This is a genomic window from Sphingomonas sp. (genome assembly GCF_024508665.1).
Lineage (GTDB): Bacteria > Pseudomonadota > Alphaproteobacteria > Sphingomonadales > Sphingomonadaceae > Sphingomonas.
Window position 1 is genome coordinate 335,867 of record NZ_JANINP010000007.1, and the last position, 110,428, is coordinate 446,294.

The 110,428-nt window shown below is 64.6% G+C and carries 122 protein-coding genes (2 of these 122 cut by a window edge); 64 read left to right on the top strand and 58 right to left on the bottom strand.

Going from position 1 to position 110,428, the window contains the following annotated elements; genetic code table 11:
- On the bottom strand, positions 1-1,140 hold the 5' portion of the coding sequence (metC, locus tag Q0L25_RS16775; protein ID WP_296616262.1) for a cystathionine beta-lyase. Its footprint begins 48 nt before the window's first position; 1,140 of the gene's 1,188 nt are visible here — the first part of the coding sequence; it begins with the start codon at positions 1,138-1,140; its stop codon lies beyond the left edge, outside the window.
- Between the two features lie 78 nt (positions 1,141-1,218).
- On the bottom strand, positions 1,219-2,067 hold the full coding sequence (gene sseA / locus Q0L25_RS16780) for a 3-mercaptopyruvate sulfurtransferase (RefSeq protein ID WP_296616263.1): 849 nt from the start codon (positions 2,065-2,067) through the stop codon (positions 1,219-1,221).
- A gap of 278 nt (positions 2,068-2,345) precedes the next feature.
- Here sseA and queF point away from each other — a divergent pair, with 278 nt between their 5' ends.
- The 3 genes from queF (at position 2,346) to Q0L25_RS16795 (ending at position 6,531) form a co-directional block, all read left to right on the top strand.
- A complete protein-coding gene (queF, locus tag Q0L25_RS16785) occupies positions 2,346-2,792 on the top strand; it encodes a preQ(1) synthase (RefSeq protein WP_296616265.1) in 447 nt (148 codons plus the stop codon).
- A 136-nt stretch (positions 2,793-2,928) separates the two neighbouring features.
- A complete protein-coding gene (locus Q0L25_RS16790) occupies positions 2,929-5,196 on the top strand; it encodes a glycosyltransferase family 4 protein (protein WP_296616266.1) in 2,268 nt (755 codons plus the stop codon).
- Positions 5,197-5,244: 48 nt separating this feature from the next.
- Positions 5,245-6,531, top strand: a complete 1,287-nt coding sequence (locus tag Q0L25_RS16795) for a glycoside hydrolase family 130 protein (protein WP_296616268.1) — start codon at positions 5,245-5,247, stop codon at positions 6,529-6,531.
- A gap of 50 nt (positions 6,532-6,581) precedes the next feature.
- On the opposite strand, the gene Q0L25_RS16800 is transcribed toward Q0L25_RS16795, so the two are convergent.
- From Q0L25_RS16800 to hflK, 8 genes are all read right to left on the bottom strand, one after another.
- Positions 6,582-8,522: an OPT family oligopeptide transporter gene (locus Q0L25_RS16800; RefSeq protein WP_296616270.1), complete on the bottom strand. Its 1,941-nt coding sequence runs from the start codon at positions 8,520-8,522 to the stop codon at positions 6,582-6,584.
- Between the two features lie 226 nt (positions 8,523-8,748).
- Positions 8,749-9,399: a GNAT family N-acetyltransferase gene (locus Q0L25_RS16805; protein WP_296616271.1), complete on the bottom strand. Its 651-nt coding sequence runs from the start codon at positions 9,397-9,399 to the stop codon at positions 8,749-8,751.
- 3 nt (positions 9,400-9,402) lie between these two features.
- Positions 9,403-9,735 carry a hypothetical protein gene (locus Q0L25_RS16810; protein ID WP_296616273.1) on the bottom strand — a complete coding sequence of 111 codons (333 nt, stop codon included), beginning with the start codon at positions 9,733-9,735 and terminating at the stop codon, positions 9,403-9,405.
- Positions 9,732-10,937 (bottom strand): M20 family metallopeptidase, encoded by a 1,206-nt coding sequence (locus Q0L25_RS16815; protein ID WP_296616274.1) that lies wholly within the window; start codon positions 10,935-10,937, stop codon positions 9,732-9,734. The genes Q0L25_RS16810 and Q0L25_RS16815 overlap by 4 nt, the downstream gene beginning before the upstream one ends.
- Positions 10,938-10,991: 54 nt before the next feature.
- Positions 10,992-11,639 (bottom strand): MOSC domain-containing protein, encoded by a 648-nt coding sequence (locus Q0L25_RS16820; protein ID WP_296616276.1) that lies wholly within the window; start codon positions 11,637-11,639, stop codon positions 10,992-10,994.
- Positions 11,640-11,779: 140 nt separating this feature from the next.
- Positions 11,780-13,318: a Do family serine endopeptidase gene (locus tag Q0L25_RS16825; RefSeq protein ID WP_296616277.1), complete on the bottom strand. Its 1,539-nt coding sequence runs from the start codon at positions 13,316-13,318 to the stop codon at positions 11,780-11,782.
- Between the two features lie 137 nt (positions 13,319-13,455).
- Complete coding sequence (hflC, locus tag Q0L25_RS16830; protein WP_296616279.1) at positions 13,456-14,331, bottom strand: protease modulator HflC; 876 nt, start codon at positions 14,329-14,331, stop codon at positions 13,456-13,458.
- The gene (gene hflK / locus Q0L25_RS16835) at positions 14,331-15,416 is read right to left on the bottom strand and encodes a protease modulator HflK (protein ID WP_296616281.1); all 1,086 of its coding nucleotides are present in this window, start codon (positions 15,414-15,416) and stop codon (positions 14,331-14,333) included. Before hflK ends, hflC begins: the two co-directional genes overlap by 1 nt.
- A gap of 112 nt (positions 15,417-15,528) precedes the next feature.
- Between hflK and Q0L25_RS16840 the strand changes: the two genes are divergently transcribed.
- From Q0L25_RS16840 to Q0L25_RS16860, 5 genes are all read left to right on the top strand, one after another.
- A complete protein-coding gene (locus Q0L25_RS16840; RefSeq protein ID WP_296616283.1) occupies positions 15,529-16,488 on the top strand; it encodes an Mrp/NBP35 family ATP-binding protein in 960 nt (319 codons plus the stop codon).
- Positions 16,489-16,538: 50 nt separating this feature from the next.
- Positions 16,539-16,970, top strand: a complete 432-nt coding sequence (locus tag Q0L25_RS16845) for a CoA-binding protein (protein WP_296616285.1) — start codon at positions 16,539-16,541, stop codon at positions 16,968-16,970.
- Positions 16,971-17,032: 62 nt separating this feature from the next.
- Positions 17,033-17,377 (top strand): hypothetical protein, encoded by a 345-nt coding sequence (locus tag Q0L25_RS16850; RefSeq protein WP_296616287.1) that lies wholly within the window; start codon positions 17,033-17,035, stop codon positions 17,375-17,377.
- A gap of 114 nt (positions 17,378-17,491) precedes the next feature.
- Complete coding sequence (locus tag Q0L25_RS16855; protein WP_296616289.1) at positions 17,492-17,788, top strand: hypothetical protein; 297 nt, start codon at positions 17,492-17,494, stop codon at positions 17,786-17,788.
- A gap of 40 nt (positions 17,789-17,828) precedes the next feature.
- Complete coding sequence (locus tag Q0L25_RS16860; RefSeq protein WP_296616291.1) at positions 17,829-18,281, top strand: hypothetical protein; 453 nt, start codon at positions 17,829-17,831, stop codon at positions 18,279-18,281.
- A 23-nt stretch (positions 18,282-18,304) separates the two neighbouring features.
- On the opposite strand, the gene Q0L25_RS16865 is transcribed toward Q0L25_RS16860, so the two are convergent.
- The 5 genes from Q0L25_RS16865 to Q0L25_RS16885 all read right to left on the bottom strand — a co-directional run bounded on the left by Q0L25_RS16865 (position 18,305) and on the right by Q0L25_RS16885 (position 22,200).
- Complete coding sequence (locus Q0L25_RS16865; RefSeq protein ID WP_296616293.1) at positions 18,305-19,600, bottom strand: homoserine dehydrogenase; 1,296 nt, start codon at positions 19,598-19,600, stop codon at positions 18,305-18,307.
- An 81-nt stretch (positions 19,601-19,681) separates the two neighbouring features.
- Positions 19,682-20,062, bottom strand: a complete 381-nt coding sequence (locus tag Q0L25_RS16870) for a hypothetical protein (protein WP_296616296.1) — start codon at positions 20,060-20,062, stop codon at positions 19,682-19,684.
- Positions 20,063-20,102: 40 nt separating this feature from the next.
- Entirely contained in the window at positions 20,103-21,056 is a 954-nt protein-coding gene (locus Q0L25_RS16875) for a 2-oxoglutarate and iron-dependent oxygenase domain-containing protein (RefSeq protein WP_296616298.1), read from the bottom strand.
- Between the two features lie 206 nt (positions 21,057-21,262).
- Positions 21,263-21,772, bottom strand: coding sequence for a hypothetical protein (locus tag Q0L25_RS16880; protein ID WP_296616300.1), 510 nt, complete (start codon positions 21,770-21,772; stop codon positions 21,263-21,265).
- Positions 21,773-21,837: 65 nt separating this feature from the next.
- Complete coding sequence (locus Q0L25_RS16885; protein WP_296616302.1) at positions 21,838-22,200, bottom strand: DUF3597 domain-containing protein; 363 nt, start codon at positions 22,198-22,200, stop codon at positions 21,838-21,840.
- A gap of 160 nt (positions 22,201-22,360) precedes the next feature.
- Between Q0L25_RS16885 and Q0L25_RS16890 the strand changes: the two genes are divergently transcribed.
- From Q0L25_RS16890 to Q0L25_RS16915, 6 genes are all read left to right on the top strand, one after another.
- Positions 22,361-23,590, top strand: coding sequence for a multidrug effflux MFS transporter (locus Q0L25_RS16890; protein ID WP_296616304.1), 1,230 nt, complete (start codon positions 22,361-22,363; stop codon positions 23,588-23,590).
- Positions 23,591-23,669: 79 nt separating this feature from the next.
- A complete protein-coding gene (locus Q0L25_RS16895) occupies positions 23,670-23,999 on the top strand; it encodes a DNA primase (RefSeq protein ID WP_066590763.1) in 330 nt (109 codons plus the stop codon).
- A gap of 76 nt (positions 24,000-24,075) precedes the next feature.
- Positions 24,076-24,669 (top strand): YdeI family protein, encoded by a 594-nt coding sequence (locus Q0L25_RS16900; protein WP_296616306.1) that lies wholly within the window; start codon positions 24,076-24,078, stop codon positions 24,667-24,669.
- A gap of 274 nt (positions 24,670-24,943) precedes the next feature.
- On the top strand, positions 24,944-25,354 hold the full coding sequence (locus tag Q0L25_RS16905) for a biopolymer transporter ExbD (protein ID WP_296616307.1): 411 nt from the start codon (positions 24,944-24,946) through the stop codon (positions 25,352-25,354).
- 68 nt (positions 25,355-25,422) lie between these two features.
- Entirely contained in the window at positions 25,423-26,370 is a 948-nt protein-coding gene (locus Q0L25_RS16910) for an MliC family protein (protein WP_296616308.1), read from the top strand.
- 18 nt (positions 26,371-26,388) lie between these two features.
- Positions 26,389-26,724 (top strand): DMT family protein, encoded by a 336-nt coding sequence (locus tag Q0L25_RS16915; protein ID WP_066590750.1) that lies wholly within the window; start codon positions 26,389-26,391, stop codon positions 26,722-26,724.
- Positions 26,725-26,894: 170 nt separating this feature from the next.
- Here Q0L25_RS16915 and Q0L25_RS16920 read toward each other — a convergent pair whose 3' ends face one another.
- Positions 26,895-27,095 (bottom strand): hypothetical protein, encoded by a 201-nt coding sequence (locus Q0L25_RS16920; protein ID WP_296616310.1) that lies wholly within the window; start codon positions 27,093-27,095, stop codon positions 26,895-26,897.
- 117 nt (positions 27,096-27,212) lie between these two features.
- Between Q0L25_RS16920 and Q0L25_RS16925 the strand changes: the two genes are divergently transcribed.
- Positions 27,213-27,677: a cytochrome c gene (locus Q0L25_RS16925; RefSeq protein WP_296616311.1), complete on the top strand. Its 465-nt coding sequence runs from the start codon at positions 27,213-27,215 to the stop codon at positions 27,675-27,677.
- A gap of 195 nt (positions 27,678-27,872) precedes the next feature.
- Here Q0L25_RS16925 and Q0L25_RS16930 read toward each other — a convergent pair whose 3' ends face one another.
- The 11 genes from Q0L25_RS16930 to Q0L25_RS16980 form a co-directional block, all read right to left on the bottom strand.
- Complete coding sequence (locus tag Q0L25_RS16930; RefSeq protein ID WP_296616313.1) at positions 27,873-28,388, bottom strand: CHRD domain-containing protein; 516 nt, start codon at positions 28,386-28,388, stop codon at positions 27,873-27,875.
- 81 nt (positions 28,389-28,469) lie between these two features.
- Positions 28,470-28,871 (bottom strand): nuclear transport factor 2 family protein, encoded by a 402-nt coding sequence (locus Q0L25_RS16935; RefSeq protein WP_296616315.1) that lies wholly within the window; start codon positions 28,869-28,871, stop codon positions 28,470-28,472.
- A 274-nt stretch (positions 28,872-29,145) separates the two neighbouring features.
- On the bottom strand, positions 29,146-29,403 hold the full coding sequence (locus tag Q0L25_RS16940) for a YjhX family toxin (protein WP_296616317.1): 258 nt from the start codon (positions 29,401-29,403) through the stop codon (positions 29,146-29,148).
- Positions 29,404-29,600: 197 nt separating this feature from the next.
- On the bottom strand, positions 29,601-30,404 hold the full coding sequence (locus Q0L25_RS16945; protein ID WP_296616319.1) for a hypothetical protein: 804 nt from the start codon (positions 30,402-30,404) through the stop codon (positions 29,601-29,603).
- A 76-nt stretch (positions 30,405-30,480) separates the two neighbouring features.
- Complete coding sequence (locus Q0L25_RS16950; protein ID WP_296616321.1) at positions 30,481-30,993, bottom strand: nuclear transport factor 2 family protein; 513 nt, start codon at positions 30,991-30,993, stop codon at positions 30,481-30,483.
- Between the two features lie 57 nt (positions 30,994-31,050).
- Entirely contained in the window at positions 31,051-31,485 is a 435-nt protein-coding gene (locus Q0L25_RS16955) for a DUF1330 domain-containing protein (RefSeq protein WP_296616323.1), read from the bottom strand.
- A 128-nt stretch (positions 31,486-31,613) separates the two neighbouring features.
- Positions 31,614-32,546: a hypothetical protein gene (locus Q0L25_RS16960; RefSeq protein WP_296616325.1), complete on the bottom strand. Its 933-nt coding sequence runs from the start codon at positions 32,544-32,546 to the stop codon at positions 31,614-31,616.
- A 164-nt stretch (positions 32,547-32,710) separates the two neighbouring features.
- Entirely contained in the window at positions 32,711-33,769 is a 1,059-nt protein-coding gene (locus Q0L25_RS16965) for a ribonucleotide-diphosphate reductase subunit beta (RefSeq protein ID WP_296616327.1), read from the bottom strand.
- 14 nt (positions 33,770-33,783) lie between these two features.
- Entirely contained in the window at positions 33,784-34,041 is a 258-nt protein-coding gene (locus tag Q0L25_RS16970; RefSeq protein ID WP_296616328.1) for a hypothetical protein, read from the bottom strand.
- Positions 34,041-34,547 carry a hypothetical protein gene (locus tag Q0L25_RS16975; protein ID WP_296616330.1) on the bottom strand — a complete coding sequence of 169 codons (507 nt, stop codon included), beginning with the start codon at positions 34,545-34,547 and terminating at the stop codon, positions 34,041-34,043. The genes Q0L25_RS16970 and Q0L25_RS16975 overlap by 1 nt, the downstream gene beginning before the upstream one ends.
- Positions 34,544-34,738 carry a hypothetical protein gene (locus Q0L25_RS16980; RefSeq protein ID WP_157082378.1) on the bottom strand — a complete coding sequence of 65 codons (195 nt, stop codon included), beginning with the start codon at positions 34,736-34,738 and terminating at the stop codon, positions 34,544-34,546. The genes Q0L25_RS16975 and Q0L25_RS16980 overlap by 4 nt, the downstream gene beginning before the upstream one ends.
- A gap of 119 nt (positions 34,739-34,857) precedes the next feature.
- Between Q0L25_RS16980 and Q0L25_RS16985 the strand changes: the two genes are divergently transcribed.
- Together Q0L25_RS16985 and Q0L25_RS16990 are read left to right on the top strand one after the other, a co-directional pair.
- On the top strand, positions 34,858-35,100 hold the full coding sequence (locus Q0L25_RS16985; RefSeq protein ID WP_296616333.1) for a DUF2171 domain-containing protein: 243 nt from the start codon (positions 34,858-34,860) through the stop codon (positions 35,098-35,100).
- 86 nt (positions 35,101-35,186) lie between these two features.
- Positions 35,187-35,453 (top strand): DUF2171 domain-containing protein, encoded by a 267-nt coding sequence (locus Q0L25_RS16990; protein WP_296616334.1) that lies wholly within the window; start codon positions 35,187-35,189, stop codon positions 35,451-35,453.
- A 77-nt stretch (positions 35,454-35,530) separates the two neighbouring features.
- Here the strand turns inward: Q0L25_RS16990 and Q0L25_RS16995 are convergent, their stop codons facing one another.
- Positions 35,531-35,938 carry an endonuclease domain-containing protein gene (locus Q0L25_RS16995; protein ID WP_296616335.1) on the bottom strand — a complete coding sequence of 136 codons (408 nt, stop codon included), beginning with the start codon at positions 35,936-35,938 and terminating at the stop codon, positions 35,531-35,533.
- A gap of 120 nt (positions 35,939-36,058) precedes the next feature.
- Entirely contained in the window at positions 36,059-37,978 is a 1,920-nt protein-coding gene (locus tag Q0L25_RS17000) for a ribonucleoside-diphosphate reductase subunit alpha (RefSeq protein WP_296616337.1), read from the bottom strand.
- Between the two features lie 512 nt (positions 37,979-38,490).
- On the opposite strand from Q0L25_RS17000, the gene Q0L25_RS17005 reads away from it, so the two are divergent.
- The gene (locus tag Q0L25_RS17005) at positions 38,491-39,387 is read left to right on the top strand and encodes a phytanoyl-CoA dioxygenase family protein (RefSeq protein ID WP_296616339.1); all 897 of its coding nucleotides are present in this window, start codon (positions 38,491-38,493) and stop codon (positions 39,385-39,387) included.
- A gap of 50 nt (positions 39,388-39,437) precedes the next feature.
- Here Q0L25_RS17005 and Q0L25_RS17010 read toward each other — a convergent pair whose 3' ends face one another.
- A complete protein-coding gene (locus Q0L25_RS17010) occupies positions 39,438-40,793 on the bottom strand; it encodes a sensor histidine kinase (RefSeq protein WP_296616340.1) in 1,356 nt (451 codons plus the stop codon).
- Positions 40,790-41,467, bottom strand: coding sequence for a response regulator transcription factor (locus Q0L25_RS17015; RefSeq protein WP_296616341.1), 678 nt, complete (start codon positions 41,465-41,467; stop codon positions 40,790-40,792). The genes Q0L25_RS17010 and Q0L25_RS17015 overlap by 4 nt, the downstream gene beginning before the upstream one ends.
- 125 nt (positions 41,468-41,592) lie before the next feature.
- On the opposite strand from Q0L25_RS17015, the gene Q0L25_RS17020 reads away from it, so the two are divergent.
- A complete protein-coding gene (locus Q0L25_RS17020) occupies positions 41,593-42,141 on the top strand; it encodes a hypothetical protein (protein WP_296616343.1) in 549 nt (182 codons plus the stop codon).
- 37 nt (positions 42,142-42,178) lie between these two features.
- Here Q0L25_RS17020 and Q0L25_RS17025 read toward each other — a convergent pair whose 3' ends face one another.
- Positions 42,179-44,794 (bottom strand): EAL domain-containing protein, encoded by a 2,616-nt coding sequence (locus Q0L25_RS17025; protein ID WP_296616344.1) that lies wholly within the window; start codon positions 44,792-44,794, stop codon positions 42,179-42,181.
- A gap of 107 nt (positions 44,795-44,901) precedes the next feature.
- Positions 44,902-45,801 (bottom strand): LysR family transcriptional regulator, encoded by a 900-nt coding sequence (locus tag Q0L25_RS17030; RefSeq protein WP_296616346.1) that lies wholly within the window; start codon positions 45,799-45,801, stop codon positions 44,902-44,904.
- A 93-nt stretch (positions 45,802-45,894) separates the two neighbouring features.
- Between Q0L25_RS17030 and Q0L25_RS17035 the strand changes: the two genes are divergently transcribed.
- Positions 45,895-46,893: an aldo/keto reductase gene (locus Q0L25_RS17035; RefSeq protein WP_296616347.1), complete on the top strand. Its 999-nt coding sequence runs from the start codon at positions 45,895-45,897 to the stop codon at positions 46,891-46,893.
- A 13-nt stretch (positions 46,894-46,906) separates the two neighbouring features.
- On the opposite strand, the gene Q0L25_RS17040 is transcribed toward Q0L25_RS17035, so the two are convergent.
- Positions 46,907-48,091 (bottom strand): serine hydrolase, encoded by a 1,185-nt coding sequence (locus tag Q0L25_RS17040; RefSeq protein WP_296616349.1) that lies wholly within the window; start codon positions 48,089-48,091, stop codon positions 46,907-46,909.
- Positions 48,092-48,108: 17 nt separating this feature from the next.
- Positions 48,109-48,603 (bottom strand): helix-turn-helix domain-containing protein, encoded by a 495-nt coding sequence (locus Q0L25_RS17045; protein ID WP_296616350.1) that lies wholly within the window; start codon positions 48,601-48,603, stop codon positions 48,109-48,111.
- Positions 48,604-48,701: 98 nt separating this feature from the next.
- On the opposite strand from Q0L25_RS17045, the gene Q0L25_RS17050 reads away from it, so the two are divergent.
- From Q0L25_RS17050 to Q0L25_RS17065, 4 genes are read left to right on the top strand one after another with little or no spacing between them, the layout of a single operon-like run.
- Positions 48,702-49,076 carry a YciI family protein gene (locus tag Q0L25_RS17050; protein WP_296616352.1) on the top strand — a complete coding sequence of 125 codons (375 nt, stop codon included), beginning with the start codon at positions 48,702-48,704 and terminating at the stop codon, positions 49,074-49,076.
- A 14-nt stretch (positions 49,077-49,090) separates the two neighbouring features.
- Positions 49,091-49,744 carry a dihydrofolate reductase family protein gene (locus tag Q0L25_RS17055; protein ID WP_296616353.1) on the top strand — a complete coding sequence of 218 codons (654 nt, stop codon included), beginning with the start codon at positions 49,091-49,093 and terminating at the stop codon, positions 49,742-49,744.
- Positions 49,741-50,388 carry a glutathione S-transferase family protein gene (locus Q0L25_RS17060; protein ID WP_296616355.1) on the top strand — a complete coding sequence of 216 codons (648 nt, stop codon included), beginning with the start codon at positions 49,741-49,743 and terminating at the stop codon, positions 50,386-50,388. Before Q0L25_RS17055 ends, Q0L25_RS17060 begins: the two co-directional genes overlap by 4 nt.
- A 3-nt stretch (positions 50,389-50,391) precedes the next feature.
- A complete protein-coding gene (locus Q0L25_RS17065) occupies positions 50,392-50,925 on the top strand; it encodes a DUF1993 family protein (protein WP_296616356.1) in 534 nt (177 codons plus the stop codon).
- A gap of 179 nt (positions 50,926-51,104) precedes the next feature.
- Here Q0L25_RS17065 and Q0L25_RS17070 read toward each other — a convergent pair whose 3' ends face one another.
- Positions 51,105-51,821 carry a haloacid dehalogenase type II gene (locus Q0L25_RS17070; RefSeq protein ID WP_296616358.1) on the bottom strand — a complete coding sequence of 239 codons (717 nt, stop codon included), beginning with the start codon at positions 51,819-51,821 and terminating at the stop codon, positions 51,105-51,107.
- Positions 51,822-51,869: 48 nt separating this feature from the next.
- Here Q0L25_RS17070 and Q0L25_RS17075 point away from each other — a divergent pair, with 48 nt between their 5' ends.
- From Q0L25_RS17075 to Q0L25_RS17105, 7 genes are all read left to right on the top strand, one after another.
- Complete coding sequence (locus Q0L25_RS17075; protein WP_296616359.1) at positions 51,870-53,393, top strand: fumarate hydratase; 1,524 nt, start codon at positions 51,870-51,872, stop codon at positions 53,391-53,393.
- Positions 53,394-53,490: 97 nt separating this feature from the next.
- Positions 53,491-53,889, top strand: coding sequence for a GIY-YIG nuclease family protein (locus tag Q0L25_RS17080; RefSeq protein ID WP_367184167.1), 399 nt, complete (start codon positions 53,491-53,493; stop codon positions 53,887-53,889).
- Positions 53,886-54,368 carry a hypothetical protein gene (locus Q0L25_RS17085; protein ID WP_296616360.1) on the top strand — a complete coding sequence of 161 codons (483 nt, stop codon included), beginning with the start codon at positions 53,886-53,888 and terminating at the stop codon, positions 54,366-54,368. The genes Q0L25_RS17080 and Q0L25_RS17085 overlap by 4 nt, the downstream gene beginning before the upstream one ends.
- Positions 54,365-55,282: an EamA family transporter gene (locus Q0L25_RS17090; RefSeq protein ID WP_296616362.1), complete on the top strand. Its 918-nt coding sequence runs from the start codon at positions 54,365-54,367 to the stop codon at positions 55,280-55,282. Before Q0L25_RS17085 ends, Q0L25_RS17090 begins: the two co-directional genes overlap by 4 nt.
- Before the next feature lie 9 nt (positions 55,283-55,291).
- A complete protein-coding gene (locus Q0L25_RS17095; protein WP_296616363.1) occupies positions 55,292-55,756 on the top strand; it encodes an SAM-dependent methyltransferase in 465 nt (154 codons plus the stop codon).
- Complete coding sequence (locus Q0L25_RS17100) at positions 55,753-57,117, top strand: MFS transporter (RefSeq protein WP_296616365.1); 1,365 nt, start codon at positions 55,753-55,755, stop codon at positions 57,115-57,117. Before Q0L25_RS17095 ends, Q0L25_RS17100 begins: the two co-directional genes overlap by 4 nt.
- A gap of 96 nt (positions 57,118-57,213) precedes the next feature.
- On the top strand, positions 57,214-58,560 hold the full coding sequence (locus Q0L25_RS17105; RefSeq protein ID WP_296617791.1) for a methyl-accepting chemotaxis protein: 1,347 nt from the start codon (positions 57,214-57,216) through the stop codon (positions 58,558-58,560).
- Between the two features lies 1 nt (position 58,561).
- Here the strand turns inward: Q0L25_RS17105 and Q0L25_RS17110 are convergent, their stop codons facing one another.
- The 3 genes from Q0L25_RS17110 to Q0L25_RS17120 are packed head-to-tail and all read right to left on the bottom strand — an operon-like array spanning position 58,562 to position 59,840.
- The gene (locus Q0L25_RS17110; protein ID WP_296616367.1) at positions 58,562-59,092 is read right to left on the bottom strand and encodes a hypothetical protein; all 531 of its coding nucleotides are present in this window, start codon (positions 59,090-59,092) and stop codon (positions 58,562-58,564) included.
- The gene (locus Q0L25_RS17115) at positions 59,092-59,598 is read right to left on the bottom strand and encodes a hypothetical protein (RefSeq protein WP_296616369.1); all 507 of its coding nucleotides are present in this window, start codon (positions 59,596-59,598) and stop codon (positions 59,092-59,094) included. Before Q0L25_RS17115 ends, Q0L25_RS17110 begins: the two co-directional genes overlap by 1 nt.
- Positions 59,595-59,840: a helix-turn-helix transcriptional regulator gene (locus tag Q0L25_RS17120; protein ID WP_296616370.1), complete on the bottom strand. Its 246-nt coding sequence runs from the start codon at positions 59,838-59,840 to the stop codon at positions 59,595-59,597. The genes Q0L25_RS17115 and Q0L25_RS17120 overlap by 4 nt, the downstream gene beginning before the upstream one ends.
- A gap of 97 nt (positions 59,841-59,937) precedes the next feature.
- Here Q0L25_RS17120 and Q0L25_RS17125 point away from each other — a divergent pair, with 97 nt between their 5' ends.
- Together Q0L25_RS17125 and Q0L25_RS17130 are read left to right on the top strand one after the other, a co-directional pair.
- Positions 59,938-61,095, top strand: a complete 1,158-nt coding sequence (locus Q0L25_RS17125; protein ID WP_296616372.1) for an MBL fold metallo-hydrolase — start codon at positions 59,938-59,940, stop codon at positions 61,093-61,095.
- 76 nt (positions 61,096-61,171) lie between these two features.
- Positions 61,172-61,630, top strand: a complete 459-nt coding sequence (locus Q0L25_RS17130) for a hypothetical protein (protein WP_296616374.1) — start codon at positions 61,172-61,174, stop codon at positions 61,628-61,630.
- Between the two features lie 65 nt (positions 61,631-61,695).
- Here Q0L25_RS17130 and Q0L25_RS17135 read toward each other — a convergent pair whose 3' ends face one another.
- Positions 61,696-62,226: a DUF3617 domain-containing protein gene (locus Q0L25_RS17135; RefSeq protein WP_296616376.1), complete on the bottom strand. Its 531-nt coding sequence runs from the start codon at positions 62,224-62,226 to the stop codon at positions 61,696-61,698.
- 83 nt (positions 62,227-62,309) lie between these two features.
- Here Q0L25_RS17135 and uvrB point away from each other — a divergent pair, with 83 nt between their 5' ends.
- Together uvrB and Q0L25_RS17145 are read left to right on the top strand one after the other, a co-directional pair.
- Positions 62,310-64,505, top strand: coding sequence for an excinuclease ABC subunit UvrB (gene uvrB / locus Q0L25_RS17140; RefSeq protein WP_296616378.1), 2,196 nt, complete (start codon positions 62,310-62,312; stop codon positions 64,503-64,505).
- 187 nt (positions 64,506-64,692) lie between these two features.
- Entirely contained in the window at positions 64,693-65,418 is a 726-nt protein-coding gene (locus tag Q0L25_RS17145; RefSeq protein ID WP_296616379.1) for a hypothetical protein, read from the top strand.
- Between the two features lie 59 nt (positions 65,419-65,477).
- Here the strand turns inward: Q0L25_RS17145 and Q0L25_RS17150 are convergent, their stop codons facing one another.
- A complete protein-coding gene (locus Q0L25_RS17150) occupies positions 65,478-65,819 on the bottom strand; it encodes a PRC-barrel domain-containing protein (protein WP_296616381.1) in 342 nt (113 codons plus the stop codon).
- A gap of 142 nt (positions 65,820-65,961) precedes the next feature.
- On the opposite strand from Q0L25_RS17150, the gene Q0L25_RS17155 reads away from it, so the two are divergent.
- The 3 genes from Q0L25_RS17155 to Q0L25_RS17165 are packed head-to-tail and all read left to right on the top strand — an operon-like array spanning position 65,962 to position 66,967.
- The gene (locus Q0L25_RS17155) at positions 65,962-66,498 is read left to right on the top strand and encodes a hypothetical protein (RefSeq protein ID WP_296616382.1); all 537 of its coding nucleotides are present in this window, start codon (positions 65,962-65,964) and stop codon (positions 66,496-66,498) included.
- 40 nt (positions 66,499-66,538) lie between these two features.
- Complete coding sequence (locus Q0L25_RS17160; RefSeq protein WP_157082174.1) at positions 66,539-66,688, top strand: hypothetical protein; 150 nt, start codon at positions 66,539-66,541, stop codon at positions 66,686-66,688.
- Between the two features lie 3 nt (positions 66,689-66,691).
- A complete protein-coding gene (locus Q0L25_RS17165) occupies positions 66,692-66,967 on the top strand; it encodes a DUF3175 domain-containing protein (RefSeq protein WP_296616384.1) in 276 nt (91 codons plus the stop codon).
- Between the two features lie 364 nt (positions 66,968-67,331).
- Here the strand turns inward: Q0L25_RS17165 and Q0L25_RS17170 are convergent, their stop codons facing one another.
- The gene (locus Q0L25_RS17170) at positions 67,332-68,789 is read right to left on the bottom strand and encodes an NAD(P)/FAD-dependent oxidoreductase (RefSeq protein ID WP_296616385.1); all 1,458 of its coding nucleotides are present in this window, start codon (positions 68,787-68,789) and stop codon (positions 67,332-67,334) included.
- An 80-nt stretch (positions 68,790-68,869) separates the two neighbouring features.
- Here Q0L25_RS17170 and Q0L25_RS17175 point away from each other — a divergent pair, with 80 nt between their 5' ends.
- Positions 68,870-70,453, top strand: a complete 1,584-nt coding sequence (locus Q0L25_RS17175; RefSeq protein ID WP_296616387.1) for an amidase — start codon at positions 68,870-68,872, stop codon at positions 70,451-70,453.
- 4 nt (positions 70,454-70,457) lie between these two features.
- Here the strand turns inward: Q0L25_RS17175 and Q0L25_RS17180 are convergent, their stop codons facing one another.
- Positions 70,458-70,916, bottom strand: a complete 459-nt coding sequence (locus Q0L25_RS17180) for a DUF2721 domain-containing protein (protein ID WP_296616389.1) — start codon at positions 70,914-70,916, stop codon at positions 70,458-70,460.
- Between the two features lie 54 nt (positions 70,917-70,970).
- Here Q0L25_RS17180 and Q0L25_RS17185 point away from each other — a divergent pair, with 54 nt between their 5' ends.
- Both Q0L25_RS17185 and Q0L25_RS17190 read left to right on the top strand, forming a co-directional pair.
- Entirely contained in the window at positions 70,971-71,330 is a 360-nt protein-coding gene (locus Q0L25_RS17185) for an STAS/SEC14 domain-containing protein (RefSeq protein ID WP_296616390.1), read from the top strand.
- Positions 71,331-71,380: 50 nt separating this feature from the next.
- Positions 71,381-72,508, top strand: a complete 1,128-nt coding sequence (locus Q0L25_RS17190) for a GNAT family N-acetyltransferase (protein WP_296616392.1) — start codon at positions 71,381-71,383, stop codon at positions 72,506-72,508.
- Here Q0L25_RS17190 and Q0L25_RS17195 read toward each other — a convergent pair.
- The 5 genes from Q0L25_RS17195 to lnt form a co-directional block, all read right to left on the bottom strand.
- Positions 72,505-73,560, bottom strand: coding sequence for a ParB/RepB/Spo0J family partition protein (locus Q0L25_RS17195; RefSeq protein ID WP_296616393.1), 1,056 nt, complete (start codon positions 73,558-73,560; stop codon positions 72,505-72,507). The genes Q0L25_RS17190 and Q0L25_RS17195 overlap by 4 nt on opposite strands.
- Positions 73,561-73,629: 69 nt before the next feature.
- Positions 73,630-74,454, bottom strand: coding sequence for an SDR family NAD(P)-dependent oxidoreductase (locus Q0L25_RS17200; RefSeq protein ID WP_296616395.1), 825 nt, complete (start codon positions 74,452-74,454; stop codon positions 73,630-73,632).
- A 28-nt stretch (positions 74,455-74,482) separates the two neighbouring features.
- On the bottom strand, positions 74,483-75,163 hold the full coding sequence (locus Q0L25_RS17205; protein WP_296616397.1) for a tRNA (guanosine(46)-N(7))-methyltransferase TrmB: 681 nt from the start codon (positions 75,161-75,163) through the stop codon (positions 74,483-74,485).
- A 109-nt stretch (positions 75,164-75,272) separates the two neighbouring features.
- Entirely contained in the window at positions 75,273-76,484 is a 1,212-nt protein-coding gene (gene metK / locus Q0L25_RS17210; protein ID WP_296616399.1) for a methionine adenosyltransferase, read from the bottom strand.
- Positions 76,485-76,565: 81 nt separating this feature from the next.
- On the bottom strand, positions 76,566-78,158 hold the full coding sequence (gene lnt / locus Q0L25_RS17215) for an apolipoprotein N-acyltransferase (RefSeq protein WP_296616401.1): 1,593 nt from the start codon (positions 78,156-78,158) through the stop codon (positions 76,566-76,568).
- A 119-nt stretch (positions 78,159-78,277) separates the two neighbouring features.
- Here lnt and Q0L25_RS17220 point away from each other — a divergent pair, with 119 nt between their 5' ends.
- Together Q0L25_RS17220 and Q0L25_RS17225 are read left to right on the top strand one after the other, a co-directional pair.
- Positions 78,278-78,694, top strand: a complete 417-nt coding sequence (locus Q0L25_RS17220) for a VOC family protein (RefSeq protein ID WP_296616403.1) — start codon at positions 78,278-78,280, stop codon at positions 78,692-78,694.
- A gap of 22 nt (positions 78,695-78,716) precedes the next feature.
- Positions 78,717-79,019 (top strand): polyhydroxyalkanoic acid system family protein, encoded by a 303-nt coding sequence (locus Q0L25_RS17225; RefSeq protein WP_296616405.1) that lies wholly within the window; start codon positions 78,717-78,719, stop codon positions 79,017-79,019.
- 45 nt (positions 79,020-79,064) lie between these two features.
- Here Q0L25_RS17225 and Q0L25_RS17230 read toward each other — a convergent pair whose 3' ends face one another.
- Together Q0L25_RS17230 and Q0L25_RS17235 are read right to left on the bottom strand one after the other, a co-directional pair.
- Positions 79,065-79,556, bottom strand: a complete 492-nt coding sequence (locus Q0L25_RS17230) for a helix-turn-helix domain-containing protein (RefSeq protein WP_296616407.1) — start codon at positions 79,554-79,556, stop codon at positions 79,065-79,067.
- Between the two features lie 194 nt (positions 79,557-79,750).
- On the bottom strand, positions 79,751-81,136 hold the full coding sequence (locus tag Q0L25_RS17235) for a sorbosone dehydrogenase family protein (RefSeq protein ID WP_296616409.1): 1,386 nt from the start codon (positions 81,134-81,136) through the stop codon (positions 79,751-79,753).
- A gap of 244 nt (positions 81,137-81,380) precedes the next feature.
- Here Q0L25_RS17235 and epsC point away from each other — a divergent pair, with 244 nt between their 5' ends.
- On the top strand, positions 81,381-82,343 hold the full coding sequence (gene epsC / locus Q0L25_RS17240) for a serine O-acetyltransferase EpsC (protein WP_296616411.1): 963 nt from the start codon (positions 81,381-81,383) through the stop codon (positions 82,341-82,343).
- A complete protein-coding gene (locus tag Q0L25_RS17245) occupies positions 82,340-83,641 on the top strand; it encodes a dicarboxylate/amino acid:cation symporter (RefSeq protein ID WP_296616413.1) in 1,302 nt (433 codons plus the stop codon). The genes epsC and Q0L25_RS17245 overlap by 4 nt, the downstream gene beginning before the upstream one ends.
- A gap of 98 nt (positions 83,642-83,739) precedes the next feature.
- Here Q0L25_RS17245 and katG read toward each other — a convergent pair whose 3' ends face one another.
- Positions 83,740-85,950 (bottom strand): catalase/peroxidase HPI, encoded by a 2,211-nt coding sequence (gene katG, locus Q0L25_RS17250; RefSeq protein ID WP_296616415.1) that lies wholly within the window; start codon positions 85,948-85,950, stop codon positions 83,740-83,742.
- Between the two features lie 255 nt (positions 85,951-86,205).
- Between katG and Q0L25_RS17255 the strand changes: the two genes are divergently transcribed.
- The 6 genes from Q0L25_RS17255 to tatC all read left to right on the top strand — a co-directional run bounded on the left by Q0L25_RS17255 (position 86,206) and on the right by tatC (position 90,352).
- Entirely contained in the window at positions 86,206-87,213 is a 1,008-nt protein-coding gene (locus Q0L25_RS17255; protein WP_296616418.1) for a glycoside hydrolase family 3 N-terminal domain-containing protein, read from the top strand.
- Between the two features lie 181 nt (positions 87,214-87,394).
- Complete coding sequence (locus Q0L25_RS17260) at positions 87,395-88,141, top strand: ScpA family protein (protein ID WP_296616420.1); 747 nt, start codon at positions 87,395-87,397, stop codon at positions 88,139-88,141.
- Complete coding sequence (gene scpB / locus Q0L25_RS17265; RefSeq protein WP_296616422.1) at positions 88,138-88,755, top strand: SMC-Scp complex subunit ScpB; 618 nt, start codon at positions 88,138-88,140, stop codon at positions 88,753-88,755. Before Q0L25_RS17260 ends, scpB begins: the two co-directional genes overlap by 4 nt.
- Positions 88,756-88,785: 30 nt before the next feature.
- Positions 88,786-89,019: a twin-arginine translocase TatA/TatE family subunit gene (locus Q0L25_RS17270; protein WP_066585909.1), complete on the top strand. Its 234-nt coding sequence runs from the start codon at positions 88,786-88,788 to the stop codon at positions 89,017-89,019.
- 27 nt (positions 89,020-89,046) lie between these two features.
- Positions 89,047-89,571: a twin-arginine translocase subunit TatB gene (locus Q0L25_RS17275; protein ID WP_296617793.1), complete on the top strand. Its 525-nt coding sequence runs from the start codon at positions 89,047-89,049 to the stop codon at positions 89,569-89,571.
- A gap of 4 nt (positions 89,572-89,575) precedes the next feature.
- Complete coding sequence (gene tatC, locus Q0L25_RS17280) at positions 89,576-90,352, top strand: twin-arginine translocase subunit TatC (RefSeq protein WP_296616424.1); 777 nt, start codon at positions 89,576-89,578, stop codon at positions 90,350-90,352.
- A gap of 3 nt (positions 90,353-90,355) precedes the next feature.
- On the opposite strand, the gene Q0L25_RS17285 is transcribed toward tatC, so the two are convergent.
- The 3 genes from Q0L25_RS17285 to Q0L25_RS17295 all read right to left on the bottom strand — a co-directional run bounded on the left by Q0L25_RS17285 (position 90,356) and on the right by Q0L25_RS17295 (position 92,558).
- Entirely contained in the window at positions 90,356-90,490 is a 135-nt protein-coding gene (locus Q0L25_RS17285; RefSeq protein WP_296616426.1) for an entericidin A/B family lipoprotein, read from the bottom strand.
- A gap of 274 nt (positions 90,491-90,764) precedes the next feature.
- Positions 90,765-92,351 carry a sensor histidine kinase gene (locus tag Q0L25_RS17290; protein WP_296616428.1) on the bottom strand — a complete coding sequence of 529 codons (1,587 nt, stop codon included), beginning with the start codon at positions 92,349-92,351 and terminating at the stop codon, positions 90,765-90,767.
- A 3-nt stretch (positions 92,352-92,354) separates the two neighbouring features.
- Positions 92,355-92,558, bottom strand: a complete 204-nt coding sequence (locus Q0L25_RS17295) for a NepR family anti-sigma factor (RefSeq protein WP_296616430.1) — start codon at positions 92,556-92,558, stop codon at positions 92,355-92,357.
- Between the two features lie 184 nt (positions 92,559-92,742).
- Between Q0L25_RS17295 and Q0L25_RS17300 the strand changes: the two genes are divergently transcribed.
- The 12 genes from Q0L25_RS17300 to Q0L25_RS17355 all read left to right on the top strand — a co-directional run bounded on the left by Q0L25_RS17300 (position 92,743) and on the right by Q0L25_RS17355 (position 103,171).
- On the top strand, positions 92,743-93,543 hold the full coding sequence (locus Q0L25_RS17300; protein WP_296616432.1) for a response regulator: 801 nt from the start codon (positions 92,743-92,745) through the stop codon (positions 93,541-93,543).
- Between the two features lie 44 nt (positions 93,544-93,587).
- Positions 93,588-93,863: a hypothetical protein gene (locus Q0L25_RS17305; RefSeq protein ID WP_296617825.1), complete on the top strand. Its 276-nt coding sequence runs from the start codon at positions 93,588-93,590 to the stop codon at positions 93,861-93,863.
- An 89-nt stretch (positions 93,864-93,952) separates the two neighbouring features.
- Entirely contained in the window at positions 93,953-94,636 is a 684-nt protein-coding gene (locus Q0L25_RS17310) for a sigma-70 family RNA polymerase sigma factor (protein WP_296616435.1), read from the top strand.
- 413 nt (positions 94,637-95,049) lie between these two features.
- Entirely contained in the window at positions 95,050-97,731 is a 2,682-nt protein-coding gene (locus tag Q0L25_RS17315) for a bifunctional [glutamine synthetase] adenylyltransferase/[glutamine synthetase]-adenylyl-L-tyrosine phosphorylase (protein WP_296616437.1), read from the top strand.
- Positions 97,718-98,185 carry a peroxiredoxin gene (locus tag Q0L25_RS17320; RefSeq protein WP_296616438.1) on the top strand — a complete coding sequence of 156 codons (468 nt, stop codon included), beginning with the start codon at positions 97,718-97,720 and terminating at the stop codon, positions 98,183-98,185. Before Q0L25_RS17315 ends, Q0L25_RS17320 begins: the two co-directional genes overlap by 14 nt.
- Before the next feature lie 44 nt (positions 98,186-98,229).
- Complete coding sequence (locus Q0L25_RS17325) at positions 98,230-99,036, top strand: ferritin-like domain-containing protein (protein WP_296616440.1); 807 nt, start codon at positions 98,230-98,232, stop codon at positions 99,034-99,036.
- 120 nt (positions 99,037-99,156) lie between these two features.
- Positions 99,157-100,341, top strand: a complete 1,185-nt coding sequence (locus Q0L25_RS17330) for a M23 family metallopeptidase (protein ID WP_296616441.1) — start codon at positions 99,157-99,159, stop codon at positions 100,339-100,341.
- A 110-nt stretch (positions 100,342-100,451) separates the two neighbouring features.
- Positions 100,452-100,790 carry an iron-sulfur cluster insertion protein ErpA gene (gene erpA / locus Q0L25_RS17335; RefSeq protein ID WP_296616443.1) on the top strand — a complete coding sequence of 113 codons (339 nt, stop codon included), beginning with the start codon at positions 100,452-100,454 and terminating at the stop codon, positions 100,788-100,790.
- Between the two features lie 42 nt (positions 100,791-100,832).
- Positions 100,833-101,603, top strand: coding sequence for an exodeoxyribonuclease III (gene xth / locus Q0L25_RS17340; protein WP_296616445.1), 771 nt, complete (start codon positions 100,833-100,835; stop codon positions 101,601-101,603).
- Between the two features lie 3 nt (positions 101,604-101,606).
- Positions 101,607-102,425, top strand: coding sequence for a transporter (locus Q0L25_RS17345; protein WP_296616447.1), 819 nt, complete (start codon positions 101,607-101,609; stop codon positions 102,423-102,425).
- A 191-nt stretch (positions 102,426-102,616) separates the two neighbouring features.
- Positions 102,617-102,865, top strand: a complete 249-nt coding sequence (locus Q0L25_RS17350) for a hypothetical protein (protein WP_296616448.1) — start codon at positions 102,617-102,619, stop codon at positions 102,863-102,865.
- 51 nt (positions 102,866-102,916) lie between these two features.
- A complete protein-coding gene (locus Q0L25_RS17355) occupies positions 102,917-103,171 on the top strand; it encodes a hypothetical protein (protein WP_296616450.1) in 255 nt (84 codons plus the stop codon).
- Between the two features lie 108 nt (positions 103,172-103,279).
- Here Q0L25_RS17355 and Q0L25_RS17360 read toward each other — a convergent pair whose 3' ends face one another.
- A complete protein-coding gene (locus Q0L25_RS17360; protein WP_296616452.1) occupies positions 103,280-104,434 on the bottom strand; it encodes a GNAT family N-acetyltransferase in 1,155 nt (384 codons plus the stop codon).
- A gap of 173 nt (positions 104,435-104,607) precedes the next feature.
- Between Q0L25_RS17360 and Q0L25_RS17365 the strand changes: the two genes are divergently transcribed.
- A complete protein-coding gene (locus Q0L25_RS17365; protein ID WP_296617794.1) occupies positions 104,608-105,699 on the top strand; it encodes a fatty acid desaturase in 1,092 nt (363 codons plus the stop codon).
- 107 nt (positions 105,700-105,806) lie between these two features.
- Here the strand turns inward: Q0L25_RS17365 and lptG are convergent, their stop codons facing one another.
- From lptG to Q0L25_RS17380, 3 genes are all read right to left on the bottom strand, one after another.
- Positions 105,807-106,907, bottom strand: a complete 1,101-nt coding sequence (gene lptG / locus Q0L25_RS17370) for an LPS export ABC transporter permease LptG (RefSeq protein ID WP_296616454.1) — start codon at positions 106,905-106,907, stop codon at positions 105,807-105,809.
- A complete protein-coding gene (gene lptF / locus Q0L25_RS17375; RefSeq protein WP_296616455.1) occupies positions 106,904-108,133 on the bottom strand; it encodes an LPS export ABC transporter permease LptF in 1,230 nt (409 codons plus the stop codon). Before lptF ends, lptG begins: the two co-directional genes overlap by 4 nt.
- A gap of 198 nt (positions 108,134-108,331) precedes the next feature.
- Positions 108,332-110,428, bottom strand: partial view of a peptidase domain-containing ABC transporter gene (locus tag Q0L25_RS17380; protein ID WP_296616457.1) — the 3' portion only. The gene runs 48 nt beyond the window's last position; 2,097 of the gene's 2,145 nt are visible here — the last part of the coding sequence; its start codon lies off the right edge, out of view — the gene reads right to left on this strand; its stop codon occupies positions 108,332-108,334.

The window sequence follows — 110,428 nt, forward strand, 5'->3', positions numbered from 1 at the left end:
GATCAGGTCGGCCGGATCTTCCAGCCCGATATGGAGGCGGACCAGCGCGCCGCCATGATCGGGCACACCCAAAGCGCGCCTGGGATCGGCGGTGACCGCCAGGCTTTCGAAACCGCCCCAGCTGAAGCCGATGCCGAACAATCGCAGCGCGTCGATGAAGGCGGCGCGGCTGGCTTCATCGCCGTCCTTCAGCGCGAAGGCGAACAGCCCCGACGATCCCTTGAAATCGCGGACGAAGAATTCGTGCCCGGGGCAACTCGGCAAGGCGGGATGGAGCACGGTGACCACTTCCGGCCGTTGCTCGAGCCAGCGCGCGATTTCGAGCGCGCCCGCCTCGTGCTGCTTCAACCGCACCGCCATCGTGCGCAGCCCGCGCGATCCCAGCCAGCAATCGTCGGGACTGGCAACCTGACCTAATTGGTAGCTGAGATTGCGCAGCCGGGCGAAGTGGCCGGGAGCCGCGGTCACCGATCCCAGCATCACGTCGGAATGGCCGACGACATATTTGGTGCAGGCAAGCACCGTCAGGTCGATGCCTTTTTCGATCGCGGGAAAGAGCAAGGGGGTCGCCCAGGTATTATCGAGGATCGTGGCGACGCCCCGTGCCTTGGCCGCGGCAACGATCGCCGGGATATCCTGAACCTCGAAGGTCAGGCTGCCCGGGCTTTCGAGCAGGATCGCCTTGGTCCTGTCGGTGAACAGTTCGGCGATGCCGGCACCGATCAGCGGATCGTAATGCCGCGTCGTGATGCCCATCCTCTTGAGGAAGCCGGCGGCGAAACTGGTGGTCGGATCGTAAGCCGAGTCGACCAGCAGCAATTCGTCGCCCGGCTCGAGCACCGACAGCAACGCGGCCGTGACCGCGGCGACTCCCGAGCAATAGAGGAATGTATCCTCGGCACCGGGCTCCAGCTCGGTCAGCGCGTCAGCCAGCGCCCATTGCGTCGGTGTGCCGCGGCGCCCGTAATAGAGCCGGTGACGTGTATCGCCCCGTCCGGTCTCGCGCAGATGCTCGACCGAATCATAGAGGATCGTCGATGCACGCCACACCGGCGGATTGACGATCCCCTGCGTCCATTCCTTGCGCCTGCCCGCCGTCACCACGCGGGTAAGGGGCTTGTCGTTCTCGTTGCCGGCCATTGGGAAGTGCTAGGGGGCTGGGCCCGGTTCGACAAGCGGGCGGATGTTCCCCTCCCGCTCGCGGGAGGGGAGAATTGCCTATGCCGCGCCCATCGCCTTGGGGGTCGACATATCCGCGCCCCATTCGGACCAGCTGCCGTCATAGAGCGCGCCGTCATTTCCGAGCAGATGGGCGCCGAACAGCAACACCGCGGCGGTGATCCCCGAGCCGCAGGTCGTGACCAGCGGTTTCGACAGGTCGATCCCGGCGCTCTCGAATTCGGCGTTGAGCGCGTCACCGGTCTTCCACGTGCCGTCCTCGTTGAACAAGCGCGTGTACGGCAGGTTCTTGGAGCCCGGAATGTGGCCGGCATGCGTCGCCGGGCGCGGATCGGGTTCTTCGCCGGTGAAGCGCGGCCCCGACCGGGCATCGAGCACCTGCTCTGCGCCGCTGTCGACGTTAGCCTTCATCTGATCGAGCGTGCGGACCTGGCTGTCGTCGGCCCAAACGGTGAAATGGCGGTGCCGATGCTGGGGCTTGCCGCTTTCCACCGGGCGGCCCTCCGCCTGCCATTTGGCGAAGCCGCCATTGAGGATCGCGACATCGTGCGCGCCGAACACGCGCAGCATCCACCAGGCACGCGCCGAGGTGTGATAATGCGAATTGTCGTACAGCACGATGCGACTGCCGTCGCCAAGGCCGAGCGACTGCATGCGGCTGGCGAACTTCTCGGGCGGCGGCAGCATCGTCGGCAGCGGGCTGTTGAGATCGGCGATCTCGGCAATGTCGAAGAACACCGCGCCCGGGATGTGCGCCTTTTCGAAATTGGCCGCGGGATCGCCGTCCGGGCTGCCCGGCACCGAGCCGAAATAGGTCGCGTCGACCACGCGAAGGTCGTTCGCTCCCAATTCGTTGGCCAGCCATTCGGTGGTCACCAGCGCGTCCATGATTCGTCACTCCTCTACTCGTGGTCGATGCCAAAACGCCCGGGGAAGAAGGAACGGCGTTCCGATCCTAACGCGCACGGAAGGGGCCGTCGAGGAGGTTGAGGGTCGAGGGTGAATATTCTCCGTCGCAAGGAGGTTTGGCGCGAACAGACGCTTAGGCATCGCCCTGCCGGCCTTATGCGGGGTTCACGGCCTCTCACTGCCCTGGGGCGCGAGGAGCGGGCCGGCGGCACACGGCCGGGGTGACGGTTGAGGGCGGCGCACCTATATCCCCGGTCATGAACCCCAAACACCTTGGTCAGAACAGCTCGCTGCCGGCATCGCCCGAAGAGGCGGTGCTCGATTATGTCCCCAATCCGCGTCTGGGCCGGCCCTATCTGGTCCGCTTCACCGGGCCCGAATTCACCTCACTTTGCCCGGTGACCGGCCAGCCCGATTTCGCGCATCTGGTGATCGACTATGTGCCGGCGGAGACGATCGTCGAATCGAAGTCGCTCAAGCTGTTCCTGAGTTCGTTCCGCAACCATGCCGCCTTCCACGAGGATTGCACGGTCGGGATCGGCGAACGGCTGACGGCCGAGATGAAGCCGCAATGGCTCCGCATCGGCGGCTATTGGTATCCGCGCGGCGGGATCCCGATCGACGTATTCTGGCAATCGGGCCCGGCGCCCGACGGGCTATGGCTGCCCGATCAAGGCGTGCCGGGCTATCGCGGCCGTGGCTGACATGCCCGACCTTAACACAGGTCAGCGCGATTCCTTTGTTGCGTTGCAACAAATACGCAACCATATTTCTTTCAATCCGTTCAGGGAGGCATGAGTCGGGCGATAATGCCCGGAAATCACTTGTGAAAGGGCAGAAATGGCGTCCTCGCCTCTACCACCCCGGACCAAACACCTTGCGCTGATTGGCAATTTCCTGCCGCGGCAATGCGGCATTGCGACATATACGACCGATACGTATCTGGCGCTCCAGGACCGTTTTCCCGACATCAAGGTCGACGTCTATGCGATGGACGATCGTGCCGAAGGGTACGATTATCCGCCGGAAGTTACCGGATCGATCGCGCAGGAAGATCGCCTGGCCTATCTGACGACCGCGCGAACCATCGAAGCGAGCGGCGCTCAGGCCGTCTGGGTCCAGCATGAATATGGCATCTTCGGCGGGCCGGCGGGCGAGCATCTGCTCGCCTTGCTCGACCGGCTGACCATTCCCGTCATCGTGACACTGCACACGATCCTCGAAGACCCGAATGACGATCAGCGCCGGGTGATGAACGGCTTGCTCAAGCGTGCCGCCCGGGTTGTCGTCATGGCCGATATCGGCCGCGATATCCTTATACGCGTCTATGGCGCCGATCCGCGGATGATCATGATGATCCCGCACGGCGTGCCCGATCGTCCGCTGGTCGATCCCGACACCCTGAAGCCCCGATTCGGCTGGGAAGGGCGCAAGGTGCTGCTGACCTTCGGCCTGCTGGCGCCGAACAAGGGGATCGAGAGCGTGATCTCGGCAATGCCCGAAGTGGTCGCGGCCAATCCCGACGCGCTATACGTCGTCCTGGGCGCCACGCACCCCAATCTGGTCGCGCAACAGGGCGAGGCCTATCGCGACCGGCTGAAGGCGCTGGCCGCCGAAAAGGGCGTGGCCGACCATGTCCGCTTCATCGACGGCTTCCTCGAGCATGACGAGTTGCTCGATTATCTTCAGGCGACCGATCTCTACGTGACGCCTTACACCAACCCCGCACAGATCACGTCGGGGACGCTGTCTTACGCCATTGGTGTCGGCAAGGCGGTCGTGTCGACGCCGTACATTCACGCGACGGAGATCTTGGCCGACGGCCATGGCGTGATCGTCGATTTCGGTGATGTCGAGGGCTTCGCGCGCGAGATTTCGCGTTTGCTCCGCGACGACGCCGCGCGTGCCGAGCTGATGCGGCGCGCTTATGCCCGCGGCCGCACGATGATCTGGCCGCGCCTCGCCGAAGCTGGTCTGGTTGCGATCGACGCGATCGTCGCGGCGGCACCGCGGCGGATCAGGAGCACCAAGCCTTTGACTCCGCTCAAGCCCAGTATCGCCGCCGTCGAACGGATGAGCGACGCGACGGGCATGTTTCAGCACGCCGTCCTATCGGTGCCGGACTTTCGCCACGGCTATTGTATCGACGACAACGTCCGAGCGCTGATGCTGATGACCGCGATCGACGATCTCGACGAGGACGTGCGCGACAAATGGATGACGACCTACGCGGCGTTCGTCCAATATGCGTGGAATCCCGACAAGAAGCGTTTCCGCAACTTCATGAACTTCGATCGTACCTGGTGCGAAGACGCGGGATCGGAAGATTCGAACGGCCGTACGATCTGGGCGCTGGGCGTCACTGCCAAGCGCGCCACGCTTCCCAAGCATCGCGATTGGGCGGCACGCCTGTTCGACGAGACCGCGGGAATCGCGTTGGAGCTGACCAGCCCGCGAGCGCAAGCGTTCGCCATGCTCGGCGCCGCGGCGATGCTGAGCGCACATCCCGGCCACGAACGGTCGCGAACCATCCTGGAACGCTTTTCAGCCGATCTGGCCGATTTGCTCCAGGAAACGCGCCGGCCCGAATGGGAATGGTTCGAAATCGTGCTCGCCTACGACAATGCTCGCCTGCCCGAGGCCATGATTCGTGCCGGCGTAGCCCTCGAACGTCAGGAATTGATCGCGACGGGCTTGCGCACGCTCGACTGGATCGTGGGTCAGCAAACCAGCCCCGAAGGCCGGTTCCGCGCCGTCGGCACCGACAGTTTCGGGCGGCCCTATGAAGGACCGTTGCCGTTCGATCAGCAGCCGCTCGAAGCACAAGCTACGATCGATGCCTGCGCCGCGGCGTTCAAGGCGACTGGCGATCCGCGCTGGGTCGAGGAAGCAAACCGGGCGTATCGCTGGTATCTGGGTCAGAACGACCTCGATCTGCCGCTGGCGACGGTGCAGGATGGCGGCTGTTTCGACGGCCTGATGCCGGGCGGTTTGAACCGGAATCAGGGCGCAGAGTCGATTTTGGCGCTGCAATTGGCCTCTTGCGCGATTTCGGCACTTGGAAAAGCTGCCGGAACCGTGGCAGGGACGGGCCGCGCCGTCGCGTAGCAACGACACGCGGCGCCGCTTGGATCAGGGTTGCAAGCGGGATGGCCGTTGCTCGAAATATTTCATCACAGCCTTAGGCTGCACGCCGACCCGTCGCGAGTCGTCGTTCGTCCGTTCCATATCGGCTGGTCCCCCGTCGGCGGCGGGACCAGCCGGACCGATCGGCTGGTCCGGGCGGTTCTGGCGATGTCGGCTCAGGAGACGCGCGACGAACTTGAGGTCGTGCTGAAGGACTTCGAGGCGCGTCACTGGCAGACGCGCCGCGTGTTCATGACGCGCTATGACGAGATCGAGGATCTGCTCGGTCTCGACGGCCGCGACATTGGCGATGAGAAACGCCAGTTGATCGGCGCCTATTTCTGCCACGAATATTCCTACGCGGCGGCGGCGCTGATGAACCCCAGTGCGGTGCCGCATTTCGACCAGACCGGTATGCCCAAAGGGTCGATGCGCATCCTGATGTCGCTGCGCTCGGTGGGTGAAGGGCACATTTCCTCGGTAGCCTTTCGCGAAGGCATCATCACTACGGACAACCAGCTCAAGCTGGCCCCTGAACCGCCCTTCGCGACCGCGGCCGACGTCCATGGCAGCGATGAGGAGCATGTTCCCTCGGGCCCGGTCACGGTGCACCGGCATCGCGATTCGACTTTGTCTGGCACGGTCATCTTTCCGATCACGGACGCCCAGTCGAAAGGCCTGGAGGACCTCCGCCTGGTCCAGTTCCATCACGACGATGGCGAGATCGAATGGCTCGGCACCTACACCGCCTATAACGGCTCGCAGATCCAGTCGGAGCTGTTGCGCACGCGCGATTTCCGCGCCTTCGACCTGGTGCCGATGACCGGACCCGCGGCACGCAACAAGGGCATCGCCTTGTTCCCGCGCAAGGTCGGCGGCCGCTATCTCGCGATCGGGCGCCAGGACGGCGAGAATCTCTTCCTGCTCGATTCCGACCGGCTGACGCATTGGGAGGAAGGCGGACGCCTGCTCGAGCCGCATTATCCGTGGGAACTGGTCCAGATCGGCAATTGCGGCCCGCCGATCGAGCTCGACGAAGGCTGGCTGCTGCTGACCCATGGCGTTGGCGCGATGCGCAAATATTCGGTTGGCGCGGTGCTGCTCGACAAGGAGGACCCGTCAAAGGTGATCGGCCGTACGGCCGAGCCGATCCTGGCCGCTAAGGACCAGGACCGTGAGGGGTACGTGCCCAACGTCGTTTATTCGTGCGGCGCGATCCGCCATGGCGACAGCTTGTTCCTGCCATACGGCGTGGCCGATAGTTCGGTCGCGTTCGCCTTCGTGCCGATCAAGGCGCTCGTCGCGACGCTAGTCTGATCTCTCGCCTTACCTCCCCTCCCGCTTGCGGGAGGGGAATGGCCCGCCGATCAGCGCACCATCTGTTTCGTGCGGCTGTACAGCCAGGCGATCGATCCGAAGAACACCAGCAACGCGGCGAGCTCCGCCCATTGCGCATAGCTCGCGCCCATGATTCCCGCCGGAATCTCGCCGCCGCGCACCGCGACGAAGAAGGCGAAGCCGACTCCCCACAGGCTCTCGCCGACGATCAGCCCGGTCGCCGCCAGTGTTCCCATCCGCTCGGCGAATTCCGGATTGGCGGTCCGCCGCGCCCAGCGGTCGTAAAAATGACCGATCAGCGCGCCGACCGGGATCAGCAAGGTCAGCGCCATCGGCAGATAGATGCCCATGCCAACACCGAGCGGAGGCAAGCGCATCTTGCCCATCTTGCCGAGCGTCTCGTCGATGGCGATCACGATCACCCCGATGAGCGCGCCCGTGCCGATCAGCCACCAGTCGATGCCCGAGCCGAGGATGCCTTGAGCCAGGGCCGCGATCAACGAGGCCTGGGGGGCCTGCAGCGCGTTGGGGCCGGCGCCGGGCATGCCGACGAAGCCGAATGTGTTCTTGAGCAGATCGAGCACGACCGGGATGACCAACGACCCGAAGATTACCCCGAACACCAAGGCGACCTGTTGCTTCCACGGAGTCGCGCCGACCAATTGCCCGGTCTTCAGGTCCTGAAGGTTGTCATTGGAGATCGTCGCCACCGAAAAGACGATGCCCGTGGTGAACAGCGCGTAAGCGATCAGCGCGCTGGCGCGGTGCGGATCGGTCTGATGCCCGAAAAAGCCTAGCAGGAGCAACGATGCTCCGACCGCGGCGAGGATGCCGACGCCCGACACCGGGCTGTTCGACGCGCCGATCAGCCCGGCCATATAGCCGCACACCGACGCGATCACGACGGCGACCAAGGCGATGTAGATGACGGTACCGCCGATCACGGGAAGGACATGCTCGGCGACCGGTCCACCGGCCGAGAACGTCCATAACAGGAAGGCGATCAGCGGCAGCATCAGCAGGATCGTGCCGCCGACGATCGAAATCGGCAGGTCGCGCTCGGTCAGTTCGAGCACTTCGCCCTGGCCGCGCGCCTGCGCCGCCGCCATCGCCGACCGGATGCCGCCGATGATCGGGCCCAGGATCTTGAACAGGGTCCAGATCGCGGCGACGCCGATCGTGCCGGCGCCGACGAAGCGGACCTTGTTGCGGAAGATGTCGGTGACGATCGCGTCGGTCGCGCCGGGAACATGCGCACTCAGCCAAGGGACCAGTCCGACCCAGGCGATCAGCATGCCGAAGAACATCGCCGCGCCGACCGACAGGCCGACCAGATGGCCGACCCCGATCAGCGCCATCGAGAAGCTGGTCGAGACGCCGCTGACGCTCGGGCCGATGCGAAAATTCTTGGCGGCCTCCGCGGCAACGACCTTGAGCGTCGCGAGCAACTGGAAGATCGCGGAGACCAGCGAGCTGATCACGATGATGCGCAGGCCCTTGGCGTTTTCCTCGCCGCCATCGGTGCTGGTGCCGACCTTGAGCACTTCGGCCGCGGCGACGCCCTCCGGATAGGGCAGGTCGGATCCCGTCACCAGCGCGCGCCGCAACGGCACCGAGAACATCACCCCCATGATGCCGCCGGTCGCGCATACGGCGACCGTCGTCCAATAGGGAAAGCCTTGCCACCAGCCGACCAGGATCAAACCGGGCAGCACGAAGATGATCGCCGACAACGTCCCAGCGGCCGAGGCGATGGTCTGGACGATATTGTTCTCGACGATATTGGATCCGGGCAGCATCCGCAGGATCGCCATCGAGATCACCGCCGCCGGGATCGACGTCGCGAAGGTTAGTCCGACCTTCAACCCCAGATAGACATTGGCCGCGGTGAACAGGATCGTGATGATGCAGCCCAGGATCACGCCGCGAATGGTCAGTTCGGCGATCGGGCGGGTGGTGGCGGTGGTCATGCGCAAAACCCGGTTTAGTGTTCAAGTGCCGGCGCGGCAGGACCGTTGTGCGGCGGACTGCGTGTCGCCGCGCTGAACGGAGATCGCCCCGGTGTCTGGCCGAACGTGGCACATTATTGCGGGTTTAGGACAGAAGATTCTGCGTTCGCCCGTGCTCTGCCATGAACCTGGCGACTTCGCCGAACCCGGGTCCCGGCCTCGCCGGAACGCGAAAGCGACTTGCTGCTTAAACCGGCGCTGCCAGCGAAGCCGTGGTGTAGTCGCTATGCAGCGACCATCCGAGAGATGTGTAGAGTTCGCGACCAGCCGGCGTCGCGCAAAGCATCGCGTCTTCGATACCCGATTGCCGCGCTTCCGCCGCTAGTGCGCGCATGACCGCGCTTCCCAATCCGCGACGCTGATAGTGTTCCGCGGTGCGGATGCGGTCGAACACGATCAGACCATCAACCGTCACGATGCGGCCACGCGCCGCTTCCTCGCCGTAGACGTATACGATATGCGCGAATGTGATAGACTCGTCATACGTGATGCGTATCTCGAATTCCGTAGGAATGGCTGGAGGCCGGTCGAGCATGACCGACAAGGGCGCTGTCATCATGAAGCCGGGCGTGGCGATCTCCCAGCCTGGCGGCAGCAACGGGGCGACCATTTCGGCCGGCGCGCAGACCTTTAGGTAGAGCAACGGCCGGTCGATGCTCGCGGCAAGCGGGCCGATCGAATCGGCTTCGAGCCGCGCGAACAGGTAACGGCCGACCTGATCGGGTTGATCGACATGAATGTATAGGCCGCCGTCGCGCGAGACCGGCATCGCCGCGCCGCGCGAGATCGCCCAGGCATCCGCCCAGCGGGCGATTAGGTCCGGATTGGCGACAAGCATCGCTCAGTCGGGTTTGGGGATCAGACCATATTCGACGTTGAGGTCGAGCAGACGATGGCCATGGATCGACTTGCCAGCGATATCGACCACCACGACCAGAAAGATGTCGGGCCGGTCGGTCTCGATGATGATCTGATCGTAGCGGCCGCGCGCGTCCTGATAGACGCGGTCGACATCGTCGAACCGTTCGACGCCGAAGGCCTGGGGGGCGAGCGCATCGACATAGGGCCAGATGTCGATGTCGAGATCGGCATCCTCGTCATCGGTGACGTCGAGCATCGGCTCGTCGAAGCAGGCGGCGAACTCGGCCGCACTCAATTCGCGCGGCGCGGTCAATCGAACCCGTTCTCGAGGAAGCGCTCGGCATAGGCGCAGTGCATCGCGATGCCCTTGGCCATGACCGATTCCTCGATCGTCATCTTGGTGTTGTGGAGCGGCGGGTTGTGCGCCGGGTCGGAGCCCTCGGGCGCGACGCCGATGAACGCCATCGCGCCGGGCACTTCGCGAAGAACATAGCTGAAATCCTCGCCGCCCATGATCGGCGCCGGCATCGGCTGCCACTGGCCCGGTTCGAGGTCTTCCGAAATCTGCTTGAGGAGCGAGACCGCGCGCGGATCGCACATCGTCACCGGATAACCGTCGTCGATCCGCACCTCGGCGGTGCAGCCATGGGCGGCGGCGATATTCTCGGCAATGCGCTTCAGCCCTTCACGGGCCTTTTGCCGGGTCTTGGCGCTCAACGTGCGCAGGGTCCCCAGCATCTGCACTTCGTCGGGGATGATGTTGTATGCGCTGCCGCCGTCGATCTTGGTGATCGACAGCACCGCGGGGTCGGTGGCCGGGATCTGCCGCGCGATGAACACCGACAGCGCGGTGACGATCTCGGCGGCGACCGGGATCGGGTCCATCGCATCGTGCGGCATCGCGGCATGGCCGCCCGCGCCACGGATGGTGAAATTGAGCGCGTCGGTCGAGGCGAGCAGCGCGCCAGGCCGCGTCTGGATCGCGCCGGCTCGGGCATTGGGATAGATGTGCAGCGCGAACGCGCTGTCGGGGCGTTGCACGTCGAGCAGCCCATCCTCGATCATGAAGCGCGCGCCATGATGGCCTTCCTCGCCCGGCTGGAACATGAAGACGACGGTGCCTGGCAGGCTATCCTTGCGCGCGGCAAGGGCACGTGCCGCGCCGACCAGCATCGAGCAATGGCTGTCATGGCCACAGGCGTGCATCGCATTGGGCACTTGGCTCGCGAAGTCGAGGCCGGTCTCCTCGGGCATCGGCAGCGCGTCCATGTCGCCACGCAGCAACACCGTGCGGCCGTTATCGCCGCCGCCGCGCAGGATGGCGATGAAGCCGCTGGTCGACGTGGATTCGTGGATTTCGAGCGGCAGGCCGTCGAGCGCGGCGCGCAGCTTCGCCGTGGTGCGCGGGCATTGGTTGCCGATTTCGGGATCGGCATGGATGGCACGTCGCAGCGCCACCACGTCGGCGAGTTCGGCCTCGCCGGCGGCAATCCAGTCGGTGGAGAAGTCATTCATTGCTATCGTCCTCGAGTCTCGATCGCACGCTAGACCAAATCATTGCCGACGGCATCATGCCACATCGAGCGCCGCGCGTGCATGGCGGCCGATATTGCTCGCGAGTCCCGGCATCGCCGCGAGATCGCGCAATTCGGATAGCGTCGCGCCGCCGCGATTGACGATCGTCACCAGCCGGGGAAATGGGAAATCCGGATTGGGACGTTCGGCGAGCACCACTCTATCGCCCGGCGCGATCGAGCCCTCGCGCAGGACGCGATAATACCAGCCCGAATGGCCGGTTCGCACCATGTGCTTGCCAAGCCGTGGCTCGCCGAGCGCCAGGGCGAGCTTGAAACAGGGCTGGCGCGGCTGGCAGACCTGCAGCAGCGCCCCGCCGATCGCATGTACGTCGCCGACACAGAGATCGTCCTCGATCATTCCATCGACGGTTAGATTCTCACCCATCGCCCCGGCAACGAAGCGCGGCGCGAGATGGGGAAAAGCTGCGCCCCAATCGGGATAGCGCGCGGAAGCATACGCATAGACCGCCTTTTCCGGACCGCCATGGACCGACAGATCGGCCTGGCTATCGCCGTCCAGCCCGAGTGCGCCGGTCATGATCGGCTCATCCACCGCGCTCTTGATAAACCCGCTTGGCACCCGTTCCGGACCAAGCGGCGCGATGCGACCGATCCGGATCGACGCAATACGCGCGCTCATCGCCGCTCGAACACCCCGCCGGTTACGCCGCGCAGGATGGCACGAAAGATCGTTATCGCGTGGGCCATACGAGAGCTCCCTCGTCCCGGTTGGGGACGAGGGAGCTCTAGCGGTTGACCTACGGGACTGCCAAGTCGGGATCAGCTGCCCTTGAGCTTGATCGCGACATACTGGCTGCCCTGGCGCGCGCGGGTCATGTACAGGAGCAAGGTCGTCTTGCCCGCTGCCTTCGCCGCGCGAACCTGGGCGTCGAACTCGCCCGGCGTGCGTACCGGCACCCGATTGACCGACGAGATAATATCGCCACGCTGCATGCCCTTGGCGGCCGCGTCGCTCGACATGTCCACCCCGGTGACGACCACGCCGCTCACCTGGCTCGGATTGACGCCGAGCGTATTGGCGATCTGCGGGGTGAGCGCGGTGACCTGTACGCCGAGCAGGTTGACGCCGGCATGGAGTTCGGGCGCACCGTTGCCGGGCGCGCCGTCGCCATCGTCGTCACCATCATTGCCGCCGGTGATCGAATTGGCCAGTTCCTCTTCGCTCGGACGGTTGCCGACGACAGCGTTCACCGTGAGCGGCTTGCCGTCACGGATGATGCCCAGCTTGGCGGTGCCGCCCGGCGGAACGTTCGCGACCAGATAGGGCAGGGTCTGCTCGGGGTTCACTTCCTGGCCGTTGACGGAGACGATGACGTCGCCTTGCTTCAGGCCGGCCTTCGCGCCCGGGCCGCCCGGCTCGACGCGATTGACGATTTCCCCGCGATCCTTGGGCAGGCCGAGCGTGCCGGCGATATCCTCGTCAACCGGCTGGCGGCCGATGCCGAGATAGCCGCGCTGTACCTTACCACCCTTGATCATCGTCTCGATGATCGGCTTGGCCGAGGCGGCCGGGATGGCGAAGCCGATGCCGACGGATCCTTCCGACGGCGAATAGATTTGCGAGTTGATGCCGATCACATTGCCATTGAGGTCGAACATTGGTCCGCCCGAATTGCCCTTGTTGATCGCCGCGTCGGTCTGGATGAAGCGGTCATAAGCGCCGCCCTGGCCGGTCACACGGTTGAGCGCCGAGACGATACCCGCCGTGACGGTGCCGCCGAGGCCGAACGGTTCGCCGATCGCGATCACCCAGTCGCCGACCCGCGCCTTGGTCGAATCGCCGAACTTCACATAGGGCAGGTTGGTCGCATCGACCTTGAGCACGGCGAGGTCGGAAGCCGTGTCGCTGCCGATCACTTTCGCCACATATTCCTTGCGGTTGAACAAGGTGACGGTGATCGATTCGATCTTGCCCTTGGCCGCGGCGGTGATGACGTGCGCGTTGGTGACGATATAGCCGTCGGGCGAAATGATGAACCCCGAACCCAGGCTCTGGCCCTCGCGCGTGATAGGCTGGCCGTCATCCTGCCCCTGCTGGCCGAACAATCCCCCGAACAGATCACCGAACGGATTGCCGCCCGACGAGACCTGCACCTTCTGCTTGGTGGAGATATTGACCACGGCCGGCTGAAGCTTGGCGACCATGTCGGCGAAGCTCATCGGCGCGCCCGGCTTTGGCGCAGAAGCAGAAATAGTGCCCGGCTCGTTCTGCGCGTTCTGCGCATAGGAAGGCGACAGCATCGTCGTCGCGGCGCCCCCGAGCAGCAGGGCGGTAGTAATGGCGTAGGCGTAGCGCACTTGGGTAAATCCTCTTCGTCTCGATATGCCCCAGTTGGACTGTTCTTGCCCTCCGGAGCCTGAACGGCGATTGAATATGAACGAACTGCAAGGAACGTGATTGGTCAAACCCGCCACGCTCTTATCGGTTCAGCGCGTCATTTCCCGTTGCCTTCGAACTCCTTCAGATACGAATTGTCGGGCGTCAGGATCAGGTTGGTCGATCCCGACGGCAGCTTGCCGTTGGAGTCGGGGCCGAACGTGACTCGATAGGACTGCATCGCGCGATAGAAATTGTAGAAGGCAGGGTCCTTGTTGAACGCTTCGGCGTAGATCTTCGCGGCCTGCGCGTCGGCCTGTGCGCGGATGATCGCCGCATCGCGCTGACCTTCGGAGCGGATCGTCTGCGCCTGCTGCTCGCGGGTGTTCTTCATCCGGTCGAGCGCCGATTGCAGGGGCGATCCTTCCGGATAGTCGGCGTGCTTGATGCGCACATCGATGATCTGGATGCCGTAATTGCGTGCGTAGCGTTGCAACGCGACCTGGATATTGTCCATCAACTGGCCGCGTTCCGGACTGAGCAGCGCATCGAAATCGACCTTGCCGAGTTCGGAGCGCAGTGCCGAGGCGAACAACGGCGTCAACTGCGCGCGGACGCGATCCTCCGCACCCGAGGTCAGGCCCATCGATTGGACGAGACGCAAGGGGTCGACGATGCGAAAGCGGGCAAAGGCGTCGACCTCGAGCCGCTGTTGGTCGGTCGACAGCACCGGTTGATTGTCGAGATCGAGATCGAGCACGCGCTTGTCGATCCAGATCAGTCGGTCGACCAGCGGAATCCGCGCGATCAGGCCCGCGCCAGTCTGTCCCAGCGTCTCGCCGGCTTTCCACCGATTGACCGTGCCGATCGGCTGTTCGAGCCGGACGACGACGACCTGCTTGGTTTCGGGAACGATCGCGATCGTGCTGGCGAGCAGGATCACCGCGAGCAGGGCGACGACGCCGAGCGTGATCGGGTTGCGCAGCCAGGTCATCAGCGTGCCTCCCCTTGCGGGGCATCGGGCAGTTTCCGGACTCCCCCCGGCACCGGGAGGAATGGCGCGATATTGCGCGGCTCGATGATCGTCTTGTCGTTCTTGGACAGGATCGCTTCCATCGTCTCGTAATACATGCGGCGGCGCGTGACCTCAGGGGCGAGCTTGTATTGCTCGTAAACGCTGTTGAACGCGGCCGCCTGGCCCTGGGCGATCGCCACGACCTGTTGCGCATAGCCGCGCGCTTGCGTGACGTTCGATTGGCGCTCGTTTTGGGCGGCCGTCACGCTCTTGAACGCGTCGCTGACCTGCTGCGGCGCGGCGGCGTTGTTCAGGGCGACGTTCACGATGCGGATGCCGGACTGATAATCGTCCAGGATCTTCTGCATCGAATCGGCGACCTGGGTCTGGATCGACAATTTGCCGGCGCCGAGCACTTCGTCGAGTGTCGCATTGGCGATCGCCGCACGCACCGCGGTTTCCGCGATGGCTTTGACCGCCTCGTCGGGCTTGTCGAGCTCGAACACGTATTTCTGCGGGTCGATGATGTTCCACTGCACCGAATAGCTGAGGTCGACCAGATTGCCGTCGCGCGTCAGCACGAGATTCTGTCCGCCGCCGCCGTCGGTGTCGGGAAACGAAAAGCCCTGAATGCCGGTGACGTTGATCACCCGGACCGACGCGATCGGCGCCGGCAGTGTCAGGTTCCAGCCCGGCCCGATCGTGCCAGAATAGCGCCCGAAATACGTTACCACACCGCGTTCCTGGGGACCGATTCCGTGAATGCTGGTCATGCCGATCCAGGCGAGCAGGAACAGGCCGACACCGGCGAGCCACAAGGATCGCCCATTGCCGCTGCCCGGGAAGCGGAAATTCCCGTTGCCACCGGAACCGCCACCGCCACCACGCGCACGCTTCAGCAGGTCTTCGATGCCGCCGCCAGGACGTGGGCCACGCGGGCGCGATCCCGGCGCCTGGGCCCAGGGATTCCGCGGGCCGGCGTCATTGCCGCCATTGCCGTCGCCGCTTCCGCCATCGGAATCGCCGCCACCGCCGCCCCAGGGGCTCTTCGGCTTGTCGGACATGGTTTGGGAAAGGCGGCGCCGCCACGGCAAGGCAATCGTCATATCCGTCTTTATAGGTTCCGCTGCGCGGAAAAACAGTGGCAAGCGGCGGTTGCGGCCCTATCTGGCGTCCATGAACGAAAAGACGGGGCTGGCGGCACGCGTCGCAGAGGTGGCGGGCGACCGCGCGACGGTGAGACTCGATAGCGATCGCGCGAGCGTGATCCTTGACGTCACGGGGTTGGATCCGGAGGCGCGTGACGCGCTGGAGGCGGCGGTGCGCGCAGCCGCACTCGCCGGCAGGGAAGCTCGCGAGGTGCGCATCGCGATGACCAGCGAGCGCGTCGGCCGCAAGCTGATCGCGGTGGCCAGCGGCAAGGGCGGGGTGGGGAAGTCGACCGTCGCCGCCAATCTTGCGATCGCCTTGGCCAGGGCCGGACGCAGGATCGGGTTGGTGGATGCCGATATCTACGGGCCCTCGCAGCCGACCCTGATGGGCGTGGAGGGGACCAAGCCCCAGGCGCGCGACAAGACGATGATCCCGGTGCCGACAGCGTTCGGCGTGCCGATCCTGTCGATGGGCCAGTTGGTCGCGCCGGGTCAGGCTATCGCCTGGCGCGGCCCCATGGCCGCGAGTGCGCTGGGGCAGTTGATCGAGGGCGATTGGGGGGCCGCCGATACCCTGGTGGTCGATATGCCGCCGGGCACCGGCGACGTGCAATTGACGATGATCCAGAAGTACAAGCCTGCCGGCGCGGTAATCGTGTCGACCCCACAGGACCTGGCGCTGATCGACGCCCGCCGTGCCGTCGATTTGTTCGCCAAGGCCGGCGTGCCGGTGATCGGCGTGATCGAAAACATGGCCGGCTATCGCTGCCCGCATTGCGGTGAATTGTCCGATCCGTTCGGGCAGGGTGGTGCGGAGGCTGCTGCCGGGGAGATGGGCGTTCCGTTCCTCGGCCGCGTGCCGCTGGCAATGGCGATTCGCGCCGCGTCGGATGCGGGCAATCCGCCGGCCGCCGGGAACGGGGCCGAGGGTGTCGCGTTCGGAGAGATAGCCGGGAAGGTCGGCGCTTGGCTTTCCGGCCGGTGATTAAACAAGCTCTTCGCCCTTAAAGGGCGAGGAAGATGGGATTGAAAACCATGCCACTCACCGCCGACCAGGACATACGGGACCTCTTGGCAAATGCCCGCACCATCGCGATGGTGGGCGCGTCGGATCGTCCTGACCGCCCCAGCTATGGCGTGATGGCAATGTTGCAGCGGCACGGTTATCGGGTGATTCCGGTCAATCCGCAGATCACCGGCGAGCATGTTCACGGCGAATATGTCTTCCACGACCTGGCCCAGATCGGCGTGCCGATCGACATCGTCGACATCTTCCGTCGTCCGCAGGCGGCGGGAGAAGCGGTTGATGAAGCTATCGCTTCGGGCGCGAAAGCGGTGTGGATGCAACTCGGCGTCGTCAACGAAGACGCCGCCGCGCGAGCCGAAGCGGCCGGACTGAAAGTCGTGATGGATCGCTGTCCGGCGATCGAAATTCCGCGCCTTGGCGTGCCGCGCATCACCGCCTGACGCGAAACCGCCGCAATCGGCGGTCATTACGGAGCCGTAAATGGCATCGGCGGAGTCGGATCATGCTGTGGTGGCTGGTGATGATGCAGACGGCCCCGCAGCTCGATACGGCAATGGAGCGCTACCACGCCGCGACCCGCGCGACGATCGACTGCCATGACAATCAGCCCGATGATATCGTCGTTTGCGGCCGGCGCGAGGCCGATCGCTACCGCGCGCCGTTGACGGTGATCGATCCCGACGATCCAAGACATGAAGGCGTGCCGGCCGAGCGCGAGCGGATGCTGGCCAGGACAAATAATTGCCAGGAAAAGTCGACCTTCCTTGTCGGTTGCGGCGCGGCCGGGGTGTCGGTCAGCACACGATCCGGCGTGTCCCTGATGGGCGAGCGACCGATCGCCCCGTAATTGCGTCGAACTGCGACGGGAAACCGGTCGGTCTGCGCGCACCCTCTGGCGTTTCGGAACGTCTTGTGGCCTCATGTGTTGGCGTTTGAGGTGCTCGAGACAGGGGTCGGTCCGATGCTCACGCCGTTGTTGTTCGTCATGTTGGGTGCCGCGGCGCACAACGCGCCGTTGAAGCTCGATTTCACGCTTAAGCCGCAGGCGCCGTCGCGATGCTCGGGCATATGTGCCGAGCGGTATCGCCTGCCGGCGTCGAGCGAGGATACGCAATCGCTCAAGGATCGCGCGCTCGCCTATGACGGCCGCAAATGCGACGTGATCGGCGCGATGCGCTGCCTCAGCAAGCGTCGTACCTTGCTGCGATCCGATCAGGATCCGATGGATACCTTGCGGGCCAGTTTCATGCCGCATTGATGCCGGGTTCGAGCGGTATATCGCTCGCGGGAGGGTCGTCATGCCCGGATTTTTATTGTCTTTGGTATTGCAGGCTGCGGTGACGACCGCGACGTCGCCATCCCAGGCACCCGCCGATACGCCCGAACGATTCTCGATCCTGGTTCCCGTCAGCAACGAACCCTGCGTTCGCCACGTCGACGGCAAGGACATTGTCGTGTGCGGCAATCCGCTGCCCTCGCAAACATTGCCTTATCCTGAGGAAATACCGCCCGACGGGCCGATGCCGTCCAATCCCTATAGGAACGGCGCAGGTGCGCTCGCCGCGGAGAGTACCCCCTGTCCGATCAGCCGAAGCTGCGTCGTCGGGTTCGGCCCGCCGCTCGTACCGATGATCAAGGGCGCGGCCGACCTTGCCAAGAAGGCGTTCGCGAAGAAGCCCGACAAGACCGGCCGCGTTGCGATTCCGCTCGACGATACGCCGCCATCGACCGAGGGCAAGTTGCTGCCCTGAGGGAGACGGCTGCCGGAACGGGATCAGCCGAGGATGTGCATCCAAAGCGGCTCGCCGGCCAGGCTTTGCGACCCGCGCAGCTTTTCGAGCGCCTGGGCCACCGCGCGTTCGGGTCCTTCGTGCGTGACGATCGCGACCAGCACGCTGCCGTCCGCGCTGGCGCCGCGCTGCATCAGGCTTTCGATCGAGACACCGGCATCGCGCATGGCCGCGGCGATCTCCGCAAGCACACCGACGCGATCGGCGACCATGAAGCGCAGATAGGCGCGGCCCCGGCGCTCGCCGCTGTCTGCCGGCGGCAGCACGGTCAGTTGGGCGGCGGGCATCGCGTAAGGCGGTCCGAATTCGTCGCGAGCAATGTCGATCAGGTCGGCGACCACTGCCGACGCGGTGGGGCCATCGCCCGCGCCGGCGCCCTGGAACAGCAGCCGGCCGACGAAATTCCCCTCCGCGACGACGGCGTTGAGCGCGCCTGAAACATGCGCGAGCGGGTGGCTGAGCGGGACGAGGTGCGGATGGACGCGCTGGAACAGCCCTTTCGGACCGGCTTCGGCAATGCCGACCAGACGGATGCGGTAGCCCAGGGTCGCAGCCTCGGCGATGTCGGCGGCCAGGACGTGGCGGATCCCGCCGGTCGCGACATCGTCGAAGGCGGGGCGCGTGCCGAAGGCCAGGCTCGCGAGGATCGACAGCTTGTGGGACGCATCGACGCCGTCGATGTCGAAACTGGGGTCGGCCTCTGCAAAGCCCAATGCCTGCGCTTCGGCCAGGACGTCGGCGAAGTCGCGTCCTTCGGCTTCCATCTTGGTCAGGATGAAATTGCAGGTGCCGTTGAGGATGCCATAGACCCGGCCGATCTCATTGGCCGCGGCGCCTTCGCGCAGCCCCTTGATGACGGGGACGCCGCCGGCGACCGCGGCTTCGAACTTGAGCGCCGCGTTGGCGGCTTCGGCCGCTTCGGCGAGCTCGAGTCCGTGATGCGCCATCATCGCCTTGTTGGCGGTGACCAGCCCCTTGCCGCCGGCCAGCGTGGCACGCGCCAGCGTCAGGGCAGGGCCGTCGGATCCGCCGATCAGCTCGACAACGACATCGGCGTCGGCGCGATGCGCCAGCGCCGCGGTATCGTCGACCCAATCGAACCGGGCGATGTCGACGCCGCGGTCCTTGGCGCGATCGCGGGCGGACACCGCGACGATCTCGATCGGCCGGCCCGCGCGTCGGGCGATGAGCTCGCCATTGACGTCGAGAAGTTTGATCACGCCGGCACCAACGGTGCCAAGGCCGGCGAGCGCTACGCGCAGCGGGGAAGTGGAAGTCATCGCTGCCCCGCGTAGAGGAACTTCATCGTTTGCCGCAAGCGTTCGCGATGTAGCGGAACGCTCGAAAACGTCGCGAACGGTCTAGATGCGCGTTCCGCTGATGCCGAGCGCGTTGGCCAAGGCGGCGCGGCGGAGCACTACGCTGGACGGACCGGGCACGCGCGATCCGGCCAGGCAGCCGGCGAATACAGGGTCCAGCCGTCGCGCGGCAGCAAGCGACAAATCCGAACCGAGCGGCGCGCGGACGAAGGTCAGCGCGGTGTTCCGATCACGCTGCACCACGCAACGTCCCACCGTCGACCACAAGCGCAGCAGGCCGGACGGGTTCGGCGCCGTTCGCTCGACGCGCGTGACGTCGTCACGCTCGCCCGCGAACAAATCCGCCCCGGGGCGCGCCGCGGCGATTGAGGCGAGCAACAGCCCGCTCGTCAGGATGCAGCCCGTGAGAACAGCGCGGCGCATATTTCCCTCCCGTTACACGCTGGCTTCTAGCACGAAACGATCAGGCTTTCACGAGGCCAATTTCGACCAAACGCTCGTGCAGATAATCGTGCGCGGTGATCGGCGTCGGATAACGGTTCGGATTGTCCGCGCTGATGCAGCCCGGCAGCGTCTCTATCAGGAATTCGGGATTGGGATGCAGGAAGAACGGCATCGAATAGCGCGAGAAACCGCGACGTTCGGGCGGCGGATTGACGACGCGGTGCGTGGTCGACGGCAGGACATTGTTGGTCAACCGCTGCAGCATGTCGCCGACATTGACCACCATCGCGCCTTCGGGCGGACGGATCGCCAGCCACTTGCCGTCGCGGTCGAGCAGTTCGAGCCCGGCTTCCTCGGCGCCGAGGAGCAAGGTGATCAGGTTGATGTCCTCATGCGCCCCCGCTCGGACGCCCTCGGCATCGGCAGGGATCGGCGGATAATGAAGCAGCCGCAGGATCGAATTGCCGTGATCGACCACTGTGTCGAAATAATCGGGCGAGAGCTTCAAATGGCGCGCGATCGCCGAGAGCAGGCGCAATCCCGCGCGGTCGAAGGCGTTCCACAGATCGGTCAGCGCTTCCTGGAAATCGGCCGGGCGCGAGGGCCAGACATTGGGCATCATCGTCGCGGCGGCGGGATGGCCCGCGGGCAGGTCGCGGCCGACATGCCAGAATTCCTTCAGGTCGACGTGCTTGGCGTCCTTGGCGATCTCGGTCTTGAACGGCGTATAGCCGCGCTGGCCGCCCCACGCCTTGTCGTAATAGCCGCGCTTTTCCTCCTCGGGCAGCGCGAACAATTCCTCGGTCAGGCGCCAGGCGCGCTGGATCAGCGGCAGTGAAATTCCATGATCGGCGACGATCGCGAAGCCGAAGCGTTCGAACGACCCGCCGAACGCGGCGGCGAAGGCGGCGGGATCGCGCGCTTCATCGGCGAGGCTGAGGGTCGGGACCTGGGCGGAGGGGGTATCTAGCATTTTCTATCGTCCGGAATTCTCGAAAAGGGGATGATAGACCCTCGCCACTCGTCCGTCACCCCAGCGCAAGCTGGGGTCTCGTGCCACGGGCGTCCCTCAAGCCTCTTGAGACCAGCATCGGGTCGGATCGTCCCCCGGACGATCCTTGAGCCTGCGGGGCATGCTCAACCCGATGCTCTTGCGCTGTGGTGACGGGTATTTCGGCGTCACCCACCCATGTCGATCGTGCCGCTCGACTTGTTCGCGCCCTGGTCGCTGAGCTTGAGCGCGAACGGCTTGCCGTCGTCGGTCTTGCCGCTCAGGCCGGTGCCGTCGGCCGACAGCGTGAAGCCGGCCTTGCCCAGCCGCTCCTTGAGCCAGTCGCGCACCGTCGCGGCGGTGGCTGGGCTGGTGAAGGTGACGCGGACCTTGCCGGGATCCTTGCCCCCGTCTTCGCCGTCGCCGCCATTGACGTTGATCGAGCTGATCGTCGAGCCGGGATAGAGGTGGACCCCGTTCATCTCGAAATTATTGGCGTCGACCGCGAATTTTGGCAGCTTCAGATCGGCCTTGAAGCCGTTGGCGTCGATCTTGAGGTTGCCCGAACTGTCGATCCCGCCGGACACGGCGCCATCCGAGCTGTTGCCGCTGAAGCTGATCGAGGTGCTGTTGTCGTCGTGGTCGCCACAGGCGGTGAGTGCCAATGCGGCGGCGGCGAGAGGTATCAAACGAAGCATGGCGGGCTCCCAGAGTGAATTATCTGAATAATACACCGGAGGCCCGCCATGGCAAGTGCTCCTCGTCAGCCGTTCATCAATTTGTCCATCGTCTTCTGATGGAGCCAGATGTTCATCGTCGCGGTGTCGTTCTGGTCGCCCGTATAGCCGAGTTCGGTCGCGAGTTGCTTGCGTGCGTCGAGGCTCGAATCTTGGCCGATCGCCTTCATCAGGTCGACGATCGATTCCTTGTAATTGAGCGGTTCGCCCCGAGCTTGGGCGTGCTTTTCGAGCACCGCGTAGATCTGATCCTCGCTCAACTTCGCCGGCGGGGGAGGAGGGGGAGGCGGCGGGGCCGCTGCCTCCGCGGGAGCGGGAGCGGGGGCCGGCGCGGGCGCGGGTGCGGCCGAGCCGAAAATGGCGTCCTTGATCGTACCGAAGATGCTCATGCTATTCTCCTCACGTATCCACCCCGGATGGCACAGGCTTAGGTCCTGCGCCCACGACCGGCAATGGCCGTGACCGGTCCGGTAGCGTCAGCCTGTTCCGGTTACGTGACATAATTTTTTCGGGGCTGATTTGTTCGCGCGGCTGGGGCATTGGGGCGGGATGCCGCAACCTGGGGATCCTTCTCGCGCCGAATCCTCGTCGCCGATCCACTTCGTGGAGTTCGTCGCGCTGATCGCCGTGCTGATGGCGCTGGGCGCGCTCGGCATCGACACGATGCTGCCCGCGCTGCCCGACATCGGCCAGGACCTGAATGTCGTCGCGCGCGATCTGCCGCTCGTGATCGTGATGTTCTCGGGCGGATTCGGCGCGGCGCAGCTGATCCACGGCCCGCTGGCAGACCGCTATGGTCGGCGGCCGGTGCTGGTCGGGTCGATGGTGCTGTACATCCTGATGAACCTGGTCTGCGCGATGGCCAAGAGCTTCGACCTGTTGCTCATTTCGCGCGTGTGCGCGGGGGTGGCGATCGCCGCGACGCGAGTGGTGACGATCGCGCTGATCCGCGATTGCTATTCGGGCCGCGCGATGGCGCGGGTCAGCAGCCTGGCGGTGATGACGTTCATGATCTTTCCGATCATCGCGCCGAGCATCGGGCAGTTCATCCTGCTGATGGGATCGTGGCGGCTGATCTTCAACATGATCGCGATCGTCAGCGTGGTCGTCGTCCTGTGGTTCGTGGCGCGCATGCCAGAGACATTGCCGCCGGAACGCCGCGTGCCGCTGGAAGCGAAGCTGCTCCTGAGCAATTGGAAACGCACGCTGCAGGATCGTCTGTCGGTCGGCTATGCTGCGGCGGTGATCGGGCTGCAAGGCGCGCTGTTCGGCTATATCACCAGCATCCAGCCGATCGTCGAGAAAGTGTTCCATCAGCCCAAGCGGCTGGGTCTGATCTTCGCCGCCTGCGCGGTGACGATGGCGTGCGGCAATCTGCTCAATTCGCGGATCGTGATGTGGCTCGGCATGCGCCGCATCTCGCATGGTGCGATGGTCGTGCTGATCCTGGCGGCGTCGGCCAGCCTGGTGATCAGCCATCTCGGCCTGGAGAATCTGTGGACGTTCGTCGCGCTCCAGGCGGTGACGATGGCGTGCTTTGGACTTGCCGCGTCGAACTGTTCGGCGATGGCGATGATGAACATGGGCGAGATCGCCGGAACGGCGTCGAGCCTGCAGGGCTTTGTCGTCACCACCGGCGGCGCCGCGATCGGCGGCCTGATCGGCATGGCGTTCGACGGGACCACTACCCCGTTACACCTTGGCTTCCTGGCCGCCGGAGTGGTAGCATTGGTGTTGGCGGCAATCGTCGAGCGCGGTCGCCTGTTCCGCCCGGCTTAGTGCGACGCCCGACGGAACCCGAAGGCCGCGTCGCCGTTCGCTTCCTAAGGGTCTGCACCCTTATGTCATGGAGACGAAAATGGGCGGATATCAGGTACCGGGCCAGGGGTCGGGCGACGACGGATATGACGAAGAGGGCTATGACGAAAGCCAGCGCGCCGAAATCCTGGAAGCGACACGCGACGGACCGACCGACGGCACGATCCTGACCGACCTCGATCCCGATCTCGGCGACGAGCCGGAGGATGACGATGTCGAGATGTCCGCCGATGATGTCGGTGAGGAAGATGACGACGCCGACATGGCCGAGGGCGATATCGACGAGGACGAAGTCCAGGACGAGTTCGATGACGGTGATTCCGACGATGACGAACTGTCCGATGCCGACGACGAGGCGCTCAATCCTTGAGGACATCCGGCCGGCGTTGACGTCGCTCCGCGCGGGACCCTAGACTTCCGCCTCGACCTGATGAGGAGGGGAGGCGATGCCGAGAGACCCGCGCGTCGATGCCTATATCGCGAGTAAGAACGACTTCGCGAAGCCGATCCTCACGCATCTGCGCGATCTGATCCACGGCCATGCTCCAGCGGTCGAGGAAACGATCAAATGGAGTATGCCGTTCTTTACCTATAAGGGCACGCCGCTCGCCAATATGGCGGCGTTCAAGGAACATGCCGCGTTCGGTTTCTGGGATCGGTTGGGCCTCGCCACCGGCAAGGAAGGCGACGCGATGGGGCAATATGGCCGCCTGACCGATGTCGCGAAATTGCCGCCCGACGCGCTGTTGCTCGATCGGCTCGACCAGGCCCTGGCCAGGATCGACGCGGGCGAAAAGCCGAAGCGGCCGGCGCGCGGCAGCAAGCCAGAGGCCGAGGTGCCTCCCGCGCTCGCGGAAGCGCTGGCGGGAGACGAGCAGGCGGCGGCGAATTGGAACGCCTTTCCGCCGAGCTGCCGCCGCGAATATTGCGAATGGGTGGCCGGCGCCAAGCGCAACGAAACGCGAGCCAAGCGGGTCGCGCTGACGATTGAGCAGATCCGTGAGGGCAAGAAGCTCAACTGGAAATACGAGAATTGCTGAGGGGGCCGGCGAGGTCGACGTTCAGATTTCCCCTCCCTGCTTGCAGGGAGGGGATCAAGGGGTGGGTTTAGCGACGGGCGAGGCTCGATGCCTCGTCCGGTGCTGTTTTGGCGATCGGCGGATGCGTGTCTGAAAGCGCGCAGACGCGCGCACCCACCCCCAGCCCCTCCCTGCAAGCAGGGAGGGGAGCTTCCGGAGGTCGTTTCCTTAGCAGTAAGCTTGCCCTTCCCATTTGATGTGATACGTTATCACGTATCAGAATGGGAGAATGCTCATGGCCAGCCGTACCGCCTATTCCCAACCGATCGCCGAGATGAACATCACGCCGCTGATCGATGTTTTGCTCGTCCTGCTGATCATGATGATCCTCACTCTGCCGATCGCCACGCACAAGGTGGCGGTCGACTTGCCGAGCGGACCCGGCCATCCGGTGTCGCCCGACAAGACGCACCGGCTGGAGATCGCGGCGTCGGGCGCGCTCAGTCTGGACGGCGTCACGATCGCGGAAAGCGCGTTGCCCGATCAACTGGTGGCGACGATGGCCGACAAGGACGCGACCTTGACCATCCGCGCCGACGCCGCCGCGCGCTATGAAACGTTCGATCGCGTGCTGGCGACGGTGAAGCGCGCCGGCGTCACGCGGCTGGGGTTCGTCGGCAACGATCAGTTCAAGCAGGTCTTTTGATCGGGGGAACGACACGGGTGGAGGAACGTTCACACGCCCTACAACCGTACTGCCCCGGGGGTTCCATCGTGCGCGCCGTTTTGCTTGTTCCGTTCCTGTGCCTTGCCGCCTGTTCGCAGCCCACCACCACCGGCAATAGCGAAGTCGATATCAACGATGCCGCCGACCGCGCGCAGGGGGACATCAGCACCTATAATCAAGTCGACAATGCGACCCAGGTCGCGACCAACGGCGCGACACCGCCCGCGACCGCCGACGAACGGCCGCTGGCGCCCGCCGAGCCGGGCCAGCCGGGCGGGCTGCCTGATGACAGGACTCCGGTTTCGGAAGGCAAGTTCACCCCCGACAGCGCACAGGGCGCGGCGAACGTCGTCCAGATCTATTTCGCCAGCATAGAGGGCGGCAAATATGCCGCGGCCCGCGCCTTGTGGGGCAATGGCGGCGCCGACAGCAAAATGAGCCCGGCCGCGTTCGCGGGCAGCTTTGCCAAATACAAGGAATATCATGCCAATATCGGCGGTCCCGGCGAGATCGAAGGTGCTGCGGGAAGCCGTTACGTCTCGGTCCCCGTGCAGATCTATGCTCGGTTCAAGGACGGCCGGCCGGACTATCAGACCGGCACGGTCGTCCTGCGCCGCACCGTCGTCGACGGGTCGACGCCCGAGCAGCGCAAATGGCATATCTATTCGATCGACCTGAAGCCGGCCCCCGGCAAAGGCGGCGCGAAGCCGGGTGCGGATAGCGGAACCGACGCCGGCGATACGAACGGCACGCCGCCGGTGGTCAGCGCGCGTTATCGCTGCATGGACGGGACCAAATTCGCGGTGCGGTTCGACAACAGTGCCGACACTGCCGCGATCGCGCGCAATGGCCGCATCGTGGCGACGCTCGATGGGCAGAAGCCCGCCTCGGGTATCTGGTACAAGAAGGGTCGGTACGAACTGCGCGGCAAAGGCGATGCGGCGACCTTGACGACGCCGGGCCAGCCGCCCATCGCATGCACCGTCATTCGCTAACGAAAGAGATCGACCGGCATGTGGACGGTTGCCCTGCTCGCGCTGTCCAATTGTTTCATGACGATCGCGTGGTACTGGCATTTGAAGGGCGGCATGGACAAGCCGCTTTGGATCGTGATCGCGATCAGCTGGGGCATCGCCCTGTTCGAATATTGTCTGGCGGTGCCCGCCAACCGCATCGGCTATGCCGCCGGCTGGTCGGGCGGGCAGCTCAAGGTCACGCAGGAAGCGATCGCGCTTACCGTGTTCGGCGTGTTCATGGTGACCGTGCTGGGCGAGCCGCTCGGCTGGCGCCATCTCGGCGCGTTCCTTTGCCTGGTCGGTGCGGTCGCTTTCCTGTTCGCGGGGAAGTAGCGGAGCGCCACACGGCTGCACCGCTCCCGCCCACCGCCCACCGCCGTCATGCCGGACTTGTTCCGGCATCCAACGTGCAACAACGGCTGGATTCCGTTGGGGAGGATTGGACCCCGGAACAAGTCCGGGGTGACGATGAGAAGACGGCGACGTTGCCGTCGGGCCAGGCCCTAATTTCCCATCGCGTTGGCGAGCACCGCCAAGTCGCCATTGTCGACCGCGGTACCGGTCGCGTCGGTCTCGGCGGCCGCGCTGTTGTTGCTCACCGGGTCGGGCGCATTGGCGCTCGCGACGTCATAGGCCGTCCAGATGATCCCGCCCGCCCAGAACAAGGCCGCCCACCGGCTGCGAAAGATTTTGGTCGAGATCATCGCCCGACGATAGCCCGACGCGGTTAACGCGCGCCCCGCAAAGCCGGTTAACGGCGGGATTGCCCGATCGCTCGCGCGGTCATAGCATCGCGCCGGTTCAACCAAGGGAGAGGCGCGATGACCAGGACGATGTCGGCACTGGTGCTGGTGATGGCGGCAAGCGTGTTGACCGCGGCGGCGGCGACGCGGCGCGACGATGCGGATCAACTGATTGCGGCGCGGCAAGCCGGGTTCAAACTCCAGGGCGCGGCCTTTGGCGGGATGAAAGGAGTGATCGACGCCAAGGGCGACGTGAAGACCCAGGCCTTCGCCGCCGGGGCGATCGCCGCCTGGGCGCGCTCCTTGCCCGGGCTGTTCCCCGCCGGCAGCGACGGCGGCACGACCAAGGCACTGCCGACGGTGTGGAGCGACCGCGCCGGGTTCGAGGCGGCCGCCGCGAACTTGGCGGCCGAGGCCGGCAAGCTCGCCGATATCGCCAAGGCAGGCGATCAGCCGGGCTTCGCGGTGCAATGGGGCGTGGTGCGCGGTGCGTGCTCGGCCTGCCACGACAAATATCGCGTGGCGGACAAGCCCAAGGGGTAAGGCCGACGCCCCGTCGTCGCAACACGTGTCCAAAATTTACAAGCCGTAGCAACGTCGCTGCGGCATGATAGCCGGCAGTTCGCCAGGTCATCCAACGGGTTGATCGGCGCGGCGCGGGACGGCTTGCACCGGGGGGATGCGGCCTCCCGCGCCCTCTGATCGATGAAACTCCGACGGCTCAACGCGCCATAGGCGTCAGTTGGGCAACACCTTGCCGCTGATCTCGCCGTCCGGGAATTTGTCGGTGTGGACGTTGATCACGATCTTGCCGGCGTTCAGCGCGTCGACGAATTCCTCGAATGTATCCTGATCGTTGAGCAGCTTCGCGCCCTCGGCATAGGAATAGTCGCGCATCGACACGTGGAACCCGTCCTTGGTCGCGCGGTAATTGGCGCCATAGGGCACGGGCAGCACCGCCTCGACATCGTCGGCGCTGCGATATTGGTGGAAATGGACCGGGCCGATCGGCTTGGCGACCAGGGCGTCGTTGAGCTGGTCGAGCGTGATCCCCTGCACGTCGAGCTCGACCGAGACGCGTTGCGACTTGGTGTCGACCTTGACCGTCACCTTGCCGTGCGCGGGCGATCCGGTGGTCGTCGGGATCGCGGTGCCGTCCAGCGTCGCGCGGAAACTCTCGGTCTTGGCGGCGGCGGGGGTGGCGATCGCGACGGCGGCGACCGCGGTCAGGACAATCAGGGGAGTGAAACGCATCGAATCCTCTATTGGCGGACGAGCACGGCCCACGCGCTCGCGGCGGGTTACCTCAGGCAAGCTTGCCCCAGGATGAAGCGGTCAGACGGCGCCGGTGACGCGCGCGACCGCCAGCGTGTCGGCATATTGCTGGAACCCAATCGCGCGTCCACCGGCGATGCGCCAGACATGCGCCATCTGGGTATGCTGCGTCTTGCCGGTCGCCTTGTAGGTGCCGACATAGCGGCCGAGCGCGATCACCGTATCGCCGCCATCGACGATCTCGTCGACCTGGACGCCGAACCCGTCCCATTCGGTCGCGCAACGCAGGAACACGCCCTGCGCGACGGCTTCGGGGCCGATATACGGACTGTTGTCGGCATAAGGGAAATTCTCCGCCTCATGCCATTCGATGGCTGGATCCATCCGCCCCAGGATGCCGGGTACGTCGCCTGCGGCGAAGGCATCATAGATGGCGCGGATCAACTCGACATTGGCTGACATGGTTTTCCCTCCCCGGGTTGGGTGAGACGATAGGGCCGCGATGCCTGGGGCGATAGGACGGACTCGACTGGTCGAGAGCGGCGCGAAACTGCAGCGAGCAAGTTGGGGCAACCAAATTCCTCCCCGGTACGGGGAGGGGGACCGCTCGCGTAGCGAGTGGTGGAGGGGGTCCTCTACGTACTAGCCTCTTGGCTTGTTGCTCTTTGGTCGCAGGCCCCCTCCACCAAGCCGCTACGCGTCTTGGCCCCCCTCCCCGTTCCGGGGAGGAATTATGCTACCGATTATCCAACTGGCTCCTCACCGCCGCCAGCCCGAGCCGGCTGATCCGGTACGGCTGCCCACCTGAGCTGAAGATCAGCCCCCGCCGCTTGAGCTTGCGGAATATCGGCAACGTGCCGTCCGCCAGCACATGGCCTTCGCGAGTGAAGCAGATCGCCTCGACGATCCGGCCCTGACTATCGCGGCGGTGATGGATCGCGCCGCCCTGCGCGAGCGCGTGCAGCACGCGCTGTTCGTATTTGGAAATGTTCACGTGGATTGTGCCCGTCAGTCGAGAAACGACCGCGCCGCCCGTCCGGTGCGTCCCGGCGGGCAAAGCGCATGACGACGGCGCCTCCGGCAAGGCCGGGGCCGTCAGGTCAGCGGGCGACAATTTCCTTCATGCTTCCCTCAAGGGTGGCGAACGCGGCGGAATCTGTCGCAGACCGCGCCGCGGGTCAAGATATGGGTTCAGCCGCCCCGGGCGACGGTGCAGGCAGTGCGGCCGGGATCGATGATGAAGCTGCCGTCGGCGCGGCGGTTCTCGGCGCGCTCGAAATAGACCGCCGGTTCGCCCGATCGGTCGGCCTGCAGTCGCCCGACCGCGCCGGCGAACGGCCCACCGGTCAAGCGAACCGCGTCGCCCTCCCGCACGAAGGCCCCGCCGCCGACTTTGGTGGCATAGCGTCCGGCCGGGGACAGGGTCAGCGTGACCATCGCCGAATAATGCAGTTGGTAATCGGGCATGTCGCCGGCAACATTGCCGCCGACGCGGTCCATGAAGGCGCAGGTCAGCTTTCGCGTCGGCAGGACACCCGAACCGGTCGACTTTGCTGCCGCGGCCGCGGCGCCCGCGCGGCCGAAGCGTAGCGTGCCGCTCATCGTGCCATTGACCGTGCCATATTCGGTGCCAGCGACGAAGCCGCCCAACAGGCCGGCAATCGCCGTGGTGGTGCACGGCCCGCCGAGATGCACGTGGCTGCGCCCCTGCTCGATCTCGAAATAGCATTTGCCGTTTTCGAGATAGGATTGTCCCTTGGCGAGCGGTCCGGTGACCGTCTGGCCGGCGATCTCCACCGTGCCGGTGCCGGTGAAATTGCCCTGGCTCAGGACTCCTTCGACGCGCCAGGTGCCTTGATTGCCGTCATGATCGCTCAGCGTTCCCTGGCCGGACACCGCACCGGCATTGGGGCCGACCGGGGCGCCGGATGGCGTGACCTGAGCGAGCGCGGGGGCGGCGGCGAGTAGCGACAGGGCGGCGAGGCGACGGATCATGCGGATACTCCGGAAACGGACGATCCGCCTTGCTACGGCCGCAGCGGGCGCAGCGCATTGGAAGGATATGACAATTTTACGGTTTTGCGGCCTCGGGCGTCGCACCGGCCGCGCGGTGCGAATAGCTGAGGACGCGCGACAGCCGCCAGCCGCTCGACGTCATTTGCCACAGCTGGACGAAATGCGCGCGGCCGACCAGTTTCTCAGGGCCGTCGCCTTTGCGTTCGTAAAAGACATGGTTGCCTTCCTCGATCGCGCCGAATCCGGGCACCGGCTCGACGTTGAGCGAGTCCGCGACGAGTTCGCGCCGGCTGCGCCACGCATCGGGCGCCTTCTTCGCCTCGCATTGCTTCGTATAAAGCGCCACCATCGCCTTGCCGTCGCGCGCCACCACGCCGTCGCGGTCATGGTACATCTCGAAATCGGGCGTCAGCATCGCGTCGAGCTTGGCGGGCTCGCATTCCTCGAAGAAGGTCTTGAACAACGCGGCGTCGGCAGCGGCGACCGCCGTGCGCAGATCGCGTCCGGTCGGGATCGCAACGGCGGGGGCAGAGGCGGCCTGCAAGGTGAGCGCGAGGAGCAGCGGCATCGGGACACCCTTTGTGTATTGTTTATATAATACACCTAGAGGCCGAAGCGGCGAGCGTCAAGCAAACCCGGCGCCGGCCTCGCGCGGCGCGCAGCGGATCAGCCGGCTGGTCGCGACCGCCGCCTGGCGGTGGACGACGGCGAGGCGATAGGCGGGGTCGGTCACCATCTCGAGAAAGGCGTGGGCCGAAGGGTAGAGCGCGACGAAAGTGGTATCCCAAGCCTCGTCCGCCGGCCCGGTCAGCACGAGCTGCGGCGCGCCCGACCAGATGACATTGCCGCCAACGCGGCGGAAGATCGGCCCGCTTTCGGCGCCATAGCGGGCATAGGCCTCGGCACCGGTCAGCCCGAGCGCGGCGCAGTCATGGCCGTCGGGATAGGCGGCACGCTCGCGATAGCGGACAAGGTTGAGCATCGCGATTGGCGCGTTGCGGGGGAGCGCCTTGAAGGCGTCGAACTGCTCGCGAGTAGGGTCGATATGGGCTTCGGTCATCGGGCTCTCCTGGCAGCACTGTGAGGTTCTTTCGGTGATTTGGTACCCTGTCACCGTAACCCGCGGCGTGACAGCGTAGGACTGCGCTACCAGCCCCCGGCTCCGAGGCCTATGTCTTGGGGGTTGGGCTAATCCCGGATGAAATCTAACGACGTATCGCGTGGGCCGACCCCCGGGATTTCGTGAATCAATGTATCCACGGCATTTTTGTCGTCAGCGAACAACAGATGCTTACCTTGGGTGTAGGCATCGACCATCGCCGGCTTTTCCGACCGGTAGAAAAGATGATTCTTCGCGTAAACTTGGACAGCAAAGTTTAGCGCATCTGCTTCTTCCCGATTGATCGTTAGCGTGGCCAATTTCGGGTCAATGCGATATGTCATAGGTTGGGTGTACAGTATCGCCAACCAAGGCGTGATCGGTGCCAAAATCTTGGGATTCAGTAAGTGTGGCGTTGGCGGGAGGATGTTGTGGAAAAATCCATCCCCGAAGATCAACTCCCTTTCCGGAGAGTAGATGATCATCGCTTTACCTCTTCCTCGTAACCGTTTGACGGCATCCCGATATGAATAGCGCATGTTTAGCCCGATCAGCGTGTTGCGCTCTCGTTCGGGCAAGGGTCCACGGAGGTGTTCCGCGAGTGCCACCGCTTGCTCTCGATGCATCGGGCTACGAACAGCTAGTGAGACGACACATTTGACGAGTGTCGCCATCTGATCGTCTGTTGCGGGCTGTGCTACGATGCGGGAATTGCGGGGCGCCTCGAATGGCGGGCCAGCGCGATCAAGGTTATTGAGCCAAGAAATAAGATACGGGAAGGCATCGTCGGCGAGTTGGAATTCGCCCTCATAATTCTGGTCCACTGGGCTCGGCTGGTCGTCATGTCCCAATTTGATGAGATGTCCATTGCCTATTACTCCGAAGCTTTGGGGGCGGGCCTTTCTCACCTCTCCATTCGGCAGCAACCAATGCACACCACCATTTGCATCTGCCCAATGTCCGGAGACACATTCTGGCCACCAGTGGTGACGCTTGGTCTGATTCTTCTTGCTCGGGTCCAATAACGTCGCCTCAGCGCGTCTAGATTAGGTTACAGATTGATAAGAACAAATACGTTCCGGCCGCGGGCAAAGCCCGCGACTTCGTCGGTCGGCGCTTGAGCGCCGCCGGCCGGGCGCGCCTCAAGGCCGGGATTAGCTTGCGCTAATCCCGCGCCCGGCGCGCCTTACTCCGCCGCAATTCCAGCCTTATCGAACATATCCCCTTCGCCGCTCCCGGCATCCTCGTTCGCCGCCGGCCCGGCCTTCGCCTTCTGCCGCTTGTCGAACGAATCCCACACGTCGTTCCACTGACCACGCGTCGCCGCCTTCGAATATTCCGTCGCGCGCGTCTCGAAGAAGTTGGCGTGCTCGACGCCGTTCAACAGCGGGGTCAGCCAGGGCAGGGGATGTTCGTCGATCATGTAGATCGGCTTCATGCCGAGCTGGCCCAGGCGCCAGTCGGCGATGTAGCGGATGTACTTCTTGATCTCCTTGGGCGCCATGCCGTTGACCGGGCCCTGTTCGAACGCGAGATCGATGAACGCATCCTCCAGCCGGATCGTGGTCTGGCACTGGTCGGCAATGTCGTCGCGCACCGATTTGGTCAGGCAGTCGCGTTCCTTCACGAAGGCGTGGAACAGGCGGATGATGCCTTCGCAATGCAGGCTCTCGTCGCGCACCGACCAGGACACGATCTGGCCCATGCCCTTCATCTTGTTGAACCGCGGGAAGTTCATCAGCATCGCGAAGCTGGCGAACAGCTGCACGCCCTCGGTAAAGCCGCCGAACATGGCGAGCGTGCGCGCGATGTCCTGATCGTTGTCGACGCCGAACTTCTGCAGATAATCGTGCTTGTCCTTCATCTCGGCATATTCGAGGAACATGCCGTATTCGCTCTCCGGCATGCCGATCGTGTCGAGCAGGTGGCTGTACGCCGCGATGTGCACCGTCTCCATGTTGCTGAACGCCGTCAGCATCATCTTGATCTCGGTCGGCTTGAACACGCGGCCGTATTTCTCGTGGTAGCAATCCTGCACCTCGACGTCCGCCTGGGTGAAGAAGCGGAAGATCTGGGTCAGCAGGTTGCGCTCGTGGTCCGACAGCTTCTGCGCCCAGTCGCGGCAATCCTCGCCCAGCGGCACTTCCTCGGGCAGCCAGTGGAGTTGCTGCTGGCGCTTCCAATATTCATACGCCCAGGGATACTCGAAGGGCTTGTAGGTCTTGCGGGCGTCGAGAAGAGGCATAGCGGGACTCCGGACTAGAATGTGATTGGGGTGATGTTGCCGACGGGGATGATCCCGAACGACAGAAGAGCGACGATGAGCCACAAGGCGGGTGTGGTGATGAACAGGACGCGTGCGAAGCGGCGCGCGCCTTCGGAATTGATGGCGCCGGTCTGGGGGGCGGCACCGACGATGCTGTCCGCCCGGTTGGCCCGGCGCAGAAAATAGATGGCGATCGTCAGGTCGGTGACGCAGACCAAAGAGATCACGGAGAGGAGAACGGCGCCGTTCATTACGGTACCCACCAGCTGATAACGCCCAGCGGGATGGCGAAAGCGGCCATCAATCCCAAAAGGACCAGCAAGCCGCGCGTGCCTGGTCCATAAGGCGGGATCGATTCGATCAATGCCCCAGCGAGCAAAATGGGGACGAGAAATTCGAACGCTGACACTTTGCCGCTGCCCGTTCCAATTCTATCGGACCAGAGACCCACGCCAAGGAACCCCGTTCCGAGAACGGCCGCCGTCAGACGGGCACGGTCGAGAACGAGGAGTGCGCCGCCGAGGCGAGGATGCCGCGCGGCAAAGGCATCGAGGCGAGCAATTGTGTCCTCAAGCCTGCCCGCTTCGGCACCATGACGGAGCCCCAATTGATCGCCGAGTTGGAGTTCAAGTTGGTCGCGCCGACGCTCCCAAGGAGACCGCAGGGATTTTGTGCCGAAACGACCAAATACGGCCAACAGCAAAGCGAAGCCGCCCGCGGCCAGCAGCGACCAGGCGATATAGTCGCGATCGCTCATTGGCCCGCGCTCCAGCTCGCCATCGCGGTGGCGAACACGGTCAGGATCGCGGTGAGCGCGAACAGCATCGTCGCGCCGATGCGGCGGGCATAGACCGCGCCTTCGCTCGCCGCACGTCGAGTCAGGACGAAGATCCCGCCCGCAGCCGCGGCACCGGCCACCGTATACATGATCAGCGGCGCGCGATTCATGCCGCGCTCCTTGCCGCCGAAGCACGTGCGCCGGGGATGCGGGAAATCCCGGATGCCGCGCAGGCCGCGCTCCACCTAGTCCGGGTTCCAGTCATCATTCGACCAGAGGAGAAACAAGAATGAGCCAGTTGAACAACATCCGCGCCGGCATGGCCGTGATCGGCGCCGACGGCGTCGCGGTGGGCACCGTCGATGGCGTTACCCATCACAGCATCAAGCTGCGCCCGACCGGCGTCCGCGGCGAGGAAGGCGAGCGCCCGCACTTCACCCCGGCCGGCCTGATCGCCGAGATCGAAGGCGACACCGTACGTCTCAGCGCCAATGCCGACGTGGCCGTGACGTTCGAGGACGAAGAGGTCTAGAACTCCGGTGGGGGTCATGCGACCATCTCCGGAGTCGTGCGTTCTGCCCGCGTAACCATTCCGCCAACCATCACAGGAGCATGTTCATGACCGACCTCAGCCAGATCAAGGAACATATGGAAGTCATCGGCGCCGACGGCGTCCATGTCGGTACCGTCGACCATGTCGAGGGCGACCGCATCAAGCTGACCAAGAAGGATTCGGGCGCGGATGTCGCGGAAGGGCAGGGCAGCCATGCCAGGCACCACCATTACATCTCCAAGGGCCTGATCGCCGACATCGAAGGCGACAAGGTGCGGTTGAGCGCCAATGCCGACGTCGCCGTGACCTTCGAGGAAGAAGAGCAGAGTTGAGTCGATAACTCCCTCTCCCTTTGGGAGAGGGAAGGGGCCCGTCGCGTTAGCGACGGGAAGGGTGAGGGTGAGGCGGCTCATGAGAGTTGGTCACCCTCACCCTTCCGGCGCTTCGCGCCTCCCTCCCTCTCCCAGTGGGAAAGGGAAGCGTCAATCGCCTCGATCACGCCGTCGGTATTTTCCAGAACCTCATTGTTCCAGAAGCGCAGCACGCGATAGCCTTCGCTCTCGATGAAGCGCGTACGACGAGCGTCGTATTCCTCGGCCTCCGCATGCTGGCCGCCATCGACTTCGATCACAACTTTTTGCGCGAAGCAGAGAAAGTCCGCCGCATAGGGGCCGATCGGCGCCTGGAAACGCCACTTCATTCCCGGAAACGCTTCCTTCAACGCACGTTCCAGCCGCTTCTCGGCCTCCGTCGCATTGCGACGCAGAGCGCGAAGTCGGTTCACGGTTCCCGATGGCTGATCTGCGTAAAGGCGCATGCTGCTGTCACCCTCACCCTTCCCACTCGCCTTCGGCTCGCGGGCCCCTTCCCTCTCCCATTGGGAGAGGGAGGGAGCGGCGTAGCCGCGGAAGGGTGAGGGTGTTTCTCCTATATCACCTCACTGGCACGCCAGGCATTCATCGTAATCCGTCGTTTCGCCCAGCTCGAACTTGGGCGCCTCGATCGTGTTGTCGGCTTCGACCCCGCCCGCGAAGCCGGCGCGCTGCACCGATTTCGAGCGGAGGTAGTAAAGCGACTTCACGCCCAATTCCCAGGCGCGGAAGTGGAGCATCAACAGGTCCCACTTCTCGACATCGGCCGGGATGAACAGGTTGAGGCTGGTCGACTGGTCGATATAGGGCGTGCGGTCGGCCTGGAGCTCGATCAGCCAGCGCTGGTCGATCTCGAAGCTGGTCTTGTAGCAGTCCTTCTCTTCCTGGGTCAGGAAGTCGAGATGCTGGACCGAGCCGCCGCGCTCGAGGATCGAGTTCCACACCGCGTCGCTGTTCTTCGACTTCTCGATGAAGATCTTCTCGAGATACGGGTTCTTGACCGAGAACGACCCGGACAGCGTCTTGTGCGTGTAGATGTTCGCCGGGATCGGTTCGATGCACGCGCTGGTGCCGCCGCAGATGATCGAGATCGACGCGGTCGGCGCGATCGCCATCTTGCAGCTGAACCGCTCCATCACGCCCATGTCGGCGGCGTCGGGGCAGGGGCCGCGCTCGACCGCCAGCGCCATCGACGCGGCGTCGACCTGCGCGCGGATCTGCTTGAACATCTTCATGTTCCACGACTTCGCCATCGCGCCTTCGAACGGCAGGCCGCGCGCCTGGAGGAACGAATGGAAGCCCATCACGCCCAGGCCGACCGACCGCTCGCGCATCGCCGAATAAGCGGCGCGCTCCATGCCGGGCTCGGCGCGGTCGATATAATCCTGCAGCACATTGTCGAGGAACCGCATGATGTCCTCGATGAACCGCTCTTCCTTGTGCCACTGGTCCCAGGTCTCGAGGTTGAGCGAGCTGAGGCAGCACACCGCGGTGCGATCGTTGCCGAGATGGTCTTTGCCGGTCGGCAGGGTGATTTCCGAGCACAGGTTGGAGGTCGAGACCTTCAAGCCCAGGTCGCGATGATGCTTGGGCATTGACGAGTTCACGTGATCGGCGAAGATGATGTACGGCTCGCCGGTGGCGAGACGGGTCTCGACCAGCTTCTGGAACAACGCGCGCGCATCGACCCGGCCGCGCTCGCTGCCGTCCTTGGGCGAGACCAGTGCCCATTCCTTGCCGTCGCGGACCGCTTCCATGAAGGCGTCGGGAATCAGCACGCCATGGTGCAGGTTGAGTGCCTTGCGGTTGAAGTCGCCCGACGGTTTGCGGATCTCGAGGAATTCCTCGATCTCGGGGTGCGAAATGTCGAGATAGCAGGCGGCCGAGCCGCGGCGCAGCGAGCCCTGGCTGATCGCCAGCGTCAGGCTGTCCATCACGCGGACGAACGGGATGATGCCGCTGGTCTTGCCGTTCAGGCCGACCGGCTCGCCGATGCCGCGGACATTGCCCCAATAGGTGCCGATGCCGCCGCCACGCGAGGCGAGCCAGACATTCTCGTTCCAGGTGTCGACGATGCCGTTGAGGCTGTCGGGCACTGAGTTGAGGAAGCACGAGATCGGAAGACCGCGGCCGGTGCCGCCGTTCGACAATACCGGCGTCGCCGGCATGAACCACAGCTTCGAGATATAGTCGTAGAGGCGCTGGGCGTGCGCGCCGTCATCGGCATAGGCCGACGCCACGCGGACAAAGAGATCCTGATACGATTCGCCCGGCAGCAGATAGCGGTCGTTGAGCGTGTCCTTGCCGAAATCGGTGAGGAGGTCGTCGCGCGAATGGTCGACCTCGACCGGATACGGCTTCGCGATCGACCTCGAATCGCGCTTCTTCGCTTTGGGTGCCGCATTCGCCTGCACCGCCGCCGCAGCCGCCTCGATCGCATCGGTCGCCATGTTCTCGCCCGTTCCTTCGGTGTCTCTGAAATCCATCTCTCGCCCCTGCTTTTCCGCTCGCACATGTCGACTCGGGGGAACGAACCCCCACCTTATCATCCGGGCTCGACAGGCGAGAACAAAAATAGTCCACAGCCTGTTCAAAAGGCACGAGCAGGGTCCTGCCGCGATATAGGATCGCGACTGGATTTCCACCAGTGCTTGGGTCGCCCCCGAACCGAACTACAACAGATTGTGCCCATCCGGCGTCGGACGCAATATGCTAAATGACGATTTCATGACTCAATTCGTCGCTATTTTGACTCGACTCACGGAAGGTCCGATCCGGTCCATTCGCCGCGACGCGCGGGTTTCCGCGGGCTTCCGCGAAGGCAAGGGAACGAACACGGAACACACAAAAATATTGTGGTCGACGGCTGGACCGTATCAACCGGTTGTGGTCGGGTCGAGTCATGGTTGAGTCGGTCGCTCCATTTGATGAGATTCGCGGACTCCGGGGGTTATGGTCGCTCGCGACGCGGCTCGATTCGCCGGGCGACGAGCGCCCCGTGCCTGCTCGCTCGTTGCTCGATACGCTGGGTCTGGGCCTTGAACAGGCGATGTCGATGCTGGGGCGGGAGCGGCCCGATTGGTCTACGTTCCTGGCGTGGATCGAAGCGACCGTGGGCGCTCCCGACCCGGCGCGCTTGGCGCGCTACACCGCCTGGTATGACAGTGCCGAGCCGCCGGCCGAGGAGCTTGAGCGCCAGGCCACGGTGATGGCAATGCCGCCGGTGTTCGATGCCGACGACCTGACGCGATGGGATCGCGACGGCGTGGTCGTACTGCGCGAGGCCATCACCCGCGACGAGGCAGCGGCGATCGCGGATCATCTCTGGGCGATCCTTGATGCCAACCCGGGCGATCCCGCGACCTGGTACGGGCCGCGCACCAACGGCATCATGATCCAGCATTTCCAGCATCCGGCGATGGACGTGCCGCGCCGCTCCGCGCGCATGGCGAAGGGTTTCGCCCAGCTCTACGGCCATGCCGACCTGATCGTGTCGACCGACCGGCTGAGCTTCAATCCGCCAATCGGCTCCGGCTACACCTTTCCCGGCCCGCATCTGCATTGGGACGGCAATCTGACACCGCCGATCGCGTTCGAGACGCAGGCGATCCTCTATCTGACCGATACCGCCGCCGATCAGGGGGCGTTGCAGGTGGTGCCGGGCTTCCACCATCGCCTGGCCGATGGCTGGATCGCGAGCCTGAACGGCGCCGATCCGCGCACCGTCGACCTCTCGGCGGAGGCGGTAACCGTGCCGGCGGGGGCGGGCGACCTCGTGATCTGGCGCCACGAAATCCCTCACGGCGCCAGCGCGAACCGCAGCGACCGCCCTCGGCTGGCGCAATATGTGAACCATTATCCGATGCACTGGCCCGACCAGCGGCCCTGGTTGTAGGGTTTCGGCTTAGGGTCGTTTGCAGCTTCGCTGAGGCACCGCGACGAACGCTAGCGTGCAAGCGGCAAGGTGAGCGTCGCGGTCAGGCCGCCGTCGGGCGCGTCGCCCAGGGTCAGGTCGCCGCCATAGAGAATCGCCAGTTCATGTGCGATCGCCAGCCCGAAACCATGCCCTTCGCCGCGCTCGTCGAGCCGGGCGCCCTTGGCCAGTGCCCGATCCCGCTCGACCGCCGGAATGCCAGGGCCATCGTCCTCGATCGTGACGATCGCCGAGCCGGACGCCGCCCGGGCACCGATCACGACGCGCGACCGCGCCCATCGCATGGCGTTGTCGGCCAGATTGCCGATCATCTCGTCCAGGTCGGTGCGGTCGACCGCAACCGTCAGTTCGGGCGGAACCGCGACGTCGATCACGACGCCGCGCTCGGCATGGATGCGACGCAAGGCCGTGGCGAGACCCTCGGCTACCGCGATGACCGGGGTCACCACGCGCTCGCTCGCGATACTGGCGCGCGCACGCCCGAGGTGATGCCGCACCGTCGCGTCGAGCCGCGCCACCAGCGCCGCGAGGCGTCCGTCGGGGTCGCGCCCGGCTTCGCCGACGACCAAGGCCAAAGTCGCGATCGGCGTCTTCAGGCCGTGTGCGAGATTGGCAGCGCTCCCCCGCGCCGCGGCGAGCGCTGCCTGGTTATCGGCGACCAGCGCGTTGAGCTCGCCGGCGAGCGGGGCGAGTTCGGCGGGCTGGTCCTCCGGCAGCCGCTCGGCGCGGCCATTGCGCACCGCCGCGATATCGTCGCGTAACCGGTCGAGCGGGCGCAGGCCGAGGCGCAACTGGATCAGGGTCGCTATGGCAAGCAGCACGCCCAGCGCCAGCAACGACAGGATCAGCGGCGCCATCGCCCCCAGGATCGGCCGTGTGATCGTCTCGCGCGGCGTCGCGACCGCGACCGTTGCGGGCCCGGCATCGGTCAGCACGGTGCGCCAGCGGCCATGGACCGGCTCGCCGTCGATCAGGTCGCTGTCGAACGGCCGCCAGGGCGATGCATCGCGATCGTGCCTGCGATCGGGGCGAAGGTGGGGGGGCGGTAGCCGATCGAGCATCGCCTTGGTCAACGGGCCTAGCCCGCCGCGCGACAGCGAACCGCTCGGTGTATCGATCCGCCAGACGTCGCCGGGCGCGAATCCGGCCTCGATCTCGGCGGCGCGGGTCCGATCGATCGCGCCGTCGCGCGTCACCAGGCTGGCGAGCACGAAGCCTTCATTATCCAGCCGCTGATCGGCTCCGTGGACGACGAAGCGTTCGAGGATACTGCCGATAGCGACGCCGGCGACGATCAATGCGATCAGGGTGGCGATGGCGGAGAGCGCGAGCAGCCGCCCGCGGATCGATCGTGGCAGCAGCCTCATTGCAGTGCCGTCGGCGCATCGGCGGTCAGACGATAGCCGCGTCCGCGCACCGTCTCGATCAAGTCGCGCCCGATCTTGCGCCGCAACCGTGCGATGATCACCTCGAGCGAGTTCGAATCGGGATCGGCGTCATTCTCATAGACGCGGTCGAGCAGGTCGAGCCGCTCGATGACGCTTTCCTTGCGCAGGATCAGCGCCGACAGGACGCGCCATTCGAGCGCCGTCAGGCGGAGCGGCAGTCCGTCGAGCTCGAACTGGCCGGTCTGCGCGTCATAGCTGAGCGGACCGCATACGACGCGCGGCGCGGCGTGCCCGGCGGCGCGGCGGGCGAGCGCACGCAGCCGCATCACCAGTTCCTCGACGCGGAACGGCTTCGTCAGATAATCGTCGGCGCCGGCGCGGAAGCCCTCGACCTTGTCGGACCAGCCGTCGCGCGCGGTCAGGATCAACACGGGCAGAGCACGGCCCGCGGCGCGCCATTCGTTGAGCACGGCGATCCCCGATTTGACCGGCAGGCCGAGGTCGAGCACCGCTGCGTCATATTGGCCGGTATCGCCGAGATGCGCGCCATCTTCGCCGTTCGTCGCGTGATCGACGGCGAAATTCTCCGCTCTCAGCGCGCGCAGGATCGCGGCGGCCAGATCGGCATCGTCCTCGACCAGCAGGATACGCATCGTCTTCCTTTCGCCGGCGGAGCTACGCCACCCGCTTAAACCGAAACTGAACGCCGGGGTTCAGCGGAGCGTGTCGACGTATCGCTACGACTCGGGACCATCGCAATCCTGAAGGAGATCGAACGATGGTCGATGTGAAGAATTTGATGAGCCGCCCGGCGATGTTGGGGATCGGCGGCGCGGTGTTGCTCGCGGTGGGTGCCGTCGGCGGGGCGGGGGCGGTCGGACTGACGCGGCCCGGGATCGAAATGGCGCCGATCCGACCGGTCGCGATCGCATCGCTGGCACGAGGTGGCGACGGGCTGGTGACGGTGCGCGGCAAGGTCGCGGAAGTCTATGGCGACCGCTTCACGATCACCGACGGTAGCGGCAAGACGATGGTCGATGCCGGCCGAGATGGCGACAATGCGGTCGCGGCGGGTCAGGATCTGCTGGTCCAGGGCCGCTATGACGATGGCCAGTTGCACGCGTCCTTCCTGGTCGATGGCAATGGACGCGTGCGCGCGGTCGGGCCGTTCTTCGCGCATGGGCCGCACCGGGGCGGACCTGGGGAGCGGCATGGTCCCGGCGGTGCGGGGCCGGGCCATGACGGTCCGCCGCCCCCCGGATGCGATGCGCCGCCACCGCCGCCGCAGGCACCGGTATCGCCGGCGCCCATTACCCCGAAGCAATAAACCAATACGCGCGGTCACCCTGGTGGCCGCGCGTCGCTCAACTCGCCTTGCGGATCTTGCTCACCGGTGTCGGAGCGTTGAGCCGCTCCAGGTTGAAATTCTGGGCGAATTCCAGACCCGCCCGGCCGTTCTTGGCCCAGCGCACGGTGGCCGGGAACATCTGGCCTTCGAGCAATTCGATCTGCACGTCGACACCCGATGGGTCGACCGGGAATTCGACGCCGTCGATCAGTGCGCCGGTCGACGAGATGTTGCGGATGCGCACTTCGCCTTTGGCGATCCCCAGATCGAGGATGGCGGAGCGCAGCATCGTCGATCTCGGGCTACGGCTGGCCTTGTAGCCCAGCGGCGTCGCCTGCCCCCCGGCGGCCTGCAACTGGCGGATGACTTCCTCGCTGCGCGCCGGCTTGCCGTAGACATAACCCTGGATGTGGCTGCAGCCGAGTTCACGGATCAGTTCGACTTCGTCCTGATGCTCGACGCCCTCGGCGGTGGTTTCCATGTAGAGGGTGTTGGCCAGCGTCACGATCGCCTTGATGATCGCGGCGTTGCGGTTGCCCGGCACCGCGGCGCCGCGCACGAAGCTCTGGTCGATCTTGATCTTGTCGAATGGTGCCTTCTTGAGATAGCCGAGCGACGAGTAGCCGGTGCCGAAATCGTCGAGCGCCAGGCGCACGCCGATGCCCTTGAGCGACTTGAACATCTGCTCCGAGCTGGCGGTTTCGTTGACGAACACGCCTTCGGTGATCTCGAGCTCGAGCCGGTGCGGCGCCAGGCCCGAATTGGCGAGGGCAGAGGTGACGATCGCGGGCAACGCCGGATTGGCGAACTGGATCGGAGAGACGTTGACCGCGACGCGGACATGGTTGGGCCAGCCCGCGGCCTCACGACATGCGGTCCGCAACACCCATTCGCCGATCGTCTCGATCATCCCGCATTCCTCGGCGATCGGGATGAATTCGGCCGGGCTGATCGCGCCGCGCGTCGGGTGATCCCAGCGGATCAGCGCCTCATAGCCGACGATCTGCTCGCCGTGGGTCGAGACGACGGGTTGGTAGGCGACATAGAATTGGTCGCCGACCAAGGCGTGCCGCAGATCGTCTTCGAGCTGTTTCTTGGATTGAGCGCCGGCGAGCAACTCGCCTCGGAAGAAGCGATGGACACCGCGGCCGTCGCCCTTTGCCTCGTACAGCGCGAGGTCGGCGTTGCGGATCAATGTCTCGGAATCATTGCCATCCTCGGGCGATATCGCGATGCCGATCGAGCAACCAATGGTGATCGACGATCCCTCGATGAAATAGGGCTGCGACAGCGATCCGATCACTGCTCGGGCGAGATCGCTCAGCCGGTCGCGATTGCCTTCGCCGGGCAGCACGACCTGGAATTCGTCGCCTCCCAAACGGCCGACCAGACCGGCCTCGCCGACAGACCGCTGCAGCCGCTGCCCGACTTGTTTCAACAGCGCGTCGCCCATCTGGTGGCCGAGCGTGTCGTTGACTGCCTTGAAGCGATCGAGGTCGAGCAGGAACAGCGAGGTGATGGCATGGCCCGATTGCGGCGCCAGCGTCTTGTCGAGAGAGGCGCGCATGCGCTGGCGGTTGGCAAGGCCGGTCAGCCCGTCGAACAGCGCCAGGCGCGTGATCTCGGCTTCGGACCGACGCTTCTCGGTGAGGTCGCGGCCAGATCCGACAAAGCCCTGGAATCGGCCGAGTTCGTCGATCATCGGTCGGCCGGAAATCGACCACCAGCGCTCGCTGTCCTCGTCGGCGGTGGGGCAGACCGAATAGTCGGAAAAGCTGGTCCGCGAGGACAGATGGAAACCCAAAGTGCGTTCGGTGTCGCCAGCTTCGGTGTCCATGCGGAAGATGTCGTTGAGCCGCCCGCCGATCGGCTCGACTCCTAGCCGCGCGAACTCGCGCCCGACCTTGGCCGACAGATAGGTGATCAGGCCGTAGCGATCCGTCTGCCAGAACCAGCCGTCACCATGATCCTCGACCTCACGCACCAATTGCGCGGCGAGGCGGCCCGAACTGTTCTCGGCTTGGTCGAGCCGGTTGCGTTCGACATCGTTGCGGGCGAGCCGGACGGTCGCGATCGCCAGGCTGGCGAGCGCCAGGAACGCGATCGCCGTTGGCATGCCGAGTCCGGTATGCAGCAGCACCATGCCGGCAAGCGCGGCGGCAAAGACCAGGGTCGCCGCCCGCAACGGATGGATCGCGACCGCGGTAATCGTCACGCCGGCGAATACTGCGATAAATCCGGCGAGATGATATTCTCCCACCGGAAATGCCGCGACCAGTGGCAGCAGCGACAATAGTCCGACGCCGAGCGCGGCCGAACAAAGGGTCAGGGTGCGAATTTGGACATGAGTCGGCCAGAAACGCGCGAAGGCCAGCTTGAGCTGGGCCAAAGCGGCGAGCGAAGCGGCAGCGATCACGCCGCCGCGAAGCGCCGCCATGCCGATCAGGTCGTCGCGCCCGAAATAATGCGCGATCAGGCCGACGACGAAGGGCGCGAGCAACTGGGCGAACAGCACGAAAGGCCAAACGGCGCCCAACTCACCGATGCGCCGCAACCGCGCTTCGATCGTCTCCGGCGTGGCGTCGGCGTCGAGCGCGAGCGCGCCCCAGGTGGAACGCGTCGCATTGACCACGGATCGGCGCGAACGAAAGGACATGACCGTCCCGATAACGCGAAGACGTTAGGAAGTGCTTTCAGCCGGAACCAAAAGAGACGATCGATCCGAAGGTGGTGGCGGGATCAGCCGGCGTCGCGTGTTCGAATAAAATCGATGAAGGCGCGGAGCGGCGCCGGCATCAAGCGGCGGCTGTGATAATATAGCGAGGGACCGGGAAACGGCTCCATCCAGTCGCTCAGAATCTCGACCAGCGTGCCGCGCGCCAATTCTGCCGCGAAGAATTCTTCGAACCCGGCCGCTATGCCGAGTCCAGCGACCGCCGCCGCGATCTCCATCTGCATCGACGTGGCGATGAGTGGCCCGTCGGGAGCGATGCGATAGCGGCGACCGCCGCGTTCGAAATCCCACGCTGCGAGCCTGCCGCTCGCGAAGCGATGGCCTAGCCTTTGGTGTCCGGCCAGGTCGCGTGGGTGCCGAGGCGTTCCGTGGCGATCGAGATAGGCGGGCGCGGCGACACAAGCGAAGCGCTGCTGGCGCGGACCGATCGGTACGGCGATCATGTCGCGATCGATGCGTTCCTCGTATCGGATCCCCGCGTCGAATCCTGCCGCAAGTACGTCGACCAGCTCGTCCTGTGCGATGACCTCCATTCGGATACCGGGGCACGCGGTCAGGAATTGCGCGGTGATCGGCGGCAAGATGTGCCAGGCGACGATACTGGGGACATTGAGGCGCAGCGTGCCGCTGACCCGGTCGCTGTCGGCAACGAGATCGTCGGCGGCATGCGCGAGTTCGGCCAGGACAGGCGTCAATCGATCGAGCAATCGTCGGCCGGCTTCGGTTGGGGTGACGCTCCGAGTGGTGCGGTTCAGCAGGCGGACGCCGAGATCACCTTCCAACCGGCGTACTGCTTCGGACAGCGACGAGGCAGAAAGGTTGCGCGCCTGAGCGGCGGCGCGAAATCCGCCCGCCTCGGCAACCGCCGCGAACTGCGCGAAATCGTCGAGATTGGGAGAAGTCATTGTACGGAATTTCGCACGGGGTGTTTCGGTTGTCACGGCTTATCGCACGATGTTCGCCGCTGCATATACGGTGTGCGAAAAGGAGTTTGAGCCATGGAATACAGAAAGCTTGGCAAAACCGGCCCGATGACTTCGGCGATCGGATTGGGCTGTATGGGTATGTCGGGAGCATATGGGCCTGCCGACCGCGGCGAGGCGATCGCGACGATCCATGCCGCACTCGACGCCGGCGTGACGTTGCTCGATACCGGGGATTTCTACGGTCAGGGCCACAATGAGATGCTGATTGCCGAGGCGGTCGCCGGCCTGCCGCGCGACGCCTATCAGCTCAGCGTCAAATATGGCGGGCTGCGCGACCCGGCGGGCGCGTTTATCGGCTTCGATGCGAGCCCGCGCTCGACCAAGAATTTCCTCCACTACACGCTACAGCGGCTGCGGGTGGACCATATCGACATCTATCGCCCCGCGCGGCTCGACCCCGATGTGCCGATCGAGGAGACGATCGGTGCGATCGCCGAGATGGTGCAGGCTGGGTATGTCCGCCATATCGGCTTGTCGGAAGTCGGGTCGGAGACGATCCGGCGTGCCGCCGCAGTGCATCCGATTGTCGACCTGCAGATCGAATATGCCCTGGTGAGCCGGGGTCCCGAGGACAGCATCTTGCCGACGCTGCGCGAACTCGGAATCGGCGTTACGGCTTATGGCGTCCTGTCGCGCGGGCTGATCAGTGGGCATTGGCAAGCATCAAATGGGGCTCGACCGGATGATTTCCGCGCGCATTCGCCACGCTTTCAGGCGGGCAATGTCGAAACCAATCTGCAGATTGCCGACCGGCTCAAGGCGATTGCCGATGCCAAGGGCATCACCACCGCGCAACTCGCCATCGCCTGGGTCGCGGCGCAAGGGCAGGACATCGTGCCGCTGGTCGGGGCCAAGACGCGCACGCGGCTGCAGGAGGCGCTAGGCGCGCTCGACGTGATGCTCAGCGCCGGCGATCTTGCGGAGATCGAGGCCGCGGTGCCGCGCGGCGCGGTGCAGGGCGACCGTTATCCGGCATGGGGCATGGCCTCGCTCGATAGCGAGCGGGGGTAAGGTCTGCCAGTTCCTAGGGCCGGTAGCCTTCCCATTCGGCCGGAAGGCCGACCGGCCCGAGCAACTGGTTGGTCAACGGCACGAAGATTGCCGCTGCGCGATTGTCGTTGGCCATCAACAGAATGCAGCTCTGCCGCGTGTCGACGCACATCGCGTAATTCTCGGTACCGTCGTCATGCCCTTCCTTGAAATAGGCATGGCCGAACCGGCTTTCGAACGTGCCCCAGCCGACGCCATAGCCCAGCTTCATGCCTTTCCAGCGATCGGTGCGATCGTCGCTTAGCGTCGGAAACTGGGTAGGGCTGTCGATCCAGATCGTGGGGCGGACCATGGCCGTGTGGGCGGCAATACCCAGCCCGTCGCCGCGCGAGACCGCGGCGAGAAACCGCGCCCAGTCCGCCAGGGTCGTGGTCATGGATCCGGCAACGTCCACCTTCCGCCGATGCGCGAAGGGCTGGCGCTGGCCGTCCGCGGTGTAGCCATAGGCGAAGCGGCCTTCATAGCTTTCCCGCCAGGTCATCGAAGTGTCGCCCATGCGGAAGCGGTCGAACACGCGCGCCTGGATTTCCTTGCCGACATCGATCCCCAGACCCTGTTCGAGGACGAATTGAGCCAGATGGACGCCTTCGCCCGAATAGCCGTAGCGCGCGCCGGGATCGCGGTGGAAGCGCAGCTTCTTGTCGTCCTCGAAGAAGCGGAAATTGGCGAACCCGCTGCTATGGTTCATCAGGATCCGCAAGGTGAGCTTGCGCCAGCGCTCGTCGCCCTTGAGATCTGCATAAGCGTCGTAATCGGGCAGCGGCTTGGGCAAATATTGATCGATCGGCTTGTCGAGATCGACTTTGCCTTCGGCGACCAATTGCATCAGCATCCAGGCGAAGGTCGCCTTGGTCAGCGACGCGCCGGGCATGATCGTCGCCGGCGTCATCGGCGCCTTGTTGTCGAGCGAGGCATAGCCATAGCTTTTGATGAAGACGATCTTGCCCTTGCGGATCACCGCGATCCCCAGGCCAGTGACCTGATGGCTAGTCATCATCCGCTGGACCAGCCCGTCGACGGCGTTTTCCGACAGCCGCCGGTTGTCGAGCGTGTCGAACACGCGCTGCGGCCGTTCGGCGGCCCCGATCGCGAATAGCGCCAAGGCGGCGGTCAATAGTCGCAACGATCGGCCGGACGGCATGCGAGTCTCCCAGAACATCGGCGCTCTATCGCCGCTCAGGCGCGATTAGCCAATTCCTCGTATGCGGCGGTCAGGCGCGGCAGCACCGGATCGTGGCCGGCGGGCAGGGGTAGGCCGAGATGTTCGTGCCGCATCTCATCCATGAACGCCTCCCACAAAGGCGGCCCGCCTTCCTCCAACAATTGCGCGCGAATCGCGAGTTCGGGCGTGGTCGGCAGATGCCGCCGCCCCCAGGCACCTATCTGGGCGAGCACAGGTAGCAACTGAATCGCCGGCTCGGTCAGGCTGTAGATCGCCTTTTGCTTGTGGCTGGGATCGTCGCGCTTGGTCAGCAAGCCGCGATCGACCAGTTTCTTAAGCCGATCGGCCAGGATGTTGGACGCGATCCCTTCCTGAGAATGAAAGAGGAGTTCGCGATAATGGCGGCGGTTGCCGAACATGATGTCGCGGATGACGATCAGGCTCCAGCGATCGCCCACTATCTCCATCGTCAGGTTGATCGGACAGCCCGATCGCTTCGCCTCAGCCATGGCGCCAATGTAGGAAACCGCTTGCAATGTGCAACTGCTTAATTTAGCCGATGCAGATACCGCTTGCGAACTGCAAGCAGTCTTGCGAGGAGGATGCCGTGAAATTCCTGTGCCTTTGCCACTATGAATCGGCGCGCTTCGCCGAGCTGACGCCCGCCGATTTCGAGGAGATCGGCGCGATCTGCGCGCCGCACGATGCGGCGCTGAAGGCGAGCGGGAAGGTCGAGATGATCGGCGCGCTCGGTATGCCCGAACAGTCGCGCACGCTGCGCGCTGAGCATGGCGCGGTGACTGACTTGGCAGGTCCCTACCATTCGACGCCGGAGCTGTTCGGCGCCTTCTTCATCGTCGAGGCCGATGATGTCGACGGCGCAGTCGAGATCGCGAAGCTCCATCCGGGAACGCATCTCGGCGACAAATTCGGGCGCGGCGGAATCGAAGTGCGCCCGATCGAATTCATCGAACGGCCGTAAGCAGGAGAGAGCTGATGGGTAAGGTACGCGTTGCCGGGTTTGCGGTGTCGGTCGACGGGTTCGGGGCCGGACCTGAGCAGAGCCTGGACGATCCGCTCGGCAAGAATGGTGAAGAGATGCACGGCTGGTTCTTCCCGACACGGTTCTTCCGGACCATGGTCGGGAAAGAGGGCGGCGAGACCGGCATCGACAACAGTTTTGGCGAGCGGGCGATGGCTGGGTTCGGCGCGTACATTCTCGGGCGCAACATGTACGGGCCGATCCGCGGCGAGTGGAACGGCACCGATTGGAAGGGCTGGTGGGGCGCCAATCCGCCTTATCACGCGCCAACCTATATCCTGACCCATCATCCGCATCCGCCGATCGAGATGGAAGGCGGCACCACTTTCATCTTCGTCACCGACGGCATCGAAAGTGCCCTGGAACAGGCGCGCGCCGCGGCGGGCGATCTCGACGTCAAGATCGGCGGCGGGGTGTCGACCGTGCGGCAATATCTGCAGGCGGGGCTGATCGACGAACTCCATTACGCCGTGTCGCCGATCGTGCTGGGGCAGGGCGAGGCGATGTTCGAGGGCATCGACCTGCGTGCGCTCGGTTTCACCCCGACCGAGCAGGTGATGGGGGAGCGGGCGCTGCACATCGTGCTCTCGAAGGGAGAAGGCAAGTGACGCTGAAGCTCTATGCGCATCCGCTGTCATCCTATTGCCAGAAGGCCAAGACGGCCTTTTACGAAAAGCATGTGGCGTTCGAGGAAGTGATGCTCGACGGCAGCGAGCCGGTCGCGAGCGAGTTCGCAGCGCTTTGGCCGATCGGGCGCTTTCCTGCGCTGACCGACGGCGGCCGGCTGGTTTTCGACGCGACCACGATCATCGAATATCTCGACGTAAAATCACCCGCCAATCGCTTGATTCCGGATGACGCGGACGCCGCGGTCGAGGTCAGGATGTGGGATCGCTTCTTCGACAATTATGTCATGTATCCGCAGCAGCGCCTGGTCTACATCGCGATTGGCCGCGAGCATGACGATGGCGGTGCGAAGTGGCAGGCGCAGCTCGACACGGCTTATGCGTGGCTCGATCGCCATCTCGCCGGGCGGCAGTGGGCGGCGGGCGACGATTTCAGCTTGGCCGACTGCGCGGGCGCGCCGGCCCTGCTCTACGCCGACTGGACCTATGCCATTCCGAAGCATTTCGAGAATCTATGGGCCTATCGCGATCGCCTGCTGGCGCGTCCGAGCTATGCCCGGGCGCTCGATGAAGCACGGCCGTATCGCCATTACTTTCCGCTGGGCGCTCCGGAAGGACGGGACTGAGATATGGCGACGTCGCTCTACGATCTCAGCGTGCCGACCTTTCTGCAGACCGTCAGCGCGGTTGCCGGTTTCCTTGATCGCGCAGTCACGCATTTCGAGCAAACCGGCGGCGATCCCGAAGCATTCGTGAGTGCTCGGCTCTACCCCGACATGGCGCCGTTCCATTTCCAGATCGAGGCATTGTCGCATCATGCCGCCTGGGGCGTGGAAACCCTGAAGACCGGCGTGTTCGATCCGCCCGGGCTGATCGGCGCGATGCCGTTCGCCGATCTTCAGGCAATGGTCGGGCGCGCGGAGGCAATGTTGCGCGCCTTCACCCGCGAGGAGATCGATGCCTGCGCGGGCAGGGAGTTAGATCTCCAGATCGGCCCGCGCCGGCTTGCCTTCACGGCGGAGGAGTTCATCCTCTCCTTCTCGCTGCCGAACTTCCATTTTCACGCCGTCACCGCCTACGACATCCTGCGCTCGCGCGGCGTGCCGATCGGCAAGCGGGATTATGAGGGGCAGTTGCGGACTTTGCCGGCCGGCGAGCTGTAGCGGCGCCCTTTTGATCCTTTCGTCGCCCCGGCGCGGGCAGGGGCGTCGGGTTATCGGGCGAAGACGTTGCGTCAAACACAACGGTCCCGGCCTGCGCCGGGGCGACGAGAGAATGACGGTGCGCGATCGACGACTGGTCATGTCCGATCAGTCGCGGCAGACGTCGCCGCGCGGTTCGACTAGGCGCCGAGCAGGTCCGCCAGTTCCGTCAGGCTATTCACGCTCCATTCCCAATCCTGCGCGAAATGACGGTCGGGCGCTGGTCGCCCGCCATATTCCATCGGGCGATCGACATAAGCGGTCATCAGACCGCAACCGCGCGCCGCGGCGAGATCGCTGTGGTGCGCGGCGACCAGGCAGAGTTTATCGGGCTGGATGCCGAGTTGGCGAGCGGTCGCGAGATAGGCTTCGGGATCAGGCTTGTAGTGCCCGCTGACTTCGGCGCCGAGGATCGCGTCCCACGGCAATCCGGCTCGCCGCGCCATATCGAGCATCAGCGCAATATTGCCGTTCGAGAGGGTGACGATCGGGAAGCGCGCCTTGAGCCGCGTCAGCCCGGCGACCGCGTCGGGCCAGGGATCGAGCCGGTGCCAGGCGTTGGTGAGGTCGGCCAGGCCTTCTTCACCAATGGTTTGCGGGTCGATGTCGAGACTGCGCAACAAGTCCTCGAGCATCTCGCGATGCAGCACATCGAGGATGACGAAGCCGCGCTCGCCCTCGCGCACTCGCGCCATCGCGGGCTGGTATCGCGCTCGCCAGCCATCGGCGAAGTCGTGCGGATCGATAACCTCGCGTCCCAGCCTGGCGAGCACTGGCGCCGCCTCGCGGGCGATGCTGGAGCGCCAATCGACCACGGTACCGAACACATCGAAAGCGAGAGCCTTAGGCAAAGTCATCAGCGCCTTCTTGTTTCATCGCCGCGCTCGGCGCTAGAGGGCCCGCTCATGACCACGACCATTCGCGCAGCCGATCTGATCGAGAGCGTCGCCGACGCGCTCCAGTTCATCTCCTACTACCATCCGATGGATTATATCCGCGCGCTCGGGACGGCCTATGAGGCGGAGCAGTCGCCCGCGGCCAAGGATGCGATCGCGCAGATCCTGACCAACAGCCGGATGTGCGCCGAGGGGCACCGGCCGATCTGTCAGGATACCGGTATCGTCAACGTGTTCGTCAAATGGGGCATGGATTGCCGCCTGGACGACACGTCCCGCTCGATGCAGGAGGTCGTCGATGAGGGCGTGCGGCTCGCATACCTCAATCCGGAGAACAAGTTGCGCGCGTCGGTGCTCGCCGACCCGGCCTTCACCCGCCGGAACACCAAGGACAACACGCCGTGCGTGCTCCATGTCGAAATGGTGCCCGGCAGCCGGGTGTCGGTCGACGTAGCGGCCAAGGGCGGCGGTTCGGAGAACAAATCCAAGTTCAAGATGATGAACCCGTCCGATTCGATCGTCGACTGGGTACTCGAGATGCTGCCGCAAATGGGCGCCGGCTGGTGTCCGCCGGGCATGCTCGGCATCGGCATCGGCGGCACGGCGGAGCATTGCGTGCTGCTCGCCAAGAAGTCGCTGATGGAACAGATCGACATGGCGAGCCTGAAGGCGCGCGGGCCGAAGACCGATATCGAGGCGCTGCGCATCGAGATTTTCGACAAGGTCAACGCGCTTGGCATCGGCGCGCAGGGCCTGGGCGGCCTGTCTACCATCCTCGACGTCAAGATTATGGACGCGCCTTGCCATGCGGCCGGCAAGCCGGTGGCGATGATCCCGAATTGCGCGGCGACACGCCACGCGCATTTCACGCTCGACGGCTCGGGCCCGGCCTATCTCGAAGCGCCCAAGCTCGACGAATGGCCCGACGTCAACTGGACGCCGGACAAGGCGGCGAAGCGGGTCGATCTCGACACGCTGACGCCGGAGGTCGTGCAGAGCTGGAAGCAGGGCGATCGCCTGCTGCTCAACGGCAAGATGCTCACCGGCCGCGATGCGGCGCACAAGCGGATCGCCGACATGCTGGCCAAGGGCGAGGAGCTGCCGGTCGAGTTCAAGGGCCGGGTGATCTATTATGTCGGCCCGGTCGATCCGGTCGGCGAAGAGATTGTCGGGCCGGCGGGCCCAACCACCGCGACGCGCATGGACAAGTTCATGCGCATGATGCTCGACCAAGGCCTGCTTGCCTGTGTCGGCAAGGCCGAACGCGGCCCGGCCGCGACCGAGGCGATCAAGGAGGCGAAGTCGGCCTATCTGATGGCGGTCGGCGGCGCGGCCTATCTGGTGGCGCGGGCGATCAAGGGGTCCAAGGTCGTCGGGTTCGAGGATCTGGGCATGGAAGCGATCTACGAATTCGAGGTGGTCGATTTCCCGGTGACGGTCGCGGTGGATAGCGAGGGCAACAACGTCCACCAGCTGGCGCCGTTGGTGTGGCGCGAGAAGATCAAGAGGGAGAAGTTGCTGGAGGGGGTCTAATTCGTCGCCCCGGCGGAGGCCGGGGCCGCCGCGTTTGACGCGACGCGCTCGCCATATAACTTAGCGGCCCCGGCCTCCGCCGGGGCGACGGGGAATTATGCGCGGCGGCTATACCTACATCATGACGAACAAGCCCTTCGGCGTGTTGTATATCGGCGTGACGTCGAGCCTCGCATGGATCGAGGCGCATCGTGAAAAACGAGGCTCTGCGTTCGCCGCGAAATGGGATTGCACCCGGCTGGTGCTGATCGAAGTGCATGATTCGATCGACGATGCGATCCTTCGCGAGAAGCGCTTGAAGAACTGGAACCGCGTGTGGAAATGCCGGCTGATCTCGGAACAGAATCCCAATTGGGATGATCTGTGGGATCAGTTGAATGGTGGGGCGGTGGCGAATGTTGCGCCGGATAACATAGCGGCCCCGGCCTCCGACGATTGCGGCGCAGGCGCACGGCGAATGAGCTTCCCGACCAGATCTTGTCGTGCGCTTCAATGAGCCGGAAAATCGTCCTCCATTCCCCGCTCGACCCCCTCGCACTGGCAACCAGGCTGCGCGGCGTGCTGGGTGATGAGAAGGCCAAGCCTAAGGCCGGCGTCACCGGGCATGGCAGCGAACAGGACATGATGCTGTTCGTCTATCGCCCCAATATCCGAACCAACATGAACGTGCGGCTGGTCGCGACAATGCAGCCCGACGGCACCGGCACCCGGATCGAGGGAAAGATCGGGCCCGCGAGCTACGTTACTTGCTTCATGGTCTTCTGGTTCGGGTTTCTGTCGATCTTCCTGGTCATTGCCGGTTTTTCGGCAGCGAACGGCGCGCCGTTCGAATTCTGGGGCATATTCGGCGGCATTCCGCTGGCCATGATGGCATTCGGCGCATTGCTGTTCCAGCTCGGCCGCGGCCCCAAAGGCAAGGATGAGAAGGCAATCCTCGATTTCCTCGCGCGCACCGTTCAAGCGCGCGAGGCATGACCTTCCCTCTCTGGCTGCCCGCGACTTTGCTTGCCGGCGCGTTGCAGGCGTGGCGGACCGCCGTGCAGCGGCGAGTGTCGAAAACACTGTCGGTCAACGCGGCCGGCCTGGTCCGCTATCTTTATGGCCTGCCGGTCGCGATCTGCATGATGCTGGCGTACCAGTTCGTCATCGCGCCTTCGGTATTTCCGACGCTCGGCCACGGGTTTCTCCTGTTCTGCGCGGCCGGTGGTCTGGCGCAGATCGTCGCGACCAATTTGCTGCTGATGGCATTCGGCGAACGCAATTTCGTCGTCGGCACGGCTTATTCGAAGACCGAAGCTGTCCAGAGCGCGATCCTGTCGGTCGTGCTCCTCGGCGATCATCTGAGCCTTCTCACCTGGCTTGGGATCGGCTTCGGCGTGGCCGGCGTGATGGTGCTGTCGACCGGGGGAAAGAGGATGCGGCCGGGCGAGCTGTTGCGCTCGCTTGGCCGGCCCGCGGCGCGCTATGGCATCGCCTCCGGCTTCGTCTTCGCACTGACGACGATCGCGATCCGCCGCGCGACGATGGAAGTCGCGACGCCCGATCATATCCGTGCCGCGCTGATCGTGCTGGCGATGACGGTCGCGCTGCAGACGCTGATGCAGGGAAGTTATCTTGCCTGGCGCGAGCGTGACCAGGTGGCCAAGGTATTCGCGGAGTGGCGCACCGCCGGGCAGGTAGGACTGATGTCCTCGGTCGCCTCGGCATGCTGGTTCACCGGCTTCGCCTCGGCGCCGGTCGCGTTGGTGCGGATCGTGGGGCAGGTCGAGGTCGCCTTCACTATGGCGTTCGCGCATTTCTATCTGGGCGAGACGACCGCGAAGAGCGAAGTGGCGGGGTTGCTGCTGGTAGCGATCGGCGTAGTGCTCGCGCTTGCCGGCGCATGGTAGGAGACGGGCATGGCCTTCGATGTCGAACCGATCGCTTATGTCCGCGGCGGCCGTGTGCAGGCGGTCGACGACGACTGGGATCGCGAGACCGCGGTGGTCGAACTCGAACCACGGTTCGGGCCGGATGCGTTGGCTGGACTGGACGCCTTCAGCCATGTCGAGATCGCCTTTGTGTTCGATCGCGTTCCGCCGGAGAAAATCGAGACCGGTGCGCGGCATCCCCGCAATCGCGCCGACTGGCCGCTGGTCGGCATCTTCGCGCAACGCGGCAAGAACCGGCCCAACCGGATCGGCATCACGATCTGCCGGATCGAGAAGGTCGAGGGCACGCGGCTTCACGTCCGCGGGCTCGATGCGATCGACGGCACGCCGGTGATAGACATCAAGCCGGTGCTGCGCGAATTCCTGCCGCGCGGTGAGGTCCGCCAGCCCGATTGGGCGAGTGAATTGATGGCGGGATATTGGCAGGCATGACCGGCGCCGTGCCCCGCAAGGCCGGCATGGGCGCGTTGTGGGCGACGGTATTGGGATCGAGCGTCGCGATGATCGACGGATCGGTGGTCAATGTCGCCTTGCCCGCGATGGCCAAGGCTCTCGACGCGAACGCGGCCGGCATCCAGTGGATCGTCAACGGCTATATGCTGCCGTTGTCGGCGCTGGTGCTGATCGGCGGCGCGCTGGCGGACTCGCTCGGGCGCAAGACAATATTCCTGGCCGGTTTGTCGCTGTTCGCTTTTGCCTCGATCGGCTGCATGGCGGCGCCGACGCTTGGCTGGCTGATCGCTGCGCGCGTCGCGCAAGGGATCGGCGCCGCACTGTTGACGCCGGCGAGCCTTGCCATCCTGGGCGCCGATTTCGAGGGCGAGGCGCGCGCGAAGGCGATCGGAACCTGGGCGGCCGCGGGCGCGATCGGCGCGGCGATCGGGCCGATCATCGGTGGCTGGCTGGTCGACGCGGTCGGCTGGCGCTGGGTGTTCGGCCTGATCGTGCCGATCGCGGTCGCCGCCGCCATTCTCGCGGTGGTCGCGGTCGAGGGCGGGCATGATCCGGAAGCGGCGAAACCCGACTGGCCGGGCGGAGCGTTGGCGACGATCGGGCTCGGTCTGCTGGTCTGGGGGCTGACGATCGCCACGTCGGGCGGGCAGGGGGCAGTATATTCTATTGCTGGCGGCGTGGTCGCGTCGGCGGCGTTCCTGTGGTGGGAAAGCCGATGCGGTACGCGCGCGATGGTGCCGCTCGGCCTGTTCGGCACCCGAAGCTTCAGCGCGATTACGGTACTGACCTTCCTGCTCTATGCGGCGCTCAGCGGTGTGCTGCTGCTCCTGCCTTATCTACTGATCTCGACCGGGTGGCGCGCGACCGCGGCGGGGGCTGCGATCCTTCCGTTGCCGCTGATCATGGGCGCGGGATCGCGCGCGGCGGGCGCCCTGGCCGAGCGGATCGGGGCACGCTGGATGCTGGGAGCGGGGCCGGTGCTGGTCGCGACCGGTTTCGCCGCGATGCGCATCATTCCCGGCACGGCGATCGCGTTTGTCCCGCATATCCTGCCCTCGATGCTGTTGATCGGCATCGGCATGACCGCGGCGGTCGCGCCACTGACCAACGCGGTGATGGCATCAGTCGATCGCCACCATGCAGGCGCCGCCTCTGGCGTGAATAACGCGACTGCCAGGATCGGCGGGATGGTCGCGGTTGCGTTGATCGGGTTGGTGTTAACGGGCGGCGGACGCGGCGTGTCGATAGAGGCTTTTCATGCCGCTTTATGGCTGGCCGCGGCGGTCGCGGTGACCGCGGGCGTGGCGGGCTGGTTTTCGGTACCCGCCAAACAACCCTAAAGCTTCCTTAACCCTCGCCGTTTAGTTGCTGGAAGCGGAGGAATTCGGGGGGCAACGCGGTTGGACATCGCAGCGACGGTACGGAAGGCGGCGAAGATGTCGGGCGAGCTCGGCATCCGTACGCTCGACCTGCAAGCAGACATTACCGAACTGGCCGAGCGCGTAACCGCGCAGGCGGCGACGATCGACACGATCGGCGGCGAAGCGGTGCGCCTGGCCGATGACGGCACCGATGTCGCGCGCGCGGCGGAGGAAGCAAAGCGCAGCACCGCGGCGGCGCGGCTGGTGATCGAGGATTCGACGCGTCAGCTTTCCGACGCCTCGATCAACGTCGTCGACCTGATCGATCAGGTCAGCCGCATTCACGCGAGCCTGGGCGCGTTCAACGAGGCGCTCGCCTCGGTCAGCCACGTTACGCAAGTGATCAGCGGGATTGCCAGCCAGACCAATCTGCTCGCGCTCAATGCCACGATCGAGGCGGCGCGCGCGGGCGATGCCGGACGCGGCTTCGCGGTGGTCGCCGGCGAGGTCAAGAAACTGGCACAGGAAACCGCGGCGGCGACGCAGACGATCGAACGCTCGATCGGCGCTTTGGCGGGCGAGGCGGCGGGGATGCTCGACCGCGTCGCGCACGGCGTCGAAACCGCCAAGACCGCGCACCAGGGCAGCAAGGATATCGAGGAACTGGTCGACCGGCTCGGCGCGCTGATGCGCGATCTGTCGATGTCGAGCGAGCGCGTCAGCGATCGTATCGGCTCGATGGTCGAGTCGGTCGGCAACATTCGAACGGGACTCGGAGCGCTGTCGGCCACGTCGGGCGCCAATGCCGACGGTTTGCAGCGCCTGTCCGGACGGGTGACCACAGTCAGCGACGACACCAACACTCTGCTCCAGCATTTCGCCGAGAGTGGAGTGGAGATGGTCGATTCGCCCTATATCGCGTTCGGCCTCGACGTCGCGAAGCAGGTATCGGACGCGCTCGCCCGCGCGGTGGCCGACGGCAAGATCTCGATGGCCGATCTGTTTCGCGACACCTACGACCATATCCCCGGGACCAATCCGCCGCTGTTCAGCCACCCGGTCCAGCCGTTCATCATCCCGGCGGCGCGGCCGCACCAGGAACGGGCGCGGAGTTACAAGGGCTTTTTCGGGATGAGCTTCAGCGACCGTAACGGCTTCGGCGCGGTGGCGATGCCCGAGCGATCCCACGCGCAGCGACCGGGCGACGATGCCTGGAACACGGAATATGCACGCTGCGGGATGATGTTCGAATTCACCGAGACCCAGCAGCAGTGCAAGATCACCGACCCGTTCTGCCTCAAGGCCTATCGACGCCAGGTCGCCGACGGCAGCGTGTTGCTGCTCAAGCAGGTCATCGCCTCGATCGCCGTCGAGGGCCGCCATTGGGGCATCCTGCAATTCGCCTATGAGGATCAGGGCTGAGTTAGTCTTCCAGGTCGCCCTCGTCCTCGGCCGGCCACTTCAGACTAGCGTATAGCGTCGGCACCGAATTCCACACGATCAGGATGAAAAATGTAGCACTGATGCTCATCCTGATCAGGATGAGCAGTCTGTCGAAGTCGTCGGTGCCCTGAAGCACGACAGAGGTACGCCACGGTAGAAGTACGATAAGCGCGACCGATGCGATCAGTATCACCGGAAGCGTTGCGAGATAGGCGGAACTACGAACCTGGGCGTCGCGCTCGTCGACTGTTTTCGACCAGCCCAATGGTTTGACCGGCCCGAACATCGGCATCCAGCCCGAAGGAAGAAAGCCGAGTATTACGACAATTTCGCCGAGGAAGGCGCCAAACAACGTCATCGCAATGCCGATCGCGCCGAGTGTGATCGACAGGATCGGTAACCAGCGCATCGGGCGCCGGCGCGGGTTCATCTCGTCGAGACCGTTGTAGACGGTTGGAATTCCCGTGCGATTGGCGAGCGCATCGAGGCGCTCGATCAGCAATTTGGTCATTAATCGTCCTCGTCTTCTGTCGATCCGCGTTGCCAACTGGCATGAAGCGTCGGTACCGCGTTCCAAAGGGTGAGCAGATACATCGCGGCGAACCCGCCTAACGCGACCATTTCCGCAGGCGGACGCTGTTGGACCCAAGCGAGTATCGGCAAGCCGACCAGCCCGCACACCGCACAAAAAAGTATGACCGGCAGCGCGGTCAGATAGGCTTTGGCGCGGATTTGTGCGTCGAGTTCGTCGACACGCTCCGTGAACGACATCCAGGGCTTGATCGGGCCCATGAGCGGGAGCCAGCCGGACAGCACGAAGCCCGCCAATAATATTCCATCGCCGACCAACAGGACGCGGCCACCGAACAGGGTGACTGCCATCCCCACCGTCCCGAGCGCGAGGGCGATGAGCGCCAATCCCCTCAACGGTCGCCGCCGCGGTGGCCGTCTGGCCAGGTCCGGGATACCGGTCAGTTTGGCGACGTCGTCGAGGCGCTGCATCAGCGGCTTGGTCATGCGGAATCTCCCGCCCGGCGCAGGACTGCCGCCACGGGCTCGAAGGGTTTGAACGAAAACAGATGCTCGATCGCGACGTCGAACTCGGCGGCGATCTTCATCGCCAGCTCCAGGCTCGGTTTGTAGTCACCGCGTTCGAGATAGCCGATCGTCTGGGGGTTGACGCCGACCGCTTCGGCCAGCGCCTTGCGCGAGACGCCGCGTTCGGCGCGGAACAAGGCAATCCGATTGTAGAGCATCATGAGTGCGTTTTCACGATCATATGTTGTGTTTACACAACGAAGCGTCGAGAGAGTCAATAGGGCTTGTTCGGCGCGCCGCATAGGATAGAGGGCGCGGATGCGGTGGGTGAAACGTGTCGGTGCCGGGCTGCTCTGGCTGGTCGTGCTCTTGTGCCTTGCCATCGCCGCCGTCCCCGACTTCCTCGATGCGCGTTATTATCGCGGACCGATAAGCGGCCATTTCGATGGCGAGCATTTCTTCAACCCTGACGGCAGCGACGATGCCTTGTCGCCGCGGGGCGGGATGGGCACGATGCTGCGCTACGTGACGGCGCGCGATAATCGCCCCGTCTGGCCTGATCGCGTAGCGGTGACCCCAACCCGGCCGCCGGCACGAGTCGACGGGGATCGGATGCTCGCGACCTGGGTCGGGCATGCAACGGTATTGGTGCAAACGCAGGGGCTCAACATCCTGACCGATCCGGTGTGGAGCAAGAGCGCCGGTCCGTTCGGAATCGGGCCGAGCCGCGTTGCCGAGCCGGGTATCCGGTTCGCGGACCTGCCCAAGATCGACCTCGTGCTGGTCAGCCACGATCATTACGATCACATGGACCTGGCGACGCTGAGCAAATTGTGGAATCGCGACCGTCCGCTGATCGTCACCAGCCTGGGCAATGACAGCGTGATCGGCCAGGCAGGCGTGCCGGCGCGCGCGCTCGATTGGGGCGGCGAGGTCGCGGTACGGCCGGGCGTGAGCGTCGTCGTCAATCGCAGCCATCATTGGGACAGCCGCTGGTTCGCCGACCGCAACCGCGCACTCTGGTCGGGGTTCGTCGTGCGGCTGCCCGGCGGCAACCTGTTCTTTGCCGGCGATACCGGCGCGGGCGACCTCCAATGGGCGAACCAGGCGGGGTCCTACGGCCCGATCCGGCTCGCGCTCATTCCGATCGGAGCATTCCGTTTCACGGCAGGGCAAATGGCCGCGGGGAGCCATATCGGTCCGGTCGACGCCGTCGAGGTCTTTCGTCGCCTGGGCGCGGCGCACGCGATAGCGATTCACTGGGGAACGTTTCGCCTATCCTATGAAGGCTGGGACACGCCGCCGCGGCTGTTGGCGGCAGCGGAGGCGTGCACCAACCAACGCGGCTTCTCCGCGGTGCGGATTGGCCGGACAATGGAAATACCAGCCTTTGCGCCGCAGCCGCCACGACCGGCAATGACGCGCGGCGGCCTGTTGCGCTGCCTCGACACGGCGGCGGTTGCGGCGCTGCGCTGATGTCCCGCAACGGATCGCGTGACCGCTTGGGGTCGGTCGCGCTCAATGCTATGAGGCGCTGCGGAGGGGGGTCGCAATGTCCCGGATGATGGCGCAACGACGCCGCTACGAAACGTCGCTCGATCGGATCGGGCTGGCGATCGGCGCGGGTGGACTGATGGGCGGCACGATCGCCGTCCTGCTGATGCTGTTCGGTGGCACCTTCGCGATCGGCACGCTGGCCATCGCGTTGATCATCGGCTCGGTGCTTACGGCGCTCGCCATTACGGCGCTTGCCGCCTTTCCCTGGATGCTGCTCCACGCCGCGGGGCGCCGCGGGCCAGTCAGCGCGGCCCTGCTCGGGGCGGCGATCGGTTTCGTCGTCTTCCTGGGCGGACAGACCTGGATTTACGGGTTGGTCGAAATGCCCGCGATGGACGCGCGGACCTTGCTGTTCCGCTGGGCGAGCGGCATCGCCACGGCTTTGGTCATGGGCATGATGTCGGCGGGGATCGCGGTGGTGATGTGGCGCGTCGCGTATCGGCGGACGGATTAGCGCCTTCCCGGCTGGCAGTCCGTGACGACGCGGATGGCCACGTCGTCACGGATGCCGTAATCAGATCAGCTGCACGCGCCGACGCGATGTGCCTCGCTATGCACCTTCTGGGTCATCGACGCCTTGCCGGTCATACTGACCTCCGCGTCCGAGCTCATCGACGTCGCCGTATAGGTGCCGGTCGTCTTCATCGCCATCGTGCCGGTCGGCAGCTTGCAGTTCATGTCCATCGCGATCTTGCCGCCGGCATAGGTGCTGCTGTTGATCGTGCAGTCGGTATTGGCCTGTTTGAGCAGGTCGCCCGGTCCCCTGGCCGCCTGTTCGGGCGTCATGCAGGTGGTAGTCGTCACCGGCTCCGGCTTGGGGACGGTCATCCCCGCCGGCATGCCGCTCATCTTGAGGTCGGTGACTACGATCTTGGTCTCCCATTTGCCCGGTTGCAGTCCGAGTGCCGCCGCGGACGGAGGCGCGTCGCCGGTGGTGGTGACGGTGCCGGTCGCGGAATTGGTGGTGATCGTCGTCGAGCTCGTTTTCTCGCCGCAGGCAGCCAGCGCGAGCGTTGCGGTAGCGGCGAGGATCAAGGGAGTGGTGCGCATTTTTTCTCTCTCCATCATGGATTTCGGCGCGACCGTTCCCGCTTTGTTGCGGGTTGGCGCGACAGTCACCATATTCACTCTCTATGGCAATCCAGATTCGCACCAGCCTGGCTGAGCCCGAAACCGGCCAGTCGTTCATTCCGCACCGTCCCGAGCGGCCGGAAAAGGTTGAGGGCGGCAAGGCATTCAAGCTGGTCAGCGATTACGAGCCGTCGGGCGACCAGCCGACCGCGATCAAGGAATTGACCGAGGCGGCGTTGGCGGGCGAGCGCGACCAGGTGCTGCTCGGCGTGACGGGATCCGGCAAGACCTTCACCATGGCCAAGGTGATCGAGACGTTGCAGCGGCCGGCACTGATCCTGGCGCCCAACAAGATCCTCGCCGCGCAGCTCTATGGCGAGTTCAAGAGCTTCTTCCCCGATAATGCGGTCGAGTATTTCGTCAGCTATTACGATTATTACCAGCCCGAGGCGTACGTCCCGCGGTCCGACACGTACATCGAGAAGGAAAGCTCGGTGAACGAATCGATCGATCGCATGCGCCATTCGGCGACGCGCTCGTTGCTCGAACGCGACGACGTGATCATCGTCGCCTCGGTCAGCTGCCTCTACGGCATCGGCTCGGTCGAGACCTATTCGGCGATGATCTTCGACCTCAAGAAGGGCCAGACGGTCGACCAGCGCGAGATCGTGCGGAAGCTCGTCGCACTCCAGTACAAGCGGAACGATGCGGCGTTCCAGCGCGGCAATTTCCGCGTGAAGGGCGACACGCTGGAAATCTTCCCGTCGCACTATGAGGATACCGCCTGGCGCGTGTCGTTCTTCGGCGACGACATCGAGGAGATCACCGAATTCGATCCGCTGACCGGCAAGAAGGTCGCCAGTCTGAACTATGTCCGCGTGTTCGCGAATTCACATTACGTGACGCCAGGGCCGACGCTCAAACAGGCGATGGAGGCGATCAAGCACGAGCTCGCCGAGCGCCTCAAGGAACTGCAGATCGAAGGCAAATTGCTCGAGGCGCAGCGGCTCGAACAGCGTACCAACTTCGACCTGGAAATGATTGCGGCGACGGGATCTTGCGCCGGGATCGAGAATTATTCGCGCTTCCTGACCGGGCGCCTGCCGGGCGAGCCGCCGCCCACCTTGTTCGAATATCTGCCCGAGAACGCGTTGCTGTTCGTCGACGAAAGTCACCAGACGATCGGTCAGATCAACGGTATGGCGCGAGGCGACCATCGGCGGAAGATCACGCTGGCGGAATATGGCTTCCGCCTGCCGTCGTGCATCGACAACCGGCCGCTACGCTTCAACGAATGGGACGCGATGCGCCCCCAGACCACCTATGTTTCGGCGACGCCGGGCGAGTGGGAGATGGAGCAGACCGGCGGCGTGTTCGCCGAGCAGGTGATCCGCCCGACCGGGCTGATCGATCCGCCGGTCGAAATCCGCCCGGTCGAGGAGCAGGTCCAGGACGTCATCCAGGAATGCAACAAGACCACGGCGCTGGGCTATCGTACGCTCATTACCACGCTGACCAAGCGGATGGCGGAGGACCTGACCGAATATATGCACGAAGCGGGGGTCAAGGTCCGCTACATGCATTCGGACGTCGAGACGCTGGAGAGAATCGAGCTGATCCGTGATCTTAGGCTTGGTGTCTACGATGTGCTGATAGGCATCAACCTGCTGCGCGAAGGCCTCGATATTCCCGAATGCGGGCTGGTCGCCATCCTCGATGCCGACAAGGAAGGTTTCCTGCGGTCCGAGACCTCGCTGATCCAGACGATCGGCCGCGCCGCGCGCAACGTCGAGGGGCGGGTGATCCTTTATGCCGATCGCATGACCGGCAGCATGGAGCGTGCGCTCAACGAAACCAACCGCCGCCGCGAGAAGCAGCAGGCCTATAATCTCGAGCACGGCATCACGCCGACCACGATCAAGCGCAATATCGGCGACATCATCGCGCACGTCGCCTCGCAGGATCAGGTCACCGTCCCGATCGACGAAGAGCGCCCGCACATGGTCGGGCATAATCTGCGCGCCTATATCGAGGAACTCGAAAAGAAGATGCGCAAGGCCGCGTCCGACCTCGAGTTCGAGGAAGCCGGGCGCCTGCGCGACGAGATTCGTGCGCTGGAGGCAGAGGAGCTGGGATTGCCCGCCGACGACCGCGTACTGCCGCCGGTGATGGGCCGCTCGAACGAGGGCAAGCCCGGCACACGCAAGACGCGGTACGGTAAGGTGCAGAAGAAGTTCGGGAGTGGAAGCCGGCGATAATCCCGATCGCCATTTCCTCGATCCGTTATCCCCGTTTGGGCGAATGACGGCTCAAGGGAAGCTCTGTTCCGGCGTCATATTTGCGTTTGATAGGCTTTTTGGCTCGAACAGCGACCCGGTGTCGTTTCCGTCCTATCGTTTTTCCGTTCGATTCCCTGACATTCCCGGCACATAAGGGGATATAGGCATGGCGACGGTCGCGGGGCGTGTTGGCGGACGGTTGAACACCGAACGACGGTTTTTCGTCGGCATGGCGGCAGCCATGATCGTCGCAACCTTCGTCGGATTTGCACCGTCTTATTATCTGACGAGTGTGTTCGCGGGCCCGCGTCTGTCGATGCTGGTCCATGTTCATGGCGCGGTTTTCACGCTCTGGATGCTGCTCTACGCGGTCCAGACCGGGCTCGTGTCGGCGGGCCGCACCGACGTGCACCGCGCCGTCGGGCCCGTTGCGGTAGCGGTCGCGGTGGCGATGGTGCCGCTCGGGATCGCAACGGCGATCATTACCAAACAGGTCGCTGCTGCCGCGCATTTGCCCCCGCAGGGACCGCCGCTGATCTTTCCGCTGGGGGCGATCCTGACCTTCGCCATCCTGACCGCCTGGGCTGTGGCGATGCGCAAGCGCGCGGCCTGGCACAAGCGCTTGATGCTGCTCGGCACGCTCGCGCTGCTGACTACGCCGTTGGCGCGGGTGACGCGCATGACGCATTTGCCGCTCACGCCGGCATTGGGCGGGATCATCCTTACCGACCTCATATTGCTGGTGCTCGTCGCCTATGACTTGCGCACGATGGGGAGGCTGCACGCTGCGACTAAATGGGGCGGGGCGGTCTTCCTGCTAACTCAGGCCATCCGCATCGTGCTCAACATGACGCCCGCTTGGCAGGCCTTTGCAAAAAGCCTGACCGGTTGACCTGAGCATCGCGCGGAAAAACGGCACCGATCTTCCGAAAAAAGCGATGCGACCACAAACTAGCCGACCGTCAAATCCTGTTTGTCCGCGCCGTAATAGCTCGCCAGACGGTCGGCATAAGCCTGATCGAAATCGGGCGCCGCGCCCGACCAATTGGGACCGCCTTCCAGGGTCCTGGGCTCGACGCTCGCGACATAGGCATCGGCGGCGAGGTCATAAGCGAGCAGTTGGATCGGCACCGCGTAGAAATGCTTGCCGACGCCGAGAAAGCCGCCGAGGCTGAGGACCGCATACATCGCCCGGCCCGACCTCTTGTGCACCATGAATGCGTGAAGCGTGCCGATCGTCTTGCCGCCGTCGCGTCCGCGAACCTTCATCGTCGTGTCCAGGGTCGCCGCCACCAGGGGTTGGATGCTCGTCTCGGCCACTTTTGCCCTTTCGCGATTGAATGCGAAACGATCGTAGCGCGGCGTACGTCGCCGATCCACGCCCGAATGGCGCTTTGGGGTTGAGGCGCGTAGCGCTGGCGGCCATGGTCGGTCGATGCGCTACAAGTTCGCCGCAATTGCAACGTCCGTCGCCTTCCTGCTCGCCGGCTGCGTCCCGCCGCCGGCGCCCCCGCCGGTCGTACGGCCCGCGCCGCCGCCCGTCGTGCAACCGAGCCCGCCGCCGGTTGTCACGCCGCCGCTTGCCGCCGACTGGAACCAATGGCCGTTCACGCCGGGCGACTGGGCCTATCGCAAGGACGGGGTGGGCTCGATCGCCTTGTTCGGACCGGTCGGCGCCGATGCACTGCTCACCCTGCGCTGCGATCGCACGCGCGGGTCGCTGTATCTGTCGGTACAGGGAGCCGGCGACGCCGCGACGATCCGCACGACGACCCTGACGCGCGCGATCCCGCTGCGCGCGACCGGCGGCGATGCCGGCTATGTCGCCAGCCAGTTCGCGCCGAGCGACGCGATGCTCGATGCGATGGCGTTCAGCCGAGGGCGCTTCGTGGTCGACCGCGCCGGCACGGCTCCGTTAGTCGTGCCGCCTTATGCCGAAATAGGTCGGGTGATCGAGGATTGTCGGGGATAAGTTTGTTGCCTCGCGCGTTTTTGGCGTGAGGAGATGTCGGATGATCCGCAAGCTCAAATCGGGCGAATACCGGCTTTATTCGCGCAAGGTCGACCCCAAGACGCACAAGCGCCGCAACCTCGGCACGTTCGACACGCGCGAAGGTGCCGAGAAGCACGAGCGCGAAGTGCAATATTTCAAGCGGCATTGAGCGATGGCGGCCGCACACAAATGGTCGCTGGACGTGACCGAGCATTCTGACGCGCTAGACCTCGAAAAGGATGTCTTCACGCGCGATGACCCAAGAGCGATCGCGCTTTCGCTCAAGCGCTCCGCCGAACATAGCCATCGCCGTAAAGGCACGCCTTTCCAGTCGGCGATGTCGATGCTGACCTTCTATATCAATCGCGCGGGCGAGGACCTGCCGGCGAAACAGAAAAAGGTGCTGGAAAAGGCAAAAGAAGAGCTCCGCGCCGCATTCGGGCGCTGACAAGCAACAGGCGAAAGAGAATCGTCGATTTTACCGAACATTACAAGACTTGAATTACGCACTCGTACGATTCACATTGAGGTCGTGGCCAGTGTTGGTCACGGTGTTTCAACAAGCGAAAGGAGGTGATCCGATGTCTCATGGTTCAGCAATGGGGTCGGTTCAGTTCGTTCGGGGGACGCACCGCTAAGTCCGCCGATCCTTTGCGGGGGGTATCCTCCCTCAATCAACGCTTAGGATCACAGGAATAGCGGTCCGCATGGTCCTCCGGGCTGGAGCTTCCGGCCGCTGACCATGTTAGGAGGTTGCCGGGGATGGGAGTCCCCGGCAGCCTCTTTTCATTTTTGCATCGCGCGCGCCTCGGTCAGGCGATCTCGTACGCTTCCGCGTCGAAGCGTCTCATCATCCGCGCGAATTCGGCGGTATTGCCGGCCCAGTTGTTGGGCATCACTCCGCTGTCGGTCTTGTACCAGCTGCCGCAGCCAGCGGCCCAGGAGGTCGTCGCCAGACGCGCCTGCAACGTCCGGTTATAGGCCTGTTGCGCTTCGGGCCTGATCGCGATCCGGCGGGCTTGGCCGCGCGCCACTTTGAGAATCGCGGGTAGCGCATATTCCATCTGGCGTTCGACCATGAAGATGATCGAATTGTGCCCGAGATTGGTGTTGGGGCCGTACAGCAGGAACAAATTGGGGAAGCCTGCGACGGTGGTGCCGCGATAGGCACTGGCGCCGTTCGCCCATGCTTGGGCCAGGCTCCCGTCCGGCCCATTAATGGCGATCGGCGCGACGAAGCCGTGCGTTTCGAACCCCGTCGCCCAGATTATCGTGTCGAGCTCGACCACCGCGCCGTCGGCAAGCCGCACGCCGCCCGGTTCGATCCGGTCGATCGCGCGTGTCTCGAGCGTGACGTTGTCGCGCACGAGCGCCGGATAATAATCGTCGGACACGAGCGTGCGCTTGCAGCCGATCGGGAAATCGGGAGTCAGCGCCTGGCGCAGCGCGGGGTCGGCAATGGTCGCGGCGAGATAATCGAGCGCCATCTTCTCCATCTCACGCGCCTTGGCGCCGCCCGGCTCGGCGATCGCCGGATGCGTCGCCTCCAGCCGCCGCCAGATCAGCGCGCGGAACGCCTTTCTCAGCAGCGGCACGCTCGCGAACAGCCGCTTCATCGCCGGGGAGATCGGCGCATCCATGCGCGGGATGATCCAATGCGGCGATCGCTGGAACACGGTGAGATGTCCGGCTTCCCGGGCGACTTCGGGCACGGCCTGGATCGCGCTGGCGCCGGTGCCGATCACGCCGACGCGCTTGCCGGCGACAGGTGCGTCGGCGTGCCAGCGCGCGGTGTGGATTTGCGTGCCGGCAAAGCTCTCGCGGCCGGGCAAATCGGGCGTGCGCGGGCGATTGAGCTGGCCGGTCGCCACGATCAGCGCAGGGGCGCGCCAGCGATTGCCGTCGGCCGACGTGACCGTCCAGCGCGCATTTGCCTCGTCCCAATCGGCGCTCGTCACCTCGACGCCGAGGCAGAGATGCGGCCGGAGGCGGAATTGGTTCGCCTGGTCGCGGAAATATTCGAGGATCTCTGGCTGCCGCGCGAACAGCCGCGACCAATGCGGGTTGCCCGCGAAACTATAGCTGTAGAGATGGCTGGGGACGTCGCAACCCGACCCCGGATAGCAATTGTCGAGCCAGGTCCCGCCGACCTCCAGGCTCTTTTCGAGCACGACGAAATCGACCCCGGCCTGCTTCATGCGAATCGCTGCGAGTAGGCCCGACATGCCGGCACCGACGATGATCACCTGAGTTTCGAGCGGAGCCGTCATGAGGATACCATAACGCGCGCATCCCGCTTGTCGAAGGGGAGGAGTTGGACGATGAAGGCGAACCATAAAAGGGGATCGCCATGCGCCGCTTCGCCGCTCTCATCCTGCTCGCGACACCGTTACCCGCGATCGCTCAGGGCACCTCCGCGCAGCATTCCGTTACGGAGGTCTCGATCGACCAGTTGCGATCGCGCATGGACAAGGGGCAGGACAGCAGCGTCGACATCACGCGCGCCTATCTCGATCGCATCGCCGCGATGGACCGCAAGGGACCGACGTTGCGCGCGGTCATCGCGGTCAACCCCGATGCGCTCGCCCAAGCCAAAGCCAGCGACGCGCGGCGCAAGGCGAAGAAGCTGCTCGGGCCGCTCGACGGCATTCCGATCCTGATCAAGGACAATATCGAAACCAAGGACCCGGTCCCGACCACCGCGGGCAGCCTGGCGCTCAAGGACAATCTCACCAATCGCGACGCGCCGGTCGTCGCGCTGCTGCGTGCGCAAGGCGCGGTCATCCTGGGCAAGACCAACCTCAGCGAATGGGCGAACATCCGGTCGACCAAGGCGATGAGCGGGTGGAGTGGGATCGGCGGCCTGGTGCGCAATCCCTACGGGCTCGATCGCACCGCCTGCGGTTCGTCGAGTGGGACGGGCGCCGCGGTGGCGGCGAGTTTCGCGGCGGCGGGACTGGGGACGGAGACCGACGGCTCGGTGGTCTGTCCCTCGTCGATCAACGGACTGGCCGGGCTCAAGCCGACGCTCGGACTCGTCAGCCGCACCTATGTCGTGCCGATCAGCCATAGCCAGGACACACCGGGACCGATGGCGCGTAGCGTTCGCGACGTCGCGACCCTGTTCTCGGCGATGGTCGGCAGCGACCCGGCCGACCCGGCGACCAGGGACGCGGGCAAATACCGCAAGGACTTTGCGGCCGGCCTGGCCGGCGCGTCGCTCAAGGGCGTCCGGATCGCGGTTTATCGCCCCGATATGTCTCCGCTGACCGCCGCGCGCTTCGATCAGGCGCTGGCGGTACTCAGAGCGCAGGGAGCGGTGCTCGTCGATGTGCAGCGACCCAAGACCGACGGCATGGGCGATGCCGAATTCGACGTGCTCAAGTTCGAGCTGAAGACCGATCTCGATAAATATCTCGCCTCGACGCCGCCCAGCGTGAAGACGCGGACTATCGACGACGTGATCGCATTCGATACCGCCAATGCCGATGCCGAAATGCCCTATTTCGCGCAGGAGATTTTCGACATGGCTGCGAAGTCCAAGGGGACGGGCGAGCCGAGCTATCAGGCGCAGCGCGACAAGTCGCTGAGCCTCGCCAAAGGCGCGATCGACGGCATGCTCAAACAGGCCGATGCGACGATCCTCGTCCAGCCGACTTATGGCCCTGCCTGGCTGAGCGATCCGATCTATGGCGATCAATATAACGGGCCGAGCTCGTCCGAACTGCCGGCGATTTCGGGCTATCCCAATCTGACCGTGCCGATGGGGTTGGTGCGCGGTTTGCCGACCGGGCTGTCGTTCATCGGCCCGGCCTATAGCGACGGCAAGCTGCTCGAGGCGGGGTACGTCTACGAGCAGGCGTCGAAGGCGCGCGTCGCGCCCACCTACGCGCCGACGGCTGATGCGGGGGCCGGAGTGGAGGGCAAGCCTTAGGACCCTAGCCCTGCCGCTCTTCGAGCAACTCCTCGCGCACCTTGACCGCCAGCAGCGAGGTGCGGACCTCAACGATGAAGCTGACCAGCGCCGCGATCAACAGCAGCATCGCCGTCGTGAAGGTGAGGGCTACGATCGTCGCGATGTGCAGCCCGATCAGGTCGCCCACGAACAATTGGGCGACCACCAGGCAGGTCATCACCGCACTCGACACCGCCAGGAACAGCCCGAAATTGATCACCCGGATGCGGCGGTCGAGGATGCGCAGTTCCGAGACGAAGCGATCGCGGTCCGGCCCGCTGGATAGGGGATGGAGTTTCTCCAGGTCGCGCACGCGGTCAACCACGCGCGCCATCCGGCCGACAAGAACGTTGAGCAAGGCGCCGATACCGGTGAGCATGAACACCGGCGACAGCGAGAGCTGGATGGTCTGGGCGATCGTCGAGACGGTATTGGCCTGCATCGCCGGACATCATGGCGGCCCTTCGGCGTTTAGGAAAGCGGAAGGAGACGGACCATGCTCACCTACACGGTCGATGAGTCGACGGGCGTGATCGATCTGATCGTCGATGGCGCGATCACGCGGGCCGATTACGAAGCGCTCATTCCGATGCTGGACGCGCAGATCGGCAAACACGGCAAACTTCGTGTGATCGAGACGGTTCGCCAATTGGGGCCGATCGATCCGTCTCTGTGGTGGGAGGATCTGAAATGGGTCGTCCAACACCGCAAGGCGATCGGGCGTGCCGCGGTGGTGACCGACCATGGCTGGATCGGCCCGATCACCCGCGCGGCGGGCGCGTTGCTTTCGGGCGAGATGCGCGTGTTTCCGGAAAGCCAGGCCGATACCGCCCGCGCCTGGGTTCGCGAGGGCTAAGCATCCCATTAAAACGGCTTGGTAACAGCTCGCCCGTATAGCCGGCGATCATGACCAAGCCGATGTTGCTCAGCGAGTTCACGCGCCTCCCTCCGGCGATGCGCGCCGCCGCGTTCGACGGATTGTCGGCGTTGATCGACGTGGTGGCGGAAGCTGCGGGCGAGAGGCATCGGTTCCTCCGCTATCAATGGTTCGCCGCCGCGATCGCCGCTTATGGCGGCCGGGCGCGGACGCTGATCGTCGAGCGCGACGGCTACCCGGTCATCGCCCTGCCTCTCGCGGGATTCGGGCCGGAAGCGGCGAGGCTCGCCGCCATCCCCGGCTGCTATTGGCCCTTTCGCGGCTTTCCGGCCTGCGCCGACGCCTCGGACGAAGCCTTTGACATCCTGGTCGATCGGCTGGGACAAGAGGTCAACGGGCTGCGCGTCGGGCCATCCTATGACGGCGATCCGGCAGTGGGCCGTCTGATCGCGGCGGCCAGGCGCCGGGGCTGGATGGTACTCGATCGCTTCGTGGCCGATTCCTATCTGCTCGACATGGCCGCCGCGCAAAGCCAGGGTTCCTGGCCGCGCGCGTCGACGCTCAAGAAGAACCGATTCCACGAAAAGCATCTGGCCGAGCATGGCGCGCTCGACTGGCGCTTCTTGAGCGGCGGCGATCTCGCGGCCGGCGGCTTCGATCAGCTCGCGGCGATCGAACAGAAGAGCTGGATCGCGGCACGCACCGACGGCAGCGACGCAAAGTTCACGCGCAAGGGACATGGCGCGTTCTGGCGCCAGGCCGCCGCCGATCCTGTGATCGCCGAGATGATGTCGGCCGCGTTGTTGACGGTCGATGGGGCCCCCGCCGCCTTTTCGTTCGACCTCGACCTGGGCTCGTTCAAATATGCCATCGCCAACAGCTACGACCCGGCCTTTGCCAAACATTCGCCGGGCAGGCTGCTTTACTATCGCAATCTCGTCCGAGCGCTCGAGAAGGGGATGACCCAGGTCGATTGGGGCGCGGGCGATAGCGGTTATAAGAGCGCGATCGGCGCCGAACCCGGACCGGCGATCCGCGATTGGCTGCTGCTGCGCCCCGGGACGCCGTCGATGCTCGGCCACGTGCTGAAGGGGATGTGGCGGCGAAGCGGGCAGGCGCCCGACCAGCCGACCAAGCGAGCTCACGCCGACGGCTAGTCGCTGTCGTCGTCTCGCGACGAAAGGCCGAGCGAGAACCCCTTTGCCTCCGCGGCATCGAGCGCGGCGCGCACGGCTTCGGTGATCGCCTTGCGCGTGACGCCGGAGCCGGCGTGCAGCTTCAGGGTCAAGCTATTCTTGTTGGCGTTCGCGCTCATCGCCAGCCGACCGGTCGGGCCGCGCAGCTCGGCAGGATGTTCGGACGCCGGGCTCGACGCTTCGTTCAACTGGCGCAGGACTTCCGCGGCGGTATAGGGCGGCAGTCCGTCCGCACGCCGCGCCATCTGCGCACGGGCGATCTGGATCGCGGTCGCCATGATGACCGGACCGGCGGGTCCGTCGAGCTTTTGCGCCAGCGTATAGGCCGGCTTGAGGTGCAGATCGCTCGGCGAGCCGAATGCGGCGAGCAGTTGATCGGGCAATGCCGAGACCCGGATCATCTTGGACAGCCAGGATTTGGACAGCGCCAGCCGCTCGGCCATCCGCGTCAAATGGCCGTCATAATGGTCGTGGAGCGCGGCCGCGTAATTGCGCGCGCGTTCGATGTCGGAGACGTCCTTGCGCGCCCGGTTCTCCAGGTCGGCAAGGCGGAAGGCGGCTTCGTCGTCGAGGATTTCGACCTGGATCAGGAAGCGCAGCGACGGCATGCTGGTCGCGCGCAAATGCGAAACCGCGTAATGGCGCCGGGTGCCGGCGATCACTTCATATTCGTACAGCGCATCATCGAATACCGGGCGGACGATCGCGGCGACCTTCTGCATCCCTTCGGTCGCGATCGACTGGATCAGGTCGCGGCAATTGTCGGGGTCCAGGTCCTCATAGATGCGGGCATTACCCGGCCAGATGCGGACGCGGGCCGGATCGACCAGGAATTGCATCGCTTCATACGCCCATTCGTCGCGGCGCGGTTCAACCGGCGGTGGCGCCTCTGTCGATCGAACGGGCGCCGGCTCAGCATTGGGGGCGGGGGATATGGACGCCTTCCCTTCCGCCTCGGCGCGTGCGCGGTTGAACAGGCTGGCAAAACTGGGCTTGTCGCGACGCTCGGTCATTGCGGACGACGATAAGCCGGGAGAGGGCGGGACGGTAGCGGGAAATGCACCGCCTTCATCGCGGTCGCTCTATTCCGCCATGTAGGCGGCAAAACGATCGGCCCAATCGGGATGCCAGCGCGACAAGGCCGGGCGATTGTCGATCACGTCGCCCATCGCCCAGGCCATGCGCTTCTCGTCCATGGCGCGTGTCACGTCATTGTCCGGGCACAGAATGTAGAAATCGCCCGCGGCGATCCGCTGCATCATGAAATCGGCTACTTGCTCGGACGACCAGGCGCCGGCCGGCTTTTCGGCCGCGCCGGTCATGCCGGTGTAGGTGAAGCCCGGGATCAGCAGATGAGCGGTGATGCGGTCGCCCACCTGCTCGCGCAGCGAATGCGCCAAGCCTTCGGTCAGCGCCTTCACGCCCGATTTGCTGACATTATAGGCCGTGTTGCCCGGCGGTTGGGTGATGCCTTGTTTCGACCCGGTGTTGACCACCAGCGCCGGCCTCTCTGCCGCGATCATCGCCGGGACGAACGCTTGCACGCCGTGGAGCACGCCCATCAGATTGACGCCGATCACGCGGTCCCAGATGTCGGGACTCGACAGCGCGTCGGCGCCGCCGTGGATGCCGGCATTGTTCATCAGCACCGAGACTGGGCCGAAGCGTTGATGGACTTCCGCCGCCAGCCGCTCCACGGCCGCACGGTCGGACACGTCGACGACGAACGCCACGGCATCGCCGCCGATCGCCGCTGCCGCATCCTCGACCTTGGCAGCCGCATCGACCAGGACGACACGCATGCCCGCCGCGGCGAAGCGCCGCGCCGCTGCCAGCCCTATCCCGCTTGCAGCGCCGGTAATCACCGCCAGCTTGCCCGCGCCGATCACGTTCCCGAGGTCGTTCATCGTCAATCCCTTCGTCGGCTAGCGGGCGTCAGCGCCGGACGTAACGAAAATACCAGACCTCGTGTCCCTGGCGCCGCGCCTTGCGCTCGTAACGCGTTTCCGGCCAGTCATCGGGGCGGGTGAGGAAATCGTGTGGCGTCCGCGCGGTCCACTCGAAGTCGCGGCGGCGGTTCATCACCATCATCGACCAGCGACAATAGGTGGGATCGTCGGTGCCGAGACGAAATTCATGGCCGGGCTTGAGCTTGGCGGCGATCAGGTCGAGCGGCCCGTCATTGACCATGCGGCGCTTGGCGTGCCGCGCCTTCGGCCAGGGATCGGGGTGGAGCAGATAGACACGGTCGAGGCTGGCATCGGGTAGTCGCTCGAGCACTTCCAGTGCGTCGCCCATGTGCAGGCGGACATTCTCCAACCCGCGATCGCGGATATGGCCGAGCGCGCCGACCACGCCATTGAGGAATGGCTCGCAGCCGATAAATCCGTGATCGCGCCGCGCCGCCGCCTGACCGGCGAGATGCTCGCCGGCACCGAAGCCGATCTCGAGCTCGAGGGGGCGATCGTGACCAAACAGGGTCCGCGCGTCGAGCGGACCGGTTTCCGGCACTTCGACGGCGGGCAGCAGTTCTTCGACCAGAGCCGATTGGCCCTGGCGCAATTTATGTCCCTGGCGCCGGCCGTAGAGGCGCCGGATAGTCGTCGGATCGTTCATCGTGCGACCGCCTATAGCGAGATGTCGGGAAAGCCAATCGCGAGGGAGCAACGAAGAAGGGCCGGGGATCGCTCCCCGGCCCTTGCTTGTTCGGTCGATCGGATCAGGATCAGGCCAAGGCGGCCTTGAGGTCGTCGACCAGGTCGGTGCGTTCCCACGGGAAGAAGTCGCCTTCGGGCTTGCGGCCGAAGTGACCATAAGCTGCGGTGCGCGCATAGATCGGCTTGTTGAGGCCGAGATGCGTGCGGATGCCGCGCGGGGTCAGGCCGCCCAGCTTTTCGATCTTGCCGATCGCTTCCTCGATCTTGGCGTCGTCGACCGTGCCGGTGCCGTGCGTATCGACATAGAGCGACAGCGGCTTCGACACGCCGATCGCGTACGCCAGCTGGATCGTGCAGCGCTTGGCGAGCCCGGCCGCGACGATGTTCTTGGCGAGGTAACGCGTGATATACGCCGCCGAGCGGTCGACCTTCGTCGGATCCTTGCCGGAGAAGGCGCCGCCGCCATGGGGGGCCGCGCCGCCGTACGTATCGACGATGATCTTGCGCCCGGTCAGCCCGGCGTCGCCGTCGGGCCCGCCGATCTCGAAGCTGCCGGTCGGATTGATGTGATAGACGGTCTCGCCGCCAAGCAGGTTGGCCGGCAGGATATCGGCGACCACCGACTTCACGTAATTGTGGAGTTCGGCTTCCTTCTCGCCCTCATCATAACCCTTGCCATGCTGGGTCGAGACGACGATCGCGGTTGCCGCGACCGGCTTGCCGTTCTCGAAGCGCAGCGTGACCTGGCTCTTGGTGTCGGGCTCGAGGAACGGCGCCTTGCCCGAATGGCGGTCGGCGGCCATCCGTTCGAGGATCTTGTGGCTGTAGTCGAGCGTCGCCGGCATCAGATCGGGCGTCTCGTCGCAAGCGAAGCCGAACATGATGCCCTGATCGCCGGCACCCTCATCCTTGTTGCCGCTGGCGTCCACACCCTGCGCGATATGCGCCGACTGCGGATGCAGGTTGTTCTCGAACCTGAGCGTTTCCCAGTGGAAGCCGTCCTGCTCGTAACCGATCTTGCGGACGGTTTCGCGGACGGTCTTTTCGACCTCTTCCTCGACGCCCGGGGCCCAATTGCCGTCGGTATCCATGATGCCCTTGCCGCGGATTTCGCCGGCAAGGACGACCAGTTGCGTGGTGGTCAGCGTTTCGCACGCAATGCGCGCTTCGGGATCTTTCGACAGGAACAGGTCGACGATCGCATCGGAAATCTGGTCGGAAACCTTGTCGGGATGGCCTTCGGAAACCGATTCGGACGTGAAGAGATAATTGGAACGCATTGAGTTTCCCTCTGGGGTTGGGCGGAAAGCCGGGCCGTTGCCATGCCCATATAAAGCTTTCCTTATATGACGACCGGCGTCCTAGCGGGCGAGCCGTCGGATGGCAATCGCGCAAATCAGCAGAATCGCCGAGACGATCAGCGCCATCCAATTGCCTACGCGAGAGAAGAGGGTGGGCGAACCGCGCAGGACGGGTCCTTCGATCGCGCCGGCCTCGCCCATCGGAATGCTCTGCCGGACACTGCCGTCGGGGCCGATGATCGCGGAGATGCCGGTTGGCGTCGCGCGGACGACCGACAGCCCTTCCTCGATCGCGCGCAACCGCGCCTGGGCGAGATGCGCGGGCGGGCCGAGTGTGCCGAACCAGGCATCGTTCGAGGGGTTGAAGATGAAGTCAGGGCGATGGGCCGGGTCGACGACTTGCCCTGAGAAGATCACTTCGTAGCAGATTAGCATGCCGACCTTGCCGAAGCCGGGGATGGCCATGGTGCGAGGGCCGGGACCCGGAATGAAATCGACATCTCCCGGGACGAGCCGCGACAAACCGATCGCTTCCAGCACCGGGCGCATCGGCAGATATTCGCCATAGGGGACCAGATGCGCCTTGTCGTAGCGGCCGTGCAGCTTGGCGTCGGCGCCGATCACCGCGATCGAATTGGTCGCGGCGGTCATATTCTCGGTGCGCTTATCGAAATACATGCCCTGCGTGCCCGTCAGGATCGCGTCATGGTCGCCGAGCAGCGATGCCATGCGAATCCGCGCGGTCTGGGCGCTGCCCATCATGTCGTAGACATAGCGCGGATAACCGTCCTCGACGGGAAAGCGGATCGCGCCTTCGGGCCACAGGATCAGGCGAGGATGGTCGGGGTTGGGTCTTCCGGACAGGCGCGCGAGTGCCTGGAAATTGGCTTCGGCATAATCGTCTGTGGGCCTCGCTTCTTCCGGTAGGTTCGGCTGCACGATCCTCACGATCGGCGCGCCCGCGGTCGACGCCGGACGGACCCGAGAGGCGGGGAACCAGAGCAACGGGGTGACCAGCAGAGCAACGATCAGCGGCAACCGCCAGCGGCGATGCGCGAGCAGCATCAGCGCACCCGCGACGACGACGGTAAGGCCCGACAACGCGTACGTCCCGACGAATTGCGCTGCCGAGGCGACGACCAGATGCGGAATCCAGATGACCGCCAGCGGATCCCAGGGGTAGCCGGTGAACAATGTGCCGCGCAGATACTCGGTGACGGTCCAGGCAGCACCGGCGACGAGCACGAACGCCGCGTCAGGGCGGGGGGCGGGGTCACCCGAGGCACCCTTGCTGCCGAGCCGCCACGCGGTGCCGGCTGCCAGCATCGGGAAGATCGCGAGATAGGCGGCGAGCAGGACGACGGCGATATAGCCGAGTTGCGGCGGCATCTTGTCCTGGAACTCGAACGGTTGCTGGATCCACAGATTGGCGACGGTCATGTGGCCGAGCCCGAACAGCCAGCCGATCCCCAGCGCCCGGCGCAGCGACCCGGCTTCGTGGACGAGAAATAGCCAAAGCGCGAAACCGGCGATCGTCAACTGCCATGAGTCCCAGGGCGCAAACCCCAGCGCGGCGTTCGCGCCGAGCGCGAGCGGGAGAAGTCGACGTAACCAGATCACGATGCGCGTGCCGCCCAATCCACAAATCGTCATGCCGGGCTCGTCCCGGCATCCACCGCGCAGCAAGCGCAGCGCCCGGTGCGTATGCGGAACGGTGGTCCCCGGAACAAGTCCGGGGTGACGTTTGGGCCGCCGGACGGTAGCAGGACAAGATGCTGAGACCATTCCATCTCGCCTTTCCGGTCCATGACCTCGACGCCGCGCGCTCCTTCTATGGCGATACGCTGGGTTGCCCCGAAGGCCGCAGCGCCGATTCCTGGATCGACTTCGACCTGTTCGGGCACCAGATCGTCGCGCATCTCGATCCCGCGGCGAAGGCCGTGGCGGTGTCCAACCCCGTGGATGGTCACGACGTGCCCGTCCCGCATTTCGGGGTCGTGCTGACGATGGACGATTGGCGCGCGCTCGCCGATCGCGTGAAGGCGGCCGGTGTCGCGTTCGGTATCGAGCCCCATATCCGCTTCGTCGGCCAGCCCGGCGAGCAGGCGACGATGTTCTTCCTCGATCCCTCGGGGAACGCGCTGGAGTTCAAGGCGTTCGCCGACGACGCGCAATTGTTCGCGACATGATTCCGGCAAGAGTCTTCAAGCTATGAGCGATCCGATTACCGTCGAGGTGCCGCACAAGCTTGGGCTGGCCGAGGCGCGGCGGCGAGTCGATGCCGGGATCGGCAAATTGTCGGGCTGGTTTCCCGGTGGCGCCGAGGTCGAGCATCATTGGACTGCCGACGTGCTCCACTTCACCGTTGCGGCGATGGGCCAGCGCGTCGCCTCCAGCCTGGACGTTCGCGATGACCGCGTAATCGCGACGGTCGATCTGCCGCCATTCCTGGCGTTGTTCGCCGACCGCATCCGCGCCAAGCTCGCCAAGGAAGCGCCCAAATTGCTCGAATAGCTGGTATCCGGCACGGTTTGAGCAAAGCCCACGCCGTTCGACGCGTCAGGCTGTTTGTACTTCGATCACCCCGGCCCGCAGCAGCGCATCCGCGGTGCGGGAAAATTCGGTGAGCAAAGTCTCCAGCAGCGGCTCGAGCGCGCGGGACTGGATGTTGCCGATCGATACCGTCACGCCGCCGCGGGGGTCCTCGATCAACAAACCCGACTCGACCATCTGCGCGACGTGCCGGCGCACTGTTTCCCTGGCCAGCCCGGTCGCGGCGGCGATCGCGCTGCGCGACATCGGCACCACCCATTCGCGCGGCAATATCGCGGTCCCCGTGTATTCGCGGGGCACGCTGCGTTCGCGCATCAGCTTCTGGATGTTGCCGACCGATACCGTGCAATAGATCAGCACGGAGGTGGGACTTTCGCCGTCATGCTCGGTGAAAGTTCGGTGCATCGACAGGAACAGATTGGTCAACGCGAACATGGCCGTGCGCCAGTGATCGCTCATGCCCTCGGGAACCGTCGCGACGCGGTCGCCAGCAGCCATATGACTCACTCCCGTCCCCGCAACGACCCATTTTGGGCAGTTGAGGTGCAATCGTCAACGCATGAATCGAACAAGTTGGTGTAAAGCAACGAAATCGAGGGAAAAGATGCGCGTCGACGCGTGGTCCCTTCGGTGTCGTACGGGTGTGCGGGCTGCGCGGTCGGGGGGCCGGTTGCAGCCCGCCCCTTACAACCCTAGCGAGACGCCTTCGGAGTGGCCGCCGGGCCTGGCGCCGGCGCGGGTGCCGGAACCGGTGTTGCCGAGCTCACGCGCCAGATGACGTTGCCGACATCGTCCGCCACCAGCAGCGAACCGGTGGCGTCGAACGTCACGCCGACCGGACGACCGCGCGCCTGGCCCTTGGCATCCAGGAATCCCGTCAGCACGTCGACCGCTTTCGCTCCCTTGGCGGGAAAGCCGTTGTCGCCGAACGGCACATAGATGACACGATAGCCGGAGACCGGCAGCCGGTTCCACGAGCCATGCTCGCCGATAAAGGCACCGTCGCCGAATTGCGGGCCCAGCCGCGCCTCGTCGGCGAACGCCAGCCCCAGCGCAGCCACATGCGGTCCCAAGGCGTAATCGGGACGCTTCACATATTCCTGCAGTCCGGGATTTTGCGGCTTCACGCGATGATCGGGATAGCCGCCCCAATAGAACCACGGCCAGCCGAAATTGTCGCCGGCTTCGACCGCGCTCAAATAATCGGGTGGCGTGTCCGAGCCGAGCATGTCGCGCTCATTGACCACCGTCCACAAGGCCTTGGTCTTGGGCTCGAGAGCCAGGCCATTGGGGTTGCGCGTGCCCGCGGCATAGACGCGGAAGGTCTTGGTATCGGGGAAGACCTGAAGGATGTTGGCGCGGAATTTCTCCGCGTCCAGGCCGTTGTCGGCGATGTTGGTCGACGATCCGACCGCGAGGTACAGCGACTTGCCATCTTCGGCGACGATGACGTTGCGCGCCCAATGGTTGCCGCCACCGGGATATTTGATCACCGTCTCCGGCTTGGCGTCGATCCTGGTCTGACCGGGAGTGAAGGGGTAGCGCACCAGCGCATCGGTATTGGCTACATAGAGATACGGACCGAGCAAAGCCATGCCATAGGGCGAATTGAGCCCGGTCAGGAACGTTTGCTTGACCTCGGCCACGCCGTCCCCATTCGCGTCGCGCAACAAGGTGATGCGGTTGGCGGAGGGCACCCCGGCACCGCCCTTGTTCAACAAATAGGTCATCACCCGGCCGGCGATGCCGCCGCCCTGGCGTGGCGGTGAATTGGTCTCGGCGACCAGCACGTCGCCATTGGGCAAGCGGTAGAGCCAGCGCGGATGGTCGAGCCCTGAGGCGAAGGCGTTGACCTTGAGCCCGGCGGCCGCCGTCGGCATCTCTCCCTGCTTCCATCCCACCGCGTCGGCGACCTTGATCGTCGGCCAGATCTGCGCCCGGGCAGGGGTGATGTCGGGCCGGCTGCCGCTCACCGCCGCGACGCTGAGCCGGGCCTCGTCGGGCTGGGCAAAATAGAGATAGAGGCCGCCCACCAGGATGAGGACGAGGGCAAGACCGATCAGGATTCGCTGGCGCATGACGGCAGGATAATGACGGCAGGGGGCGGGGGCAATGTTATCCCATCGCGTGTCGGGACAGGTACCCCGGCGACACAAGCGCTCCTTGGGCGCCGACAAGCAGAGCTGTATTTCCCATCAAAATACTATGAATTAGAAAGATGCCGTCCGCTCCCTGGACACAAACTGCGGCCCGGCCGTCCCCTAGCAGCCGGGCCGCTTCCCTTGTTTGAACAGTGGTGGCGTTGTGATGGTGGCTCGACATTTGATCGACGATGTGTCGGCGGAATTCATCCAGAGCGCCGTTGACGATTTGCGAGCTGCGCGGCTCGTGTCACGCGCGCGCCGCCAACCGCCGGCCGTGCGGTTTCCTTCACCCGAAGCGCTGACTCAGGCGGTCCGCGATCTGTCTGCGGCTCTGTACCCGCGCCGTCTCGGTGGCTTTCGCGGCGAAGCGGAGCAGGAGGACTCCTTCGTAATCGCGCGTCTGGCTCATGGGCTCGATCTTCTGCGGCAGGAAATCGATGCCGAGATCGCCTATTGGCAGATGGAAAGCGCCGCGCCGTTCGACGACGACCACGCCTCCACGCTCATCCGGCATTTCGCCGCGACCTTGGCCGACATCCGGGCATCGATCGACAGCGATATCGATGCCGCCTTTATCGGCGATCCCGCCGCGCGCAGCGTGGACGAGATTCTGGTGAGCTACCCCGGGGCGATCGCAACGCTGCACCACCGAATCGCGCACGAGCTTCACAAATTGGGCGCGGCAATCGTTGCGCGGTCGATTTCCGAACTCGCCAACGCGCGGACCGGCATCGACATCCACCCCGGCGCCACGATCGGCCCGCGCTTCTTCATCGACCATGGCACAGGCGTGGTGATCGGTGAGACCGCCATCATCGGATCGAATGTCCGGCTCTATCAACATGTCACATTGGGTGCGCGCAGCCCGTTATGGGATGCGAGCACGGGGCCGCGCGAACGCTACGCCCGTCACCCGATCGTCGAGGACGATGTCGTTATATATGCCGGCGCGACCATTCTCGGCCGTGTTACGATCGGCCGAGGCTCGACGATCGGCGGCAATGTCTGGCTGCTCGACGACGTCCCGCCCGAATGCGTGGTCGTTCAACCTGGCGCCATCCGCCTACGCAACGCGGAAGCGGATGCACTCGGGGACGCGCTGGCCCGCACTCGGTCTCCGGTGCGGAGGATGGCATCGTGAGCGCGCGGACCAGGTTCTCTTTTGGGGCGCAAGTGCTGATCGGCATGGCCTCCGGCCTCGCGCTCGGGGTATTGGCGCGCTGGCTGGGCAGTACGGCGATCGGTGAAACGGCGCATACGGTCGGCCAGATATTCGTTCAATTGCTCAAGGCGCTGGTGCCGCCATTGGTGTTCACCGCGATTGTCGCCTCGGTCGCGGCGCTGCGCACGCTGGAAAACGCCGCCGCGCTGGTTTCCCGCACCTTGTTGTGGTTCGCGATCACGGCACTGATCGCGGTCGCGATCGGCATATTTCTCGGGCTGGCGATCCAGCCGGGACTGCACGCCTCGGTCGCCGCCGGCGCTGCCAAGGCGCCCGGCACGACCGGATCCTGGCTCGATTTCCTCAAAGGACTGGTTCCGGCCAATGCGCTGGGGCTGGGCGCATCGACGACGGTGACCGATGGCGTCGCCTCGACGGCGGTGTCGTTCAACGTGCTGCAGGTGATCGTCGCTGCGCTTGCGGTCGGCGCGGCCGCGGTCCGGATCGGCGAGCCGGGCGAGGCTTTCCTGGCGTTCAACGCTTCGGCACTGGCGATCTTCCGTCGGTTGCTGCGCTGGGTAATCGCGCTCACGCCGATCGGCAGCGCGGCGCTGATCGCCGATGCGCTGGTCCGCTATGGCTGGGATGCACTGTCGTCGCTCGGCGCGTTCGCGATCGCGGTCTATACCGGTCTCGCGATCGTTCTGCTGCTGGTCTATCCTGCGATCCTGATCGCCAACGGTCTCAATCCGCTACGGTTTTTCGCCGGCGCCTGGCCCGCGATCCAGCTCGGTTTCCTGTCGCGCTCGTCGGTCGGCACCTTGCCGGTGACCGAGGAAGTGACGGAGCGTCGGCTGGGCGTCCCGCAAGCTTATGCCGCCTTCGCGGTGCCGCTTGGGGCGACCACCAAGATGGACGGATGCGCGGCAATCTATCCCGCGGTCTCGGCGATCTTCGTGGCGCAATTCTACGGCATTCCGCTGCACCTTGGCGATTACGGCTTGATCGCCTTTGTCTCGGTGATCGGATCGGCAGCGACCGCCGGGCTCACTGGTGCGACGGTAATGCTGACGCTGACTCTCTCGACCCTGGGCCTGCCGCTCGAGGGCGCGGGGCTGTTGCTGGCAATCGATCCGATCCTCGACATGGGCCGCACCGCGGTCAACGTAGCGGGTCAGGCATTGGTGCCGACGATCGTGGCGAAGCGCGCGGGAATATTGGACGAGACAGTCTATCGGCATTCGCCCTTGGCCATCGGGGCCGAGGCGGTCGCCTAGAGCCTACCTCCCGAAAAACAATAGCCGCCGGCGCCAAGGGGGAGGGGGCACCGGCGGCTCTATCCGTCCAGCCGTGGGCCAGACGGGACCGTTAAAGCTCAAGCGAGGTCGTAGCGATCCGCGTTCATCACCTTGGTCCAGGCCTTGACGAAATCGTCGACGAACTGGTCGCCGGCATCCGCCGAGGCATAGACTTCGGACAGAGCACGCAGCTCCGAATTGGAGCCGAACACCAGGTCGGTGCGCGTGCCGGTCCATTTCTGCTCGCCGGTGTCGCGGTCGGTGCCGACAAACTCCTCGTCCGCCGTCTCGTCGACCTGCTTCCAGGCAGTACGCATGTCGAGCAGGTTGACGAAGAAGTCGTTGGTCAATTCGCCCGGACGGTCGGTGAACACGCCGTGTTTCGAGCCGTTATGATTGGCACCGATCACCCGCAGGCCGCCGACCAGCACGGTCATTTCCGGCGCCGAAAGACCGAGCAATTGGGCGCGGTCGATCAGCAATTCCTCGGTCGGCACGTTGAACTTGACCTGCAGATAATTGCGGAAACCGTCCGCGCGCGGTTCTAGGACCGCAAAGCCCTCGACATCGGTCTGCTCGGCGCTGGCATCGCCGCGGCCGCCGGTGAACGGTACCGTGACGTTGCGGCCGGCTGCCTTCGCTGCCTGTTCCACACCGACATTGCCGCCCAGCACGATCAGGTCGGCGACGCTGACCTTGGCCGCGCCGCCGAAATCGGCCTGGATGCCCTCATAGACCTTGAGCACCTTGGCGAGTTCGGCCGGTTCGTTGACTTCCCAGTCCTTTTGCGGCGCTAGGCGGATGCGCCCGCCATTGGCGCCGCCGCGATGGTCCGAACCGCGATAGGTCGCGGCCGACGCCCAGGCGGTCTTGACCAGCTGCGCGACCGAGAGACCGGAATTCGCGATCTTGCCCTTGAGCGTCGCGACGTCGCTGTCGCTCAGCTTGGGACCCGCGGGAATCGGATCCTGCCAGATCAGATCTTCGGCCGGCACGTCGGGGCCGAGGTAGCGTGCCTTGGGCCCCATGTCGCGATGGCACAATTTGAACCACGCCCGTGCGAACGTATCGGCGAAATAGGCCGGGTCCGCGCGGAACTTCTCCATCGCCTTGCGGTATTCGGGGTCCATCTTCAGCGCCATGTCGGCGGTGGTCATCATGGTCGGCACCTTGACGCCGGGCGTGTGCGCCTTGGGCGCAAGCGTTTCGGGCGGGTCGCCGACCGGATGCCATTGTTTCGCGCCGGCCGGGCTGCGCGTCAGCTCGTAATCGTGATCGAGCAGCATATCGAAATAGAGCATGGTCCATTCGGTCGGTTTCGGCGTCCACGACCCCTCAATACCCGAGGTGATGGTGTGGTCACCGATGCCGCTCTCATGCCCCGACTGCCAGCCGAAACCCTGCTGCGCGATGTCGGCGCCTTCCGGAGCGGCGCCGACCAGGCTCGCATCGCCCGCGCCATGCGCCTTGCCGAACGTATGACCCCCGGCGGTCAGCGCCGCGGTCTCTTCGTCGTTCATGCCCATGCGGTGGAAGGTTTCGCGAATGTCGCGCGCCGACTTCAGAGGGTCGGGCACGCCGCCCGGGCCTTCCGGATTGACGTAGATCAGACCCATCTGGATCGCGGCGAGCGGGCTTTCCAGCGCGCGGCCTTCCTCGTCATCGATCCGGGTCTTGCTGTTGGCGCTGCCGACCCATTCCTCTTCGGTGCCCCAATAGATGTCGCGCTCGGGCTCCCACACGTCCGCGCGTCCGCCGCCGAAGCCGAAGACCGGTCCGCCCATCGATTCGATCGCGACGTTGCCGGCCAGGATCATCAGGTCCGCCCAGCTGAGCTTGCGGCCATATTTCTGCTTGATCGGCCACAGCAGGCGGCGCGCCTTGTCGAGATTGCCGTTGTCAGGCCAAGAATTGAGCGGGGCGAAACGCTGTTGACCGGCATTGGCGCCGCCGCGGCCGTCGCCGGTGCGATACGTGCCCGCAGAATGCCAGGCCATGCGGATGAAGAACGGACCGTAATGCCCGTAATCGGCCGGCCACCAAGGCTGGCTGTCGGTCATCAGCGCGGTCAGGTCCCGCTTGACCGCGGCGAGGTCGAGCGACTTGAATTCCTTCGCGTAATCGAAGTCGTCGCCCATCGGATTGCCGCTGATCCCCTTCTGGCGAAGGATGTCGAGCGAGAGTTGATTGGGCCACCAGTCGCGGTTGGTTCGGCCGAGCAAGCTGCGCAGCGCCGCGGGTTCCTTGTTCGGATCGCTCAGCGGGCTACCTTCGGTTACAGCATCCATCTCGTTCTTCCTCTCGTTCGCGCCGGTGCAATTGGCGCTGGGACTGTATCGGATCGGGTGCGCAGCCGGATCGCGGCTCGCCCAAGGGTTGTGACTCGTGCGGCGGCGAGCCGCAATCATTTATGCGATGAGTTAATCTGATCTGAGCGAGCGGAAAAATCGATCAGTGAATTTCCGTTCTGGCCGAAGTGGATATCGGCGCCGATCGGGCCGACCAGCCTTGAACGCCGGGCGCGGGCGAGTAGAAGCACCGCCATGAAGCCCGTGATCTTCGGCCTGTCCGGCCTGACCCTCACCGACGACGAGCGCGCCTTCTACAAGGACGCCGACGCCGCCGGTTATATCTTGTTCAAGCGCAATATCGAGAATCGCGAGCAGGTCCGCGCCCTGACCGACAGTCTGCGGGAGCTGACCGGGCGCGACGAGTTGCCGATCCTGATCGATCAGGAAGGCGGTAAGGTGCAGCGGATGCAGCCGCCCGAATGGCCGCAATTCCCGGCCGGGCCCGATTTCGACAGGCTTTACGATGTCGCGCCGATGAGCGCGATCGAGGCGGCGCGGGTCAATGCCCAGGCGACCGCGTTGATGCTGGCCGAGGTCGGGGTGAACGTCGATTGCTGGCCCTTGCTCGACGTCAGCCAGCGCGACACGACCGAGGCGATCACCATCCGCGCGCTGGGCCATGAGCCGATGCGCGTCGGCGCCATGGGCAAGGCGATCATGGAGGGATTACGCGCGGGCGGCGTGGTAGGCGTGGTCAAGCATATGCCTGGCCATGGCCGCGCGGTGCTCGACACGCATCTCCATCTGCCGACGGTGACCGCGTCGGAAGACGAGTTGGAAATCGACCTCGAGCCGTTTCGTCGCCTGGCCGAGGCGCCGATGGGCATGACCAGCCACATCATCTTCCAGACCTGGGATCCCGAACGCCCCGCGACGATGTCGCCGATCGTCGTCGAGCAAGTGATCCGCGGCAAGATCGGCTTCGACGGGCTGCTGATGACCGACGATATCGACATGAAGGCATTGTCGGGGACCGCGGGGGAGAAGGCCGCGGGGGCGATCGCGGCCGGCTGCGACATCGTGCTCGATTGCTGGGGACGAATGGACGAGATGCAGGAGATCGCCACCCTGTTGAACGACATGCCCGCCAAGTCGCTCGAGCGGCTCGACCGCGCGATGGCGACGGTGCGGGGCGTCACACCGCAGGGTGACTTCGCGGAGCTGATCGCCAAGCGGGATGAATTGCTCGCGCTGGCGTGACGTCCAACAGCACGTCCCCGCGAAAGCGGGGAACCATCACGTCCGCTTACCCATCGGATGCGATTGGAGATGGGCCCCCGCTTTCGCCGGGCTGAGGGAGAGTTTGTCGGGCTGAGCTTATCCACAACACTCCACGCGGCCGCCTTTTCCCCTCGCAACGAACCTGTCTAAAAGCGACCCGATGGACGCCGCCGACGACACGCTGACGCTGGATATCGAGGGATGGGAAGGCCCGCTCGACCTCCTGCTCGCGCTCGCCCGGTCGCAAAAGGTCGATCTCAAGCAGATTTCGATCCTGCAATTGGTCGAACAATATCTCTCTTATATCGAGCATGCCCGGACGCTGAAGCTCGAGGTCGCGGCCGATTATCTCGTGATGGCGGCGTGGCTGGCCTATCTCAAATCGGCGTTGTTGCTGCCGCGCGATCCGGAGATCGAACCCAGTCCCGAGGAACTGGCGCTACGGCTGCAGATGCGGCTCGAGCGGCTCAATGCCATGCGCGACGCCGGCGCGCGGCTGCTGGCGCGCGACCGGATCGGCCGCGACGTCTTCCGCCGCGCCGCACCCGAGGGATTGCGCACGGTACGCAAGGCGCAATGGCAGGCCGAGATCTACGACCTGATCGCCGCCTACGGCCAGATCAATGCGCGCAATCGTCCGGTCTTCCATGTCGTTCATGACCGCTTGGTGATGACACTGGACGCCGCGCTCGAACGCGTATCGCGGTTGCTCGGCGAGCGGATCGAATGGGCGACGATCGAAAGTTTCCTGCCCGACAGCCTGGACGGCGCTTTCCGCAAATCGGCGCTGGCCTCCAGTTTCGTCGCGGCGCTCGAACTGGCGCGGATGGGCAAGGCCGAATTGCGCCAGAAATCGGCCTTCGCGCCGCTCTATCTCAAGGCCACCGGGCAGGGGATGGAAGCATGACGATCGATCCCGACGATCCCGTCCGCGCGGTCGAAGCAGTACTGTTCGCCGCCGAGGAACCGCTGACCATCGACATGATCCGTGCGCATGTCGGCGAGGAAATCGACGTTCGTCGGGCGTTGGATCGGATCGCCGAGGATTATGCCGGGCGCGGGATCGAACTGGTGCGGCGCGGGGATCGCTGGCATTTTCAGACCGCCGGAGATCTCGCGCATCTGTTGCGCCGCGACCGCGAGGAGCCGCGCAAACTGTCGCGTGCGGCGATCGAGACGCTCGCGATCACCGCCTATCACGAGCCGGTGACTCGCGCCGAGATCGAGGCGATTCGCGGCGTCCAGATCAGCAAGGGCACGCTCGACGTGCTGATGGAAGCGGGATGGGTACGCCCCGCCGGCCGCCGCGAGACGCCGGGGCGCCCGCTCACTTTTGCCACCACGCCCGAATTCCTGACGCATTTCGGTCTCGCCAGCCGCCGCGACTTGCCCGGCATCGACGATCTGCGCGCGGCCGGCCTGCTCGACCCGATCGATCTCGCCATGGCCGAACTATCGGTCGCGGGTGGGACCGATGAGGGCGGTGAGGAACAAGTGGAAAATGACGGCGATCGGGACTAGATAGCGTTTACGCCTTTGGGAGATCTTGTGATGGGTAGTTTCAGCCTGGTTCATTGGCTGATCTTTGGTGTGATCGCGATCCTAGTCCTCGGTGGAGGCCGGTTCTCGAACATGATGGGTGACGTGGCCAAGGGCATCAAGCAGTTCAAGAAGGGCATGGCGGAGGATGACGATGTCGTCCCGCCGAGCCGGATCGAGGCCAAGCGGCAGACCGATCCGACGATCGATGCCACCGCCGAACGCGTCCGCGACGCCGAACGCTAAGCACAGCCGGAGAGGTATCCGGCCGTGATCCTGGATGTAGCCCCAACCGAGTTGATGGTATTGGGGGTGGTGGCGCTGCTCGTCATTCCGCCCAAGGACCTGCCGCGCGCGATGCGTTTCGCCGGGCAATGGGTCGGCAAGGCGCGCGGCCTGGCGCGCCAGTTCCGCTCGGGTTTCGACGACATGATCCGCGAGGCCGAATTCGCGGAGATGGAAAAGAAGTGGAAAGCGGAAAATGAGCGCATCATGCGCGAGTTCCCGCAGACCGTGGATATGGCCGCGCTGATGGCGCCAAAGCCACAGGGTGCAACCGGATCCGATCCCTATCCGGAGGAGTCCGCGCCGGCGATGGTCGAACAGCCGGTGATCGCGCCGGAGGCGGTGCCGCGGTCTGTGCCCGAGCCGGCGCCCGCTCCCGTCGCGCGCAAGCCCCGTGCCCGGACCGCCAAGGCCGGCGCCACGATGTCGCTAGACACGTTCGATTCGCCGGCGCCCAAGCCGCGTGCGCGCAAATCCCGGACCGCGGCCCCCAGCGACACACCGGGTGAATGACGCGATGACCGACGAGGAGGATATCGACGCCAGCCGCGCGCCCTTGCTCGACCATCTGATCGAGCTGCGCAAACGCTTGCTCATCAGCCTCGGCTCGCTCGCTATATTGTTCGGTATCTGCCTCTACTTCGCCAGAGCGATCTTCAGCGTGCTCGTCCATCCGCTCAAGCTCGCTGGGCAAACCAAGCTGATTTACACGCAGCCATTCGAAGCATTTTTCGTCCAGTTGAAGGTAGCGTTCTTCGCGGCGGTCATCCTGGCGTTTCCGGTGATCGCCAATCAGCTTTGGCAATTCGTCTCGCCGGGTCTGTACCGGAAGGAGAAGCGCGCCCTGTTGCCGTTCCTGTTGGCGACGCCTGTCTTGTTCGCGGCTGGCTGCGCAATGGCTTATTTTATGGCGATCCCCGCTGCGCTGCATTTCCTGCTGAGCTATCAAAGCGATGTCGGCGGCGTGCAGCAGGAAGCGCTGCCGTCGATGGACGCATATCTCGGCTTCGTGATGCAGTTCCTGTTCGGGTTCGGCGTCGCTTTCCTGATGCCCGTGCTGCTGATGCTGATAGAGCGCGCGGGGATCGTGACGCTGGGTCAGCTCGTCAAGGCGTGGCGCTATGCGATTCTCGGCTGTTTCGGCATCGCTCTGTTCCTCGCGCCGCCCGATGCCGGGTCGATGATCATGCTCGCGCTGCCGCTGGTCGGACTTTATGTGATGACGCTGGGCGCGATCTGGCTGACGCACAAGCGTCGGGAGCGCCAGCCGGCTCCCGATGCCGAGACGGTCTAAACGCTATTTGTGCTTGTCGGCGGTCTTCGAGACCGTGCTGCCGACCGAGCTGACGTCCTTGCCCACGCCCGAAATCGTGTTGCAGCCGGCAAGCAGAAGCGCGGCGGCGGTGATCGTCAGGCCGATAACCTTGTGCATGATGATATCTCCCGAATTTTGCTGACCTTGCGGTAACGCGCGGCGCGCCGATCGTCGAGAGGGCACATGCGCTCGCCGGTCATCATGATTTTTGCGATTTTCGCTGCGTTTAGACGAATTTAGGCCCGGAAGCGCCACCGGGGGGGGAGGGGTTGACGCTTCCGGGCCTATGTCGTGGATAGCGAGAGCGGGGGGGCATAAGGTCGCTATCCGAAAGACCAAACGCACCTTTTTCCGGGTTGTTCCCAAAAAAATACGCGGCGCGAAAATTATTTTAATCGCGCCCGGTCACGGCGACCGCGATCTCATAGGATCCGGTCAGCGGGTCGTGGTGGAGCGGCGCGCGAAGCTGGCGCGACAGACCCTCGATCACCCGGGCGTAACGCTGTCCCAACGCGCCGACCAATGCGTCGCCATCGACGAGCGAGGGTGATGTGACGCGCAGGATCGCGGTGCCGGGAGCTTCGCCCTCGCGCACCGAGATGTGGATCTGGGCGTTGGGGATGACGCTGATCGCAAGCTCGATGATCTCGGTCAGCAGGAAAGCTATCGCGATCGCGATATCCTGGGTGACCAGCCAGGGTTCGACATCGAGCAGGATCGACAGCCCCGAATTCTCGGGACTGGTCGCGCGGATATTGGACGCCAGTTCGCCGATCACCGAGCGCAAGCTCAGCCCGCGATTATCCTCCATCTCGGCGAAATGGTGGCGATGGACTACGGCCAGCGCGTCGACGCGCCGTTGGATCGAGGCATAAGCGCGTGCCGCTTCGGCCGCCTGGGCACCGCGCGCGTGCAGATTGATCAGGCTGGAGATGACCTGCAGATTGTTCTTCACGCGATGATGGACTTCGCGCGTCAGCCGCGTCTGGCGCACCAGTCCCTCGGCCAACCCGGCCTCGTGCAGGATCAGCGTCCGGCTCAGCGAACGGAACGTCTCGCCGAGCTCGCGGATTTCCTGCGCCGGCAGCGATCGCACGACCGCCGGATCGATCACCTCGCCCGGCCGATAGGCGGCGACGCTGGCGCGCAACGTCCGCAATGGTTTGATCAACAGGCGATCGACCACGAACCAGGCAAAGCCGGCGGCCGCGACCCACATCAGGATCGGAAAGATCAGCGCGATCAGGATCGGAGAGGTCAGCACCTTGGTCCGCATCCGCATTTCAACCGACAGGTCGCCGATCCCGAGCGCCGCGCGCACCGGCACGTATAGGTCGAGCGGGTTCTCGCCGGCCAACGATCGCAGCACCAGCCGGTCGGCGCTGTCCGGACTGCTCAGCGATTCTTCATAGTCGGAGGCGAAACCGGTCGGCTTGGCAATTTCCGAGAGGAACGCCGCAGGAAAGAAAGCGGCGCCGCGCACCTGCCCGTCAGGAGCGGCGATCGCCAGCACGAGACCTTTGCCGGCAACGATCCGTGCGGACGACCCTGTGGGGCGCATCTGCTCCGGCATCGCAACCGGCAGCCGTGCACCGCAGAGCAGCCGATTCTGGCTGTCCAGGATCATGAACCCCGCGCCGGTCGTCGATTGTTGCGCGAACACGCCCTGTACGCGCGCGCAACTCGGCGTATCGCCGTGATCGACCGCCAGCGCCTTCATCGCGGAAGTCAGGGCGGTCATGTCGCCGACCAACTCGATCGAAAGATTGCGCGAGCTTTCCTGCGCCGCGACCCGCAATTGCGAGGCAGCTGCCTGACCCGCTTGGCGCGTGGTCGACAATGTCGCGAAAAACGCGATCACGGCGAACGGCAACAGCGCCGCGCCCAGGATGATGAAAATCTTGGCGCCGGTCGGCATGCGCGCGACGCGTGCGCCCAGCGTACCCGCCGCCCGCTCCCCAGCCGTCAGGCCGCCCATGGATTATCCCAGCTTGTTCAGCAGATCGAGCATCTGATCGGGAACGGGTTCGCTGGCGGCGGCATGATAGACCGAGCGAAGGGCGGCACCCATCGCTTCGTCCTTGCCCTTTTTACCCTTGTCATCCTTGTCGTCGGACTTCTTGTCCCGCTTTAACGACGGCCGGCCAGGCTGCAACGCAATCCCCCTCATATACATACCGGCCATGCCGGAACAGAAAGCGACCCGCAAGAGGGGGTCCCGACACAGCGCTTAGAATGCGCCATCATGTCTGTGAAACCAAAAACGATCTCGATTGTTCCACTAGCGAACAGAAAATTTGTCGCGTTGCATTCACCAGGCCGGGCCCCCACTAAAGGGCCGGCATCCTATCGGGGAGATTGAAATCGTCATGTCGCTCGGTCAGCAGCTAGCCCCTCATCTACCGTTCCTGCGTCGTTATGGGCGGGCGTTGACGGGAAGCCAGGAACATGGCGACCGCTATGTCCGCGCCACGCTGGAAGCGATCGTCGCCGCGCCGGAGGAATTCCCACGCGACGTCGATCCTCGGCTCGGCCTTTACCGCACCTTCCAGGCGATCTGGCAGAGCGCCAATGCCGACGAGAGTGAAATTCTTGCCGGCGACAATGTCAGCGGTCAGGAAGCCATCGCGCGCGCCCGGCTCGCGCGCATGACGCCGTTGTCGCGTCAGGCATTATTGTTGACGGCGATGGAAGGCTTCACCACCGAAGATGCGGCCTATTTGATCGACGTCGAGAATGACGAGGTGGAAAAGCTCGTGGCGGAGGCGCTCGCGGAGATCGAGAAACAGACGCGGGCACGCGTGCTGATCATCGAGGACGAGCCGATCATCGCGATGGATATCGAGACCATCGTTCGCGATCTGGGGCATGACGTTACCGGCGTGGCAGTGACACGCGACGAGGCGGTCGCCGCGGCGATGGCCGATCGTCCCGGCCTGGTGCTCGCTGATATCCAGCTGGCCGATGACAGCTCCGGCATCGACGCGGTGAAGGATATCCTTGCCGAATTCCAGGTGCCCGTCATCTTCATCACCGCTTTCCCGGAACGCCTGCTGACCGGGGAGCGGCCTGAACCGACCTTCCTGATCACCAAGCCGTTCCAACGGTCGACCGTAAAGGCGGCGATCAGCCAGGCGCTGTTCTTCGACGAGTCGACCGTGCCGGCTTGACGCATTTAATCGCTTCAACTTGTACCAACCGCCGGTGATGTCGGATGGACGTCACCGGCGGATGCATTTCGTCGAAGCAAGGCGCAGGAATTCGGACTAAATCTCAAAGTTCCATCGGTTACGGAGCCAAAACGGGATCGGTGCGTTTTGCCATCATGGCTGAACCAACTCCCCCAGAGACTTCGGTACACACGGACGCCGAACATGCGCGCGCCGGCGAAACGCCGGGCATCACGCGATACATTCTCGGCATCTCGCTGCTACTGGCGGTTGTGATCCTGTCGTTGATCGTGTGGGGACCGGTAGTGTTCCATCAATGATGGAGCCGTCCGGCTTGGCCCTGGCGCCCATATCACCCTATGTATCCTCCCGGTCGCGCGTTGGCGGCCCACACGTTCGACGGAGTTCCATGAGCAGCACACAGACCGGCACCGTTGACGATAATGGGGAAGTGATCGAACACGTCGCCCTGTCGGATCCGGAGTTCAAGGAACAGCTGGGGCAAGTCATCCCGCATCTCCGCGCGTTCGGCCGTTCCTTGTCCGGGAGTCGCGACCTTGCCGACGATCTGGTGCAGGAAACCCTGCTCAAGGCGTGGGCGGCGCGGCAACGCTTTCAGGCCGGCACCAATATGCGTGCCTGGACCTTTATCATCCTGCGCAACCTGTATCTCAGTCAGATGCGCCGCGCGAGGTTCAAGGGCGAGTGGGACGATCTCGTCGCCGACCGCATCCTGGCCGCGCCTGCCAGTCAGGATAAGCATGTCGAACTGGGTGATATGCAGCGCGCGCTGCTGCACCTGCCACAGCCGCAACGCGAGGCGCTCATTCTCGTGGGCGCTGGCGGCTTTGCCTATGAGGAAGCCGCCGAAATCTGTCAGGTCGCGGTCGGCACGATCAAGAGCCGCGTCGCGCGCGGGCGCGTAGCGCTCGAAGCGATCCTCAGCGGCGGACAGCTGACCTCGCGCCGCAACGCGCCGGATCATCCCGGGCGCACCGCGCTCGACTCCATCATGGACGAAGTCGACGATCTCAGCGGTGACCATAGCCCGGCGCCCGACCAGGGCGACGACATCGACGAGGATGAGGAATAGAGCGGCCTAGGCGCATGGGGCCGCGACAAATTACAAGAATTGGACGCAACCTTACCCTCGCGAGCGGCGAACCTAATTGTCTTTCGACAGCCGCCTCAGCAGGGATTGCAGGTCACTCGGAAGGGTGGGTGCGCCCGTATAGATCTGGCGCAAGGCATTACCCACGCCATCGCTCTGGCGCGGTCGGTGCACGATATCGTGACCACCGGATTGCGTCGCCGGACTATGGGGATTGGGCGGGCTCATGCCAGCTAGAACGTCGTTTGCCACGATTTGTTGCCGCTTTGTTGTCAGTTTTAATTGATCTGGATCAAATTGTGTTTTTCGCGCCACGATTGGCGCTCACCCGACGAGTGTTCTAGAGCCGATCGCATGACCGTCGCAGCTGGCGCATAGGATCCTTGGCGAAGCCGGTGACCGAGCAGAATTTCGCAGACGCCGTCTCCAGGGCCGAAGCCCATGCGCCGTTCCTGCGCCTCGCGCTCGAGCAGCAGCCCGACCTCGCCGCTCAATTGGCGCAAGGCGTAATACCCGATCCGGCGCCGTTCGACCCCGATCTGCCGGTGAGTGTTGCGCTGCGCCGCGCGCGCCGGCGCGAAGCGCTGATCGTCGCGATCGCCGATCTGGCCGGAGCGCTCGATCTGGTCGGCGTGACGCGCCGGCTCACCGACTTCGCCGATCGCGCTCTCGACCTTGCGATCCGTACCGCGATCCACGAGCGCGCGCCCGGCGCAGACGCGACCGGTTTCGCAGGGATCGCACTCGGCAAACAGGGCAGCCACGAACTCAATTATTCGTCGGACATCGATCCGATCCTGCTGTTCGATCCGACGACGTTACCGCACCGCTCTCGCGAGGAGCCGGTGGAAGCAGCCGTGCGGATCGCGCGGCGCGTAGTCGAATTGCTCCAGGCGCGCGACGGCGAGGGTTACGTGCTCCGCGTCGATCTCCGCTTGCGGCCATCGCCGGAGGTCACGCCGATCGCGTTGCCGGTCGACGCGGCAATATCCTATTATGAAAGTCAGGCGCTGCCCTGGGAACGCGCCGCCTTCATCCGTGCGCGTGCCTGCGCCGGCGATCTGACGCTCGGCCAGCGCTTTCTCGACGCGATCCGGCCCTTCGTCTGGCGCCGGGCAGTCGATTTCGGCGCGGTCGGCGAAATCCGCGAGATCACACGGCGGATTCGCGATCATCATGCGCAAGGCCAGGCCTTCGGACCGGGCTACGACCTCAAGCGCGGGCGTGGCGGTATTCGCGAGGTCGAGTTCTTCACCCAGATTCATCAGCTGATCCATGGCGGCCGCGATCCGTCGCTCCGCGCCCCGGCGACGATGGAGGCGCTCGACCGGCTGTCCGCCGCCGGCCGCATCACGGGCGACGAGGCAAGTGCGCTGAAGTCCGCTTACGTGGCGCTGCGCACGATCGAGCATCGATTGCAAATGGTCGACGATCGACAGACGCATGCGCTGCCGCGCGCGGGAGACGCGCTAGAAGGCGTGAGCCGGTTGGCGGGGTTTGGGGACAGCGCTGGTCTTATCGCCATGCTGCGGCCGCATGTCGAGCAAGTCGGGCGAATCTACGACTCGCTCGATGCGCGCGACGAGGCGGCATTGGCGAGCGACGCCGACAGCCTGTCGGCGCAACTGGGCGCGATGGGCTTCGACGACGGCGCGAGCGCGGTCCAGATGATCGAGCGGTGGCGCGGCGGCTCGTATCCGGCGTTGCGCAGCCCGGCCGCGCGCCAGGCGCTCGAGGCCGTGCTGCCGGGGATGATGTCGGCGCTCGGCCAGGCGCCCGATCCCCGCGCGGCCTTGGTCCAGCTCGACACGATGCTGTCGCGGCTGCCGAGCGCGATCAATTTCTTTCGCCTGATCGAGGCCCGGCCGCAATTGGGGCAATTGATGGCGACGATCCTCAGCCATGCGCCGCCGCTTGCCGGCGCATTGAGCCGGCGCCCGGCCTTGCTCGACGGGTTGATCGACGCGACCGCGCTGGAGCCGGTGGGCGATGTCGCCGCGCTGGCCGAGGAGATGCGCTCGGGGGAAGCGGGGGACGATTACGAGGCGGCGCTGCAACGGGTGCGCCTGGTCGTTGGCGAAAAGCGCTTCGCGCTCGGCGCGCAATTGGTGGCCGGCACGAGCGACCCGATGGAGGTCGCTCATGGCTATGCGCGCGTCGCCGAAGCCGCGATCGAGGTGCTCGGCGCGGCGACGGTCGCGGAGTTCGCGCGTGCGCACGGCCATGTGCCCGATAGCGAGTTGCTTATCCTCGCGCTGGGTCGGCTGGGGGGCGGTGCGCTCACCCATGCCTCCGATCTCGATCTCATCTATCTCTTCACCGGGGACTTCTCCGCCGAATCCGACGGCCCGAAGCCGCTCGGCGCAGTCCATTATTACAATCGTCTCGCGCAACGCCTGAGCGCTGCCCTGTCGGTGCCGACCGCGGCCGGCGCCTTGTACGAGATAGACACGCGCTTGCGGCCGTCGGGCGCGCAAGGTCCGCTGGTCGTTTCGCTCGCCGGCTTCGCCAAATATCAACAAGAGGATGCCTGGACCTGGGAGCATATGGCGCTGACTCGCGCACGTCCCGTGTTCGGGTCGCCGCGCGCGCGTCAGAACGTGACCGCGGTGATCGACGCGGTGCTGAGGGCGCCGCGCGACACGGCCAAGCTTATCGCCGACGCGGTCGGCATGCGGGCCGAGATGGCTCGGCACAAGCCGCCGCAGGGGTCGCTCGACGCCAAGCTGTTGCCCGGCGGTCTGGTTGACCTCGAATTCGCGGTCCATGTCGCGCAGCTTTCACATCCGCGCGTGAAAATCGATCCGGATCTCGACCCGGCGATCGATATGCTGGCGCGGGAAGGGATCGTCCCTGCCTCGCTGGGGAAGGATTACCGCTTCCTGACGCGAATGCTGGTGTTGCTCCGGCTGGTCGCTCCGGACAACGAGCCGCCATCGCCGCCGACACGAGACCTCATTCTACGCGCGCTCGGCGCCGACAGCTGGGAGGCATTGGTTGCGCGTTTCGACGCGACCCGGCAGGACGTCGCACGGGTCTGGCAATCGGTAAGTGGAGAGACACATGGCGGGACTTGAGGTCGGCGACAGGCTGCCCGACGCGGTGCTGACGGCACCTGATGGTGCGACGATCAACCTGCGCGATTATGTCGGCAAGCCGCTGGTCCTCTATTTCTATCCCAAGGACGACACCGCGGGCTGCACGCGCGAAGCGCAGGACTTCACCGCGGCGTTGCCGGATTTTGATAAAGCTGGCGCAGCCGTGCTGGGCGTGTCGAAGGACGCGCCGGCGAAGCACCGCAAGTTCACCGACAAATATTCGCTGGCCGTGTCGCTCGCGAGCGACGAGACCGGCGTGATCGACGCGTTCGGCGCCTGGGTGCCCAAAGTGCTGTATGGCCGGGAATATATGGGCATCGACCGGTCGACCTGGCTGTTCGATGCCTCGGGCAAGCTAGCCAGGGTCTGGCGCAAGGTGAAGGTGCCGGGCCATGTCGAACAGGTGTTGTCGGCGGTCCGGGAATTGGGGTGAGTGGCGGGCGCTAGCCTGATTCCCCCAATGTGGTACGTCCTCGCATGAATGCCATCGAAACCGGCATGACTATAGCTGCCGCTTGCCGCTCGGTGCTCGAGCTTGGCGATCCGGCCGCCAAGGTCAAAAGGGCGCGCGCGGTCGTGCGGGCCTGGCGCCGGGGCGATCTCGTGCACCAATTCGACATGGCGATGCCTGATCGGCCGGCACGCCCCGCCGAACCCGAATTGCTGCCGCCCAACCGCATGCCCCGGCGCGGCAAAGGGGGATCGGAACGCGGCCGGATCGCGCTGATCCATGCACTTGCGCATATCGAGTTCGTCGCGATCGATCTTGCGTTCGACCTCGCGGGGCGATTCGGCGGTCACTTTCCGCGCGATTTCGTCGACGATTGGCTGTCGGTCGGCGCCGATGAGGCGATGCACTTCGCGCTGCTCGACCGGCGTCTGCGGGCGTTGGGTAGCCGCTATGGCGCGCTCGCTGCGCATGACGGTTTGTGGGAAGCGGCCGAAACCACCGCGCATGATCCGCTCGCACGGCTTGCTATAGTGCCAATGGTGCTCGAAGCGCGCGGACTCGACGTGACGCCGGCGACGATCGATCGCTTTCTGGCCGCCGGTGACGAGGGAACCGCTCGAATTCTGAAGCGTATTCTTGCCGACGAGATACGGCATGTTGCGTATGGCGCGACGTGGTTTCGTGCGGCCTGCGAATCAACCGGGATCGCGGTTGAATCGCATTGGCGCGAGATGGTTCGACGCTATTTCCGCGGAATGATTAAGCCGCCGTTCAACGACTCAGCCCGCGAAGCTGCCGGTCTGCCCCGGGAATTTTACGCACCTCTTGCATGAAAACGACATGCTGGCACTTGTCCTCCGCAACAACCGGGCGCGGAGGGGCTGGGTCCGGATCAACCATCTTCATGATCGCCGTGAAACCGCGGTGATCGTCGCCAGGGTCGCCGGGGACGCATGATCAAACTTACGAATTTGCAGGACGCGTTCACTCGCTGCCGCCAATTCTTCAAAACACGCGATTTCATTTTTCATGATGGCCGCAATCTTCGTCGTTTCTCGATCGCGGGACGGACGCAGGCCGCGGTTGCCGTCGCGGGCGCCATCACGCTGAGCTTTTCGGCTTACGGCGTCGCCCAGGCAGGCGTGAACGCCGTGGCGCTATCGGGCCTTACCGGAACGCCACTCACCTCCGAGGCGAAGGTCGCCAAGATGGAGGCGCAGGTCGCCGGGATGCAGGCGAAGATCCAGCAGATCAAATATGTCGCCGATGCCCGCGCCAAGCGCGTCGAGGCACGCCAGGCCATGCTTGCCGCGGCGATCAGCGGGCAGGGCGAGGTTAAGCCGGTGGCCTATCAGCCGATCGATCCCAAAGCGGCTGCCGCTGCCGCGGACGTGGTCGCGCCATTGACGCAGGTCGAGCACAATCAGGTGGCCTTGGCCATCAAGGCGCGGATCACCACCGAGAAGAAATATATCGCCGCGTTGCAGCGGGCCAGGGCATTGGGAATCAATCCCAACCGCTTCCAACCGAAGAATGCCGCGATGGGCGGGCCTTACGAAGCCGCCGATAGTGCGGAGGCTGCCGCCGATATGGCCGCCGATGCCCAGTTCCGCGCGCTTTTCCAGACCTGGAAGAAGCTCGACACGTTGCAGGACGGCCTGATCTCGATCCCGTCGGTCCAGCCGGTCAGCAACCTCAAGTTCACCAGCAATTTCGGCATCCGCAGCGACCCGTTCCGCGGCACCGCCGCGTTCCATCCGGGCGTGGACATTCCGTGCGGGACCGGCACCGCGGTATACGCCACCGCCGACGGCACGGTCGATCGTGCGGAGCGTGCGGGCGGCTACGGCAACCTGGTCGAGATTGACCATGGCCGCGGCATCCAAACCCGTTACGGCCATTTGTCGAAGATCCTGGTCACCGCCGGGCAGAAAGTGAAGCGCGGCCAGCTGATCGCCATGTCGGGCTCGACCGGCCGCTCGACCGGCCCGCATCTCCATTACGAGGTCCGCATCGACGGCCGCGCGGTCAATCCGTTGCCGTTCCTGCAGACCGCAGATTATCTCCAGGCGATCAAGAGTCCGCAGCTGAACACCGTTCCCGTCAGCACCGCTCCGGCGGCGGATTCGGCCGACTGATTTCTCGAGGGACGCGAGAGGAGGGGCCGCTCCGGACAACCGGGGCGGCCCTTTTCATATGGTCTCGACCGGTAGTTGCTGATCGGGCGGTGAGCGCCTATCTCCACGCCATGGCCACTCTCGCTGCCGACATTGCGCTGACTCCTGCCGCTGCCAAGCGCGTGGCATGGATCGCCGAGCGCCAGAGCAAGCCTGCCATTCTTCGCCTGTCGGTCGAAGGGGGCGGCTGTTCGGGGTTTCAGTATAAATTCGGCCTCGCCGATGGACTGGAGCAAGGCGATACCGTGGTTGAGACCGATGGCGTCAAGCTGGCGGTCGACGATATCAGTCTCGATCTGGTGCGCGGCTGCTCGGTCGATTTCGTCGACACGCTCGGTGGCGCGCATTTCACGGTGGAAAATCCCAACGCAGCCTCGGGCTGTGGTTGCGGTTCGTCCTTCTCGGTGTAAGCCTCTGTTGGAGATTGCTCTGCAACCCAACGAAGGCACCGCGTGAAGATCGTCAGCTATAACGTCAACGGCATCAGGGCACGGCTCGAGCGGCTAGTCGAATATCTGTCCGAGCAACAGCCCGACGTGGTTTGCCTGCAAGAACTCAAAGCCGCCGATGACGGCTTCCCGATCGACGACATCCGCGCCGCCGGATACGGTGCAGTGTGGCACGGCCAAAAGGGGTTCAACGGCGTCGCGGTGCTTGCCAGGGGCAAGGATCCGGTCGAGCGTCAGCGTGGCTTGGCGGGCGATCCGGAGGATGCGCACAGCCGCTATCTGGAGTGCGATGTCGACGGCCTCGTCGTCGCGTCCATCTACCTGCCCAACGGCAATCCGCAGCCGGGACCCAAATTCGATTACAAGCTCAAATGGATGGAGCGGCTGGCGGATCGCGCGCGCGACCTGCTCGCGGAGGAGCTGCCGGTGGTGCTTGCCGGCGACTACAATGTTATCCCCAATAACGACGACACCTTCTCGGTTCGCGCGATGGCCGACGATGCGCTTACCCAGCCGGAGAGCCGCGAGCGTTATCGTACCCTTCTGAACCAGGGTTGGACCGACAGTCTGCGCACGCGCCATCCCCAGGGCGGGGTGTGGACCTACTGGGACTATCAGGCCGGCGCGTGGCAGCGCGATGCGGGCTTTCGCATCGACCATCTGCTGCTGAGCCCGGCCGCCGCCGACCGACTGGCCGATGCCGGGGTCGACAAGGAATATCGCGGCCGCGAAAAGGCGAGCGATCACGCCCCCACCTGGGTTCGGCTGCGCTAGGCCATGGCCCCTCATCTTCGGCAAGCCGGCGCGATGCTTGTGCTGTTCGCAACGGCTTTGTTCGTACCTGCCATCGCGCATGCCGACGATCAGGGCCGCGATTATTGCCCGGCGCGGCCTGGACTCGGTACGCCGGCCTGCACCATGGCGCCGGGGCAGGTGTCCGTCGAAACCTCGCTCGGCGACTGGACGCTCGACAAACAGAGTGGCGATCGCACCGATACGGTGCTGATCGGCGATACATCGCTGCGGATCGGACTGACCGATAATATCGAGGCGCAGCTGGGTTGGGCGCCGTTGGGGATCGTTCGCGAGAGGACGGGCGCCGCGACCGATCGCGTGACTCGCACGGGCGATGTGACGCTCGGCATCAAGGCCAATCTGCGCAATCCCGATGGCAGCGGACTGTCGATCGCGGTCCAGCCGTTCGTAACGCTGCCTGTCGGCCGCGCGCCGATAGGGGCTGGGGATTGGGGAGCGGGCCTGGTCGTGCCGGTAACCTATGATCTCTCCAAGACGGTCAACCTTGAACTGACGTCTGAGGTCGACGCTGCGGTCGATCAGGACGGGCGCGGCCGGCATCTCGCCTATAGCGGTGTGGTCGGCGTCGGTTTCGGGCTGAGCGATGCGTTGACCTTGACGGTGGAGGACCAGCTGGTTCGCGATGAGGATCCGTCGGGGTCTACCACGCAGGATCTCGCTTCGGCATCGCTCGCCTGGATGCCGCGCAAGACGCTGCAACTGGATGTCGGTGCGGTCGCGGGGCTCAATCGCAATGCGCCTGATATCGAGCTTTATGCGGGAATCGCCCGCCGTTTTTGACGCTGGCGTAAATTGCGCTGCGCGCTTCGCCGATCTTTGGCGAAAATTCCCGGCCTTTGGTTTGCTGCGCCAACGCCTACAGATGTAGTCACATCGTAAATCATTGATTCTGAACGATTCTAGTGTTTGGCATGCTTAATGCACCAATACACGTGCTGGTCACCCCCGCCAGCTAGTTCAGGAGCAGGAAGATGTTCAAATACACGATCGCCGCAGTTGCGGCCTTGGGCGTTTTGGCGGGCAGCCCCGCGCTCGCCTCGGGCAAGGTCAAGGCTGAGCAGGCCGAGGCCAAAGCGCCGCAAGGTCCCGCTGGCAGCGCGCCGACGCGGTATTGTTACCGCGTCGAGGCGCCGACTGGTTCCATCGTCGGCGGCAGGGTCTGCAAAACGCTTGAGCAATGGCGCGCGGAGGGTGTCGATCCCACAAAACCAAGGAACTGAGCAGCTTTTCGGGGTGCGGCGCGTGCCGCACCCGGTCGAGAGGATAAAGCCATGACCAAGACCTTCACCGCCGGCGTCATCGCCATTGCAGCGCTGACGGCCATCGCTGGTTCCGCCCAAGCCGCCAAGCCTGGGCCTAATACCGACGTAACTCCGGTCGCGAACGCCACACCGACGGCCACGCCTCCCGCGCCGACCAGATATTGCATCGTCGACACCGTCACAGGCTCGCGGATCGCGAAGAAGGTCTGCAAGACCCGCGATGCGTGGATGCGCGAGGACGGTTTCGATCCACTCAACCCCTGAAAGGTTTCCGGATCGGGTTGCGCATTCCCTCGCTTGACCGGGTTCGGAATACCTGCCGCGTCGCCGAGCCTGTCGCCCTCCCAGCCAGGCTCGGCGGCGTGGCGTTTTTTAAAGGTGCTTCTCGTAAATCTGATAGACCTTGTTGACCTTGCTATCGATCGCGTCGGCAATGGCGTTCATGCCTTGATTGTCGTCGAGCACCCAGCCGATCTCGCCTCGGATAGCACCGTAGTTCGAGGTCGCAGCGCGGCGGATATATTCGATCATCATGAAAGCCAGTTGGCTCGCCATTCGCGACGCCTGCAATTCCTTGATCACGCCCATCAGCGGAACGCGCATCGTCTCCGACCGGGGCTTGCGCAGCCACAATAGCAGCTTTGCCCAGCCGAACGGCAGCAGGTTGCCGTTCAGCGGTTTGATCGCTTCGTTGAGGTCGGGGAGCGTGATCATGAACGCGACTGGTTTGCCGTCGAGCTCGGCGATGCGGATCAGGTCGTTATAGACGATCGGCTTCAGCATGACTCCGATATCGTCGATCTCGGGGGGAGTGAACGGCACGAACCCCCAATTGTCCGACCAGGCATCGTTGAGGATATAGAGGATGATCGCCGCTTCCTCGTCGAACTTCGACTTGTCGACCTCGCGGACGCGGATGCGGTCGTTGCGCTCGCCCATCTGGACGATGCGCTGAACGATCGGCGGGAATTCCTTGGTGATGTCGAGCTCATAGGTCATGACCTGCTTGACCGGCTGATAACCGGCGCGCTCGATCCAGCCCTGATATTCGGGCTTGTTGTGTCCCATCATGATCGTCGGCGGGTGATCGAAGCCCTGGATCAGCAAGCCCGGCTCTTCCCAGATCGATGCGCTCAAGGGCCCCAGCACGCGGTCCATCCCCTGGTCCTTCAACCAGGCTTCGGCGGTAGCGATCAGCGCCTTGGCGATCGCTTCGTCCTCGGCATCGAAATAGCCGAACTGGCCGCAGCCGGGTCCGAATCCCTGGTCGGCCGGCATTTCGAGCGCCAGCGTGTCGATATGCGCGGAGATGCGCCCGACGACCTTGCCGTCGCGCTCGGCCAGGAACAATTGCTGTTTGGCGTGGCTCAACCAGCCGTTCTTGCCCGGGATGAGCTTTTTCAATGCGTCGCCCTTCAGCGGCGGCACCCAATTCGGATCGTCCTTGTACAGGCGATAGGGCAGGGCGACGAACTTCTTCAGGTCGCCCTTGCTGTCGATCGGGCGGATGGTCATTTGACCGGGCATCGGGACCTCATGCGCTTGAGCAGACCGCGCGTTAGGCTTTGTCTGTGGCTCCGACAATCCCAAGGCTAGGTCGTTTTGCGTAAAGATGGGAAATTGCGATCACCCTGATCGGCGCCGGCTTCGTCGTTGGAATGCCACCGTGTCGCCACTATGTTCGGCCAATGGCGCTACCCATGGATACGATCGTGACTCTCGACCGCCGCGCCGCCGGCGCGGGCAATGCCGCGCCCGTGCGCGTGCGGATCGACGACGACAAGGCGATGCTGCGAGCAGCGGCGGAGCTGACCCGCGACCTCAACGCGCCCAATCGGCGCATCTATTGGACCGACATGCTGTTGTCGGCAGGGATCGGCTACGCGGCCCTGGCCGGCGCGATCCTGGCCCCGTCGCTCGGCTGGGCGATCGTTGTGGGCGTCGTCGCGGTACTGGCCTTGTATCGCGCCGAGAGTTTCATCCACGAGCTCACCCATATCAAGCATTCGTCGGTGCCTGGGTTCCGGCTGGCCTGGAACCTGCTCGTGGGCATTCCGCTGCTGACGCCGAGCTTCATGTACGAAGGCGTCCATAACCTTCATCATGCGCGGACGCGCTACGGCACGGTGGAAGATCCCGAATATCTACCGCTTGCGCTGATGAAGCCGTGGACGCTGCCGGCGTTCCTGCTGGTATCGGCGCTCGCGCCGGTCGCCTTGCTGGTCCGCTACGCGATCCTGACGCCACTGTCGCTGGTCGTCCCTGCACTCCGTCGCGTCGTCGTCGCGCGTTATTCGGGCCTGCAGATCAACCCGTCGTTCCAACGCAGGCCGCCCGAGGGCGAGGCGCGGCGGCTTTGGCACCGGCTGGAGGCGGCCGCCAGCCTGTGGTCGATCGCGCTGATCGCGCTGACCGCTACCGGAATTGTCCCGCTCAAGGCTTTCGTCACATTCCTGATCGTCGCTTCGGCGGTGGCAGTCATCAATCAGGTGCGCACGCTCGTTGCCCATCTGTGGGAGAATGAGGGTGAGGCGATGACGGTCACCGCGCAATATCTCGATTCGGTCAACGTGCCGCCGCCGGCTGTGCTGCCGATGCTGTGGGCGCCCGTGGGTCTGCGGTACCACGCGCTGCATCATTTGCTGCCCGGGCTGCCTTACCACGCACTGGGGACTGCGCACCGCCGCATTAGCGCTGCACTCGAGCCGGACTCGCCTTATCACAAGGGCAATTACAAGGGGCTGCCAATGCTGGCGGTCCGCCTTGCGACCAACACGATGAAGGCACGCTGATCTCCCCCGGGCATGTTGCGTCTCCCCGGGCATGTTGCGGTCTGCGCTCCGCCCAGCGTCGGTCCGTTAGCCTGATGCCCCGCACCTGCCTGACGTGACGGGAGGCTTTATTCCTCGGTTCTGATCAGCACCGCCTCGCCGATCATCAGGAACAATACGAACGGCGCCCAGGCCGCGAGCATTGGCGGATAAGCACCGAGATTGCCCATCGCGAGCGCGAAATTGTCGACCACGAAATAGGTGAAGCCGAGCGCCATGCCGATCACGGCGCGGACGAAGAGCTTGCCGGATCGCGCGATGCCGAACGCGGCGACCGCGCCGAGCAACGGCATCAGGATCGAGGACAGCGGCCCGGACAATTTGTGCCAGAGATCGCCTTCGAGCGCCTTGGTCGGGCGGCCCGCGGCCTTGAGGTCGCCGATCGCCGACCATAGTTCGGTGAATGACAGGCCATCCGCATCGACCGTCGCCAGAGTGAACTGATCCGGACGCACGCCTTCTCCGACGACGACCGATCCCAGGTTGGTCGCAACCCCGCCCGCGACGTCGAACTTCTGCGCCGGCCAGATCCGCCAGCCTTTGCCTTCGCGACGGCCATGTGGCGCCGAAATCGTCGCCTGTAGCTCTCCCGCTTTGTCGCGGTCGTAGAAGGTGACGTCGTTCAGCGTTGCCGCGTCACCCCGCCCCTTGACCAGCTTGACGTTGATCAGGTCGTCCCCCGATCGTGTCCATATGTTGACGCGGTCGCCGCGGTCGATCGGGATCGGCGCATAATCGACCTTTTGCCAGCGGTTGAGCGTGTCGGTCGCCCGGCTCACGATCCGGTCGTTAAACGCGAAGCTGATCGCCGCCACGCCGATCGCCGCGATGATCATCGGCGCCAGCACCTGATGTGCCGACAGGCCCGACGCCTTCATCGCGATGACTTCCGAATTCTGGTTGAGCGTCCAATAGGTAATGATCGCGCCCAACAGCACCGAATAGGGCAGGAACCGCGCAATGATCTCCGGCGTGCGCAGGCTGATATAATGCCAAACTTCGCCTTGGCCATTGCCGGGATGGGCGAGAATCCGTCCCGATTCGCTCAATGCATCGAGGAACTGGAGGACGATGACCAACGCCGCGAGCACCGCGAACGAGCGCAAGAGGAAGCTCTTCGCCATATACATCGTCACTGTCCGCGACGGGAAGAACTGCATCGAGATCATGCCGGCTGCGCCTCCGGCTCGTCGTCATCGCCGTTGCGGCGTTGTCGCCTGAACGGAAGCCAACGCGCGACACCCTTACTGATCTTGGCAAAGACGCGCTCCAGCGCGCCGATCGGCTGGCCGCCGGGGACATAGGCGATCGTATAATACATCCAGAGCACCAGGCCCGCGAAGATCGTGAACGGCACCCACAAGGCGATCAGCGGATCGACCCGGCCCAAGCCGCCGATTCCCTCACCATATTCGTTGACCTTGAAATAGGTCACGATGATCACGATCGACAGGAACACCCCCAGCGCTGAAGATGATCGTTTGGGCGGAACGCCCAGCGCCAGTGCCAGCATGGGCAAAAGGAACATGGACACCACCTCGGTGATGCGGAAATGGAAAGCCGCGCGGCTGGTGTCGCGCAGCGGTTCGGGTTGCGTGCGGTCGCGGCCGATCTGGGCGAGCTCGGGCAGGGTGAATTCCAGATTGCGCCCGCCGCGCGCACGGAAGGCGCTGGTCGGCGGCAGACGGATCGGGAAGTTCCAGATATTGAAGCGCAGCACGCGCGGCACGGCGACTTTCGCTTCCTTGCTGACGAGCGTGCCGTTGGTCAGCTGGAAGATGATCTCGTCGGGATTGGGCGCGGCGTAGAACTTGCCCTTTTCCGCGGTCACCGCGAACGAGCCGCCCTTGTCGTCGTTCCGCTGGACGAAGATGCCCTTCAGTTCGCGCCCTTCATCCTTGCTTTCCTCGATCCGGACGGTGGGGCCGTTATTCGGGAAGGTGGTGAACTCGCCGACCTTGATCGAGGCGCCGAGCGCGCCGGTGCGCAATTCGTAGCGCAAATTCTCATAAGCATAGCGCGCCTTGGGCTGGACGTAGCCGACGATGAACAGGTTCAGGATCGCAAGGACGATCGTGTACATGTACGGCACACGCAACAGCCGCCCGTAGCTCATTCCTACCGCACGCAGGATGTCGAGCTCCGAAGAGGTTGCCAGCCGCCGAAAGGCGAGGAGGCACCCGAGCATCAGCCCGATCGGGATGCCGAGACCGAAATATTCCGGCAGCAGATTGGCCAGCATCTGCCACACGACGCTGATCGGCCCGCCCTCTGTCGCGACGAAGTCGAACAGCCGCAGCATGCGGTCGAGCACGAGCAGCATCGCCGCGATCACCAACGTGGAGAAGAGCGGCAACGCGATCAGCCGGGCCATGTAGCGATCGATGGACTTCATGGCTGACGGAAAAAGGGTCCTTCTCGGCCGGGAGCGGCTGGGGAGATGATCGAACGGCTATAGGGCGGCATTCGGTCCGCGTCAGCCCGGAAAAACGGGCATCATTGTTCTTTCACCTGCAGGGGACACTACCCGATGGTGTTTGTCGGTCGCGGATGGGCCCCGGGCCGGGATTGGGTCACACTGTTCGGTGGGGGGCTAATCCACCAACTGCATCTTCATCGGCTCATACCGCTCGGTAACATCCTCGATCCGACCTTGATTGACCTCAAGAATCCGGCTTGCCCGAACGATCGTTTCGAGACGGTGAGCGATGACGATGCGCGTGATGCCAAGCTCGGCGATCGCGGCATTCACTCTTTGCTCACGCCCTGCATCGAGATGTGAAGTGCCCTCGTCGAGGACGAGCATTCTTGGCCGGCGATATATTGCCCGGGCGAGAAGTAGACGCTGTTTTTGCCCTCCGGACAGCGAGGACCCCATGTCCCCGACGAGGGTTTCGAAGCCCATGGGCATAGACATGACGTCATCATGGATCGTCGCCAACTGTGCTGACGCGACGATCCGGTCCATGTTCGGCTCGTCATCGAAGAGCGCGATATTGTCTGCCAACGATCCCGCAAACAGGCTGTCCTCCTGAAGCACCGCCGCTATTTGCGCGCGATAGTTTCTATATCCGAACCTCGACAACGGCTGGCCATCGACCAGCACCTCTCCTGCATCGGGTTCGAGTAGGCTCAGCATCAGCTTGGCGAGGGTCGATTTGCCGCCGCCGGAGGGACCTGTGATGGCGATATATTCTCCCGGCTCGACGGTAAGATTCACGTTATCGAGTACGATCGGATCGGTCGGGCTGTAGCGATAGCTCACGCCGCGGAGTTCCAAGCCGCCTTTGAGCGGCTGCAGTTGCGCGTGCGTCTGCTCGGTAATGCTAGCATCCTGATCGGCCAGCGCGATGTCCGACAGGCGTTCGAGATGCAGGCCCAGCATACGGAATGCGATCGACTGATCGATCAGCGATGCCGCGCGCTGCAGAAATTGAGTCTTGTAGGCCATATAGGCAAACACCATGCCGACGCTGAAACCGCCATCGATGACCTGATTGACAGCGATCCAGACCGAAACGGTCGTCTCCAGACCGAAGATCAGGGTGTTCGCCGTGGATTGCCAGACTCCGACACGCGCTAGCGAGACGCTCGCGTTAAGCGCGTCCGTCAGTCGCGTCTGCCATACTGCGTGCCGCGCGCTCTCGCGATTGAAAAGACGCAGCGTGACGATGCCGCGCAGTGATTCGATCATGGTCGATTGCTCTTTACCGCTCGCGACGATGGTCTGCTCTTGCGCACTGCGCTGCGCGGCGAACGAGGCAGCGCGGACTAAAGCATAGAGCGCGAACGCGGTCAGCGCGATCAGCGTCAGTGTGCTGCTGTAGAAGAACATCAATGCTAGCGTGAATACTGCGAGGCAGCCGTCGATCAGCGCACTCGCGGCGCCTTGAGTCATGAATTGCTGAATCGGAGTGACCGATTGAAACCGGGACAGGACATCGCCGACGTGACGCTTTTCGAACCAGGATACCGGCAGACGAAACAGGCGACGGGCGACATTGCTTGCGACACCAAATCCCAATGCTGTGCCTGCCGAGAGCAGCACAAAAGAGCGCAGCAGCGACGCTCCAGCATTGATGATCGTGAACAGCCCGAAGCCAAGCGCCAGCACGGTCAGGAGATCGTGATCGAGCGCCGGAAGAGCGTCGTCGATCGCAACTTGCATGTAGTAAGGCGACGTGAGGACGAACGCTTCCATCACGATGCTCAGCACGATGGTCTGAAGCACGGCGCGCTTGAGGCCGGTCACTCGTTTCCACAACTGGGAAAGTTTCAACCTGTTGCGTTCATGGGACGGTTCGAAATCGTTGGTCGGCCGAAGCTCGAGCGCAACGCCCGTGAAATGCGGTGAGACATCCGCAAGCGATATCCAGCGCGATGTGCCTTCGGGGTCATGGATGAGCGCCTTTCCGCCGGCCATGCGTTCGAGCACCACGTAGTGGCTCATGTTCCAATGCAGAATTGCTGGCGCATGAAGGTCGGGCAATTTCTCCAGCGGCAATTTCACCGCGCGAGGCGATAGCCCAAGCTGATCGGCCATCGCGATTAGCGACTTCAGCGCCGCGCCGCGCAGCGAAGGCTGGAACCGCCGGCGCAACGTGACGAGGTCGACATCAAGACCATAAAAATTCGCGACCATCGCCAACGACGCGAGGCCGCATTCGGCGACCTCCGATTGCCGGATCAG

Bases quoted from the DNA above. Each gene is read 5' to 3' on its own strand.
- sseA (WP_296616263.1), bottom strand. From the start codon at position 2,067: ATGGACGCGCTGGTGACCACCGAATGGCTGGCCAACGAATTGGGAGCG.
- queF (WP_296616265.1), top strand. From the start codon at position 2,346: ATGAACCCCAAACACCTTGGTCAGAACAGCTCGCTGCCGGCATCGCCC.
- Q0L25_RS16790 (WP_296616266.1), top strand. From the start codon at position 2,929: ATGGCGTCCTCGCCTCTACCACCCCGGACCAAACACCTTGCGCTGATT.
- Q0L25_RS16800 (WP_296616270.1), bottom strand. From the start codon at position 8,522: ATGACCACCGCCACCACCCGCCCGATCGCCGAACTGACCATTCGCGGC.
- Q0L25_RS16805 (WP_296616271.1), bottom strand. From the start codon at position 9,399: ATGCTTGTCGCCAATCCGGACCTAATCGCCCGCTGGGCGGATGCCTGG.
- Q0L25_RS16815 (WP_296616274.1), bottom strand. From the start codon at position 10,937: ATGAATGACTTCTCCACCGACTGGATTGCCGCCGGCGAGGCCGAACTC.
- Q0L25_RS16820 (WP_296616276.1), bottom strand. From the start codon at position 11,639: ATGAGCGCGCGTATTGCGTCGATCCGGATCGGTCGCATCGCGCCGCTT.
- hflC (WP_296616279.1), bottom strand. From the start codon at position 14,331: ATGACCTGGCTGCGCAACCCGATCACGCTCGGCGTCGTCGCCCTGCTC.
- hflK (WP_296616281.1), bottom strand. From the start codon at position 15,416: ATGTCCGACAAGCCGAAGAGCCCCTGGGGCGGCGGTGGCGGCGATTCC.
- Q0L25_RS16840 (WP_296616283.1), top strand. From the start codon at position 15,529: ATGAACGAAAAGACGGGGCTGGCGGCACGCGTCGCAGAGGTGGCGGGC.
- Q0L25_RS16845 (WP_296616285.1), top strand. From the start codon at position 16,539: ATGCCACTCACCGCCGACCAGGACATACGGGACCTCTTGGCAAATGCC.
- Q0L25_RS16850 (WP_296616287.1), top strand. From the start codon at position 17,033: ATGCTGTGGTGGCTGGTGATGATGCAGACGGCCCCGCAGCTCGATACG.
- Q0L25_RS16855 (WP_296616289.1), top strand. From the start codon at position 17,492: ATGCTCACGCCGTTGTTGTTCGTCATGTTGGGTGCCGCGGCGCACAAC.
- Q0L25_RS16860 (WP_296616291.1), top strand. From the start codon at position 17,829: ATGCCCGGATTTTTATTGTCTTTGGTATTGCAGGCTGCGGTGACGACC.
- Q0L25_RS16865 (WP_296616293.1), bottom strand. From the start codon at position 19,600: ATGACTTCCACTTCCCCGCTGCGCGTAGCGCTCGCCGGCCTTGGCACC.
- Q0L25_RS16870 (WP_296616296.1), bottom strand. From the start codon at position 20,062: ATGCGCCGCGCTGTTCTCACGGGCTGCATCCTGACGAGCGGGCTGTTG.
- Q0L25_RS16875 (WP_296616298.1), bottom strand. From the start codon at position 21,056: ATGCTAGATACCCCCTCCGCCCAGGTCCCGACCCTCAGCCTCGCCGAT.
- Q0L25_RS16880 (WP_296616300.1), bottom strand. From the start codon at position 21,772: ATGCTTCGTTTGATACCTCTCGCCGCCGCCGCATTGGCACTCACCGCC.
- Q0L25_RS16885 (WP_296616302.1), bottom strand. From the start codon at position 22,200: ATGAGCATCTTCGGTACGATCAAGGACGCCATTTTCGGCTCGGCCGCA.
- Q0L25_RS16890 (WP_296616304.1), top strand. From the start codon at position 22,361: ATGCCGCAACCTGGGGATCCTTCTCGCGCCGAATCCTCGTCGCCGATC.
- Q0L25_RS16895 (WP_066590763.1), top strand. From the start codon at position 23,670: ATGGGCGGATATCAGGTACCGGGCCAGGGGTCGGGCGACGACGGATAT.
- Q0L25_RS16900 (WP_296616306.1), top strand. From the start codon at position 24,076: ATGCCGAGAGACCCGCGCGTCGATGCCTATATCGCGAGTAAGAACGAC.
- Q0L25_RS16905 (WP_296616307.1), top strand. From the start codon at position 24,944: ATGGCCAGCCGTACCGCCTATTCCCAACCGATCGCCGAGATGAACATC.
- Q0L25_RS16915 (WP_066590750.1), top strand. From the start codon at position 26,389: ATGTGGACGGTTGCCCTGCTCGCGCTGTCCAATTGTTTCATGACGATC.
- Q0L25_RS16920 (WP_296616310.1), bottom strand. From the start codon at position 27,095: ATGATCTCGACCAAAATCTTTCGCAGCCGGTGGGCGGCCTTGTTCTGG.
- Q0L25_RS16925 (WP_296616311.1), top strand. From the start codon at position 27,213: ATGACCAGGACGATGTCGGCACTGGTGCTGGTGATGGCGGCAAGCGTG.
- Q0L25_RS16930 (WP_296616313.1), bottom strand. From the start codon at position 28,388: ATGCGTTTCACTCCCCTGATTGTCCTGACCGCGGTCGCCGCCGTCGCG.
- Q0L25_RS16935 (WP_296616315.1), bottom strand. From the start codon at position 28,871: ATGTCAGCCAATGTCGAGTTGATCCGCGCCATCTATGATGCCTTCGCC.
- Q0L25_RS16945 (WP_296616319.1), bottom strand. From the start codon at position 30,404: ATGATCCGTCGCCTCGCCGCCCTGTCGCTACTCGCCGCCGCCCCCGCG.
- Q0L25_RS16950 (WP_296616321.1), bottom strand. From the start codon at position 30,993: ATGCCGCTGCTCCTCGCGCTCACCTTGCAGGCCGCCTCTGCCCCCGCC.
- Q0L25_RS16955 (WP_296616323.1), bottom strand. From the start codon at position 31,485: ATGACCGAAGCCCATATCGACCCTACTCGCGAGCAGTTCGACGCCTTC.
- Q0L25_RS16965 (WP_296616327.1), bottom strand. From the start codon at position 33,769: ATGCCTCTTCTCGACGCCCGCAAGACCTACAAGCCCTTCGAGTATCCC.
- Q0L25_RS16970 (WP_296616328.1), bottom strand. From the start codon at position 34,041: ATGAACGGCGCCGTTCTCCTCTCCGTGATCTCTTTGGTCTGCGTCACC.
- Q0L25_RS16975 (WP_296616330.1), bottom strand. From the start codon at position 34,547: ATGAGCGATCGCGACTATATCGCCTGGTCGCTGCTGGCCGCGGGCGGC.
- Q0L25_RS16980 (WP_157082378.1), bottom strand. From the start codon at position 34,738: ATGAATCGCGCGCCGCTGATCATGTATACGGTGGCCGGTGCCGCGGCT.
- Q0L25_RS16985 (WP_296616333.1), top strand. From the start codon at position 34,858: ATGAGCCAGTTGAACAACATCCGCGCCGGCATGGCCGTGATCGGCGCC.
- Q0L25_RS16990 (WP_296616334.1), top strand. From the start codon at position 35,187: ATGACCGACCTCAGCCAGATCAAGGAACATATGGAAGTCATCGGCGCC.
- Q0L25_RS16995 (WP_296616335.1), bottom strand. From the start codon at position 35,938: ATGCGCCTTTACGCAGATCAGCCATCGGGAACCGTGAACCGACTTCGC.
- Q0L25_RS17000 (WP_296616337.1), bottom strand. From the start codon at position 37,978: ATGGATTTCAGAGACACCGAAGGAACGGGCGAGAACATGGCGACCGAT.
- Q0L25_RS17010 (WP_296616340.1), bottom strand. From the start codon at position 40,793: ATGAGGCTGCTGCCACGATCGATCCGCGGGCGGCTGCTCGCGCTCTCC.
- Q0L25_RS17015 (WP_296616341.1), bottom strand. From the start codon at position 41,467: ATGCGTATCCTGCTGGTCGAGGACGATGCCGATCTGGCCGCCGCGATC.
- Q0L25_RS17020 (WP_296616343.1), top strand. From the start codon at position 41,593: ATGGTCGATGTGAAGAATTTGATGAGCCGCCCGGCGATGTTGGGGATC.
- Q0L25_RS17030 (WP_296616346.1), bottom strand. From the start codon at position 45,801: ATGACTTCTCCCAATCTCGACGATTTCGCGCAGTTCGCGGCGGTTGCC.
- Q0L25_RS17035 (WP_296616347.1), top strand. From the start codon at position 45,895: ATGGAATACAGAAAGCTTGGCAAAACCGGCCCGATGACTTCGGCGATC.
- Q0L25_RS17040 (WP_296616349.1), bottom strand. From the start codon at position 48,091: ATGTTCTGGGAGACTCGCATGCCGTCCGGCCGATCGTTGCGACTATTG.
- Q0L25_RS17045 (WP_296616350.1), bottom strand. From the start codon at position 48,603: ATGGCTGAGGCGAAGCGATCGGGCTGTCCGATCAACCTGACGATGGAG.
- Q0L25_RS17055 (WP_296616353.1), top strand. From the start codon at position 49,091: ATGGGTAAGGTACGCGTTGCCGGGTTTGCGGTGTCGGTCGACGGGTTC.
- Q0L25_RS17065 (WP_296616356.1), top strand. From the start codon at position 50,392: ATGGCGACGTCGCTCTACGATCTCAGCGTGCCGACCTTTCTGCAGACC.
- Q0L25_RS17070 (WP_296616358.1), bottom strand. From the start codon at position 51,821: ATGACTTTGCCTAAGGCTCTCGCTTTCGATGTGTTCGGTACCGTGGTC.
- Q0L25_RS17075 (WP_296616359.1), top strand. From the start codon at position 51,870: ATGACCACGACCATTCGCGCAGCCGATCTGATCGAGAGCGTCGCCGAC.
- Q0L25_RS17080 (WP_367184167.1), top strand. From the start codon at position 53,491: ATGCGCGGCGGCTATACCTACATCATGACGAACAAGCCCTTCGGCGTG.
- Q0L25_RS17085 (WP_296616360.1), top strand. From the start codon at position 53,886: ATGAGCCGGAAAATCGTCCTCCATTCCCCGCTCGACCCCCTCGCACTG.
- Q0L25_RS17090 (WP_296616362.1), top strand. From the start codon at position 54,365: ATGACCTTCCCTCTCTGGCTGCCCGCGACTTTGCTTGCCGGCGCGTTG.
- Q0L25_RS17095 (WP_296616363.1), top strand. From the start codon at position 55,292: ATGGCCTTCGATGTCGAACCGATCGCTTATGTCCGCGGCGGCCGTGTG.
- Q0L25_RS17100 (WP_296616365.1), top strand. From the start codon at position 55,753: ATGACCGGCGCCGTGCCCCGCAAGGCCGGCATGGGCGCGTTGTGGGCG.
- Q0L25_RS17105 (WP_296617791.1), top strand. From the start codon at position 57,214: ATGTCGGGCGAGCTCGGCATCCGTACGCTCGACCTGCAAGCAGACATT.
- Q0L25_RS17110 (WP_296616367.1), bottom strand. From the start codon at position 59,092: ATGACCAAATTGCTGATCGAGCGCCTCGATGCGCTCGCCAATCGCACG.
- Q0L25_RS17115 (WP_296616369.1), bottom strand. From the start codon at position 59,598: ATGACCAAGCCGCTGATGCAGCGCCTCGACGACGTCGCCAAACTGACC.
- Q0L25_RS17120 (WP_296616370.1), bottom strand. From the start codon at position 59,840: ATGATGCTCTACAATCGGATTGCCTTGTTCCGCGCCGAACGCGGCGTC.
- Q0L25_RS17125 (WP_296616372.1), top strand. From the start codon at position 59,938: ATGCGGTGGGTGAAACGTGTCGGTGCCGGGCTGCTCTGGCTGGTCGTG.
- Q0L25_RS17130 (WP_296616374.1), top strand. From the start codon at position 61,172: ATGTCCCGGATGATGGCGCAACGACGCCGCTACGAAACGTCGCTCGAT.
- Q0L25_RS17135 (WP_296616376.1), bottom strand. From the start codon at position 62,226: ATGCGCACCACTCCCTTGATCCTCGCCGCTACCGCAACGCTCGCGCTG.
- uvrB (WP_296616378.1), top strand. From the start codon at position 62,310: ATGGCAATCCAGATTCGCACCAGCCTGGCTGAGCCCGAAACCGGCCAG.
- Q0L25_RS17145 (WP_296616379.1), top strand. From the start codon at position 64,693: ATGGCGACGGTCGCGGGGCGTGTTGGCGGACGGTTGAACACCGAACGA.
- Q0L25_RS17155 (WP_296616382.1), top strand. From the start codon at position 65,962: ATGCGCTACAAGTTCGCCGCAATTGCAACGTCCGTCGCCTTCCTGCTC.
- Q0L25_RS17160 (WP_157082174.1), top strand. From the start codon at position 66,539: ATGATCCGCAAGCTCAAATCGGGCGAATACCGGCTTTATTCGCGCAAG.
- Q0L25_RS17165 (WP_296616384.1), top strand. From the start codon at position 66,692: ATGGCGGCCGCACACAAATGGTCGCTGGACGTGACCGAGCATTCTGAC.
- Q0L25_RS17170 (WP_296616385.1), bottom strand. From the start codon at position 68,789: ATGACGGCTCCGCTCGAAACTCAGGTGATCATCGTCGGTGCCGGCATG.
- Q0L25_RS17175 (WP_296616387.1), top strand. From the start codon at position 68,870: ATGCGCCGCTTCGCCGCTCTCATCCTGCTCGCGACACCGTTACCCGCG.
- Q0L25_RS17180 (WP_296616389.1), bottom strand. From the start codon at position 70,916: ATGCAGGCCAATACCGTCTCGACGATCGCCCAGACCATCCAGCTCTCG.
- Q0L25_RS17185 (WP_296616390.1), top strand. From the start codon at position 70,971: ATGCTCACCTACACGGTCGATGAGTCGACGGGCGTGATCGATCTGATC.
- Q0L25_RS17190 (WP_296616392.1), top strand. From the start codon at position 71,381: ATGACCAAGCCGATGTTGCTCAGCGAGTTCACGCGCCTCCCTCCGGCG.
- Q0L25_RS17195 (WP_296616393.1), bottom strand. From the start codon at position 73,560: ATGACCGAGCGTCGCGACAAGCCCAGTTTTGCCAGCCTGTTCAACCGC.
- Q0L25_RS17200 (WP_296616395.1), bottom strand. From the start codon at position 74,454: ATGAACGACCTCGGGAACGTGATCGGCGCGGGCAAGCTGGCGGTGATT.
- Q0L25_RS17205 (WP_296616397.1), bottom strand. From the start codon at position 75,163: ATGAACGATCCGACGACTATCCGGCGCCTCTACGGCCGGCGCCAGGGA.
- metK (WP_296616399.1), bottom strand. From the start codon at position 76,484: ATGCGTTCCAATTATCTCTTCACGTCCGAATCGGTTTCCGAAGGCCAT.
- lnt (WP_296616401.1), bottom strand. From the start codon at position 78,158: ATGACGATTTGTGGATTGGGCGGCACGCGCATCGTGATCTGGTTACGT.
- Q0L25_RS17220 (WP_296616403.1), top strand. From the start codon at position 78,278: ATGCTGAGACCATTCCATCTCGCCTTTCCGGTCCATGACCTCGACGCC.
- Q0L25_RS17225 (WP_296616405.1), top strand. From the start codon at position 78,717: ATGAGCGATCCGATTACCGTCGAGGTGCCGCACAAGCTTGGGCTGGCC.
- Q0L25_RS17230 (WP_296616407.1), bottom strand. From the start codon at position 79,556: ATGGCTGCTGGCGACCGCGTCGCGACGGTTCCCGAGGGCATGAGCGAT.
- Q0L25_RS17235 (WP_296616409.1), bottom strand. From the start codon at position 81,136: ATGCGCCAGCGAATCCTGATCGGTCTTGCCCTCGTCCTCATCCTGGTG.
- katG (WP_296616415.1), bottom strand. From the start codon at position 85,950: ATGGATGCTGTAACCGAAGGTAGCCCGCTGAGCGATCCGAACAAGGAA.
- Q0L25_RS17255 (WP_296616418.1), top strand. From the start codon at position 86,206: ATGAAGCCCGTGATCTTCGGCCTGTCCGGCCTGACCCTCACCGACGAC.
- Q0L25_RS17260 (WP_296616420.1), top strand. From the start codon at position 87,395: ATGGACGCCGCCGACGACACGCTGACGCTGGATATCGAGGGATGGGAA.
- scpB (WP_296616422.1), top strand. From the start codon at position 88,138: ATGACGATCGATCCCGACGATCCCGTCCGCGCGGTCGAAGCAGTACTG.
- Q0L25_RS17270 (WP_066585909.1), top strand. From the start codon at position 88,786: ATGGGTAGTTTCAGCCTGGTTCATTGGCTGATCTTTGGTGTGATCGCG.
- tatC (WP_296616424.1), top strand. From the start codon at position 89,576: ATGACCGACGAGGAGGATATCGACGCCAGCCGCGCGCCCTTGCTCGAC.
- Q0L25_RS17285 (WP_296616426.1), bottom strand. From the start codon at position 90,490: ATGCACAAGGTTATCGGCCTGACGATCACCGCCGCCGCGCTTCTGCTT.
- Q0L25_RS17290 (WP_296616428.1), bottom strand. From the start codon at position 92,351: ATGGGCGGCCTGACGGCTGGGGAGCGGGCGGCGGGTACGCTGGGCGCA.
- Q0L25_RS17295 (WP_296616430.1), bottom strand. From the start codon at position 92,558: ATGGCCGGTATGTATATGAGGGGGATTGCGTTGCAGCCTGGCCGGCCG.
- Q0L25_RS17300 (WP_296616432.1), top strand. From the start codon at position 92,743: ATGTCGCTCGGTCAGCAGCTAGCCCCTCATCTACCGTTCCTGCGTCGT.
- Q0L25_RS17305 (WP_296617825.1), top strand. From the start codon at position 93,588: ATGGACGTCACCGGCGGATGCATTTCGTCGAAGCAAGGCGCAGGAATT.
- Q0L25_RS17310 (WP_296616435.1), top strand. From the start codon at position 93,953: ATGAGCAGCACACAGACCGGCACCGTTGACGATAATGGGGAAGTGATC.
- Q0L25_RS17320 (WP_296616438.1), top strand. From the start codon at position 97,718: ATGGCGGGACTTGAGGTCGGCGACAGGCTGCCCGACGCGGTGCTGACG.
- Q0L25_RS17325 (WP_296616440.1), top strand. From the start codon at position 98,230: ATGAATGCCATCGAAACCGGCATGACTATAGCTGCCGCTTGCCGCTCG.
- Q0L25_RS17330 (WP_296616441.1), top strand. From the start codon at position 99,157: ATGATCAAACTTACGAATTTGCAGGACGCGTTCACTCGCTGCCGCCAA.
- erpA (WP_296616443.1), top strand. From the start codon at position 100,452: ATGGCCACTCTCGCTGCCGACATTGCGCTGACTCCTGCCGCTGCCAAG.
- Q0L25_RS17345 (WP_296616447.1), top strand. From the start codon at position 101,607: ATGGCCCCTCATCTTCGGCAAGCCGGCGCGATGCTTGTGCTGTTCGCA.
- Q0L25_RS17350 (WP_296616448.1), top strand. From the start codon at position 102,617: ATGTTCAAATACACGATCGCCGCAGTTGCGGCCTTGGGCGTTTTGGCG.
- Q0L25_RS17355 (WP_296616450.1), top strand. From the start codon at position 102,917: ATGACCAAGACCTTCACCGCCGGCGTCATCGCCATTGCAGCGCTGACG.
- Q0L25_RS17360 (WP_296616452.1), bottom strand. From the start codon at position 104,434: ATGCCCGGTCAAATGACCATCCGCCCGATCGACAGCAAGGGCGACCTG.
- Q0L25_RS17365 (WP_296617794.1), top strand. From the start codon at position 104,608: ATGGATACGATCGTGACTCTCGACCGCCGCGCCGCCGGCGCGGGCAAT.
- lptG (WP_296616454.1), bottom strand. From the start codon at position 106,907: ATGATCTCGATGCAGTTCTTCCCGTCGCGGACAGTGACGATGTATATG.
- lptF (WP_296616455.1), bottom strand. From the start codon at position 108,133: ATGAAGTCCATCGATCGCTACATGGCCCGGCTGATCGCGTTGCCGCTC.